This window comes from Azospirillum sp. Marseille-Q6669, from assembly GCF_965111635.1.
The window spans coordinates 373765-483622 of sequence record NZ_CBCOOP010000006.1; the positions used below are offsets into that span (position 1 = coordinate 373765).

At 69.8% G+C, this 109858-nt stretch carries 112 protein-coding genes (2 of these 112 running past the window's edge); 53 read left to right on the plus strand and 59 right to left on the minus strand.

The genetic code is table 11. The features are described 5' to 3' along the window. From ACWPXE_RS30270 to ACWPXE_RS30325, 12 genes are all read right to left on the minus strand, one after another. A protein-coding gene (locus tag ACWPXE_RS30270) for a 2,5-dihydroxypyridine 5,6-dioxygenase (protein ID WP_454020786.1) crosses the window boundary here: on the minus strand, positions 1-41 show its start. 1006 nt of this gene lie to the left of the window's left edge; 41 of the gene's 1047 nt are visible here — the first part of the coding sequence; its start codon is at positions 39-41; its stop codon lies off the left edge, out of view. Between the two features lie 27 nt (positions 42-68). Further along, a complete protein-coding gene (locus ACWPXE_RS30275; protein WP_454020787.1) occupies positions 69-884 on the minus strand; it encodes an alpha/beta fold hydrolase in 816 nt (271 codons plus the stop codon). Positions 885-896: 12 nt separating this feature from the next. Next, a complete protein-coding gene (locus ACWPXE_RS30280; protein WP_454020788.1) occupies positions 897-1652 on the minus strand; it encodes a maleate cis-trans isomerase family protein in 756 nt (251 codons plus the stop codon). A 149-nt stretch (positions 1653-1801) separates the two neighbouring features. Continuing rightward, entirely contained in the window at positions 1802-3025 is a 1224-nt protein-coding gene (locus ACWPXE_RS30285; protein WP_454020789.1) for an FAD-dependent monooxygenase, read from the minus strand. Between the two features lie 88 nt (positions 3026-3113). After that, positions 3114-3878, minus strand: a complete 765-nt coding sequence (locus ACWPXE_RS30290) for an ABC transporter ATP-binding protein (RefSeq protein ID WP_454020790.1) — start codon at positions 3876-3878, stop codon at positions 3114-3116. Beyond that, complete coding sequence (locus ACWPXE_RS30295) at positions 3875-4675, minus strand: ABC transporter ATP-binding protein (RefSeq protein ID WP_454020791.1); 801 nt, start codon at positions 4673-4675, stop codon at positions 3875-3877. The genes ACWPXE_RS30290 and ACWPXE_RS30295 overlap by 4 nt, the downstream gene beginning before the upstream one ends. Continuing rightward, complete coding sequence (locus ACWPXE_RS30300; protein ID WP_149470211.1) at positions 4672-5643, minus strand: branched-chain amino acid ABC transporter permease; 972 nt, start codon at positions 5641-5643, stop codon at positions 4672-4674. The genes ACWPXE_RS30295 and ACWPXE_RS30300 overlap by 4 nt, the downstream gene beginning before the upstream one ends. A gap of 1 nt (position 5644) precedes the next feature. Further along, positions 5645-6517, minus strand: coding sequence for a branched-chain amino acid ABC transporter permease (locus ACWPXE_RS30305; RefSeq protein WP_149166789.1), 873 nt, complete (start codon positions 6515-6517; stop codon positions 5645-5647). Positions 6518-6615: 98 nt separating this feature from the next. After that, positions 6616-7752: an ABC transporter substrate-binding protein gene (locus ACWPXE_RS30310; protein ID WP_035682982.1), complete on the minus strand. Its 1137-nt coding sequence runs from the start codon at positions 7750-7752 to the stop codon at positions 6616-6618. 253 nt (positions 7753-8005) lie between these two features. Next, positions 8006-8395, minus strand: a complete 390-nt coding sequence (locus ACWPXE_RS30315) for a hypothetical protein (RefSeq protein WP_454020792.1) — start codon at positions 8393-8395, stop codon at positions 8006-8008. Between the two features lie 109 nt (positions 8396-8504). Beyond that, positions 8505-8783: a hypothetical protein gene (locus ACWPXE_RS30320; protein ID WP_454020793.1), complete on the minus strand. Its 279-nt coding sequence runs from the start codon at positions 8781-8783 to the stop codon at positions 8505-8507. 158 nt (positions 8784-8941) lie between these two features. Further along, on the minus strand, positions 8942-10213 hold the full coding sequence (locus tag ACWPXE_RS30325) for an amidohydrolase/deacetylase family metallohydrolase (protein ID WP_454020794.1): 1272 nt from the start codon (positions 10211-10213) through the stop codon (positions 8942-8944). Between the two features lie 679 nt (positions 10214-10892). Between ACWPXE_RS30325 and ACWPXE_RS30330 the strand changes: the two genes are divergently transcribed. The 15 genes from ACWPXE_RS30330 to ACWPXE_RS30400 all read left to right on the plus strand — a co-directional run bounded on the left by ACWPXE_RS30330 (position 10893) and on the right by ACWPXE_RS30400 (position 25994). Continuing rightward, positions 10893-11744: a sulfite exporter TauE/SafE family protein gene (locus tag ACWPXE_RS30330; protein ID WP_454020795.1), complete on the plus strand. Its 852-nt coding sequence runs from the start codon at positions 10893-10895 to the stop codon at positions 11742-11744. A gap of 7 nt (positions 11745-11751) precedes the next feature. After that, positions 11752-13341 carry a gamma-glutamyltransferase family protein gene (locus ACWPXE_RS30335; protein WP_454020796.1) on the plus strand — a complete coding sequence of 530 codons (1590 nt, stop codon included), beginning with the start codon at positions 11752-11754 and terminating at the stop codon, positions 13339-13341. 45 nt (positions 13342-13386) lie between these two features. Continuing rightward, positions 13387-14541 (plus strand): ABC transporter substrate-binding protein, encoded by a 1155-nt coding sequence (locus ACWPXE_RS30340; protein WP_449228917.1) that lies wholly within the window; start codon positions 13387-13389, stop codon positions 14539-14541. Between the two features lie 171 nt (positions 14542-14712). Next, positions 14713-15585 (plus strand): branched-chain amino acid ABC transporter permease, encoded by an 873-nt coding sequence (locus tag ACWPXE_RS30345; RefSeq protein ID WP_040137900.1) that lies wholly within the window; start codon positions 14713-14715, stop codon positions 15583-15585. Then, on the plus strand, positions 15582-16619 hold the full coding sequence (locus ACWPXE_RS30350; protein ID WP_454020797.1) for a branched-chain amino acid ABC transporter permease: 1038 nt from the start codon (positions 15582-15584) through the stop codon (positions 16617-16619). The genes ACWPXE_RS30345 and ACWPXE_RS30350 overlap by 4 nt, the downstream gene beginning before the upstream one ends. Further along, positions 16616-17419 carry an ABC transporter ATP-binding protein gene (locus ACWPXE_RS30355; RefSeq protein WP_454020798.1) on the plus strand — a complete coding sequence of 268 codons (804 nt, stop codon included), beginning with the start codon at positions 16616-16618 and terminating at the stop codon, positions 17417-17419. Before ACWPXE_RS30350 ends, ACWPXE_RS30355 begins: the two co-directional genes overlap by 4 nt. Then, positions 17406-18110, plus strand: coding sequence for an ABC transporter ATP-binding protein (locus ACWPXE_RS30360; protein WP_014199601.1), 705 nt, complete (start codon positions 17406-17408; stop codon positions 18108-18110). The genes ACWPXE_RS30355 and ACWPXE_RS30360 overlap by 14 nt, the downstream gene beginning before the upstream one ends. A gap of 21 nt (positions 18111-18131) precedes the next feature. Next, the gene (locus tag ACWPXE_RS30365; RefSeq protein WP_454020799.1) at positions 18132-20501 is read left to right on the plus strand and encodes a xanthine dehydrogenase family protein molybdopterin-binding subunit; all 2370 of its coding nucleotides are present in this window, start codon (positions 18132-18134) and stop codon (positions 20499-20501) included. Next, positions 20498-21310: an FAD binding domain-containing protein gene (locus ACWPXE_RS30370; protein ID WP_454020800.1), complete on the plus strand. Its 813-nt coding sequence runs from the start codon at positions 20498-20500 to the stop codon at positions 21308-21310. The genes ACWPXE_RS30365 and ACWPXE_RS30370 overlap by 4 nt, the downstream gene beginning before the upstream one ends. Continuing rightward, positions 21307-21795: a (2Fe-2S)-binding protein gene (locus ACWPXE_RS30375; RefSeq protein ID WP_247896037.1), complete on the plus strand. Its 489-nt coding sequence runs from the start codon at positions 21307-21309 to the stop codon at positions 21793-21795. Before ACWPXE_RS30370 ends, ACWPXE_RS30375 begins: the two co-directional genes overlap by 4 nt. A gap of 4 nt (positions 21796-21799) precedes the next feature. Beyond that, entirely contained in the window at positions 21800-22486 is a 687-nt protein-coding gene (locus ACWPXE_RS30380) for an SRPBCC family protein (protein WP_454020801.1), read from the plus strand. A 117-nt stretch (positions 22487-22603) separates the two neighbouring features. Continuing rightward, a complete protein-coding gene (locus tag ACWPXE_RS30385) occupies positions 22604-23785 on the plus strand; it encodes an amidase (protein WP_454020802.1) in 1182 nt (393 codons plus the stop codon). Next, entirely contained in the window at positions 23782-24162 is a 381-nt protein-coding gene (hpxZ, locus tag ACWPXE_RS30390) for an oxalurate catabolism protein HpxZ (RefSeq protein ID WP_454020803.1), read from the plus strand. The genes ACWPXE_RS30385 and hpxZ overlap by 4 nt, the downstream gene beginning before the upstream one ends. Before the next feature lie 96 nt (positions 24163-24258). Next, positions 24259-24744, plus strand: coding sequence for a MarR family winged helix-turn-helix transcriptional regulator (locus tag ACWPXE_RS30395; RefSeq protein WP_454020804.1), 486 nt, complete (start codon positions 24259-24261; stop codon positions 24742-24744). A gap of 38 nt (positions 24745-24782) precedes the next feature. Then, positions 24783-25994 (plus strand): DUF1116 domain-containing protein, encoded by a 1212-nt coding sequence (locus tag ACWPXE_RS30400; RefSeq protein ID WP_454020805.1) that lies wholly within the window; start codon positions 24783-24785, stop codon positions 25992-25994. Between the two features lie 29 nt (positions 25995-26023). On the opposite strand, the gene ACWPXE_RS30405 is transcribed toward ACWPXE_RS30400, so the two are convergent. From ACWPXE_RS30405 to ACWPXE_RS30440, 8 genes are all read right to left on the minus strand, one after another. Next, complete coding sequence (locus ACWPXE_RS30405) at positions 26024-26953, minus strand: electron transfer flavoprotein subunit alpha/FixB family protein (protein WP_454020806.1); 930 nt, start codon at positions 26951-26953, stop codon at positions 26024-26026. An 18-nt stretch (positions 26954-26971) separates the two neighbouring features. Beyond that, the gene (locus tag ACWPXE_RS30410; protein WP_451994439.1) at positions 26972-27721 is read right to left on the minus strand and encodes an electron transfer flavoprotein subunit beta/FixA family protein; all 750 of its coding nucleotides are present in this window, start codon (positions 27719-27721) and stop codon (positions 26972-26974) included. Between the two features lie 30 nt (positions 27722-27751). After that, positions 27752-29221: an FAD-binding oxidoreductase gene (locus ACWPXE_RS30415; protein WP_454020807.1), complete on the minus strand. Its 1470-nt coding sequence runs from the start codon at positions 29219-29221 to the stop codon at positions 27752-27754. A 29-nt stretch (positions 29222-29250) separates the two neighbouring features. Then, positions 29251-30705, minus strand: a complete 1455-nt coding sequence (locus ACWPXE_RS30420) for an aldehyde dehydrogenase family protein (RefSeq protein ID WP_454020808.1) — start codon at positions 30703-30705, stop codon at positions 29251-29253. 151 nt (positions 30706-30856) lie between these two features. Then, a complete protein-coding gene (locus ACWPXE_RS30425; RefSeq protein WP_454020809.1) occupies positions 30857-31837 on the minus strand; it encodes a ketopantoate reductase family protein in 981 nt (326 codons plus the stop codon). A gap of 43 nt (positions 31838-31880) precedes the next feature. Then, on the minus strand, positions 31881-33671 hold the full coding sequence (locus ACWPXE_RS30430; RefSeq protein WP_454020981.1) for a TRAP transporter large permease: 1791 nt from the start codon (positions 33669-33671) through the stop codon (positions 31881-31883). Between the two features lie 169 nt (positions 33672-33840). Further along, positions 33841-34488: a TRAP transporter small permease subunit gene (locus ACWPXE_RS30435; protein ID WP_454020810.1), complete on the minus strand. Its 648-nt coding sequence runs from the start codon at positions 34486-34488 to the stop codon at positions 33841-33843. Between the two features lie 103 nt (positions 34489-34591). Then, on the minus strand, positions 34592-35677 hold the full coding sequence (locus ACWPXE_RS30440) for a TRAP transporter substrate-binding protein (protein WP_145626188.1): 1086 nt from the start codon (positions 35675-35677) through the stop codon (positions 34592-34594). A gap of 372 nt (positions 35678-36049) precedes the next feature. Between ACWPXE_RS30440 and ACWPXE_RS30445 the strand changes: the two genes are divergently transcribed. The 8 genes from ACWPXE_RS30445 to ACWPXE_RS30480 all read left to right on the plus strand — a co-directional run bounded on the left by ACWPXE_RS30445 (position 36050) and on the right by ACWPXE_RS30480 (position 44955). Then, positions 36050-38719: a 2-oxoglutarate dehydrogenase E1 component gene (locus ACWPXE_RS30445; protein WP_454020811.1), complete on the plus strand. Its 2670-nt coding sequence runs from the start codon at positions 36050-36052 to the stop codon at positions 38717-38719. Between the two features lie 42 nt (positions 38720-38761). Next, the gene (locus tag ACWPXE_RS30450) at positions 38762-40450 is read left to right on the plus strand and encodes an acyl-CoA dehydrogenase family protein (protein ID WP_454020812.1); all 1689 of its coding nucleotides are present in this window, start codon (positions 38762-38764) and stop codon (positions 40448-40450) included. A gap of 112 nt (positions 40451-40562) precedes the next feature. Continuing rightward, entirely contained in the window at positions 40563-41522 is a 960-nt protein-coding gene (locus ACWPXE_RS30455; RefSeq protein WP_454020813.1) for a LysR family transcriptional regulator, read from the plus strand. A gap of 121 nt (positions 41523-41643) precedes the next feature. Continuing rightward, complete coding sequence (locus ACWPXE_RS30460) at positions 41644-42396, plus strand: glucose 1-dehydrogenase (RefSeq protein WP_040137916.1); 753 nt, start codon at positions 41644-41646, stop codon at positions 42394-42396. A 106-nt stretch (positions 42397-42502) separates the two neighbouring features. Further along, a complete protein-coding gene (locus ACWPXE_RS30465) occupies positions 42503-43708 on the plus strand; it encodes a CoA transferase (protein ID WP_454020814.1) in 1206 nt (401 codons plus the stop codon). Between the two features lie 93 nt (positions 43709-43801). Next, on the plus strand, positions 43802-43957 hold the full coding sequence (locus tag ACWPXE_RS30470; RefSeq protein ID WP_353861736.1) for a hypothetical protein: 156 nt from the start codon (positions 43802-43804) through the stop codon (positions 43955-43957). 110 nt (positions 43958-44067) lie between these two features. Next, a complete protein-coding gene (locus ACWPXE_RS30475; RefSeq protein WP_454020815.1) occupies positions 44068-44670 on the plus strand; it encodes a cytochrome c oxidase subunit 3 family protein in 603 nt (200 codons plus the stop codon). Positions 44671-44673: 3 nt separating this feature from the next. Continuing rightward, on the plus strand, positions 44674-44955 hold the full coding sequence (locus ACWPXE_RS30480) for a cytochrome C oxidase subunit IV family protein (RefSeq protein ID WP_454020816.1): 282 nt from the start codon (positions 44674-44676) through the stop codon (positions 44953-44955). A gap of 28 nt (positions 44956-44983) precedes the next feature. On the opposite strand, the gene purT is transcribed toward ACWPXE_RS30480, so the two are convergent. Both purT and ACWPXE_RS30490 read right to left on the minus strand, forming a co-directional pair. Then, on the minus strand, positions 44984-46153 hold the full coding sequence (gene purT / locus ACWPXE_RS30485) for a formate-dependent phosphoribosylglycinamide formyltransferase (RefSeq protein ID WP_454020817.1): 1170 nt from the start codon (positions 46151-46153) through the stop codon (positions 44984-44986). Positions 46154-46263: 110 nt separating this feature from the next. Continuing rightward, on the minus strand, positions 46264-46761 hold the full coding sequence (locus ACWPXE_RS30490) for a hypothetical protein (RefSeq protein ID WP_454020818.1): 498 nt from the start codon (positions 46759-46761) through the stop codon (positions 46264-46266). Between the two features lie 340 nt (positions 46762-47101). On the opposite strand from ACWPXE_RS30490, the gene ACWPXE_RS30495 reads away from it, so the two are divergent. The 3 genes from ACWPXE_RS30495 to ACWPXE_RS30505 are packed head-to-tail and all read left to right on the plus strand — an operon-like array spanning position 47102 to position 49942. After that, positions 47102-48133 carry an iron ABC transporter substrate-binding protein gene (locus tag ACWPXE_RS30495; protein ID WP_454020819.1) on the plus strand — a complete coding sequence of 344 codons (1032 nt, stop codon included), beginning with the start codon at positions 47102-47104 and terminating at the stop codon, positions 48131-48133. Next, on the plus strand, positions 48057-49142 hold the full coding sequence (locus ACWPXE_RS30500; protein ID WP_454020820.1) for a FecCD family ABC transporter permease: 1086 nt from the start codon (positions 48057-48059) through the stop codon (positions 49140-49142). The genes ACWPXE_RS30495 and ACWPXE_RS30500 overlap by 77 nt, the downstream gene beginning before the upstream one ends. Then, positions 49139-49942, plus strand: coding sequence for an ABC transporter ATP-binding protein (locus ACWPXE_RS30505; protein WP_454020821.1), 804 nt, complete (start codon positions 49139-49141; stop codon positions 49940-49942). Before ACWPXE_RS30500 ends, ACWPXE_RS30505 begins: the two co-directional genes overlap by 4 nt. A 7-nt stretch (positions 49943-49949) precedes the next feature. Here the strand turns inward: ACWPXE_RS30505 and ACWPXE_RS30510 are convergent, their stop codons facing one another. The 8 genes from ACWPXE_RS30510 to ACWPXE_RS30545 form a co-directional block, all read right to left on the minus strand. Continuing rightward, positions 49950-50591, minus strand: a complete 642-nt coding sequence (locus ACWPXE_RS30510; protein WP_454020822.1) for a sulfite oxidase heme-binding subunit YedZ — start codon at positions 50589-50591, stop codon at positions 49950-49952. Position 50592: 1 nt separating this feature from the next. Continuing rightward, positions 50593-51540 (minus strand): protein-methionine-sulfoxide reductase catalytic subunit MsrP, encoded by a 948-nt coding sequence (msrP, locus tag ACWPXE_RS30515; protein ID WP_454020823.1) that lies wholly within the window; start codon positions 51538-51540, stop codon positions 50593-50595. 119 nt (positions 51541-51659) lie between these two features. Next, positions 51660-52688, minus strand: a complete 1029-nt coding sequence (locus tag ACWPXE_RS30520) for a Gfo/Idh/MocA family protein (RefSeq protein WP_454020824.1) — start codon at positions 52686-52688, stop codon at positions 51660-51662. A gap of 5 nt (positions 52689-52693) precedes the next feature. Next, positions 52694-53329 carry a bifunctional 4-hydroxy-2-oxoglutarate aldolase/2-dehydro-3-deoxy-phosphogluconate aldolase gene (gene eda / locus ACWPXE_RS30525; protein WP_149167328.1) on the minus strand — a complete coding sequence of 212 codons (636 nt, stop codon included), beginning with the start codon at positions 53327-53329 and terminating at the stop codon, positions 52694-52696. After that, on the minus strand, positions 53326-54075 hold the full coding sequence (locus tag ACWPXE_RS30530; RefSeq protein ID WP_454020825.1) for a GntR family transcriptional regulator: 750 nt from the start codon (positions 54073-54075) through the stop codon (positions 53326-53328). Before ACWPXE_RS30530 ends, eda begins: the two co-directional genes overlap by 4 nt. A 22-nt stretch (positions 54076-54097) precedes the next feature. Further along, a complete protein-coding gene (locus ACWPXE_RS30535; RefSeq protein ID WP_454020826.1) occupies positions 54098-55030 on the minus strand; it encodes a sugar kinase in 933 nt (310 codons plus the stop codon). 152 nt (positions 55031-55182) lie between these two features. After that, positions 55183-56139, minus strand: a complete 957-nt coding sequence (locus ACWPXE_RS30540; RefSeq protein WP_454020827.1) for a DMT family transporter — start codon at positions 56137-56139, stop codon at positions 55183-55185. A 166-nt stretch (positions 56140-56305) separates the two neighbouring features. Beyond that, entirely contained in the window at positions 56306-56782 is a 477-nt protein-coding gene (locus ACWPXE_RS30545) for a tetratricopeptide repeat protein (RefSeq protein ID WP_454020828.1), read from the minus strand. A gap of 355 nt (positions 56783-57137) precedes the next feature. On the opposite strand from ACWPXE_RS30545, the gene ACWPXE_RS30550 reads away from it, so the two are divergent. From ACWPXE_RS30550 to ACWPXE_RS30580, 7 genes are all read left to right on the plus strand, one after another. Beyond that, on the plus strand, positions 57138-57932 hold the full coding sequence (locus ACWPXE_RS30550; RefSeq protein ID WP_454020829.1) for a response regulator transcription factor: 795 nt from the start codon (positions 57138-57140) through the stop codon (positions 57930-57932). Positions 57933-58270: 338 nt separating this feature from the next. Next, positions 58271-59515, plus strand: coding sequence for a flagellin N-terminal helical domain-containing protein (locus ACWPXE_RS30555; protein ID WP_035682206.1), 1245 nt, complete (start codon positions 58271-58273; stop codon positions 59513-59515). A 110-nt stretch (positions 59516-59625) separates the two neighbouring features. Beyond that, a complete protein-coding gene (gene flaF, locus ACWPXE_RS30560; protein ID WP_109072449.1) occupies positions 59626-60018 on the plus strand; it encodes a flagellar biosynthesis regulator FlaF in 393 nt (130 codons plus the stop codon). After that, positions 60008-60445, plus strand: a complete 438-nt coding sequence (locus tag ACWPXE_RS30565) for a flagellar biosynthesis repressor FlbT (RefSeq protein ID WP_149167335.1) — start codon at positions 60008-60010, stop codon at positions 60443-60445. Before flaF ends, ACWPXE_RS30565 begins: the two co-directional genes overlap by 11 nt. 5 nt (positions 60446-60450) lie before the next feature. Further along, positions 60451-60828: a flagellar protein FlaG gene (locus ACWPXE_RS30570; protein WP_149167336.1), complete on the plus strand. Its 378-nt coding sequence runs from the start codon at positions 60451-60453 to the stop codon at positions 60826-60828. Next, positions 60825-61619 (plus strand): DUF1217 domain-containing protein, encoded by a 795-nt coding sequence (locus ACWPXE_RS30575; protein WP_454020830.1) that lies wholly within the window; start codon positions 60825-60827, stop codon positions 61617-61619. The genes ACWPXE_RS30570 and ACWPXE_RS30575 overlap by 4 nt, the downstream gene beginning before the upstream one ends. Positions 61620-61707: 88 nt before the next feature. Next, on the plus strand, positions 61708-62742 hold the full coding sequence (locus ACWPXE_RS30580; RefSeq protein ID WP_014199647.1) for a hypothetical protein: 1035 nt from the start codon (positions 61708-61710) through the stop codon (positions 62740-62742). A gap of 31 nt (positions 62743-62773) precedes the next feature. Here ACWPXE_RS30580 and ACWPXE_RS30585 read toward each other — a convergent pair whose 3' ends face one another. Further along, entirely contained in the window at positions 62774-63970 is a 1197-nt protein-coding gene (locus tag ACWPXE_RS30585) for an MFS transporter (protein ID WP_454020831.1), read from the minus strand. A 247-nt stretch (positions 63971-64217) separates the two neighbouring features. On the opposite strand from ACWPXE_RS30585, the gene ACWPXE_RS30590 reads away from it, so the two are divergent. Then, a complete protein-coding gene (locus ACWPXE_RS30590) occupies positions 64218-65090 on the plus strand; it encodes a LysR family transcriptional regulator (protein ID WP_454020832.1) in 873 nt (290 codons plus the stop codon). A gap of 6 nt (positions 65091-65096) precedes the next feature. Here the strand turns inward: ACWPXE_RS30590 and ACWPXE_RS30595 are convergent, their stop codons facing one another. Continuing rightward, positions 65097-65696, minus strand: a complete 600-nt coding sequence (locus ACWPXE_RS30595; RefSeq protein ID WP_454020833.1) for a hypothetical protein — start codon at positions 65694-65696, stop codon at positions 65097-65099. Continuing rightward, positions 65693-67033 carry a flagellar protein export ATPase FliI gene (gene fliI, locus ACWPXE_RS30600; RefSeq protein ID WP_454020834.1) on the minus strand — a complete coding sequence of 447 codons (1341 nt, stop codon included), beginning with the start codon at positions 67031-67033 and terminating at the stop codon, positions 65693-65695. The genes ACWPXE_RS30595 and fliI overlap by 4 nt, the downstream gene beginning before the upstream one ends. Before the next feature lie 125 nt (positions 67034-67158). On the opposite strand from fliI, the gene ACWPXE_RS30605 reads away from it, so the two are divergent. From ACWPXE_RS30605 to ACWPXE_RS30645, 9 genes are all read left to right on the plus strand, one after another. Then, on the plus strand, positions 67159-67551 hold the full coding sequence (locus ACWPXE_RS30605; RefSeq protein ID WP_454020835.1) for a flagellar basal body rod protein FlgB: 393 nt from the start codon (positions 67159-67161) through the stop codon (positions 67549-67551). 20 nt (positions 67552-67571) lie between these two features. Further along, a complete protein-coding gene (gene flgC, locus ACWPXE_RS30610; protein ID WP_041814269.1) occupies positions 67572-67991 on the plus strand; it encodes a flagellar basal body rod protein FlgC in 420 nt (139 codons plus the stop codon). A 14-nt stretch (positions 67992-68005) separates the two neighbouring features. Continuing rightward, the gene (locus ACWPXE_RS30615) at positions 68006-68371 is read left to right on the plus strand and encodes a flagellar hook-basal body complex protein FliE (RefSeq protein WP_454020836.1); all 366 of its coding nucleotides are present in this window, start codon (positions 68006-68008) and stop codon (positions 68369-68371) included. 153 nt (positions 68372-68524) lie between these two features. After that, entirely contained in the window at positions 68525-68791 is a 267-nt protein-coding gene (fliQ, locus tag ACWPXE_RS30620; protein WP_200487003.1) for a flagellar biosynthesis protein FliQ, read from the plus strand. 1 nt (position 68792) lies between these two features. After that, complete coding sequence (locus tag ACWPXE_RS30625) at positions 68793-69563, plus strand: lytic transglycosylase domain-containing protein (RefSeq protein WP_454020837.1); 771 nt, start codon at positions 68793-68795, stop codon at positions 69561-69563. Positions 69564-69633: 70 nt separating this feature from the next. Continuing rightward, positions 69634-71727, plus strand: a complete 2094-nt coding sequence (gene flhA, locus ACWPXE_RS30630) for a flagellar biosynthesis protein FlhA (RefSeq protein WP_454020838.1) — start codon at positions 69634-69636, stop codon at positions 71725-71727. Positions 71728-71737: 10 nt separating this feature from the next. Continuing rightward, positions 71738-72496, plus strand: a complete 759-nt coding sequence (locus ACWPXE_RS30635) for a flagellar biosynthetic protein FliR (protein WP_454020839.1) — start codon at positions 71738-71740, stop codon at positions 72494-72496. A gap of 10 nt (positions 72497-72506) precedes the next feature. Next, positions 72507-73607 (plus strand): flagellar biosynthesis protein FlhB, encoded by a 1101-nt coding sequence (gene flhB, locus ACWPXE_RS30640; RefSeq protein ID WP_454020840.1) that lies wholly within the window; start codon positions 72507-72509, stop codon positions 73605-73607. Between the two features lie 128 nt (positions 73608-73735). Then, positions 73736-74275 (plus strand): hypothetical protein, encoded by a 540-nt coding sequence (locus tag ACWPXE_RS30645; protein WP_454020841.1) that lies wholly within the window; start codon positions 73736-73738, stop codon positions 74273-74275. A 30-nt stretch (positions 74276-74305) separates the two neighbouring features. Here the strand turns inward: ACWPXE_RS30645 and ACWPXE_RS30650 are convergent, their stop codons facing one another. Further along, complete coding sequence (locus tag ACWPXE_RS30650; protein WP_454020842.1) at positions 74306-74734, minus strand: Lrp/AsnC family transcriptional regulator; 429 nt, start codon at positions 74732-74734, stop codon at positions 74306-74308. A 131-nt stretch (positions 74735-74865) separates the two neighbouring features. Between ACWPXE_RS30650 and ACWPXE_RS30655 the strand changes: the two genes are divergently transcribed. Beyond that, positions 74866-75993, plus strand: a complete 1128-nt coding sequence (locus ACWPXE_RS30655; protein WP_454020843.1) for a saccharopine dehydrogenase family protein — start codon at positions 74866-74868, stop codon at positions 75991-75993. A 34-nt stretch (positions 75994-76027) separates the two neighbouring features. Here ACWPXE_RS30655 and ACWPXE_RS30660 read toward each other — a convergent pair whose 3' ends face one another. Next, on the minus strand, positions 76028-77782 hold the full coding sequence (locus ACWPXE_RS30660; RefSeq protein ID WP_454020844.1) for a thiamine pyrophosphate-dependent enzyme: 1755 nt from the start codon (positions 77780-77782) through the stop codon (positions 76028-76030). Positions 77783-78072: 290 nt separating this feature from the next. Here ACWPXE_RS30660 and ACWPXE_RS30665 point away from each other — a divergent pair, with 290 nt between their 5' ends. From ACWPXE_RS30665 to ACWPXE_RS30680, 4 genes are all read left to right on the plus strand, one after another. Beyond that, positions 78073-78999: a PDR/VanB family oxidoreductase gene (locus tag ACWPXE_RS30665; RefSeq protein WP_454020845.1), complete on the plus strand. Its 927-nt coding sequence runs from the start codon at positions 78073-78075 to the stop codon at positions 78997-78999. A gap of 28 nt (positions 79000-79027) precedes the next feature. Continuing rightward, a complete protein-coding gene (locus ACWPXE_RS30670; RefSeq protein ID WP_237907861.1) occupies positions 79028-79453 on the plus strand; it encodes a PAS domain-containing protein in 426 nt (141 codons plus the stop codon). A gap of 100 nt (positions 79454-79553) precedes the next feature. Continuing rightward, positions 79554-79868: a hypothetical protein gene (locus tag ACWPXE_RS30675; protein ID WP_454020846.1), complete on the plus strand. Its 315-nt coding sequence runs from the start codon at positions 79554-79556 to the stop codon at positions 79866-79868. Positions 79869-80015: 147 nt separating this feature from the next. Further along, positions 80016-80189, plus strand: a complete 174-nt coding sequence (locus ACWPXE_RS30680) for a DUF1328 domain-containing protein (protein ID WP_014199667.1) — start codon at positions 80016-80018, stop codon at positions 80187-80189. 19 nt (positions 80190-80208) lie between these two features. Here the strand turns inward: ACWPXE_RS30680 and ACWPXE_RS30685 are convergent, their stop codons facing one another. Beyond that, positions 80209-81414, minus strand: coding sequence for a S41 family peptidase (locus ACWPXE_RS30685; RefSeq protein ID WP_454020847.1), 1206 nt, complete (start codon positions 81412-81414; stop codon positions 80209-80211). 86 nt (positions 81415-81500) lie between these two features. Continuing rightward, complete coding sequence (locus ACWPXE_RS30690) at positions 81501-82433, minus strand: LysR family transcriptional regulator (RefSeq protein ID WP_454020848.1); 933 nt, start codon at positions 82431-82433, stop codon at positions 81501-81503. A gap of 103 nt (positions 82434-82536) precedes the next feature. On the opposite strand from ACWPXE_RS30690, the gene ACWPXE_RS30695 reads away from it, so the two are divergent. Then, positions 82537-83301 carry an SDR family NAD(P)-dependent oxidoreductase gene (locus ACWPXE_RS30695; RefSeq protein WP_454020849.1) on the plus strand — a complete coding sequence of 255 codons (765 nt, stop codon included), beginning with the start codon at positions 82537-82539 and terminating at the stop codon, positions 83299-83301. A 56-nt stretch (positions 83302-83357) separates the two neighbouring features. On the opposite strand, the gene ACWPXE_RS30700 is transcribed toward ACWPXE_RS30695, so the two are convergent. The 3 genes from ACWPXE_RS30700 to ACWPXE_RS30710 form a co-directional block, all read right to left on the minus strand. Further along, a complete protein-coding gene (locus tag ACWPXE_RS30700) occupies positions 83358-84005 on the minus strand; it encodes a DUF47 domain-containing protein (protein ID WP_014199671.1) in 648 nt (215 codons plus the stop codon). Between the two features lie 140 nt (positions 84006-84145). Further along, positions 84146-86350 (minus strand): molybdopterin cofactor-binding domain-containing protein, encoded by a 2205-nt coding sequence (locus tag ACWPXE_RS30705; protein WP_454020850.1) that lies wholly within the window; start codon positions 86348-86350, stop codon positions 84146-84148. Between the two features lie 3 nt (positions 86351-86353). After that, complete coding sequence (locus ACWPXE_RS30710; protein ID WP_200486999.1) at positions 86354-86812, minus strand: (2Fe-2S)-binding protein; 459 nt, start codon at positions 86810-86812, stop codon at positions 86354-86356. A 277-nt stretch (positions 86813-87089) separates the two neighbouring features. On the opposite strand from ACWPXE_RS30710, the gene ACWPXE_RS30715 reads away from it, so the two are divergent. Both ACWPXE_RS30715 and ACWPXE_RS30720 read left to right on the plus strand, forming a co-directional pair. Further along, complete coding sequence (locus ACWPXE_RS30715; RefSeq protein WP_454020851.1) at positions 87090-87983, plus strand: LysR family transcriptional regulator; 894 nt, start codon at positions 87090-87092, stop codon at positions 87981-87983. A 127-nt stretch (positions 87984-88110) separates the two neighbouring features. Next, a complete protein-coding gene (locus tag ACWPXE_RS30720; RefSeq protein ID WP_454020852.1) occupies positions 88111-90495 on the plus strand; it encodes a bifunctional diguanylate cyclase/phosphodiesterase in 2385 nt (794 codons plus the stop codon). Between the two features lie 37 nt (positions 90496-90532). Here the strand turns inward: ACWPXE_RS30720 and ACWPXE_RS30725 are convergent, their stop codons facing one another. The 8 genes from ACWPXE_RS30725 to ACWPXE_RS30760 form a co-directional block, all read right to left on the minus strand. Beyond that, positions 90533-90697, minus strand: a complete 165-nt coding sequence (locus ACWPXE_RS30725) for a hypothetical protein (protein WP_454020853.1) — start codon at positions 90695-90697, stop codon at positions 90533-90535. Between the two features lie 127 nt (positions 90698-90824). Next, on the minus strand, positions 90825-91826 hold the full coding sequence (locus ACWPXE_RS30730) for a glycosyltransferase family 9 protein (protein ID WP_454020854.1): 1002 nt from the start codon (positions 91824-91826) through the stop codon (positions 90825-90827). An 86-nt stretch (positions 91827-91912) separates the two neighbouring features. Then, complete coding sequence (locus ACWPXE_RS30735) at positions 91913-92440, minus strand: flagellar protein FlgN (RefSeq protein WP_454020855.1); 528 nt, start codon at positions 92438-92440, stop codon at positions 91913-91915. Continuing rightward, entirely contained in the window at positions 92437-92646 is a 210-nt protein-coding gene (locus ACWPXE_RS30740) for a rod-binding protein (protein ID WP_454020856.1), read from the minus strand. Before ACWPXE_RS30740 ends, ACWPXE_RS30735 begins: the two co-directional genes overlap by 4 nt. Before the next feature lie 134 nt (positions 92647-92780). Beyond that, positions 92781-93917 carry a flagellar basal body P-ring protein FlgI gene (locus ACWPXE_RS30745; RefSeq protein ID WP_145626140.1) on the minus strand — a complete coding sequence of 379 codons (1137 nt, stop codon included), beginning with the start codon at positions 93915-93917 and terminating at the stop codon, positions 92781-92783. Between the two features lie 40 nt (positions 93918-93957). After that, on the minus strand, positions 93958-95022 hold the full coding sequence (locus ACWPXE_RS30750; protein WP_454020857.1) for a flagellin: 1065 nt from the start codon (positions 95020-95022) through the stop codon (positions 93958-93960). A 4-nt stretch (positions 95023-95026) separates the two neighbouring features. Next, positions 95027-96424 carry a flagellar hook-associated protein FlgK gene (flgK, locus tag ACWPXE_RS30755; RefSeq protein ID WP_454020858.1) on the minus strand — a complete coding sequence of 466 codons (1398 nt, stop codon included), beginning with the start codon at positions 96422-96424 and terminating at the stop codon, positions 95027-95029. Positions 96425-96449: 25 nt separating this feature from the next. Then, a complete protein-coding gene (locus ACWPXE_RS30760; RefSeq protein WP_454020859.1) occupies positions 96450-97682 on the minus strand; it encodes a flagellar hook protein FlgE in 1233 nt (410 codons plus the stop codon). 309 nt (positions 97683-97991) lie between these two features. Between ACWPXE_RS30760 and ACWPXE_RS30765 the strand changes: the two genes are divergently transcribed. After that, a complete protein-coding gene (locus ACWPXE_RS30765) occupies positions 97992-98600 on the plus strand; it encodes a cold-shock protein (RefSeq protein ID WP_040137955.1) in 609 nt (202 codons plus the stop codon). 75 nt (positions 98601-98675) lie between these two features. On the opposite strand, the gene ACWPXE_RS30770 is transcribed toward ACWPXE_RS30765, so the two are convergent. Together ACWPXE_RS30770 and ACWPXE_RS30775 are read right to left on the minus strand one after the other, a co-directional pair. Then, positions 98676-98999: a hypothetical protein gene (locus ACWPXE_RS30770; RefSeq protein ID WP_014199685.1), complete on the minus strand. Its 324-nt coding sequence runs from the start codon at positions 98997-98999 to the stop codon at positions 98676-98678. Positions 99000-99128: 129 nt separating this feature from the next. Beyond that, positions 99129-100172 (minus strand): hypothetical protein, encoded by a 1044-nt coding sequence (locus ACWPXE_RS30775; protein WP_454020860.1) that lies wholly within the window; start codon positions 100170-100172, stop codon positions 99129-99131. 194 nt (positions 100173-100366) lie between these two features. On the opposite strand from ACWPXE_RS30775, the gene ACWPXE_RS30780 reads away from it, so the two are divergent. After that, positions 100367-100570 carry a hypothetical protein gene (locus ACWPXE_RS30780; RefSeq protein WP_014199687.1) on the plus strand — a complete coding sequence of 68 codons (204 nt, stop codon included), beginning with the start codon at positions 100367-100369 and terminating at the stop codon, positions 100568-100570. Between the two features lie 48 nt (positions 100571-100618). Here the strand turns inward: ACWPXE_RS30780 and ACWPXE_RS30785 are convergent, their stop codons facing one another. The 9 genes from ACWPXE_RS30785 to pflA all read right to left on the minus strand — a co-directional run. Further along, positions 100619-102817 carry a methyl-accepting chemotaxis protein gene (locus tag ACWPXE_RS30785; protein ID WP_454020861.1) on the minus strand — a complete coding sequence of 733 codons (2199 nt, stop codon included), beginning with the start codon at positions 102815-102817 and terminating at the stop codon, positions 100619-100621. Positions 102818-102900: 83 nt separating this feature from the next. Further along, on the minus strand, positions 102901-103578 hold the full coding sequence (locus tag ACWPXE_RS30790; protein WP_454020862.1) for a TerC family protein: 678 nt from the start codon (positions 103576-103578) through the stop codon (positions 102901-102903). 79 nt (positions 103579-103657) lie between these two features. Further along, on the minus strand, positions 103658-104941 hold the full coding sequence (locus ACWPXE_RS30795) for a TRAP transporter large permease (protein ID WP_454020608.1): 1284 nt from the start codon (positions 104939-104941) through the stop codon (positions 103658-103660). Beyond that, entirely contained in the window at positions 104932-105471 is a 540-nt protein-coding gene (locus tag ACWPXE_RS30800; RefSeq protein WP_200526643.1) for a TRAP transporter small permease, read from the minus strand. Before ACWPXE_RS30800 ends, ACWPXE_RS30795 begins: the two co-directional genes overlap by 10 nt. A 63-nt stretch (positions 105472-105534) precedes the next feature. Further along, positions 105535-106521, minus strand: a complete 987-nt coding sequence (locus tag ACWPXE_RS30805) for a TRAP transporter substrate-binding protein (RefSeq protein WP_454020863.1) — start codon at positions 106519-106521, stop codon at positions 105535-105537. 429 nt (positions 106522-106950) lie between these two features. Continuing rightward, positions 106951-107709, minus strand: a complete 759-nt coding sequence (locus tag ACWPXE_RS30810) for a GntR family transcriptional regulator (RefSeq protein WP_454020864.1) — start codon at positions 107707-107709, stop codon at positions 106951-106953. Positions 107710-107782: 73 nt separating this feature from the next. Beyond that, positions 107783-108730 (minus strand): DMT family transporter, encoded by a 948-nt coding sequence (locus ACWPXE_RS30815; RefSeq protein WP_454020865.1) that lies wholly within the window; start codon positions 108728-108730, stop codon positions 107783-107785. A 147-nt stretch (positions 108731-108877) separates the two neighbouring features. Further along, positions 108878-109795, minus strand: a complete 918-nt coding sequence (locus ACWPXE_RS30820) for a formate/nitrite transporter family protein (protein ID WP_014199701.1) — start codon at positions 109793-109795, stop codon at positions 108878-108880. 28 nt (positions 109796-109823) lie between these two features. Then, positions 109824-109858, minus strand: partial view of a pyruvate formate-lyase-activating protein gene (pflA, locus tag ACWPXE_RS30825; RefSeq protein WP_454020866.1) — the 3' end only. 745 nt of this gene lie beyond the right edge of the window; only the last 35 of its 780 coding nucleotides appear in the window; the start codon falls outside the window, past its right edge — the gene reads right to left on this strand; its stop codon occupies positions 109824-109826.

Genomic DNA, 109858 nt, shown 5'->3' on the forward strand with positions numbered 1-109858 from the left:
TGGGTCCAGGCGCGGACCATATCGGCGTCACTGACGGGCATGATGCGTGTCCCTTTCCTGAATGGCGGTCAGACGGCGGTGCCGAGGAACGTGCCGAAGGCGCGGTAGAAGCCCTCCGCGTCGTCCCAGGGGATCATGTGGCCAGCCCCCTCGACGCGGGTGACGGCCAGCTCGGGCTGAAGCTTGCGGATCTCCGCCTCCTCCTCGGGCCGGATCACGTCGCCGCGTCCGGCGGCGATCAGCAGGGCCGGACAGGGGATGCGCGGGAAGTCGGCGTGGATGTCGTTGGTCTGGAAGTCGTTGAAGGCGGTGACGATGGCCCGCTCGTCGCAGGTGTGCAGCCATTCGGCGCGCAGGCGGAGCTGTTCCTCCGTCCAGGTCGGGCAGAAAGGCCGCATCGCCTCCAGGTCGGCGCCCTCGCGCATCAGGCGGATGGAGTCCACGTACCAGGGCAACTGCGCCGGGTAGGGGCGGCGGCCCGGCCCGGAGACCGGCGGATCGACCATGACCAGCCGCGCCGGGGCGGCGCCATGGCGGCTGACCGCGCGCAGGCCGATGCGGGCGCCCATGGAATGGCCGACCAGCGCGTAGTCGCGCAGGCCCAGCGCCTCCGCGAAGGCCGTCACGTCGGCGGCCATGGCGTCGAGCCCGTAGTCGAGCGCGTCCGACGCCTCCGACAGGCCGCGCCCGCGCACGTCGAGCACGTAGGTGTCGAAGTTGCGCCCGAAGCGCTCCGCCACGAAGCCCCAGGTGACGGCGGGGCTGGTGATGCCCGGAACGATAACGACGGGACGGGTTTTCCCCTCGCCGCCGTAGCGCAGGTAATGCTGGCGGATGCCGTTGGCGCGGACGTTCGCGCCGTAGCGGTAGGTGCTGCTGGTCATGGCATCCCCCCGTCAGTAGGCGCCGGAGAGCAGGGCGCCGGCCCCCGGAACGCGCGTCGGCAGGCCCAATGCCTTCAGCTTGGCGTAGGTGGTGGCGACGGCGGCGCTCAGCACCGGCTTGCCGGTCATCGCCTCGACCTGCGCGATGGCGGGCAGCGACGGCATCTGGACGCAGGCCGACAGCACGACGGCGTCCACCCCGGCGGTGTCCATGCCGGCGACGATCCCCGGCAGGCGGGACGGGTCGTGACGCCCGACCTCCAGATTGTCGGGGATCTCCAGCGCCCGCCAGTCGGCGACCTGCACGCCCTCATGCTCGATGTAATCGACGACGAGCTGGGCCAGCGGCTTCATGTAGGGGGCGACCAGGGCGATGCGCTTGGCGCCCAGCACATGCAGCCCGTCGACGAGCGCGCCGGCGCTGGTGATGACCGGGGCGGCCCCGCCATTCTCCACGGTGCGCCCGTGCAGCCGCTCCTGCGAGACGCGGTGGTAGCCCTTGCCCATGCTCATGATGGCGACGAGGCAGGCGTAGCCCAGCACGTCTACGCGGGCGTCCGACAGCTCCAGCGCGCAGCGGTCGGACTCGGCGTCCATGGCGGCGAGTTCCTCCTTCTTCACCGTCTTCATGCGCATGCGGCTGGAATGGAAGGTGAAGCGGGTGCCGTGCGCCAGCGCGTGGGCGGTCAGCATCGCCGGGATTTCCGTCTCCATGGTCGTGTTGGAGCTGGGGACGATCTGGCCGATGCGATAGGTCTTGCTGTTCATGGTCGGTCCTTGGAGATGTCTTGCGGCGACTGGCGTTCGTTGCTGCCCTTGCCCCCACCCCGGCCCTCCCCCGCTTCGCAGGGGAGGGAGTTTTGTCCCCTCCCCTGCGAGAGCGGGAGAGGGTTAGGGAGGGGGCAAGCAACGCCCGCTCACGCCACGAGGCGCGGCTTGTCGGAGAGGTTCGGGCGGAAGGCGCGGGCGTCGTACTGGTAGACCCAGTTGGCCTGGATGCCGGTGGCCTGCGGGTTGAACAGGCCGCGCAGCCAGTACATGAAGTCGCGCTTCGCCTGCGCCAGCGGGGAGGGCAGGTGGTAGGTCCGCCCGCGCTCCCGCGCCTCCAGCTGGACGCGGCTGGTGCGGGGAAGCCGCTCCGCCTCGTAGTCGCGCAGCGCCGAGGCCACGTCGCTGCCGTGCCCCTTCAGGGATTCGGCCAGCACATGGGCGTCCTCGATCGCCATGGCGGCGCCCTGCGAGAGGAAGGGCAGCATGGGGTGCGCGGCGTCGCCCATCAGCGTGATGCGGCCCTTCGACCAGCTCGTCATCGGGTCGCGGTCGAACAGGCCCCATTTGTAGACCTGGTCCACCTTGCTGAAGAGCGTCTCCACGTTGCGGTGCCAGCCGCGGAAGGCGCCGAGCATCTCCTCCTTGCTGCTGGGGGCGTTCCAGGACTCCTCCACCCACTCCTTGGTCTCGGCGACCGCCACGATGTTCACGGCCTTGCCTCCGCGCACGTAGTAGGTCACGACGTGGCTGTGCGGCCCGAACCAGAAGGAGGCGTCGGGGCTGACGTAGTCCACCACCCCGCCGGTCGGCACCACGGCGCGGTAGCACATGTGGCCGGTGAAGCGCGGCGCCTCCGGCCCGAACAGGGCGGAGCGCACGACGGAGCGCACGCCGTCGGCGCCAACGATCAGGTCGGCCTCGAACTCGCTGCCGTCGCTGAAGCTGGCGACCGCCGTGCTCTTGTCCTGGCGCACGCCGGTGCAGCCCACCCCGAAATTGGCGACGCTCTCCGGGACCAGTGAGGCGAGGATGGCGTGCAGGTCGGCGCGGTGGATGTGGATGAAGGGCGCGTCGTAGAGCACCGGGCAGGTCTCGATCAGCGGCGTGCGGAAGGTCTCCCGCCCGCTGCGCCAGTTGCGCCCGACCAGCGATTGCGGCAGGAAGCCGGCGGCCAGCATCTTGTCGAGCAGCCCCAGCGACTTGATGACCTTCACCGCGTTCGGCGTCATCTGGATGCCGGCGCCGATCTCGCCGAATCCCGGCGCCCGCTCGAACAGGCGGACCTCGAAGCCGCGCTGGAGCAGGCTGCCGGCCAGCGCGACGCCGCCGATGCCGCCGCCGACGATGCCAATTCGCATGTTGGTTCGCACTCTTGCCTCCTGAAGGACGGCGACCGAGAATTGTTCGGTCGTTCGTTTAATTATTCGTGATACGGCCTTTCGCCGTCGCTTGCGGCCGTCAGCCGCCCAGATAGGCGCGCAGCAGATCGGGATCGCCGCGCAGCTCCGCCGAGGGGCGGCTGGCGGTGATGCGGCCCGTCTTGACCACATAGGCGCGGCTGGCGACGCCCAGCGCGTTGTGGATGTTCTGCTCGACCAGCAGGACGGTGACGCCGTGGGCGTTGACGGAGCGCACCACGTCGAACACCTCGTCGGCCATCTTCGGGCTGAGGCCGAGGCTGGGCTCATCCAGCATCAGCAGCCGCGGCTCCGACATCAGCGCGCGGGCGATGGCGAGCATCTGCTGTTCGCCGCCGCTGAGCGTCCCGGCCATCTGGCGCGACCGTTCGCGCAGGCGGGGGAAGCGGTGGAAGGCCATGCCGATGCGCCGCTGCACTTCTTCACGTGAGCGGCAGAGATAGGCGCCGAGCGCGATGTTCTCCTGAACCGTCATGTTCGGCCAGACGTGCCGTTCCTCCGGGCAGTGGGCGATGCCGGCGGCGACGATGCGGTCGGCGGGCAGGTTCGCGATCGACTTGCCGTTCCAGACGATGGTGCCGGAGCGCGCCTTCAGCAGGCCGGAGATGGCCCGCAGGATGGTGCTCTTGCCCGCACCGTTGGCGCCGATCAGGGCGACCGTCTCGCCGGCCCGCACGTCCAGCGACACGCCGTGCAGCGCCGCGGTCGGGCCGTAGGCGACGTGCAGCCCGTCGACGGCGAGGACCGGCGCGTCGGCGGCCCACGCGATGGCGGCGGGGGAGGGGGATTCGGAGAGCAGCGTCATGCGGCGGCCTTTCCGAGATAGGCTTCGGCGACCTGCCGGTTTTCAATGATCTCGGCCGGCCGGCCCTCGGCCAGCTTGCGGCCGAAGTTGAGGACGACGATCCGGTCGGACACCGACATGACCAGATCCATGTTGTGCTCCACGATCAGCAGCGCGTCGATGCTGCGCCCGATCAGCGTCTTCAGGACGGCGCCGAAGGTCCCGGCCTCGTGGCTGTTCAGCCCGGCGGCGGGTTCGTCGAGCATCAGCAGGCTGGGCTTGGCGGCCAGCGCCACCGCGACCTCCAGCAGGCGCAGCTCGCCGCAGGACAGCAGATGCGCCGGGGCGTTCATGCGCTGGGCCAGACCCATGGTTTCGACGATGGCGGCGGCGCTCTCCCGCGCTTCGCGCTCGGCGCGGCGGACCGCCTCGCCGGGGAAGAAGGTGGCGAGGAGGGATTGCCGGCTCGCCATGTAATGGCCGGTCAGCACATTCTCGAAGACCGTCAGCCGCTTCATGACGTTGGTCTTCTGGAAGCTGCGGACGAGGCCGAGCCGGGCGATGGCGTGGGGCTTGCGGTTGGTGATGTCCTGCCCCTTGAAGCGCACCCGCCCGTTGCTTGGCGCGTAGAAGCCGGTCAGCATGTTGAAGCAGGTCGTCTTGCCGGCGCCGTTGGGGCCGATCAGGCCGACGATCTCGCCGGGCTCGATGTGGAAGCTGAAGTCCTTGACCGCCGTGATGCCGCCGAAGGTCATGGTCAGGTCGTCGGCGCGCAGGAGCGGCTGCCGGTCGGTGGTCGGCTCGGTGGTCGCCGTCATACGGTGCGCTCCTTCGCGGCGTTGAGGGTCGGCTTGGCGGCCTGCTGCTCGCGGCGCAGGGCGATGAAGCCCATCAGGCCGTTGGGCAGGAACAGGACGATGGCCATGACGATCAGCCCGAACAGGGTGAGGCGGAGTTCCTGCACCTCGCGTAGGTATTCCTCCAGCACGGTTACGATCACCGCGCCGGCCAGCGGGCCGATCAGGGTGCCCTTGCCGCCCAGCAGCACCATGATGATCATCGTCGCCATGAAGGCGAAGCGGAACACCTCCGGCCCGACGAAAGAGATGTAGTGGGCGTAGAAGCCCCCGGCCAAGCCGGCCAGGAAGGCGCCCAGCACGAAGGCCTGCATGGCCGTGCCGAAGGGGTCGACGCCGATGGACTGCGCCACGTAGCGGTTCTCGCGCACCGCCACCGCCGCCCGGCCGGCGTTCGAATAGACGAAGCGGTAGGAGAGGTAGAGCGCCACCGCGGCGATGCCCAGCACGATCAGGAAGAATCCGGCCTTGTCAGTGACGGCCACGTCCCCGAACAGATTTTGGCCGACGCCCGCCAGGCCCATCGGGCCGTTGGTCACCGCGATCCAGTTGTTGGCGACGATGCGCAGCACTTCGGCGAAGGACAGGGTGACGATGACGAAGTAAGGGCCTTGCAGGCGCAGCGTGATCGCCCCGATGGCGAAGCCGAAGACGGCGGAGACCAGCCCGGCCAGCGGGATCGTCACCCACATCGGCATCCCCGCCTGGGTGGACAGCAGCGCCGCCGTGTAGGCGCCGGTGCCGAGGAAGGCGGTGTGACCCAGCGAGAATTCGCCGACATAGCCGACCACCAGATTGAGGCTGCTCGCCAGCACCGCGTAGAACAGCGCCATGATGGCGAGGTGCAGGATGTACTGGTCCGACACCGCGAAGGGTAGAAGCGCCGCCCCCGCCAAAAAGGCCAGGAGAATGTTGCGTTCCAGGGTCATGTCAGGCCCTTTCCGTGCGGATCGAGAACAGGCCCTGGGGCCGGAACAGCAGGATCAGGATGACCAGGACGAAGCCGATGACGTCCACCATGCCCATGGACACGTAGCCGCCCCACATCGCCTCGGCGACGCCCAGCAGCAGGCCCCCGGCGATGGCCCCGGCAAAGCTACCCATGCCGCCGAGGATCACCACGACGAAGCTCTTCAGGCTGATGAGGCCGCCGACCGACGCCTGGGCGGAGTAGATGGAGGCCAGCAGCATCCCCGACAGAGCGGCCAGCGTGCAGCCCAGCGCGAAGGTGGCGGCGTAGACGTGGCCGGTGCGGATGCCGGCGAGGCTGGCCGCCATCGGGTCCTGGAAGGTGGCGCGCATCGCCGCCCCCAGCCGGGTCCGGCGGATCAGCAGATGGGCGCCGACGATCAGCGCGATGCCCACCGCCACGGCGAGCAGGCGCAGCTTGGTCACCGCGATCGGGCCGAAGAACAGCGGCCCCTCCGCCACCGCGCCGGCCACCTTCATGGGCGCCGGGCCGACCAGCAGGAGCGTGCCGTTGACCAGGAAGATCGACAGGCCGATGGTCAGCAGGATGCCCGGCTCCTCACCCTGGCCGCGCACCCGCTCGATCAGGAAGCGGTCGACCAGCCAGCCGACGGCGGCCATGAAGGCGGCGACCACGATCAGGCCGCTGAAGAAGTCGAGGCCCAGGTGATTGGTGACAAACCAGCCGCTGACCCCGCCCAGCATGTAGAACTCGCCATGGGCGAAGTTGACCACGCGCATCAGGCCGAAGATCAGCGTCAGGCCGAGGGCGGAGAGCGCGTAGAACACGCCCATCACCAGCCCATTGGCCAGGAACTGCGGAAAGAGATCCATGACGTTCTCGCAAAAGCAGGCCCGCACAAACGGTGCGTTGGATCGGTGCGCGCCGCGGGAACGGTGCCGTCACGGCAGCCCCGCGGCGCGTCCGCCGGTCAGTGCGGCGCGTCCACCGGGGTGGAGGCGATCACCTTCGGTTCGCCCTTCTCGATCCGCACCAGCACCGCGTCGAAGCCGTAGGCCTGGCCCTTGTCGGTGAACTTGTAGACGCCGTTCGGCGCCTCGTAGCTGGTCTTGGCGAGCGACGCCCGGATGGCCTCGGCGTCGGTGCCGCCGGCCCGCGCGATGGCCTGCCCGGCGATGTTCAGGGCGTTGTAGCCGGCGGCGCCGTACTTGCCGGGCTTGATGCCGTACTTCGCCTGGTATTTCTGGACGAAGGTCTGGTTGCGCGGGGTGTCCATGCTGGAGGCGTAGGGGACGGCGGCGTGGATGCCTTCCGCGGCCTCGCCGGTCAGGTTGATGAAGTCGGCGGTGGCCCAGGAGCCGACGCCGAACACCTTGGTGTCCAGCCCCATCTCGCGGATCTGCTTGACCAGGATGGAACCGTCCTGCGTCTCCGCGGCGACGAACACGCCGTCCGGCTTGGCGGCGCGCAGCTTGGTCAGCAGCGTGAAGAAGTCGGTGGCGCCGTGGTCGAAATACTCGGTCAGCACCGTCTTGACGCCCAGCGCCGTCAGGTCGCGGGAGAATTCCTCAACCCCGCCGCGGCCCCAGTCGTCGTTGACGCCGATGTAGGCGACCTTGGTCAGCTTCAGGTCGTTGGCGAGGATTTTGGCGAAGGCCTCCGCCATCAGCGCGTCCGTCTCGGCGGCGCGGAAGAAATAGGGGTTGCCCTGTTCCGTCAGGCTGGCCTTCGACGACACGCCGGTGATCAGCGGCAGCTTGTACTTCTGGGCCACCGGCATGATCGCTGCGGTGGCGGAGCTGCAGAAGGCGCCGACCAGCGTGACGACCTTGTCCTTCTGCACCAGCTTCTCGACGGCGTTGACCGAGTTGGCCGGCGTACACTGGCCGTCCTCGACGATCAGTTCGATCTTCTTGCCGAGGACGCCCCCCGCGGCGTTCATCTCCTCGACGGCGAGCCGGGCGCCTTCCACCACGGACTTGCCGTTGTAGGCGACCGATCCGGTCAGCGGCTGGACCAGCCCGATCCTGACCGTGTCCTGCGCCTGCGCCGGAACCGACGCGGCGACGCCGGTCAACAGCAGGCCGCCCAGTACCACGTTTCTCATCTCTCCCTCCGCGTTCGACGGTGATGTCGCGATGACGGCGAATGACGATTCCCTGTCGGCGCCCCGCCGCTCTCGGCGTGGGCGCGTCGGCCCGTTGCGGGAACGCGTGCCGTTCGATGCGGCAATCGTTCCCGTGTTTTATTATACGGCCAATTAATTATTCAGGGATGCTAACGGTCACGTTGCGGCGCTGTCAATCGCTTTTCCGACGAAGACGGTTGGGGATTTTTGGGAGAGCGGCGGGACGCGCTCCTCAGCGGAGCGCGTCGAGCGTGTCGGCGTTGGGGCAGAGCAGCGCGTGCTCCGGCTGCGTGCAGCCCTCGGCGAGCAGATGGCGGCAGGTGCGGGCGCTGCGGCAGAGCGCGCAGACACGCTGCAGGTCGTTCATCAGGTCGGGGCGGTCCTGTTCCACCACCGCGCCGTCGACGCCGTGCAGAGCCATCGCGGCGGGCAGAAGCGCGCCGACATGGCCGGCGCGCAGCACGGCCGGGGCGGTCAGGGCGGTCAGGCCGGCGTCGGCCAGCACGCGGTCGCGGTCGTGCGGCGCCAGCGTCTGGAGCGCGTCCAGGGACCGCGCGCCGCGCCAGCCGCGCAGGAGTTTCGCGCACAGGCCCTCATGCGGCGCGGGGGCGGGGGTGGTCATGGGAGTCTCCGAAGCGGGTTATTAATCGTTCGATTAATATTCGCCATCGGAGCGCTCGGCGCTTTGATGTGGATCAGCCGCGCCCGGTTTTCGTCGCCCCCGGTTTTCGTCAGGGCGCCGGACGTGTCCCGACGCAGCGCACGGTGTAGCGCCGGAAGCCGAAGCCGGACTCGCCCTCGCAACGCTCGACCAGGAAGGCCGCGCGCCGTGTGACGATGCGGCTTCCCATGGCGAGCGGGGCGTCGTGCGCCAGTTCCAGCATCATGCGCTGCTGGCGCTGCGGGTGGGACAGCAGCAGGGCGCGGGCCTTGCCCAGCCGCCGCCCCTCGGCATCGCGGCAGCGGGCCGGAACCTCGAACATCCAGAAGGCGAGCGCGGCTTCGGACATGGGCGGAGTCCTCGTGGGATGGAGGGGTGTTCGGGTGCCGACGGTGCCCCCACCCCGGCCCTCCCCGCTTCACAGCAGAGGGAGATTTCAGCGAAGCGGCGGCAGTCCCCTCCCCTGCGAGAGCGGGGGAGGGTTAGGGTGGGGGCGAGTCCGCCGCGTTACGCCACCACCGGAATCGGCTTCGGCAGCAGCGGGCTGTCCACCTCCTGCACCACGCCGTCGCGCAGCGAGAAGGCCGGGACGATCATCTCCGGCGTGGTCACCCGCTCGCCGCTGTTGTCGCTGAGCTGCCAGCGGCCGGTCTTGACCTCCAGCACCGCGACGTCGGCGGCCATGCCCGGAGTCAGCGCGCCGATCTCGTCGGCCATGCCCAGCATGGCGGCAGGGTTGCTGGTCACCGTCTTCAGCACGTCGCCCAGCGCCATGCCGAGAGTCAGCAGCTCGGTCATCGCGTGGGTCAGGCTGAAGGGGGCGACGCCGTAGAAGGGGTTGGCCTCGCGGTCGCCGCCGGCGCCCGCCGTCGGGGCCTTCACGTTGTAGCCGTGCAGGTCGGCGCCCAGCGTGTAGGGCAGGATGCCCGCCGCCAGCGTCCGCCGCGCCATCTCGAAGCTGAAGTGCGAGCCGTGGCCGACGTCCACGGTGAGCCCGCGCTCCAACGCCTTGTAGATGACCGGATGCACCTCGCCGGTGCGGGTTGAGATGAAGCCGCCGGGATGCCGGGTGAAGGGATGGGCCAGGATATCGCGCGAATCGAGAAGCGGGACCAGCTCCTCCACCAGCATGTCGGGATCGACGGCTTCGCCGCCCTCGACCTCCGGCCAGAGCTGGCCGAGATGGACGTAGAGCGGCACGCCGATGCCGTCGGCGATGCGCTTGGCCTGCTTGATGACGTCGAGGCCCCAGCGCGATGCGCCGCCGACCTCCGCATGGGCCTTGATGCCCTTCACGATGTCGCGGTTCTCGCGCCCGACGCGGATGGTGGCGTCCACATCGACGCAATCCGGACGGTAGAGCTGCGGGTAATAGTGCCCCTCCAGCCCGCCGACCAGATAGGCCGACAGGAAGCACAGCGTGCGCGAGCGCGCCGGCTCGGCGATGAAGCGGCGGAAGGCCGGCAGGGTCATCAGGCTCGGCCCGCCCTGGTCGACCAGCGTCGACACGCCGGAGCGCACGCCGACCATGTCCGGGTTCAGCCCGAACCGCCCGGTGACCTTTTCGAAGACGTGCGCGTGGGTGTCGATCAGGCCCGGCGTCACGAGCTTTCCCGTCACGTCGAGGATGGTGTCGGCGGCATCGTCGGGCAGACGTTCCGCCACCGCCGCGATGCGGCCCTTCGCGACCGCCAGATCGCCGACCAGATCCAGCCCGTTGGCCGGGTCGAGAATCCGTCCGCCGCGGAGCACGAGGTCGAACGTGTGCGTCTCTGACATAACCCACCTTCTTGCGCTGATTTTTATCTGCCCGTCCTTTCAGCAAGCGTCATGCCAGCGCGGACCGGATTCGCCGGGATGAGCAAAAATTCAGCACACTGACGAATGACCGCCTGTTGGGCATTTGGTGGTCAAAATACGCACAATACGGCATACCACGGCGCGCACCCGCCGCCCGTCAGCGCCCTGTTCTCCGCAGTATGCTGATGATTCACGGCGCGGCGGCACGGTGTGGCACCCTGCCACCGATTTGTGCACGAACACAGAAGCCAAGACGGAAACCAGGGGTTTCCAGAGGCTCTTGGGCCGGTCCGCCGTCGCCGCGCCGGGGCATGCACGGGCTCTTCACGAACATCCTCATATCCTCAGCATACTGATGAATGCCCGCGCAGCAGGCAGAGGTTGCGCAGGAATGAAGCGGAAGGCCGGCTCGTTCAGAATTCACGATTATCTGTTGTTTATCAACAGGATCGCGGCCGTTTTCCGGCAGCCGCGTGGCCCCTCCATCCATCCGTTTGCCCAACATTAGGGCGGTTTTCAGCCCTGGCGTCACGCCGCGCCCGTCCTCCCGCCAAACCGAAATGCGCAGTGTTCTGCCGGTTGGCACGGCGTTCGCAAAGGGATGGGAAACCAACGGAAAAAGTCGGATATCCATAAAAATGAGAGGGTTTCTGCAGATGTGGCGGGGCATCCCGTGACCGGGCTGGGGATCGCGGCGGTGCCGCAGCTTCCCATCCTCGGCGGCGGGCTGCTGCTGGCCGGCGGCTTCGCCGGGCTGGCGGCCGGCATGATGGGGGTGGGCGGCGGCATCGTGATCGTGCCGGTGCTCTATCACCTGTTCACCGTGCTGGGCGTGGACGAGGCCGTGCGCATGCACGTCGCGGTCGGCACCTCGCTCGCCACCATCATCGCCACCTCGCTGACGTCGCTGCGCGCCCACCGGCAGCGTGGCGCCGTGGACGGCGAGCTGCTGCGGGCCTGGGGGCCGGCGATCTTCCTCGGCGTGCTGGCGGGAACGGCGGTGGCCGGCGTGGTGCGCGGCCCGGTGCTGACGGCGGTGTTCGCCGGGATGGCGGTCCTGGTCACGCTGCACATGCTGTTCGGCAAGCCCGAGTGGCGGATTGCCGACGGGCTGCCGAGCGGCGCGCCGCGCCAGGGGCTGGCCGGCGGCATCGGCATGATGTCGGCGATGATGGGCATCGGCGGCGGCACGCTCAGCGTCCCCATTCTGACCCTGTTCGGCTACCCGATCCACCGCGCGGTCGGCACGGCGGCGGCGCTCGGCTTCATCATCGGCGTGCCGGGGACGGTGGGCTTCGTGCTGACCGGCTGGAACGTGCCGGGCCGCCCGGATTTCAGCCTGGGCTACGTCAACCTGCTGGGGCTGGCGCTGATCCTGCCGGCCTCCATGGCCATGGCGCCGCTCGGCGCCCGGCTCGCCCACAGCCTCGACACCCGCGTCCTGCGCCGCGTCTTCGCCCTGTTCCTCGGGCTGACCGCGGCGCGGATGATCCACGGCCTTCTTCCCTGAGGTTCCCATGCTGAACACGCCGCGCAGCCGCCGGGGAATGGTCACCTCCCCGCATCATCTCGCCAGCCAGGCCGGCCTCCAGATCCTGCGCGACGGCGGCACCGCCGTCGAGGCGGCGGTCGCGGTCGCCGCGGCGCTGGCCGTCGTCTACCCGCACATGACCGGCATCGGCGGCGACGGCTTCTGGCTGATCGCCGAGCCGGGGCGCGACCCCGTCGCCATCGACGCCTGCGGCGGGGCGGGCCAAGCCGTCTCGCTCGACCTCTACCGGCGCCACGGCCACGCGACGGTGCCCTGGCGCGGGCCGCTGGCGGCCAACACGGTCGCCGGCACCATCGACGGCTGGCGCGAGGCGCTGGCCGTCAGCGCCGGCTGGGCCGAGCCGCTGCCGCTCGCCCGCATCCTGGACGAAGCCATCGCCCACGCCGAGCAGGGCATCCCGGTCACCGCCAGCCAGGAAGGGCTGACCCGCCAGAAGCTGCACGAGTTGAAGGACGTCCCCGGCTTCAAGGACACCTTCCTGCCGGGCGGCGCCGTGCCGCTGGAAGGCTCCACGCTGAAGCAGCCGGCGCTGGCCGCGACGCTCCGCCGGCTGGCGGCGGAGGGGCTGGACAGCTTCTACCGCGGGCCGCTCGCAGCATCCATCGCGGCGGATCTGCAGCGTGTCGGCTCGCCGGTGGATGCGGCGGATCTCGCGGCCCACGCGGCGCACCGCCGCCCGGCCCTGTCGGTCGGCGTGCGCGGGGCGCGGCTGTTCAACCACCCGCCGCCGACGCAGGGTCTGGCCTCGCTGATGATCCTCGCGCTGTTCGACCGGCTGGGCGTGACGGAGGGCGAGGGCTTCGACCACGTCCACGGGCTGATCGAGGCGACCAAGCAGGCCTTCCTGGTCCGCGACCGCGAGGTCGGTGACCCGGCCTACATGGGGCGGGAGGCGCAGAGCTTCCTCGACGACGCGGTGCTGGACGGGCTGGCGGCGAACATCGACCGCGCCCGCGCGCTGCCCTGGCCGCATGTCGCCAAGCCCGGCGACACGGTGTGGCTGGGCGTGATCGACGGGCAGGGCCGCGCCGTCAGCATGATCCAGAGCGTCTATTTCGAATTCGGCTCCGGCCTCGTCCTGCCGGACACCGGCATCACCTGGCAGAACCGCGGCGCCTCCTTCCGTCTGGCGGAGGATGGCTGGAACGCGCTGGCGCCCGGCCGCAAGCCCTTCCACACGCTGAACCCGGCGATGGCCCGCTTCGACGACGGGCGCAGCATGGTCTACGGGACCATGGGCGGGGAGGGGCAGCCGCAGACGCAGGCCGCCGTCTTCTCCCGCTACGCGATGTTCGGGCAGGGCCTGCAGGCCGCCGTGACGGCGCCGCGCTGGCTGCTCGGCCGCACCTGGGGCGAGGACAGCGTGACGCTGAAGCTGGAAAGCCGTTTCGACCCCGCCCTGGTCGCCGCCCTGCGCGACGCCGGGCACGAAGTCGAGCTGCTCGATCCGTACACGAGCACCATGGGGCATGCGGGCGCCATCGTCCGCCATGCCGACGGAACGCTGGAGGGGGCAACCGATCCCCGCAGCGATGGGGCGGTCGCCGCCTGGTGACCGAATAACCCGAGAGTTCAAATCAAGAAGAGGGGGCTAGACGACATGCGGACGATGAAGACCACGGCGTTGCTGCTGAGCGCCGCGCTGCTGGCGCCGGGCGTGGCCTTTGCGCAGGAGACGATCAAGATCGGCGTGACCCAGCCGCTGACCGGCGCGGTCGCCGCGTCGGGCAACTACGTCGCCAACGGCGCGCGGGTGGCGGAGGAGGTCGTGAACGCCAACGGCGGCGTTCTCGGCAAGAAGATCCAGCTGATCATCGAGGACAACAAGAGCAACCCGAAGGAGGCCGTCGCCTCCGCCGAGAAGCTGATCGTGCGCGACAAGGTCCCGGTGCTGATGGGTGCCTGGAGCTCCACCTTCACCCTGGCGGTGATGCCGAAGCTGGTGGAGTACGGCGTGCCGATGGTGGTGGAGACCTCCTCCTCGACCAAGATCACCACCTCGGGCAACCCGTGGGTCTTCCGCATCGCCCCGACCTCCGCCATGGAGGCCAAGTCCTTCGCGGAGAAGCTGGACCATTTCCAGCCGGCCATCCAGAAGGCCGATTTCCTGGCGGTGAACAACGACTTCGGCCGCGGCTCGGCGGAGGAGTTCCGCAAGATGCTCCAGGCCAAGGGCGTCAAGATCGGCGTCACCGAGACGATGGCCCCGGAGGCCACCGACCTGTCGGCCCAGCTGTCCAGCATCAAGCAGTCGGGCGGCGACACGCTGTTCGTCACCACCGGCGTCGAGCAGATCACCCTGATCCTGAAGCAGGCGGCCGAGCTGCGCCTGCCGCACCGGGTCATCACCAACGGCGGCTCCTCCTCCCCCGACCAGCTCATCGCGCAGGCGGGGGCCGCGGCGGACGGCGGCTACTTCACGCTGTTCTTCGCCCCCTGGTTCCCGGAGAAGGCGGTGCACCCGACGGTCGCCAAGACCTTCGTCGATGGCTGGAACAAGAAGGGCTACGACTTCGCCGGCCTGACCGAGGGCTACCGCGGCTATGACGGCATCATGACCATCGTGGAAGCCATCAAGAAGGCCGGCAAGGCGGAGCCGCAGGCCATCCGCGACGCGCTGTGGACCGTCAAGCTGGACGGCGTGAACGGCGACATCGCCTTCAAGAAGGACGGCCCAGAGGGCAAGGAGAGCGGCCAGAACGAGGCCAACGTCTACGTCGTCCAGGTGAAGGACGGCAAGGTGACGATGCCGTAACCGGCTTCACCGCCCTCTCCCGACCCGGGAGAGGGAAGGGGCCCGCGCCGAGGGCGCGGGAAGGGTGAGGGTACCGGCAAGGATCAGCGCCTTGATCCTCGGGCGACCCTCACCCGTCGCCTTCGGCGCCACCCTCTCCCAGGGCGGGAGAGGGAAGTAAGGAGACACGCGGTGGAAGCGCATCTGCAGCATCTTTTGAACGCCGTGGTCCTGGGGGGGACCTACGCGCTGCTGGGAATCGGCCTGACGCTGATCTTCGGCATCATGCGCGTGGTCAACTTCACCCATGGCGAGCTTTACACCTTCGGCGCCTACATGGCCTACATGCTGGCCGGGATGATGGGGCTGAACTTCTTCATGTCCCTGGCGATGGCAGCATTGCTGGGCATGGCGCTGGGCGCGCTGATCGAATTCACGCTGCTGCGCCCGCTGAAGGGCGCCGACATCGACACCACCATGCTGGTGATGATCGGCGCCGGCATCGCCATGCAGGCCGGCGAGCAGCTCGTCTGGGGCGGTGTGGCGAAGTCCGTGCCCAGCCCCTTCCCGACCGAGCCGGTGGTGCTGGGGTCGGTGTCGGTGGGCATGAACCGGCTGTTCGTGCTGGGCGTGGCGCTGCTGCTGCTGGGCGGCTTCTACCTGCTCATCAACCGGACCAAGCTGGGTGTCGCCATGCGCGCCACCTTCCAGGACCCGGACACGGCGGCCCTGATGGGCGTCAACCGCGGGCTGATGTACACGCTGACCTTCGCGCTCGGCTCCGGCCTCGCCGCCACGGCGGGGGCGCTGCTCGGCCCGATCTTCGTGGTCACGCCGACCATGGGCGATCTGGTGGCGCTCAAGGCCTTCGCCATCGTCATCCTGGGCGGGCTGGGCAACATCCCCGGCGCCACCATCGGCGGCTTCGTGCTGGCGCTCGCCGAGGAGTTCGGCGCCGGCTACCTGTCGTCGGGCTACCGCGACGCCATGGGCTTCCTGCTGATCATCGCCGTGCTGATCGTGCGGCCCCAGGGTCTCTTCGCCATGAAGGAGCGGATCGGATGACGACGCGCCTCCTCCCCTGGCTGTTCGTTTTGTTCATGGCGGTCGGGCCGCTGTGGCTGGGCGACCAGTACATCCTCTACGTCCTGACCTCGACCGGCATCTTCATCATCGGGGCGATGAGCCTGAACCTGCTGCTCGGCTACACCGGGCAGCTCAGCCTCGGCCACATTGCCTTCTTCGGCATCGGCGCCTACACCAGCGCGTTGCTGTCGCTGGGCTTCGACCTCGATCTCGGCGGGGCGGAACCCTTCGTGCTGGGGCCGCAGCCGGTGTGGGTCGCCTTCCTCGGCGGCATCCTGATGGCGGCGCTGTTCGGCTTCCTGATCGGCAAGCTCGCCTTCCGGGTGCGCGGGGCCTACTTCGTCATCGTCACCATCAGCTTCGCCCAGGTCATGCGCATGGTCGCGCTGAACTGGGTGGACCTGACCGAAGGGCCGATGGCGCTGAACAACATCCCGCCGCTGTCGGTCTGGCTGCCGTGGGACGGGGTGATCCCGCTCTACAAGAAGGAATACAATTACCTTCTGGTGCTGGCGGTCGCGGTGGTCTGCTTCCTGGTGATCCAGCGGCTGGTGCAGTCGCGGGTCGGCCGGGCGCTGGTGGCGCTGCGCGAGAACGAGTCGCTGGCGCGCTCGGTCGGCATCGACGTGACGCGCTATCTGGTCGTCGCCACGGTGATCGCGGCGGGCATGGCCGGGGCCGCGGGCGGGCTCTACACCCACTACATCCGCATCGTCGATCCGGACGTCTTCATGTTCATCTACACGGTGACCATGGTCATCATGGTGGTGACGGGGGGCAAGGGCACGCTGGCCGGGCCGATCGTCGGCGGCCTCGCCTTCGGCATCCTGCCCGAGGTTCTGCGCGAGGTGGCGCGGCCCGAGGTGCAGTGGATCATCTACGGCGTCGCCATGATCGTGGTCGTCTTCTTCCTGCCGCAGGGCATGGTTCCGGCGGTGAAGAACTGGTTCGCCGGCCGCCGCAAGCGCGTCGCCGCCACGGCGCTGGGCCTGCGCAAGGAGACCTCGGCATGAGCCTCGCCTTCGACACCGCTGATGCGCCAATTTTGGAAGTGCGCGAGGTCGCCGTTCACTTCAGCGGCCTGATCGCCATCGCCTCGATGAGCTTCGCCGTGCCGGAAGGGGAGATCGTCAGCCTGATCGGCCCCAACGGGGCGGGCAAGACGACCGCCTTCAACGTCATCACCGGCTTCCTGAAGCCGACCGGCGGCAAGGTGCTGTTCCGCGGCACCGACCTGACGCGCCTCTCCTCCAACCGCATCGCGGGCCTGGGCGTCGTGCGCACCTTCCAGCGCACCAGCATCTTCGCCGGCTGCACCGTCTTCGACAACGTGCTGACCGGGATGCACCGGCAGGGGAAGGCGGAGACCTGGGGGGCGCTGCTGCGGCTCGCCTCGGTGCGGGCGGAGACGGAGCGGATGCGGGCGGCGGTGGCCGAGATCCTGGCCTTCGTCGGGCTGTCGCACCGCGCCGACGAGCTGGCCGGCAACCTCGCCTATGGCGAGCAGCGGCTGCTCGGCATCGCCATCGCGCTGGCCGCCGACCCGAAGTTGCTGCTGCTGGACGAGCCCGCCGCCGGGCTGAACCCGTCGGAGACGGAGGCCTTCATGGGCGTCGTCCAGCGCATCCGCGACCGCGGCGTGACCATCCTGCTGGTCGAGCACGACATGCGCATGGTGATGACCATCTCCGACCGCGTGGTGGTGCTGAACCACGGGCGCATAATCGCCGAAGGCCCGCCGGAGGTCATCCGCGCCAACCCGGACGTGATCCAGGCCTATCTGGGCCAGGGGGTGAAGCATGCTAAAGGTTGAGGGGATCACCGTCTGCTACGGCCAGATTCCGGCGCTCCGCAACGTCTCGCTGACCGTGGAGGAAGGTGAGCTGGTCACCCTGATCGGCGCCAACGGGGCCGGCAAGACCACCACGCTGCGCGCCATCAGCGGTCTGCTGCCGCTGGCCTCGGGCCGCATCACCTTCGAGGGGCGGGAGATCGGCAACGCCGCGCCCCGCACGGTGCTGGCGCTGGGTGTGGCGCACTGTCCGGAGGGGCGGCGCGTCTTCCCCCACCTGACCGTGCGCGAGAATCTGGAGATGGGCGCCTATCTGCGCCGCGACCATCAGGCGGTGGCCCAGGACATGGAGCGGCTGTTTCACCGCTTCCCCCGCCTCAAGGAGCGGCTGAACCAGCCCGCCGGCACCATGTCGGGCGGCGAGCAGCAGATGCTGGCCATCGCGCGGGCGCTGATGTCGCGCCCGAAGATCGTGCTGTTCGACGAGCCGTCGCTCGGCCTCGCCCCCAACCTCGTGGAACGCACCTTCGAGATCGTGTCGGACATCCGCCGGGAAGGGACCACCGTGCTGATGGTCGAGCAGAACGCCTACGCCGCGCTCGACATGTGCGACCGCGCCTATCTGCTGGAGAGCGGGCAGGTGATGGAGCAGGGCACGGGGCAGGCCATGCTCGCCAACGACCACATCCAGCGCGCCTATCTGGGCGGTTAAGAAAAAAGAGAGGGTCAGGGAATGGGAGAGGTTAGCACCGCTGGATCGGGCGCCGGTTCCGGTGTCGGCGCGCGGGTCCGCCGCAAGGAGGACGACCGGCTGCTGCGCGGGCGGGGCCGCTTCGTCGGCGACATCGCCCTGGTCGGCATGAAGGAATTGGCCTTCGTGCGCAGCCCGGTCGCCCACGCCACCATCACCGGCATCGAGATCCCGGAGGAGCACCGCGGCGCCGTCTTCACCTGGGCGGATCTGGCGGCGGGCGGCGTCAAGCCGATCCGCGCCGTGTCGGGCCTGCCCGGCTTCAAGGTGTCGGAGCAGCCGGCGCTGGCCGATGGCAAGGTGCGCTTCGTCGGCGAGCCGGTGGCCGTCTGCGTCGCCGCCACCCGCGCCGAGGCCGAGGACATCGCGGCCTCCGTCTTCGTCGACTACGCCGAGCTGCCGGTGAATTCCGACATGCTGGAGGCGGTGAAGCCGGGCGCGCCGAAGGTGCACGACCACTGGCCGGACAATGTCTTCCTGGAAACCAACGTCGGCGGGACCATCGCGGAGATCGCCGCCACCGCCCCGGTCAAGGTGTCGCGGACCATCCGAACGGCGCGCCAGTGCATGGTGCCGCTGGAGGGCAAGGGCGTGGTCGCCCATTGGGACCGCCACGTCGAACAGCTCGTCCTGACCACCTCGACCCAGATGCCGCACATCGTGCGCGCCGGCCTGTCGGAATGCCTGGACCTCGACCAGGGGCTGATCCGCGTGGTGGCCCCGGACGTCGGCGGCGGCTTCGGCTGGAAGGGCCTGCTCCAGCCGGAGGAGATCGTGGCCGCCTGGATCGCCATGCGCCTCGACCGTCCCGTCCGCTGGACCGAGGACCGGCGGGAGCATCTGGTCGCCGCCGCCAACGCCCGCGAACACCATTACGAGATCACCGCCTACGCCGACGCGCGCGGACGGCTGCTGGGGATCGAGGCCGACGCCTGGGTCGATGCCGGGGCCTACTCCGTCTATCCCTTCTCGGCCTGCCTGGAGGCGGCGCAGGTCGGCAGCATCCTGCCCGGCCCCTACGACTTCGCGCATTACCGCTGCCGCACCTTCTCCGTCTGCACCAACAAGCCGCCGATCGTTCCCTACCGCGGCGTGGCGCGCACCGGCGTGTGCTTTGCCATGGAGCAGATGATCGACGCCGTGGCCGACGCCGTGGGGCGGGAGCCGTGGCAGGTGCGGCTGGAAAACCTCGTCCCGCCGGAAAAGATGCCCTTCGACAACGTGACGAAGAAGCATTTCGACAGCGGCGACTATCCCGAATCCGTCCGCCGCGCCGTCGCCGCCATCGAGCTTGAGGGCTGGCGCGCCCGCCAGAAGGCCGGGGAGGTGGATGGGCGTCTGATCGGCGTCGGCTTCGCCACCTATTGCGAGCAGTCGGCCCACGGCACCGCCGTCTATCATGGCTGGGGCATCCCCATGGTGCCGGGGCACGAACAGGCGCAGGCCCGCATCACCCCGGACGGCGGGCTGGAGCTGCGCGTCGGCGTGCAGTCGCACGGCCAGAGCATGGAGACCACCTTCGCCCAGGTCGCCCACGAAGTGCTGGGCATCCCGCTGGAGAAGATCAAGCTGGTGCACGGGGACACCGGCCTGACGCCCTATTCGACGGGCACCTGGGGATCGCGCAGCATGGTCATGGCCGGTGGCGCCGTCGCCACCGCCTGCCGAACGCTGGCCGAGCGGCTGCGCAAGATCGGCGCGCACCTGATGCAGGCCGTGCCGGAGGGGGTGGTTCTGAAGGACGGAGCCGTAACGGCCGGACCCGCCGCGGTGACCATCCGCGAGATCGCCCACATCTGGTACCGCGCGCCGCAGCTCCTTCCCGCCGACGTGGACCGCGGCGGGCTGGAGGTCACCGCCGGCTACAAGCCGGGCAGCGACCACGGAACCTTCTCCTACGCCACCCACGCCGTGGCGGTGGCCGTGGACCCGGAGATCGGGCAGGTCGAAATCCTCGACTATGTGGTGGTCGAGGATGCCGGGACCATGGTCAACCCGATGGTCGTCGACGGCCAGATCTACGGCGGCGTCGCCCAGGGCGTCGGCACCGCGCTCTACGAGCGGATGCCCTACGACGCGGAAGGCCAGCCGCTCGCCTCCACCTTCGCGGATTACCTGATCCCCGGATTCACCGAGGTCCCGCACGTGAGGATCATCCACATGCTGACGCCCTCGCCCTACACCGAGTTCGGCGTGAAGGGCATCGGCGAGGGCGGCGCCATCGCCCCGCCGGCGGCGATCTGCAACGCCATCAACGACGCGCTGAAGCCGCTGGGCGTCATCGTGACGAACGCGCCGATGACGCCGGAGGTCATCCTTGGTGCCATCGCCGAAACGCGGGGTGCGGCATGAAGGCGGTCGATTTCGACTACGCGCAGCCGGCGACGCTGGACGCGGCGCTGGAGCTTCTGTCGCGCGAGGACGTGATGGTGCGGCCCGTCGCCGGCTCCCAGTCGCTCGGCCCCATGCTGAATCTGCGGCTGGCCCAGCCGGAGCTGCTGGTGGACATCACCCGCATCGCCGAGCTTCGGACGATCCGCCGGGAGGGCGACCGGCTGGCCATCGGGGCCTGCGTCACCCACGCGCGGCTGGAGGACGGCGATTATCCGGACGTGACGCGCGGCGTGCTTCCCAGCGTGGCGGCGGTGATCGCCTACCGCGCGGTGCGCAACCGCGGCACCATCGGCGGCAGCCTCGCCCACGCCGATCCGGCGGCGGACTGGGTGAACGTCCTGACCGCGCTGGGCGCCGACGTTGTGATCGCCGGCCCGGGCGGACGGCGCAGCGTGCCGATGACCGACTTCATCCTGGGTGTCTTCGAGACGGCGTTGCAGCCGGGCGAGATCGTCGCGGAAATCCAGGTGCCCGCCCTCTCCGACCGGGCGCGCTGGGGCTACTACAAGGTCTGCCGCAAGACCGGCGAATTCTCCCACGCCACCGGGGCGGTGCTGATCGACCCGGCGCGCGGCGTCCAGCGCTGCGTCGCCGGGGCGACTTCCGGCAAGCCGGTGGTGATCGACGGCCCGGCCCTGTTCGAGGGTGGCTGCACGGAAGCGGCGCTGGCCGCGCACCTCGCCGGCAGCCCCGCCGCGGACGACCCCATCGCCCTTAAGACCCACACCGTCGCGCTGAAGCGCGCCATCGCGCAGGTGATGTCATGAGCGCCCACGCCAAAACCATTTCCCTGACCGTCAACGGCACGCGCGTCGAAGCCAGCGTGCCGCCGCGCCAGCATCTCGGCGACTTCCTGCGCGAGCGGGAACTGCTGACCGGCACCCATCTGGGCTGCGAGCACGGCGTGTGCGGCGCCTGCACCATCCTGATCGACGGCGAGCCGGCGCGCTCCTGCATCACCTTCGCGGTGGCCTGCGACGGGCGGTCCGTCACCACGGTGGAGGGGCTGGACGACGACCCCGTCGCCGCGGAGCTGCGCGAGGCCTTCTCCGCCGAGCACGGGCTGCAGTGCGGCTTCTGCACGCCGGGGATGCTGGTGGCGGCGCGCGACGTGGTGCTGCGCCGACCGGACGCCGACAACCCGGCGATCCGCACGGCGATGAGCGGCAACCTGTGCCGCTGCACCGGCTATGTCGGGATCGTCAACGCCATCCGCCGCGTCATCGACGCGCGCAACACGAACGCGGGGTAAGCCCATGCCGACCATGACCCAGACCCTTGCCGTCAACTTCCCGCGCGCCCGCGTCTGGCCGCTGCTCGGCGACGTGGAGCAGGTGATCGCCTGCATGCCCGGCGCCTCGCTGACCAAGCCGCGCGAGGGCGACCGGATCTTCGGGCAGATGCGCGTGAAGCTCGGCCCCATCGCCGCCGCCTTCGCGGGCGAGGGCACGCTGACGATGGACGCGGCGACCCACACCGGCCTCATCCACGGCCAGGGAACGGACCCGAAGAACAATTCCCGCGCCAAGGCCGACGTGACCTTCGCCGTCGTGGAGGAGGGGACGGGGACGCGCATCGACCTGACCGTCGATTTCACCCTGACCGGCGTTCTGGCCCAGTTCAGCCGCGGCGCCATCGTGCAGGAGATCGCCAACCGCCTGACCGCCGAGTTCGCCCGCAACCTGGAAGCCAAGCTCGCCGCGACCGCCCCGGTGGCGGAGGTGGCTGCGTCCTCGGAAGCGGTGGCCGCCCCGGCCCCGGAACCCGCTCCCGAGCCCGCCAAGGAATTGAACGCTGGCAATCTGCTGTGGGTGATGCTGAAAGACTGGCTGCGCAAGCTCTTTTCCAACCCTCTCCCCTCCGGGGAGAGGGTGGCCCGGAGGGCCGGTGAGGGGGATGCGCGTGGCGGTGCGTCCGGCAAAAGCGCAACCCCCTCACCCTGACCCTCTCCCCGCTTTCGGCGGACCAGAGGTCCGCCTGTCGCGTCAGCGCAAACTTCGTTTGCGCGAGAGCGGAGGGGAGAGGGAATTTGGAATTCCGATGAGACTTAAACCCGCATCATGCCGAACGACCCCCTGAACGCCTTCGTCCCCTATGGCCGGACCGAGGTCGCCGGAGCCGCAAGCGGCCCGCTGGCCGGGCTGCGCTTCGCGGTGAAGGACCTGTTCCACATCGCCGGCCTGCCCACCGGGGCCGGAAACCCGGACTGGCTGCGCACCCACGAGGTCCCGCGGGAGACCGCGCCCGCCGTGCAGCGGCTGCTCGACGCCGGGGCGCGCGTCGCCGGCAAGACGCTGACCGACGAGCTGGCCTGGAGTCTGGCCGGCGAGAACGCCCATTACGGCACCCCGGAGAATTCGCAGGCGCCCGGCCGCATTCCTGGAGGTTCCTCCAGCGGGTCGGCCGCCGCGGTGGCGGGCGGGGCGGTGGACTTCGCCATCGGGACCGACACCGGCGGATCGGTCCGCCTGCCGGCCAGCTACTGCGGCCTCTACGGCATGCGGCCCACCCACGGAGCAGTTCCGCTGGACGGCTCCGTCCCGCTGGCGCCGAGCTTCGACACGGTGGGCTGGTTCGCGCGGGAGGCGGCGCTGTTCCGCCGCGTCGGGGCGGTGCTGCTGCCTCCGTCGGCCACCCTGGGGGCGGGTGCGGCCTTCCGCCGCCTGCTGATTGCCGAGGACGCCTTCGCCATCGCCGGAGAGGCGGTGCGCGCCGCCCTCGCCCCGGCCTTGGACCGGCTGCGCGAGCGGTTCGGGGATGCGGAGACCGTGACGCTGGCCCCGGAGGGGCTGGACCAATGGCGCCCGGTCTTCCAGACGCTCCAGGCCGCCGAAGCCTGGGCGGCGCACGGCGCTTGGATCACGGCGACGAAACCGACCTTCGGACCAGGCGTGCGCGACCGCTTCGCGGCGGCGTCCACGCTCGACCCCGCCCTGGCCCGCGCGGCGGCGCAGAGGCGGGAGGGCATCCGGCGGCGGATGGACGACCTGCTGGGGACGGACGGGCTGATCGTCCTGCCCAGCGCGCCGGGCATCGCGCCGTTGCGCGGCTCCTCAGGGGCGGCGGTGGACGCGGAGCGCGGACGGGCACTGGCGATCCTCTGCCCCGCCGGTCTGGCCGGGCTGCCGCAACTCTCCATTCCCGCGGCGCGGCTCCAGGGCTGCCCGCTCGGCCTGTCGCTCATTGGGCCGCGTGGGAGCGATTCCGCGCTTCTGGCCATCGCCGAGGACCTGTTCGCATGACGCTTGAGATCAATATCCCCGAGGTGGTGGCCGAGGTCACCGCCGCCTTCGAGCGCTACGAGCGCGCGCTGACCGGCAACGACGTGGCGGTCCTGGACGAGCTGTTCTGGAACCACCCGGCAACCCTGCGCTACGGCGTGGGCGAGAACCTGTATGGCTACGACGCCATCGCCGCCTTCCGCCAGGGCCGCCCCGCGGCGGGGCTGGACCGGGTGTTGCGCAACACCGTCATCACCACCTATGGCCGCGACATGGCGACCGCCAACACCGAATTCATGCGCCCTGCCACCGAGCGTGTCGGGCGGCAGAGCCATACGTGGGTCCGCATGCCTGAGGGCTGGCGGATCGTCGCGGCGCATGTGTCGCTGATGGGCTAGGCGCCACCGTCTTCCGGCCCGGTTGCCGATTCTCCGGCCCGCCGCCATCCTATCTGACAGCCGCTTTCCCAAACCCGCTCCGACGGACCGCCCGCGATGACCTTAGACGACCCCCTGATTGAAGAGGCGTACCGCGTCCTGGCGGAGCGTCCCGGATTCCTCATCCGCCGTCTGCACCAGATCCACGTCGCCATGTTCATGGAGGAGTGCGCGGAGTTCAACATCACCCCCGTCCAGTACAGCGTGCTGACCGCCCTGGCGGACCGGCCCGACCTGGATCAGGTGACGCTGGGCGCCCAGATCGGCATCGACCGCACGACCACGGCGGGCGTTCTGGCCCGGCTGGCCGAGCGCGGGCTGATCCAGCGCCGGGCCAGCCCGGTGGACAAGCGCATGAAGCTGGCCGCCATCACCGCGGAGGGCCGGAAGCTGCTGCGCCGCATGGACAAGAAGGCCCAGCGCGCCCACGACCGCACCATCGCGCCACTGCCGAAGGAGGACCGGGCGGTTTTCCTGCGCTACCTGCTGCATCTGGTGGACGCCAGCAACGGCTACGGCCGCGCCCCCCTGCATCTGCCGTAAAGGCATCGGAAACACCTGAAGAGTTGGGGACACACGCGATGAACGACGCCACCGCGCGGGCTGTGGAGCGGATGCTGGCCGCCAATCCAGTGTGGACGGAGACCGGAACTGCCGGGGAGCGGATCGGGCTGGACCGCCACACGCTGCTGCACGCCGGGCCGCCCTTTACCGATCCGGCGGAGATCTGTCCGCCGATCCTCAACGCCGCCGCCGCGGCGCTGCTGTTCGAAGGCATGGCCGGCAGTGTGGAGGAGGCCCGCGCCCTGGTGCGGAGCGGCGCCGTGACCCTGCGTCCGGCGCAGGATTTCGGCGTGGTCACCCCGCTCGCCGCCGTCGTGTCGCGGTCGATGTGGCTGCATGTGGTGGAGGATGCCGGCGGCTCCGGCGCCCGCGCCTACAGCCCGCTCAACGAGGGCGGTGGCCCCGCCTTGCGTTTCGGCATCGTCAGCGGGGCGGTTGTGGAGCGGCTGCGCCTGCTGCACGGCGCGGTCGGCCCGGCGCTGGCCGGGATTGGGCCGGTGGCGTTGACCGGGATCGCCTGCGAGGCGATGGAGCAGGGGGACGAGCTGCACGGGCGCGTCGGGGTGGCCTCGGCCCTGCTGACCGAGACGCTGGTGTCGCGGCTGGGCGGGACCGGTGAGGTCTGTGCGTTCCTGAAGGAGGCCGGGCAGTTCTTCCTCAACCCTTGGATGGCCGCCTGCAAGGCGGTGATGCTGGCCGCCGACGGCGTGCCGGGGGCGGCGCTGGTGACGGCGGCGGGCGGCAACGGGGTGCGCTTCGGGCTGCGTTTGTCGGGCATGATGGGCGAGGGCTGGGCGAGCGCGCCGGTGGCTGCCCCGCAGGGGCCGGACATCGGCTCTCCCGGCGGAGCCCCCCGCCCGCGTCTGCCGGCAATCGGGGACAGCGCCGTCATCGACGCGCTGGGCTTCGGTGCGCTGGCCCTTGACGCCGCTCCGCTGCTGCGGGCGGAGTTGGGGGCGGCGGCCGAGACGGCCATCGCGGCGGCGGACCGGCTGCTCTGCGCCGACCATCCCGTCCACGGGCGGCGTGTCGGGCTGGATGCCCGTGCCGTGCTGCTGGGCGGCCCGGTGCCCCCGGTCTGTCTGGCCGCCCTGCACGCGGCGGGGGAGGATGGGATCGTCGGGCGCGGCCTCGCCTGGCACCCGCCCTCCTGCCACGCCGAGGCGGTGGCGGCGGTGGACCGGCTGAGCCGCGCCGGTTTCCCGGACGCCCCCGACCGTCGCGCCTGACATCCGGGGAACCGGCAACGCCTATGGCGTCACAGCGCCTGCTCCAGCTCCGGCACCGCCTTGAACAGGTCGGCGACGAGGCCATAATCGGCGACCTGGAAGATGGGCGCCTCCTCGTCCTTGTTGATCGCGACGATGACCTTGCTGTCCTTCATGCCGGCGAGGTGCTGGATGGCACCGGAGATGCCGACGGCGATGTACAGCTCGGGCGCCACGATCTTGCCGGTCTGGCCGACCTGATAGTCGTTCGGCACGAATCCGGCGTCCACCGCCGCGCGGCTGGCGCCGACCGCCGCCCCCAGCTTGTCGGCCAGCGCCTCCAGCAGCTTGAAGTTCTCGCCCGACTGCATGCCGCGGCCGCCCGACACGACGATCTTGGCCTGGGTCAGCTCCGGACGCTCCGACTTCGTCAGCTCCTGGCCGACGAACTTGGCCGAACCGGCGTCGCCCGTCCCGGCGATCGCTTCGACCGTGGCCGAGCCGCCCGTGGCGGCGGCCGCCTCGAAGGCGGTGGTGCGCACCGTCACGACCTTGATCGGGTCGGCGGACTTCACCGTGGCGATGGCGTTGCCGGCGTAGATCGGCCGCTCGAACGTGTCGGCGGAGACCACCCCGGTGATGTCGGAGATCGCTGCGACATCGAGCAGGGCGGCGACGCGCGGCAGCAGGTTCTTGCCCTCCGACGAGGCGGCGGCCAGCACATGGCCGTAGCCCTTGGCGAGATTGACGACCAGCGGCGCGACGTTCTCCGGCAGCGGGTGGGCGTAGGCCGCGTCGTCGGCCAGCAGCACCTTGGACACCCCGGCCACCTTGGCGGCGGCCTCGGCGACGGCCTGGGCGCCCTGGCCGGCGACCAGAACGTGGATCTCTCCGCCGATCTTGGCGGCGGCGCTGACCGCGTTCAGCGTGGCGGCCTTCAGCGCGGCGTTGTCGTGTTCGGCGATGACGAGAATGGACATGTCAGATCACTTTCCCTATCAGATCGCGCGGGCTTCGTTCTTCAGCTTGTCGACCAGGGCGGCCACGTCGGCGACCTTGACGCCGGCCTTGCGCTTGGCCGGCTCGGCGACCTTGAGCGTGGTCAGGCGCGGCGCCACGTCGACACCCAGCGCGTCGGGGGCCAGCGTCTCGATGGGCTTCTTCTTGGCCTTCATGATGTTGGGCAGCGAGGCGTAGCGCGGCTCGTTGAGGCGCAGGTCGGCGGTGACCACGGCGGGCAGCGTCAGCTGCACCGTCTCCAGGCCGCCGTCGATCTCGCGGGTCACGGTGACCGAGCCCTCGCCCGGCACGACCTTGGAGGCGAAGGTGCCCTGCGGCCAGCCCAGCAAGGCGGCGAGCATCTGGCCGGTCTGGTTGCAGTCGTCGTCGATCGCCTGCTTGCCGAGGATGACCAGCGTCGGGCCTTCCTTGTCGACGAGCGCCTTGAGCACCTTGGCGACGGCCAGCGGCTGCGTCTCGGCGTCGGTCTGGACCAGGATGCCGCGGTCGGCGCCCATGGCGAGGCCGGTGCGCAGCGTCTCCTGCGCGGCCGTCGGGCCGACGGTGACCACGATGACCTCGGTCGCCTTGCCGGCTTCCTTGAGGCGGACGGCCTCTTCGACGGCGATCTCGTCGAAGGGGTTCATGCTCATCTTCACGTTGGCGGTCTCAACGCCGGAGCCGTCCGCCTTGACGCGGATCTTGACGTTGTAATCGACCACCCGCTTGACCGGGACGAGGACCTTCATGGGTTTAATCCTAGACTGGCGGAACCGCGCTCAGGCGCGCAGGATCTTGCCGGGATTCATGATGTTGTGCGGATCGAAGGCGCGCTTCAGCGTCGCCATCATGTCCAACTCGACCGGGGACTTGTAGCGCGGCATCTCGTCGATGCGCAGCCGTCCGATGCCGTGCTCGGCGGAGATGGAACCGCCAAGCTCGACGACGATGTCGTGGACGATGGCGTTGACCGTCGCCAGCTTCGCCTTCCATTCGGCCGGGTCGCCGCCCTCCGCCTGGATCGGGTTGAAATGGATGTTGCCGTCGCCGAGATGGCCGAAGGCGAAGGGGCGGATGCCCGGGCATTCCCGCTCCAGCGCCGCGTTGGCGCGGTCGAGGAAGCGCGCCACGCGGGAGATCGGCACCGACACGTCGTGCTTGAAGGACACGCCCTCGCGCTTCTGGCCTTCCGGGATGCCCTCGCGGATGCGCCACAGCGAATCGGCCTGGGCCTTGGAGGCGGCCACGACGCCGTCCAGCACCTCGCCGGCCTCCATTCCGGCCTCCAGGATGCCTTCCAGCATCTCCATCAGGCGGTTGCCGCCGTCCTGGTCGGCCAGCTCGACCAGCACATACCAGGGATAGCGGTCGCGCAGCGGGTCGGGCACGTCCGGCACGTGGCGGCGGGCCACGTCGATGCAGTCGCGCTGGATCAGCTCGAAGGTGATGATGCGGTCGCCGGCGACACCCTTGGCGCGGGTCAGCAGATCGACGGCGTCGCTGGGAGCCGACACGGCGACCAGCGCCGTGGCGGTGGCGCGCGGCAGCGGCGACAGCTTCAGCACCGCGGCGGTGACGATGCCCAGCGTGCCCTCCGACCCGATGAAGATCTGCTTCATGTCGTAGCCGGCGTTGTCCTTGCGCAGCCCGCGCAGCCCGTCCCAGATCCGCCCGTCGGGCAGCACCACCTCCAGCCCGGCGACGAGGTTGCGCATGTTGCCGTAGCGCACGACCTGCACGCCGCCGGCGTTGGTGGCGATGTTGCCGCCGATCTGGCAGGAGCCCTCGGCGGCGAGGCTCATCGGGAACAGCCGGCCGATGTCGCGCGCCGCGTTCTGGATGTTGGCGAGGATGCAGCCGGCCTCCACCGTCATCGTGTCGTTGTCGATGTCGATCTCGCGGATGCGGTTCAGCCGGTTGGTCGAGAGGACGATCTCCGTCCCGTCGGCGTGCGGCTGGCTGGCTCCGGTCAGGCCGGTGTTGCCGCCCTGGGGCACGATGGGGGTGCGCGTCTCCGCGCAGATGCGCACCACCGCGGCCAGCGCCTCGGTGCTGTCGGGCAGAACCACGGCGGGCGAACGGCCGACCCAGCCGTCGCGCCAGGATTCCATGAAGGGCTGCATGGTGCCGGGATCGGTGATCAGCCCGCGGTCGCCGACGATGGCGTGGATGGGGGCGAGCACGGCCGTCGCGAAGTCCGGCCGCCCGGTGGTCGGGGTGTGGTTGGACCCCGAAATGTCTTTGGACAAGGAGGCTCTCCCTGGGCTTCGGTTCCGCGTCACAGCGCGCGATAGGCCGTCTTGATGATGGTGTAGAACTCGATGGCGGAGCGCCCCTGCTCGCGCGGGCCGTAGCTCGACATCTTCCGGCCGCCGAAGGGCACGTGGTAGTCGACGCCGGCCGTCGGCAGGTTCAGCATGGTCATGCCGGCCTGGATGTTGGCCTGGAAGTGGCGGGCGTGCTTCATCGAGTTGGTGATGATGCCCGACGACAGGCCGTAGTCGGTGTCGTTGGCCACCGCCAGGGCCTCCTCGTAATCCTTGACGCGGATGACGCTGGCGACCGGGCCGAACACCTCCTCCCGGTTGATGGTCATGGCGTTGCTGGTCTCGGTGAACAGGGTCGGGGCGAGGAACCAGCCGCGCGTCGGTCGGTCCAGCCGCCCGCCGCCGGACGCCAACTGCGCGCCTTCCTTCAGGCCGGTGTCGATGTATTGCAGATTCTTGGTGAGCTGGAACTCGTCGATGACCGGGCCGATCTGCGTCTCCGGCTGCAGGGCGTGGCCGACGCGCAGCGCCGCCATCCGCTCCGTCATCGCGGCGACGAAGGCGTCGTGGATCGAATCCTCGACGATGAAGCGGCCGGTGGCGGTGCAGCGCTGGCCGGCGTGGAAATAGGCGCTGTTGACGCCGATCTCGGCGGCGCGCTCCGGGTCGGCGTCGCCCAGCACGACCAACGGGTTCTGGCCGCCCAGCTCCAGCTGGACGCGGATCATGTGCTCCGCGCAGCGCACGGCGATGCGCCGTCCGGTGTTGACCGAGCCGGTGAAGGACACGGCGTCCACCGCGTCGACCACGGCGGCGCCGACGTTGGGGCCGGCGCCGATCACCAGATTGAACAGCGCCGCGGGCATGCCGTGGGCCTCCAGCGCCTCCGCGATGATACGGGTGACGGCGATGGATATTCCGGGGGTCTTCTCCGACGGCTTCCAGATGACGGCGTTGCCGAAGGCCAGCGCCGGGGCGATCTTCCACATCGGCGTGGCGACCGGGAAGTTCCACGGCGTGACGAGGCCGATGACGCCGACCGGCTCGCGCGTCACGTCGACCTCGACCCCCGGCCGGACCGAGCCCAGCGTCTCGCCCGGCGCGCGCAGCGCCTCGGCGGCGAAGAAGCGGGCGAGGTGGGCGGCGCGGGTGATCTCGCCCAGCGCGTCGGGGATGGTCTTGCCGCCCTCGGTCGCGGCGATGAGGGCCAGCTCGTCCTTGCGGTCGAAGAGCGCGCGGGAGATGGCGTCGAGCACCAGCGAGCGCTGCTCCACCGTGGCGGCGCGCCATTGCGGCTGGGCGGCGCGCGCCGTGGCGACGGCCTCCGCCACGTCGTCGGCGCCGGCCAGCGAGTAGGAACCGGCCAGTTCGTCCAGGTTCGACGGGTTGAAGATGTCGAGCCGGTCGCGGCCCGGCCGCCAGGAACCGGCGATGAAGTTGGTGATGGGATCGGAAGCGGGGGACATGTCGTTTTTTTCTCCGGGGAGGTTCTTTGGTGGCGCGGGTCCTGCCCCCACCCCGACCCTCCCCCGCTGGGCGGGGAGGGAGCCTCAGGCGAAGCGGCGGCAGTCCCCTCCCCTGCGACAGCGGGGAGGGTTAGGGTGGGGGCCTGTGCGCTCAGGCGCGCGCCACCCGCTCCTTCAGGGCGGTCAGCGCCCACAATGTTTCGATGGTCGGCACCGGCACGCCGCGGCGGCGGGCCAGCTCCAGGACGGTGGTCACGATGGGGTCGATCTCCATGCTGCGCCCCGCCTCGAAATCCTGGAGCATCGACGGCTTGTGGCCGGGCACGCCACTGCCCCGGCTCAGCCGCTCGTCGATGTCGTCGGGCAGGGCGACGCCCCAGGCATGGGCGACGTTCAGGCATTCGCGCATCAGCCGGCCCTGGACGGCGGCCATGCCGGGGGCCTGCTCCATGGCGCCCATGGTGGCGCCGGTCAGGACGCTGGTCGGGCCGACCGCCATGTTGAGCATCAGCTTGCTCCACAGCGGCACGCGGATGTCGGCGGGCAGGCGGGCGGTGGCGCCCGCCGCGTTGAAGGAGTCGGCCAGGGCCGCCAGCTTCTCCGCGTGGTCGCCGGGCCGGGGGGCGCCGAAGGCCAGCACCGGCAGGGCGGTGTGGGCGACGACGCCCGGTTCGACGATGCGGGCGGGCAGCACCTCCATCACGCAGGCGGCGACCCGCTCCGGCCCGATGGCCGACCAGATGGCGCCGCCGGGATCGACCACCTCCAGCGGCTCCGGCGTCACGCCGTCCCCGGCGCCGTACAGGTACCACCAGGGAATGCCGTTCTGCGCCGCCACAACCAGCGTGTCCGGCCCGCACAGCGCCGGGAAGGACGCGGCCAGGGTCGGCAGCCCGTGCCCCTTCACCGTGACGATCACCACATCCTGCGGGCCGAGGTCGGCGGCGGAGTCGCTGGCCCGCGGCCGGCTGGTCAGTGTTCCCTTCGGCGTCTGCACGGTCAGCCCGCCGTCGCGGATCGCGGCGAGATGGGCGCCGCGGGCCAGCAGCGACAGCTCGTGCCGGCCCGTGGCGGCGAGATACCCGGCCAGCGCGCCGCCAACGGCCCCGGCTCCTACGACGGCGATGCGCATGTCGCTCTCCCTCTCTCGGTCTTGGTCTTGGTCTCGATCTCGATCACTTGAATTCCAGCGGCGGCAGGTCGTCGTTCAGGTCGCCGCCGAGGCCCTTGAACTGCTCCTCGATCTGCTTGTCGTCGAGCTTGGTGGCGGTCGACTTGTAATGCATGACCATCTGCGGGAAGGCGATCACCAGGGCCACCATGACGAGCTGGATGACCACGAAGGGCACCGCACCCCAGTAGATCTGGCTGGTCAGGACGGGAGCCGTCTCCTTCTTCGTGATGCGGTCGATGTAGGGCAGCTTGGGCGCCACCGAGCGCAGGAAGAACAGGGAGAAGCCGAAGGGCGGGTGCATGAAGCTGGTCTGCATGTTCACCGCCAGGATGATGCCGAACCACACCAGATCGATGCCCAGACGATCCGCCGCCGGGGCGAGCAGCGGGATGACGATGAAGGCCAACTCGAAGAAGTCGAGGAAGAAGGCCAGCAGGAAGACCATCACGCTGACCGCGATCAGGAAGCCCATCTGGCCGCCGGGCAGAGAGACCATCAGCTCCTCGACCCAGATGTGGCCGTTGACGCCGTAGAAGGTCAGCGAGAACACCCGCGCGCCGATCAGGATGAACAGCACGAAGGAGGCCAGCTTGGCCGTCGCGTAGGTCGCCTGCCGCACCATGTCGAGGTTCAGCCGCTTCTTCATGGCCGCCAGCGCCAGCGCGCCGACCGCGCCCATGGCGCCGCCCTCGGTCGGGGTGGCGAGGCCGACGAAGATGGTGCCCAGCACCAGGAAGATCAGCGCCAGCGGCGGCACCATGACGAAGGTCGCCTGCTCCGCCATGCGGGAGATCAGTCGCCGGCCGGAGGCCCGCTCCACCACCGCCACGGCCAGGGCGTAGAGGGCGCCCGCCGCGACGGAATCGCCGACCAGCGCCAGGGTGGTCCACCCGTTCACCGTCAGCCACGCCGCCCCCGCCGTCAGCACCGCCGTGGCGATGGCCTGAAGGACGAGGCGCTGCGCGCCGAAGCCGCGGTTGAAGACCGCCGCCAGGAAGGCGACCAGCACCGCCACCGAGAGCAGCAGCACGACGTAGTCGGCGCCGGACTTCACGTCGGTGCGGCCCATCACCCAGGTGGCGACCCCACCCGCGAACAGGGCCAGCAGGCCGAGCTGCCAGACGCCGCGCGCGCCGTTCGGCTCGCGGTGGGCGATGGCCTCCGGCGGCAGGCCGGGGGCGGCCTTGGGCCAGATCATCGAGACGACGAAGACGTAGAGCGCGTAGAGACCTGACAGCAGCAGGCCGGGGACGAAGGCGGCCTCGTACATGTCGCCGACCGAGCGGCCGAGCTGGTCGGCCATGACGATCAGAACCAGCGACGGCGGGATGATCTGGGCCAGCGTGCCCGACGCCGCGATGACGCCCGACGCCAGCCGGCGGTCGTAGCCGTAGCGCAGCATGATCGGCAGCGAGATCAGGCCCATCGAGATGACCGAGGCAGCCACCACGCCCGTCGTCGCGGCGAGCAGCGCGCCGACGAAGATCACCGCGTAGGCCAGACCGCCGCGGATCGAGCCGAACAGCTGCCCGATGGTGTCGAGCAGGTCCTCGGCCATGCCGGACCGTTCCAGCACCAGGCCCATGAAGGTGAAGAAGGGCACGGCCAGCAGCACGTCGTTGTTCATCGTGCCGTAGACGCGCTCGGGCAGGGCCTGGAACAGGTCGGGGCGGAACAGCCCGATCTCGATGCCGATCAGGCCGAACAGCAGCCCGTTGGCGGCCAGCGCGAAGGCCACCGGATAGCCGAGCAGCAGCATGCCGACCAGCGTGGCGAACATGATCGGCGCCATGTTGTGGCCGAACCAGCCGCGCCAGCCGTCCTGTTCGGCGAGCGCCGCGGCGCCGGGCACCGGCAGCACGTAGAGCGCCACGGCGACCACGGCCAGCAGCACCACGGAGATGACGGACAGCCGGACGGCGCGCGGCGAAAGGGAGGGGGAGGTCGTGCTCATCGCGCGGTCACCGGCTGGGAAGGGTGTCGGGGTGGGAGGTGCGCTCGCGCTCGGCCGCCAGCAGCCGTTCCGCCTCGGCCTCGGCCGCCGCCTGATGGCCGCCGGCCCGCTGGTTGGGGTCCTCCAGGTGGCCGGACATGATCGCGGCGCGCTTGGCCAGCTCGGACAGGCCCTGGATGAACAGTACGGTGAACCCCAACGGAATCAGCATCTTCGCCGGCCATTGCGGAAGGCCGCCGGCGTTCATCGACTGCTCCTCGATCGCGTAGGAGGCGATGGCGAAGGGCCAGGAGGTGACCAGCATCACGAAGCTGAAGGGCAGAAGGAAGGCCAGATGGCCGAACAGGTCGATGGTGTCGCGGGCGCGCTTGCCGAGCTGCGCGTTCACGATGTCGATGCGGATGTGCTCGTCCTCCTTCAGCGTCCAGGGGGAGCAGAGCAGAAACACGGCGGCGAACAGCACCCATTGCAGTTCCAGCCACGAATTCGAGCTGACGTCGAACGTCTTGCGGACGATGGCGTTGACGGCCGACACCAGGATCGCCAGCACGATCAGCCAGGATATCGCCTTGCCCAGCCGCGCGGTGACCGCGTCGACCAGCCGGCAGGCCCCGACCAAGGCCGTCATGAAGGGGGAAGCGTTGGGGGTCGGCATGGTGGGCAGGCCCTCCGGGAAAAGCCGGTCGCGCGGAACGCGACGATGCCATGACCGGGGAGCGGCGGCCCCGCTCCCCGGTCATGGTTGACACGGTGCCGGATCAGCGCCGGGCGAGGCGGAGGACGGCGCTGTCGTAGGCGTATTCCGACGCCTGGTTCCACAGGTTCGAGTCCGTCTGGAAACGACGGTAGCTCTCGTAGAACTTCTTGAAGGTCGGGTTCTTGTCCGACAGCTCGTCGTAAAGCTCCATGGCCGCCTTGTGGCTGGCCTGCAGCACGTCCTGCGGGAAGGCGCGCAGCTTGGCGCCCTTCTCCACCACGCGCTTCAGCGCCGCCGGGTTCAGCACGTCGTAGCGCGCCACGCTGTCGACGTTGGCGAGCGCCGCCGCCGAGGTCAGCGCCGCTTGGTAATGCTTGGGCAGGCTGTTCCAGCGGTTCGTGTTGATGAAGAAGTGCTGGAGCGAGGTGCCGTCCCACCAACCCGGGTAATAGTAGTTCGGCGCGATCTTGTAGAGGCCGAGCTTCTCGTCGTCGTAGGGGCCGTTGAACTCGGCGGCGTCGATGGTGCCGCGCTCCAGCGCCGGGTAGATATCACCGCCGCTGACCTGCTGCGGCACGACGCCCAGCTTGGACAGGATCTGGCCACCGAGGCCGGAAATGCGGAACTTCAGCCCCTTGAGGTCCTCCGCGCTCTTGATTTCCTTGCGGAACCAGCCGCCCATCTGCGAACCGGTGTTGCCGCCGGCGAGCGCCTTCAGGTTGTGGCCGGCGTAGAACTCCTCCAGCAGTTTGCCGCCTTCGCCGTGGTAGAACCAGGCGTTCTGCTGGCGGGTGTTCAGGCCGAAGGGCAGGCAGCAGCCGAAGGCGAAGCTCGGGTCCTTGCCGACATAGTAGTAGGACGCGGTGTGGGCCATCTCCACCGTGTCGTTGCTGGCGGCGTCGAGCGCCTGGAGGGCTGGCACCAGCTCGCCGGCGGCGAAGACCTGGATCTGGAACTTGCCGTCCGTGGCCTCGGCGATGTTCTTCGCCAGCACCTCGGCGCTGCCGTAGAGCACCTCGATGTTCTTCGGGAAGCTGGACACGCAGCGCCAGCGGATCGTCGGCTCCGACTGGGCGATGGCCGGGGCGGCGAGGGTGGAGGCGCCGGCAACGACGGCGGCACCCTTGAAGAATTGACGGCGCTTCATGTGGATCTTCCTCCCGAGATTTTTGTCGCCCGGACGAGGCGATGCCGGTCCGACGCGCTTGGTCCCCGGTGGTAGCCGGGGAGGGTGTGGTGACCCTGACAGTGGATCAGGCGGCCGCACAGCGGAATGCGTATTGCCGGCATATCAGCCATAAGCGCGGCAAGCCATCAGCGGTACGAACGGTTTCACCCGAAACCCGCGCGATCCCGCCCCAACCGGTGCGGGCGCGGACGGTTTGCTATGCCCGCAATGAATATCTGCTACAGGCACGCCATGCGCTCCGCGCCGCGCGATGGGTCGATAAGCTGGGGGCAACTGGTCTCCGACCGCCATCAAACCGACGGATGTTCAATCGCATGAACGGTGTGCGCCATGTCTAGGCCGTCCTCTCCGCTCAACGCCGCCGGAGCCGCCTATCTCGAAGCGTTGCAGGAACGTTTCCGCGAGGACCCCGCGTCGGTGGACGTGAGCTGGCGCGCCGTCTTCCAGATCCTCGACGAGCTGGGCGCCGTTCCCGCCGGGGCACCACCGGGCGGTCCGCCCGGCGATCCGACGGTTCCGCTGCGGCAGGAGGAAATCCGCCAGCGCGGGCACGCCGCCGCTGCCCTCGACCCGCTGGGCCGAGCCACGCCTCCCGCATCCTCCGCGTCCGAGGACGCCCAGACCGCGCGCCTGCGCCGGCTCTACCAGGGCACGCTGACGCTGGAGACCGCGCACATCGACGATCCGGCCCTGCGCTCCTGGCTGCGCGACGCCTATGAAGGCACGGAGGCCGCTCCGCCGGCCGAGGCGCGCCGCCGCGCGCTGGCGCTGCTGACCGCGGCGGAGGAGTTCGAACGGCTGCTCGCCGTCCGCTACCCTACCAAGAAGCGCTTTGGGGCGGAGGGCATGGAGACGCTGATCCCGCTGCTCGACCGCATCCTCGCGGCGGCGGCGGCGGCGGGCGTGACGGAGGTGCAGGTCGGGACCATGCACCGCGGCCGGCTCAGCCTGATGGCCAACGCGCTGGGCAAGCCGCTGGTCGAGCTGTTCGCCGGGATCAAGGGCATGCACCCCTTCCTGGCCGACCCGCCGGTTCCCGCCGACGTGCCCTATCACATGGGGGTGGAGAGCAACCTCTCCTTCGGCGAGCGGTCGCTGGCCCTCACCCTGTCGCCCAACCCGTCGCACCTGGAGGCGATCAACCCGGTCACGCTGGGCCGCGCGCGGGCGCGCCAGGACCTGGAGCGGGCGCAGGGCGGCGACGCCAAGCGGGTGCTCTGCGTGCTGCTGCACACCGACGCCAGCGTGATCGGCCAGGGCAGCGTGACGGAGGCGCTGCAACTGTCCGGCGTTCCCGGCTTCACCGTCGCCGGCACCATCCACGTCATCGTCAACAACCAGATCGGCTTCACCACCGAGCGGGAGGAGGCGCGGACCTCGCTCCACTGCACCGGCCTGTGGAAGGCGGTGGACAGCCCCATCCTGCACGTCAACGCCGACGATCCCGACGCCGCCCTGCGCGCCGCCGACCTCGCCGTGGCCTTCCGGCAGGCGCACGGGCGCGACGCGGTGATCGACCTCGTCGGCTACCGCCGCAACGGTCACAACGAGATCGACGAGCCGCGCTTCACCCAGCCGCTCGATTACAAGGCGATCGACGCCCACCCGCCGGCCCGTGCCCTCTACGCGCAGCGGCTGGCCGCCGACGGGCTGGTCGGTCCCGAGGAGGCCGAGGCGCTGGCCGCCGGGCACAAGACCCGCTTCCAGGAGGCGCTGGCCGCGGCCTCCGACCACCGGCCGAACCACGACGGCTTCCCCGGTGGGCGCTGGGCGCCCTTCGCCCCGGCCGGCACGCTTCCCGCCGAACCGGACACCGGCATCGCCGACGACCGGCTGCGCGGGCTGCTGGCGGCGCTGGCCGCCATTCCCGACGGGCTGGCCGTGGACCGCAAGGTGGAGCGCGTCATCCGCCGCCGCGCCGAGGAGCCGCTGGACTGGGCGACCGGCGAGGCGCTGGCCTTCGCCACGCTGCTGGCCGAGGGCACGCCGGTGCGGCTGACCGGCCAGGACGTGGTGCGCGGCGCCTTCTCGCACCGCCATTTCGCGCTGACCGACACCGTCACCGGGCGCCGCCACGTCAGCCTGAATCACCTGGGCGTGGAGCAGGCGCGGTTCGACGTGGTCAACAGCCCACTGTCGGAATACGCCGTCCTTGGGTTCGAGTACGGCTACAGCCTGGAGCGGCCCGACGCGCTGGTGATCTGGGAGGCGCAATTCGGTGACTTCGCCAACGGCGCGCAGATCATGATCGACCAGTTCATCGTCAGCGCCGAGGACAAGTGGCGCCAGCCCTCCGGCCTCGTCATCCTGCTGCCGCACGGTCTGGAGGGGCAGGGGCCGGAACACTCCTCCGCCCGGCCGGAACGCTTCCTTCAGATGGCGGCGCGCGACAACATCCGCGTCGCCCACCCTTCGACCCCGGCCAACTACTTCCATCTGCTGCGCCGGCAGATGCTGCGCCGCGACCGCAAGCCGCTGGTGGTGCTGAGCCCGAAGACGCTGCTGCGCCTGCCCGCCGCCGTGTCGACGCTGGCCGACTGCGCGCCGGGCACTACCTTCCAGCCGGTGATCGTCACCGCCGGGGAGCGGGTCGAGCGCATCCTGCTGTGCAGCGGCAAGCTGGCTTACGAGCTGGAGCGCGAGCGGGCCGAGCGTGGGGCGGACGGTGTGGCGGTGGTCCGGCTGGAAATGCTGTACCCTTTGCCCGACGACGCTCTGTCGGCGCTGTTCCGCCGCTGGCCGGGCGCGTCCTGCGCCTGGGTGCAGGAGGAACCGTGCAACCTGGGCGCCTGGACCTATCTGGACCGCCGTCTGGAGGCGTTGCGTGCGGCCGCCGGCTGCGCCGAACCGCGCGTCGCCTGCGTGGCCCGCGACGAGGCGGCCTCGCCCGCCGGCAGCTTCCACGGCGACCACGAGGCCGATCAGCGCCGGCTGGTGGAGCAGGCCTTCGCCGGGATCGCCGCGTCCCTCCCGCCCCGTGAGACGATCGCGGCGGACTGAGCAAGAACAACACCAAAACAACACGCACCGAGGAAACGCGCCATGTCGTCCACCCCAACCTCCAACGGCCCGCTTCCGCTGCCCGACCTGCTGGCCACCACGTCGGCGGCTCTCGACGCGGTGGCGCGGCTGGCCGAGGCCGCCGAGCGCGGCGTCGCCGCGCTGGTGGCGCCGGACGGGCGCGTCGATGCGGCCGCGCTCGACCGCCATCAGGTGGCGGCGCACGGCTTCGCCTGGGTGGCGACCTACGCCGAGGCGCTGCGCCAGATGCAGGGCTGGGCGGAGCGGCTGGACCGCGCCGGCCGGCTGGGCGAGCTGGAGGCCTGCATGCTCCAGGCCGCCTTCGGCGAGTATCTGGCCCAGCTCGACGGCGGTCTGGCGATGAGCCAGGGCGAGATCGTCCGCCCCGCCGATTTCGGGCTGGACGACGCGGAGCGGGCGGCCTTCCGCACCGAAGCGGTGCGCCGGCTGATCGCCGCCGGCAACGCCTCCACCCTGCGGCTGCGCATCGCCGAGTTGCTGACCGATGCGCTGCACGGCGGCGGCTTCGGCGAGGCGGCGCTGGAGGACGAGGCGCTCGACATGGTGCGCGAGCAGTTCCGCCGCTTCGTCGCCGACGTGGTGGAGCCGCACGCCCACGACTGGCACCTGAAGGACGAGCTGATCCCGATGCCGGTCGTCGAGCAGATGGCCGAGATGGGCGTCTTCGGCCTGACCGTGCCGGAGGAGGACGGCGGGCTCGGCATGGGCAAGCTCGCCATGTGCGTGGTGACGGAGGAACTGTCGCGCGGCTACATCGGCGTCGGCTCGCTGGGCACCCGCGCGGAGATCGCCGCCGAGCTGATCCGCCTGGGCGGCACCGCCGAGCAGCGGGCGCGCTGGCTGCCGCGCCTCGCGTCCGGCGAGATCCTGCCGACCGCCGTCTTCACCGAGCCCAACACCGGTTCCGACCTGGGCAGCCTGCGCACCCGCGCCGTGCTGGACGGCGACACCTACCGCGTCACCGGGGCGAAGACCTGGATCACCCACGGCAGCCGGTCGGACCTGATGACGCTGCTGGTGCGCACCGATCCGGACGCCCCCGGCTACCGCGGCCTGTCGATGCTTCTCGCCGAGAAGCCGCGCGGCACCGAGGCGGACCCCTTCCCGGCCGAGGGCATGAGCGGCGGCGAGATCCCGGTGCTCGGCTATCGCGGCATGAAGGAGTATGAGATCGGCTTCGACGGTTTCGCGGTGCCGCGCGAGAACCTGCTGGGCGGCGTCGAGGGGCAGGGCTTCAAGCAGCTGATGGCGACCTTCGAATCCGCCCGCGTGCAGACCGCCGCCCGCGCCGTCGGGGTGGCGCAGAACGCGATGGAGCTTGGCCTGCGCTACGCCCAGGAGCGCGTCCAGTTCGGCCGCCCGCTCGCCGCCTTCCCGCGGGTCGCCGGCAAGATCGCCTGGATGGCCGTGGAGACGATGATCGCCCGCCAGCTCACCTACTTCGCCGCGCGCGAGAAGGACAGCGACCGCCGCTGCGACATCGAGGCCGGCATGGCCAAGCTGCTGGCCGCGCGCGTCGCCTGGTCGAACGCCGACAACGCGGTGCAGATCCACGGCGGCAACGGCTACGCGGTCGAGTATCCGATCAGCCGTGTGCTGTGCGACGCCCGTATTCTGAATATTTTCGAAGGGGCGGCGGAAATCCAGGCCCAGGTTGTGGCGCGTGGTCTGCTCACCCGGCGCAATTGATCGCCAGACACAGCGGAGGACCGGGCAGGACTGACCTGTCAGGACTCCGCTTGTGTCATACCGGCGTATTCGCTAATCGACCCGGAGGCCGAACGACGAGACCTGTCCTCCAATGGAACTTCTGGAACTGCGCTACTTTGTTCAGGTGGCCGACCTTGGCAGCTTTTCCAAGGCGTCGGTCAAGCTTGGCATCACCCAGCCGGCGCTCAGCCGGCAGGTCCAGAAGCTGGAGCACGAGCTGCGCACCAGCCTGTTCTACCGCCATGGCCGCGGCGTCTCGCTGACCCAGCAGGGGCGCAAGCTCTATGACGTGGTGCGCCATCTGCTGGGCGCGCTGTCGGAGATCAAGGAGGAGATCCAGGACCAGTCGGAACGGCTGACCGGGTCGGTCACGCTGGGTCTTCCCCCGTCGATCTGCGCCACGCTGGGGGCGCCGCTGGCCCGTCGTTTCCATGAGAACTACCCCGACGCCACGCTGCGCATCCACGAGGTGTTCAGCGGCACGCTGCTGGAATGGGTCGAGGGCGGGCGGCTCGACCTTGCCGTGCTCTACGACGCCCGGCGCGGGCGCAGCATGCTGTCCTCGCCGCTGCTCGTGGAAAATCTGCTGCTTGTCCAATCCACCAAGGACGCGGTGGCCGGCGACGACGGGCCGGTCGAGGTGGAGACGCTGGGCGGCCTGCGCTTCGTCCTGCCGGGGCTGGAGAACGGGCTGCGCCGTGTGGTGGACGCGGCGGTGCGGCGGGCCGACATCGACCTCCAGGTCGACATGGAGATCGATTCCGTCACCGCCATCAAGCAGCTGGTGGAGGAAGGCATGGGCTCGACCATCCTGCCCTTCGGCGCCGTCCACCGCGAGGTGCGCCAGGGCCGGCTGATCGCCCGCGAGATCAGCTCGAAGGACATGCACGCCATGCTCGTCACCGCGACGCCGCTGCACCAGCCGGTGTCGAAGGCGACGCGCGCCCTGCTGCGGCTGATCCACGCCGAGGTGGCGAAATGCGTTGCCAACGGCGTGCTGAAGGGCAAGGTCGTCGCCCCCGGCAGCGCCGGGGAGAACAGCGCCCCCTGACGCGATGGGCATGACACGGCTGTGCGGGCTGATAGCAGCTATGACGGATGGTCCATAGCACGGCCTGGGCGGCGCGGATAGCCTCCCCATCACCACATAATCCCTTGGGGAGGAAACAAGAATGACGAAGCGTCTTGACGGCAAGGTCGCCCTGATCACCGGTGCGGCGCAGGGGCTGGGCCTCGCGATGGCCGAGACCTTCGTGCGCGAGGGTGGCCGCGTCGCGGTCGTGGACATCAACGGCGACGCCGCCAAGGCGGTCGCCGAACGTCTGGGCGAGTCCGCCATCGGCATCGCCGCCAACGTCACCAAGATGGCCGATGTCGAGATGACCATCGCCGCCACCGTCGAGAAATTCGGGCGGCTGGACATCCTGGTCAACAACGCCGGCTCCACCCACGCCAACGGCCCGTTCGAGAATGTGACGGAGGAGGAGTTCGACCGCGTCTTCGCGCTGAACGTCAAGTCGATCTACCTCTATTCCAAGGCGGTCGTCGCGACCATGCGGGCGCAGAAGTCCGGCGTGATCCTGAACCTCGGCTCCACGGCCGGCCTGCGGCCGCGTCCGGGCCTGGTCTGGTACAACGCGACCAAGGGCGCCGTGCACAACATCACCAAGTCGCTGGCGCTGGAGCTGGCGCCGGACAACATCCGGGTCTGCGCCCTGGCTCCGGTCGCCACCGAGACGCCGCTGCTCGCCACCTTCATGGGCGGCGACACCCCGGAGAAGCGCGCGCGCATGATGGGCATCGTGCCGCTGGGCCGCCTGGGCCAGCCGACCGACGTCGCCAACGCCGCCCTCTACCTCGCGTCGGACGAGGCGGCTTTCCTGACCGGCGTGGTGCTGGAGATCGACGGCGGGCGTTGCGTGTAACTCGCGTCGGCCTTTGCCCCCACCCTAACCCTCCCCTGCTTCGCAGGGGAGGGTTAGGGTGGGTGTAACCGTCAACCACGTTGTTTCCATCTGGATCGAGACTCCCATGTCCTCGCTTCTCTCCGATCTGCGCGTCGTCGAGGTGTCGGCCTTCATCGCCGCGCCGCTGGGCGGCATGACGCTGGCCCAGCTGGGTGCGGAGGTGATCCGCATCGACCCCATCGGCGGCAACATCGACTACCGGCGCTGGCCGGTGGCGCCGAACGGCACCAGCCTCTACTGGACGGCGCTGAACAAGGCGAAGCGGTCGGTGACGCTGGCGCTCGACCGGCCGGAGGGGCGGGAGATCGCCCAGGCAATCATCACCGCCTCGGGCGAGAACGCGGGCTTCCTGCTGACCAACCTGCCGGCCAGCGGCTGGATGGGCTACGAGGCGCTGACGGCCAAGCGCGACGACCTGATCATGCTGCGGCTGACCGGCAACCCGGACGGGTCGGCGGCGGTCGACTACACCGTCAACTGCGCCAGCGGCTTCCCGATGGCGACCGGTCGCGGCGGCGAGCCGGTGAACCATGTGTTGCCGGCCTGGGACGTCGCCGCCGGCCTCTATCTGGCGACCGGCCTGCTGGCGGCGGAGCGGCACCGCCGCCGCACCGGGCGTGGGCAGGAGGTGACGGTGGCGCTGGCCGACGTGATGCTGGCGACCGTCGGCAACCTCGGCTACCTCGCCGACGTCCGGGTGAACGGTGCGGTGCGGCCGCCGATGGGCAACGACCTCTACGGCGCCTACGGCCGCGACTTCGCCACCGCCGACGGGCGGCGGGCGATGGTCGTCGCCATCTCCAACCGCCAGTGGAAGGCGCTGGGCAAGGCGACCGGGCTGACCGAGCGGCTGGCGATGATCGGCCCGCTGATGGACGTGGACATGAACGACGAGGGCGGACGTTTCCTGGCGCGCGACGCCATCACCGCCGTGCTCGCCCCCTGGTTCGCCGCCCGCACCCTGTCCGAGGTGGAAAGCGCCTTCGCCGGGGCGGGCGTGCTGTGGGGGCCGTACCGGGATTTCGGCCAGCTGGTGGCCGAGGACGCGCGCTGTTCCACCGCCAACCCGCTGTTCCGCGAGGTCGAGCAGCCGGAGGTCGGTCCACTGCTGGTTCCCGGTTCGCCCCTCGGCTTCCCCGGCCTGGGCGAGCGAACCGACCACCGGCCGGCGCCCGTTCTGGGGCAGGACACCGACGCGGTGCTGGCCGATCTGCTCGGCCTGCCGTCCGCCGAGATCGGCCGCCTGCACGACGCCGGCATCGTCGCCTGACCGTGTGAGCGGGGCGAGACGACCGGCGCGCGGGCGTGTTGGTGAGGCTTACGGCGGGCTGCATCGGCCCGTTTCCTGCCGGAGGATGACGCGATGGGCGACAACCGCAACACCGACTCCCAACCGCAAGCCGAGAACGACCGCGCGACCGGCAAGCCTGACGACCAGCCGGCGGCGACCAAGGACGAGATGACCAAGGCCCAGGAGGACGCCGCGCGGGAGCGTGCGGAAAAGGGCGGCTATCAGTGACCGGCGTCACCTGATCGGCAACCGGCCGCGAGTTTGCCCCCGGGCAAAGACGGCGCCCCTGTCCCGCGTCATGGTCCCTTCCGGTCATCACTTCCGGAAGGACAGCGGATATGACGGAAACTGCCGCGCCGACGACGGTCGTCGCTGCGGATGGCGCTGCGGATGGCGAGGGCGCCGATTGGGGGCCTCTCTCCAGCCTGCCCGGCAACCCCATGATGTGGATTCTCATCCTGGGGGAGCTGGCGGCCTTCGGTGCCATGTTCATCGGCTTCGCGGTGACTCGCGCCCTCGACCCGGCGACTTTCGACGCCTCGCAGGCGCAATTGGACCGTCTGCTCGGCGGTGTGAACACCATGGTTCTGGTGACGAGCGGCTGGCTGGTCGCCGTCGCCGTGCGGCGCCGGGCCTCGGGCCGCTCCCACCGGGTGGCGATGCTCGGCGCGATGGCCCTCGGCGGCGTGTTCCTCGCCATCAAGGTGGTCGAGTACGGCGACAAGATCGGCCGGGGCCTCACGCTGGAGACCAACAGCTTCTTCCAGCTCTATTATCTGCTGACCGGCTTCCACGCGATGCACGTCGCCGCGGGGATCGTCATTCTGGGCATCGTCACGTGGTGGGACAGCCTGGAGAACCTGGAGACTGGGGCCGCCTTCTGGCACATGGTGGACCTGATCTGGGTGCTGCTCTACCCCATCGTCTATCTGCTGAGGTGAGCGATGGCCATCCTGACACGCACCTGGATGCTCCTGATGCTCCTCACCGCCGTCTCGATGTGGACCGGGCACAGCGAGGGCACCGGCGGTCTCGGCCCGCTCGGGGTCGGACTCGTCCTCGCCGCGGCCAACGTCAAGGCCGACCGGATTCTCACCCATTACCTGGACCTTCACCGCGCGGACGGCGGCTGGCGGGCGGGGTTCCGGATTTTGCTCACTCTGCTGGGGGTGGCGCTCTTCGGGATCTACGTCCTCTATCCGATGATCGGCGCGGCTCTGCGCTGAGCGGAGGTTCGCGCCCGGCTCCCTAACCTCACTCGTAGCGGATGCTGATCGCCGAGGCCGCCTTCAGCGCCCGTTCGCGCGCGTCGTCGGTGTCGGTGCCGGCGGCGAGTGCCACGCCCATGCGGCGGTTCTTGCGGGTCGTCGGCTTGCCGAACAGGCGGACGTCCACGTCATGCGCCGGGCTGCCCACGCGCATCGCCTCGGCCAAGCCCTCGATGGCGAAGCGCTCGGCCTCGCGGTCGGCCAGGATGACGGCGGAGGCCGACGGGCCGCGGACATGGATCGCCGGAATCGGCAGGCCCAGGATGGCGCGGGCGTGCAGGTCGAACTCCGACAGGTTCTGCGACAGCAGGGTCACCATGCCGGTGTCGTGCGGGCGCGGCGACAGCTCGGAGAAGACCACCTCGTCCTTGGTGACGAAGAACTCGACGCCGAAGATGCCGTAGCCGCCGAGATTGTCCACGACCTTCGCCGCCATGTCCTTGGCGTCGTCCAGCAGCGCCGCGGGCATCGGCACAGGCTGCCAGGATTCCTGATAGTCGCCGCGCTCCTGCCGGTGGCCGATCGGCTCACAGAACAGGATGCCCTCGCGGGTGCGGACGGTTAGCAGGGTGATCTCGTATTCGAAGGGCACAAACTCCTCGACGATGACCTTCCGGCGGTCGCCGCGCATGTTGGCGACGGCGTAGGTCCAGGCGGCCTCAAGCTCCGCCGCGGTCCGGACGGTGCTCTGCCCCTTGCCGGAAGAGGACATGACCGGCTTGATGACGCAGGGCAGGCCGGTGTGCTCCGCCCCGGCGACCACCTCCTCCAGGCTTTCGGCGTAGCGGTATTTGGAGGTGCGCAGGCCCAATTCCACCGCGGCGACCTCGCGGATGCGGTCGCGGTTCATCGTCATTGTGGCGGCGCGGGCGGAGGGGACGACGGTCAGGCCGGTGTCCTCGAACTCGTGCAGCACCTCGGTGCGGATGGCCTCGACCTCCGGCACGATGAAGTCGGGCGAGTGCTTGGCGATGGCCGCGCGCAGGGCGTCCGCGTCGAGCATGGAGAAGACCTCCGCCGCGTCGGCGACCTGCATCGCCGGGGCGTTGGCGTAGCTGTCGCAGGCGATGACCTCGCAGCCGAGGCGCTTGGCGGAGATGACAAACTCCTTCCCGAGTTCGCCCGAGCCGAGAAGAAGGATTTTGGCCGTGAACATGCGCGGACTCCCGTGACGCAAACCCGTGACGCAACTGCCCGCGGAGCTTTACCCCAACGCGGGCCGCCCGTACATGGCCGAACGCATGCGTACGCCGCATGGACCGGGCGCTATTGCAGGCTGCCCCAACGCCGGGTGGCGGGTTCGGCCAGCGCCCAGCGCCACTGGCCGTCCTTGGCCCGGCAGATGGTGGTGACGTTGAAGTCGGGCGCGTCGTCGAGCGTGAAGACCACATCCTTGCAGGGGATCGCCTCGCCAAAGCCGCGGGCCACTTGCACCGTGCCGGTCTTGCCGCTCAGCGGCAGCTTTTCCTCCACCGTCCAGGTGGCCGCCTGCCCGACGGCGAGCGGGCCGGCGGCGCGGGCGACGGCGTTGTGGACGTTGTCGGTGATCCGCCGCTCCGCGTATTTCACGCCCTGGTCGATGCCGTAGCTGGCCCCGGCGCCGGCGATGATGCCCAGCACCGGGTTGCCGGTGGCCGAACCGACCGTCGCCGCCACGCCCGCCGTGGTCACCCCCGTGACCGCCGAGCCGAACCCCGCGCAGCCAGACAGCGCGAGCAGCGCGGCGGCGGGAAGGAGGACGCGGCGGAGCGGGGATGCGGGCATGGAGCGGCACGGGGGTGGTGAGCGGACCGCCGCACCCTATCCGTTCGGATGGGGAGGCCGCCCGTGGTCAAAGCGTGACCTTCGCGGGTGGCTTGGCGCGCTTGCCCTATGGACGGTGGCGAGCGCAGACCCCATGCTTTGGAGGGGTGGTTAATCCAACCCTCTCCCCTTTGGGGAGAGGGTGGCCCGCAGGGCCGGTGAGGGGGATGCGCTTGTCGCTGCGTTCGGCAAAAGCGCAACCCCCTCACCCTAACCCTCTCCCCGGAGGGGAGAGGGGACTTTGAACACGGGTCCATGGAGGTGGTGGCGAATGGAGGGTGGCGCGGGCAGGCGTGGATGGATGCTGGGCGTGGGCACCGGGCTGCTGCTCGCCCTGCTGGCCGGGCCGGCGGCGGCCGAGCGGATCGTCACGGACTCCTCGGGGCGCCGCGTCACCGTGCCGGAGCGGGTGGAGCGCGTGTTTCCCGCCGGGCCGCCGGCCTCCGTTGTCGTCTACATGCTGGCGCCCGACAGGCTGCTGGGCTGGACGCGGGCGATCAGCCCGCCGGAGCGGCCCTTTCTGCCCGACCGCTACGCCGACCTGCCGGAGCTGGGGCGGCTGACCGGGCGCGGCAACACCGTCAACCTCGAAACCGTGGTGGCCGCGAAGCCGGACGTCGTCGTCGATGTCGGCAGCACCGCCCCGACCTTCGTGTCGCTGGCCGACCGCGTGCAGGAGCAGACGCGGGTGCCGACCCTGCTGATCGGCGGGCATCTCGCCGACTCCGCGCGCACCTTCCGCACGCTCGGCACGCTGATGGGCGTGGCGGAGCGGGGGGAGGAGCTTGCCCGCTACGCGGAAACGACGCTGGCCGAGGTGCGCCGGCGCTTCGACGGCGTGCCGGAGGACAAGCGGTTGAAGGTCTACATGGCGCGAGGCCCGCGTGGCCTGCAGACCGGCATCCGCGGCTCCATCAACGTCGAGGCGCTGGACGTCGCCGGGGTGCGCAACGTCGCGGCGGAGAATCTCGGCAACGGCGGGCTGGTCAACGTGTCGATGGAGCAGGTGCTGGCCTGGCAGCCGGACGCCATCGTCACCATCGACCGCGGCTTCTACGAGAGCGTGTGGACCGATCCGCTGTGGCAGGGGGTGAAGGCGGTGCGCGACCGGCGCGTCTACCTCTCGCCGGGGCTGCCCTTCACCTGGATCGATTCCCCGCCCGCCGCCAACCGCCTGCTCGGCTTGCGCTGGCTGGGCGCCGTCCTCTATCCGGAACTGTTTCCGGAGGATCTGCGCGAGGAGACGCGACGTTTCTATGCCCTCTTCTACCACCGGGAACCCACCGCGGAGCAGATCGACGCCCTCCTCGCCGGCAGCCGCCCGCCGGGGTGAGGTCCCCTTCGCGCTGACGCTGGGCGGGGTGGCCGCGCTGCTGGTCGCCGCGGTCTGCGTCGCCTTCAGCACCGGCGCCTATCCCGTCTCACCGGGGGAACTGGCCGGGCTGCTCACGGCGAAGCTGGGCCTTGGGAGCGCTGCCGTCGCCCCGGCGGTGGAGACGGTGATCTGGGACATCCGCGGCCCGCGCGTGCTGACCGCCATGCTGGTGGGAGCGGGGCTGGCCGCCTCGGGGGCCGCGTATCAGGGGCTGTTCCGCAACCCGCTGGTCTCGCCGGACATCCTCGGCGTGTCGTCGGGGGCGGCGCTGGGGGCGGTGCTGGGCATCTTCGCCTCGCTGCCGGTCCTCGCCATCCAGGGCATGGCCTTCGCGGGCGGGCTGCTGGCGGTGGGGGTGGTGCTGGCCGTCGCCTCGGCCATCCGCGGGCGGGACCCGGTGCTGGTCCTGGTGCTGGGCGGCGTGGTGATCGGGGCGCTGCTGGGCTCCGGCGTGGCTCTGCTGAAGTATCTGGCCGACCCTTACAACCAGTTGCCGGCGATCACCTTCTGGCTGCTCGGCAGCCTGTCGGCGGTCAACCGTGGCGACCTCGCGGCGCTGGTCCCGCCGGTGGCGGTGGCGCTGGTTCCACTGGTGCTGCTGCGCTGGCGGCTGGACGTGATGACGCTGGGCGACGAGGAGGCGACGGCGCTCGGCGTGCCGGTGCGGGCGGTGCGGATCGTGGTGATCCTGGCGGCGACGCTGATGACCGCCGCCGCGGTGTCGGTCAGCGGCATCGTCGGCTGGGTCGGGCTTCTGGTGCCGCACCTTGCTCGGCTGATGGTCGGCCCGGCCTTCGTCCGGCTGCTGCCCACGGCGGTGCTGCTGGGGGCGGCCTATCTGCTGGCGGTGGACACGCTGGCCCGCAGCCTGGGGCCGGTGGAACTGCCGCTGGGCGTCCTGACCGCGGTGATCGGCACACCGGTCTTCCTCTGGCTGCTCGCCTTCGGAAAGCGCGGCTGGTCATGAGCGCGCGGCTGTCGGTGGAAGACCTCGCCTTCGGCTACGGCGAGCGGGTGGTCGGCGCCGGGGTCGGCTTCGCCGTGGCGGCGGGGGAGGTGCTGTGCCTGCTCGGCCCCAACGGCGGCGGCAAGACGACGCTGTTCAAGACGCTGCTCGGCCTGCTGCCGCCGCGCGGCGGACGGGTGCGCGTCGATGGCGAGGACACCGCCGGCTGGTCGCCGCGCCGCCGGGCGCTGGCCTTCGGCTATGTCCCGCAGGCGGGGGCTGGGCAGTTTCCCTTCACCGTGCGCGAGATGGTGCTGATGGGCCGCACCGCCCACCGCGGCGCCTTCAGCGCCCCCGCCGCGTCCGACCACGCCGCCGCCGAGGCCGCGCTGGAACGGCTGGGCATCGGATATCTGGCCGAGCGCGACTGGCTGCGCATCAGCGGCGGCGAGCGGCAGATGGCCCTGATCGCCCGCGCGCTTGCCCAGGCGCCGCGCGTGCTGGTGCTCGACGAGCCGACCGCCAGCCTGGATTTCGGCAATCAGGTGCGCGTGCTGGAGCAGGTGCGGCGGCTGGCGGACGGCGAGGGGGGCGAGGGGCTGACGGTCGTCTTCTCCACCCACCATCCGGAGCAGGCCTTCGCCATCGCCGACCGGGTGGCGCTGCTGCACGGCGGGCGGCTGGCCCGCTTCGGCACGCCGGAGGCGGTCATCACCGCCGCCATGATGCGCGAGGTCTACGGGACGGAAGTCGAGGTGGTGGCGGTGGGTGCGGACGGGATGCGGGTGTGTCTGCCGGTCGGGCTTAGGAGGCCGGGCTGAGGCGGGTTCAGGTCCGGTAGGACGGGGAGAGCCGCCCCGCCGCCGGTGACTTCGCGTAGCGCAGCGCGACCAGACCCAGCAGGATCGCCGCGTAGACAAAGGGCGGGTACTGCCAGCCCTTGACCAGCATCACGTAATGGACGCAGCCCGCCGCCCCGGCGACGAACACCGCCTTGTGCAGCGCCTTCCAGCGCCGCCCGCCGAGCCGCCGCACCATGCCGTTGGTCGAGGTCGCGGCCAGCGCCGTCAGGATCACGAAGGCGCCCATGCCGACCGTGATGTAGGGCCGCTTCACGATGTCCTTCCACACCGCCGCCCAGTCGAAGAACTGGTCCACCCCCACATAGACGGAGACGTGCAGCAGCGCGTAGAAGAAGGCGAACAGCCCGATCATCCGGCGGAAGCGCGCCAACCCCGCCTGACCCGTCAGGATGCGCAGCGGCGTGACGGCGAGTGCGACCAGGAGCAGGCGCAGCGCCCACAGCCCGCTCTGCCGCACCGCCTCGGCCACCGGCTCCGCCCCCAGCCCGCCGCTCAGGCCAAGCCAGACCATCCAGCCGAGCGGGACCAGACCCAGGACGAACACCGCCGGCTTCGCCCAGCGCGAGGACAACGCCTGGGCGACCGGGCCTTTCGACGTTGCGGCCATCTCAGTAGTTCTTCCGCAGGTCCATGCCGGCGTAGAGCGACGCCACCTCCTCGCCATAGCCGTTGAAGGGCAGCGTCTTGCGGCGCGAGAACTCGCCGACGCGGCGCTCCGTCGCTTGGCTCCAGCGCGGGTGGTCGACCTCCGGGTTCACGTTCGAGTAGAAGCCGTACTCGCGCGGCTGCGAGCGGTTCCAGGAGGTCGGCGGCTGGTCCTGCGTCAGGGTGATGCGGACGATCGACTTGATCGACTTGAAGCCGTACTTCCACGGCACGACCAGCCGCACCGGCGCGCCGTTCTGGTTGGGCAGCGTCTCGCCGTACATGCCGACTGCGAGGATGGTCAGCGGGTGCATGGCCTCGTCCATGCGCAGCCCCTCGACATAGGGCCATTGCAGCACGGGATATTTCAGGCCGGGCATCTGGGAGCGGTCGGCCAGCGTCTGAAAGGCGACGTACTTGGCGTTGCCGGTCGGGTCCACACGCTTCAGCAGCTCGGCCAGCGGGAAGCCGACCCAGGGAATGACCATCGACCAGCCCTCGACGCAGCGCAGGCGGTAGACGCGCTCCTCCAGCGGGAAGGACAGCAGATCCTCGATGCCAAAGGTGGTGGGCTTTCCGACATCGCCGTCCACCGCGATCTCCCACGGACGGGTGCGCAGCGTGCCGGCGTTCTCGGACGGGTCGGTCTTGTCCGTCCCGAACTCATAGAAATTGTTGTAGCTGGTCGCTGACTTCATCGGAGTCTGGGCGTCCATCTTGGGGTCCTTCGGACTGACCGTCAGCGGGGCCTGGAAGGGCGCGGCCAACGCCGGACCCGTCAGGACACCCGAGCCGCCGAGCGCCAGGGCTGCGGCGCCGCCGGCCATGATCGAGCGCCGGGACAGGAACAGACCGCGGGGCGTCACCTCGTTCTCGCTGGCCTGCGACGCGCTCCGGACTTTGATGAGCATGAACACTCTCCACAGGAAAGCCGCCGGGAGGCGACAGCGCCCCCCGTCCCTCATCTAGCCTTGGGCGCCGCTCCCGGCAAATCAAGCGCGGGACACGAGTTCGTGAGCGTGACGTGAGGTCAGTCTTCCGGAATCGCCGTGACGGCGCCGCTTTCGGCGGATTGCAGGATCGCCTCGATCAGCCGGTGGACCTTCAGCGCCTCCCGCCCGGACACGCGCGGCTGGGTGCCGTGGTCGAGCGCGTCGAGGAAGTCGGCCAGGACGGCGCGGTGGTGGGCGTTGGAGAAGGCCATGGGATCGGCCCCGCCGCCCAGCGTGCCCGCCGTCTCCCCCGCCTGGACCGTTTCGCCGGAGCGCAGTTGCACCTCCAGCCGGTCGCCGGTCAGCAGGGCGGAGCCGGCGGGGCCGGCGATCTCGATGCGTTCCGGATAGCCGGGATAGGCGGCGGTGGTGGCGTCCACCGTGGCGAGCAGCCCGCCATCGTAGCGCAGGGCGGCGCACACCACGTCCTCGGTGTCGATGGGGCGCAGGCCGCTGGTGTTGGCGAAGGCGGCGACGTCGCGGGGCAAGCCGAGCAGGCTGACACAGAGGTCCAGCGTGTGGATGGCCTGGGTCAGCAGAACGCCGCCGCCGTCGCGCGCCTTCATGCCGCGCCCCGGCTGGGCGTAATAGGCGTCGTCGCGCCACCAGCGCACCACGACGGAGGCCGACAGCGGACGGCCCAGCGTGCCGGTGCGCAGCAGCTCCGCCAGCCGTTCGGCGGCGGCGCGGAAACGGTGCTGGAGCATGACGCCGAGCGTCAGCCCGGCGCGCTCCATGCTCTCCACCACGGCGCGGCAGCCGGCTGGCGTGGCGTCGAGCGGCTTTTCCAGCAGGACGTGCTTGCCGGCGGCGGCGCAGCGGGCGACGAGGTCGGCGTGGGTGTCCGGCGGGGTCAGCAGCAGGACGGCGGAGACGGTGGGATCGTCGAGGATCGCCTCCGCCCGGTCCACCGCCGGCAGGCCGAAGCGCGCCGCGAAGGCGGTGCGGCGCTCGGCGGACGGGCTGAAGCAGCCCGCCACCTCCACCCGGTCCGCCAGATCCAGCAGGCTCTGGGCGTGCGGCGTCGCCGCCATGCCCAGCCCGATCACGCCGACGCGCCGCCGCATCCGGCTCAGCCCTGGGCCAGGGCGGAGGCCTCGCGGGCCAGCCGCTCGATCTCGGACCAGCGGCGCTCCTTCACCGCGTCGGCCGGGGTCAGCCAAGTGCCGCCGAGCGCGAAGACGTTGGGGAGCGACAGGATCTCCTTCACATGCTCCGCCTTGAGGCCGCCGGTCGGGCAGAAGCGGATCTCCGGCATCAGCGGTGCCATGCCGCGCAGCGCCGGGGCGCCGCCGTTCAACATCGCCGGGAAGAATTTCAGCTCGCGGAAGCCGTGCTCCATGGCGATCAGCGCCTCGGTCACGGTGGCGATGCCCGGCAGATAGGGCAGGCCGGCGGTCTTGGCGGCCTCCGCCAGACGGTCGGTCAGGCCGGGGCTGACGACGAAGCGGGCGCCGGCGTCGCGGGCCTGGGCGAACTGCTCCGGCCGGATCAGCGTGCCGAGGCCGACCAGGGCGCCCGGAACGCGGGCGGCAATGGCTTCCGCGCAGGCGAGCGCTGCGGGGGTGCGCAGCGTCACCTCCAGCGTGGTCAGGCCGCCGGCGACCAGCGCCTCGGCCAGGGCGACTGCGGTGTCCGGCTCGTCGAGAACGAGGACCGGGACGATGCGCGGGCCGGACAGGGAGGGTTCAAGACGCGGGTGGGTCATGTCAGGGCCTCGGCAGGAGAGAAATACAATGGGGTGGCGTGCCGCATGTCGTCGATGGTCAGCAGCAGGCCGTCGATGTGGTCGCCGAGCGCCTTCACCGCGCGGTCAGGGTCATGGTCCGCGATGGCGGCGACGATGGCCTCGTGCTCGGCGATGACGGTCGCCAAGCGACCGGGGTAGGGAAGGGTCATATGGCGGCAGCGGTCGATCTGCACCTTCACCTGCTGGGTGATTGGCCAGAAGCCGGGATAGCCGGCAATGTCGGCGATCAGCGCGTGGAACGTCTCGTCCGCCTGATGGAAACCGTCGGCGCAGCCCGAGGCGTCGACCTCGCGCTGGCGCTCCAGATTGGCCTGGAGGGCGGCGACCTGGCTGCGCGTGGCGCGTTCCGCCGCGAAGCGGACGGTCGCCTGTTCCAGCGTCTTGCGGATCAGGTTGGCTTCCGGCAGGGCGGCGATGGGAATGCGGGCCACGAAGGTGCCCGATTGCGGAAAGACCTCCACCAGCCCCTCGTCGGCCAGCCGCAGGACGGCCTCGCGCACCGGGGTGCGGCTGACCCCGAAGGCCTCGGCCACCAGCTTCTCCACGATCGGGTCGCCCGGCTTGCGGGCCAGCGACACGATGTCGGCCCGCAGGTCGCGGTAGATGGCCGCCGCCGCCGTGGTCCCGCGCTGCGAGGCGCGGGGCGGCTTCATGGGTCCCGGGGCGGTCGACGTCTGGCCGATGGGCGTTGGGGCTGGGGGCATGGAGGGTCCCTCCGTCAGGGGATCAGCCGTCCAGCACGGACGCCATGGCATCGCGCGGGATGACGGCGCCGCGGTGCTGGATGACCACGGCGGCGATGCGGTGGGCGGAGCGCGCCGCCTCCACCGGGCCGAGGCCCTTCAGGCGGGCGCTGAGATAACCGGCGCTGAAGCTGTCGCCCGCCGCGGTGGTGTCCACGACCTTGGCGACCTTCTCCGACGGCACGGTCTCCTCGACGCCGGGGGCGGAGACGATGCAGCCCGGCTTCTCCAGCTTCAGCACGATCTCCGTCACACCGGCGCCGCGCACGCGGGCCATGGCGCTGTCGGCATCGGCGTCGCCGTAGAGGCCGCGCAGGTCCTCGACGCCCGGCAGGGCGATGTCGGTGCGTTGGAGCATCGCGTCGTAGGCGCGCTGCGCCGTCTCGCGGTCGGGCCACAGGCGGGGACGCCAGTTGGTGTCGAAGGCGACGCGGCCGCCACGCTCGCGCAGGCGGTCGAGCATGGGGAACAGCACCTCCCGCCCGCGCTCGCCCCAGATGGCCAGGCTGATGCCGGACATGTAGAGCAGGTCGTAGCCTTCCAGATCGGCCACCAGCCCCGGGCTGTCGGGCAGCACGAACAGGTCGCGGGCCGGCGCGGAATCGCGCCAGTAGAGGAAGCGCCGCTCGCCGCTGTCGTCCGTCTCGATCATGTAGAGGCCGGGAACCCGGTTGGGAACGCGCAGCACATGGCCGGTGCCGACCCCTTCGGCCTCCCAAGTGGCGACCATGGCGTCGCTGTTGCTGTCGTCGCCCAGCGCCGTCACGTAATCCGTTGCCACGCCCAGCCGCGCCATGTAGACGGCGGTGTTCAGGGTGTCGCCGCCGAAGCCCATGGTGAAGGTGCCGTCGGGACGGCGCACCAGTTCGATCATGCATTCGCCAAGGGCCGCAACCCGGCGCGCGGACTCACCCATCGCCATCCCCCGTCCGGCGGTCCGATCCGCCAGTCTGTGCTAAAGAGTTCGAACAACACGGGTTTTTAGTCCCGTGCCTCCCAAGGGCAAGTATACTAATATATCAATGTCGGAAGCAAGGCTTTTCGGGGAATCGTCATGCCGAACAATGGTCATGGCGCGGGCGCTGCGGCGTTTTGCTGCTGCTTCTTGCGCAGCCGCTCGCGGTGGGCGGTGTAGAGGCCGCTGGCGATGATGATTCCGGTGCCGAGGAAGGTCCAGTAGTCGGGCAGCGCGCCGAAGATCAGGAAGCCCAGCAGCGTGGACCAGACGATCTGCACGTAGGAGCAGGGGGCCAGCACCGACGCCTCGCCGAAGCGGTAGGCCTGGACCATCAGCCACTGCCCCATGGTCGAGACCAGCCCGATCAGGGCGCCCAGCGCCACTTCCGTTGCGGTCGGCATGGTGAAGTTGAAGGGCAGCAGCACGGTCAGCACGGCAAGGCCCGTCAGGGCGGACCAGATCAGGGTGGTGGTGGGGTGCTCCTGCCCGGTCATCTTGCGGGTGATGACCACGCCGGTCGCCCAGCTCATCGCCGACAGGATGGGGAAGATGGCCGCCGGCTGGAAGGCCGCCCCGCCGGGCCGGATGACGATCAGCACGCCGAGCAGCCCGACCAGCACCGCCGCCCAGCGGCGCGGCCCGATCTTCTCGCCCAGCACCAGGATCGACAGCACGGTGACGAAGACCGGCGAGACGTAGCTGGTCGCCGCCGCCTCGGCCAGGGGCAGGTAATGCATGCCCATGATGAAGAACAGCGCCGAGCCCAGCATGCCCAGCCCGCGCAGAACCTGGAGGCCGGGGCTGGCGGTTTTCATCACCGGCGGACCACCGCGGATCATCAGCGGCAGCAGCAGCGTGGTGAAGCCGACGTAGCGCATCCAGCCGATTTCGATGGAGGGCAGCGTCTGGGCCAGATACTTCGCCGTCGCGTCGGAGCAGGAGAAGAAAAAAACCGCGGCGACGACCATCAGAATCCCGCGCACGGGATCGTCGCGGCGCTCGCGGCCATGTGACGACACGGTCTGAGCGGCGGACACCCCTTCCGGGGGTCGGGAGCAGTCGGGCATGGCCGGAGGGCGCTTCCAGGCAGGAGGGCAGCAATCGGAAGGATGGCCCGGGTCTCGGCCCGGTTGACCGTCAGGTTACTGATATATCATGCCTGGGAACAATGGTGCGGAGCGTCATGGCAGCCATACGGCCCGGCCCCGCGAATCCACAAGACGGGCCTGCAGTTCAGCCGTCGCCGCGATCCACGGCGACGGGGCCGCGCAGGGCCGAGGTGACGGCGGGAGCCGGGCGCAGCAGGGGCGTCGGCGGGTTGATCGGCAAGTCCATCAGGCCGCGGCGGGCGGCGTTGCGCTCCAGCTCGTAATCGGGATCGGGGAAGCGCTGGAGAAGCGTCTCGTAGGTGTCGCGCGCCGCGGCGGGGCAGCCCAGGATGCGGAACGCCTCGCCTTGCCGCAGCAGGGCGCCGGCCTCTGTCCCGCGGTGATAGGAGGCGAGGCTGGCCGCCACGGCGAACCAGCGGTCGTAGGCGGTCCACAGCGCCTCCACCGTCGGCCCCTCGCACCGCCCGGCCTCTACCGCCGCCTCCAGCGCCTGCCGGTAGGCGGTGTCGGGGGGCGGGGAGGTCATCGCGCAGCCGCCCGCCAGCAGGAGGACGCCCGTGAGGACGGTTCCGGCAATCGCCTGTCGGTTGCGGGTCGGCATCGGTTCCTCTCCCCCGTTCGCATCCTCTCGCCACCAGTGAAATACAACCGGGTTAAAGCCCGGTTCAAGCCTGTGGGGTAGCGTGCGCCGATGTGCGGCGTTGCGGGCAACTCGGGTGGAAAATGCTTCGAATTTCGAGGCAAAGAGCAGCCAAGAATCTACGCCTTAACGGATATTAAAAGTCATATAAAAGCGGGCCGTAACATTATCCCTTGAGGTAAGCCGAATGGTTGACTCGCGGTACAGGAAGGCTATTACCTGGGGGTGTGAGAAAATAAAGCACTCGGAATTAAGGAAAATTTTAAGTGCCTTGTCCTCCCGCCCTCTAGTTGAAACCCCTGTTGCGGAGAATCCCATGCGCGCTGTCCTGGTTGAACCGAACCCCCTGATCGCCGACGCGCTCGGCCGTCAGCTCGGCATGGGGAAGATCCGCTACGACCGCCAGGATTGGGCCGGGCTGGAGGAACTGCTGCAGGAGCAGGGTGCGGACGGGCTGGGTTACGACGCCATCGTCCTGGGCAGCGTCGACGACCCGGCGCGCTGCGTGGCGGCGCTGCGGGCGCATCAGGTCGGGGCGGCGATCCTCTGCCTGCTCGACCGGCGCTGCGTGACGACGACGGTGGAGCTGCTGCACGCCGGGGCCGACGACGTGCTGGTCAAGCCGGTGGTCAGCGCCGAGGTGCGGGCGCGCATCGAGGTGGCGCGGCGGCGCTCGCGCGGCTTGCTGAGCAACGCGGTGCGGGTCGGGCAACTGACGGTGTTCCTCGACGGGCGAGACCCGGAGGTCGCCGGCGAGCGGCTGCGGCTGAGCCAGCGCGAGCACGCCATCCTCGGCGTGCTGGCCGCCCATCACCGCCGCGTCGTCTCCAAGGAGCACATCTACGACGAGGTCTACGGCCTGTCCGGCGCCGACCCGCTGGACAAGGTCATCGACGTCTACATCTGCAAGCTGCGCAAGAAGATCGCCGAAGCCACCGGCGGCGCCCGCTACATCGAGACCGTCTACGGACGCGGCTACAAGTTCGAGGCCCCGCCCGAGCATGAAGAGGCCGTTCCGGCCGCCGCATCCGCCACCGCCGCACGCCGCTTCCCGGCCATCCCCTTCGCCGCGTCCGGCCTGCACCCCAGCTGTCTCGTCGCCGCCGAGTGACGGCGCCTTAATTTCAAAGTCTCGCCTTACGCTCCGTTTCCGACATTTTGCCCCCAACATTTTGAAAGACGCCATGGCCGCGGCCCTTTGGGCACGGCGGCTGAGCCGCTGTGCGCGGTCGCCGCATTTTTATAAAATGCATGATTACTTTTAAAAGATGCCCATCTTTGAAAGACGAATGCGTCACCCTGGAAATGCTGCGGTTTTTTACTCCGGTTTAAACGGGGTCGGTCACAGTCGAATGGTCGGTTGCGCGCCCATAAGAACCAAGTGGGAAGGCCCGCGCACCCGGCCCCAGCGTCAGAAAGGCGCTCTGCATCTCGCGAATGGAGATACACATGGCCTCGATCATGACCAACACCTCGGCGATGACCGCGCTGCAGACGCTGCGCCGCGTGACCGACGATCTGGCGACCACCCAGGATCGCATTTCGACCGGTCTCAAGGTCAACAACGCCAAGGACAACGCCGCCTACTGGTCCATCGCCACGACCATGCGCGCCGACGTCGCCGGCTTCAAGGCGGTGAAGGAATCGCTGGAACTGGGTTCGGGCACGACCAACACCGCGTCGGTGGCGTCCAAGAACATCGTCGAGAACCTGCAGACGCTGAAGGCCCGCGTCATCGCCGGCCAGACCAACGGCGTCGACAAGTCGCTGATCCAGAACGACATCGACCAGCTCGTCAAGCTGGTGAAGGGCGCCGCCGCCGACGCCTCCTTCAACGGCGACAACCTGCTGCGCATCACCTACTCCAACGACGGCACGGCCAAGGACCAGAACGTCGACATCCTGGCGTCGCTGAGCCGCAGCGCCGGCACGGTCGATCCGAGCTACATCAGCTTCCAGCGCCAGGACATGCAGGTCACCTCGATCGTCGGCAAGGCCACGATCGAGCAGCAGGTGGACTCCACCAACGACCTGAAGGCCAGCGTCGGCATCGCCATCGGTGCGCCGGACACCACCTTCATCGACGGCCAGAACCTGGGCCTGGGCAACCTGACCCTGAACGTCACCAACGAGGCGGGCACCAAGACCGCCGTGACGGTGGACCTGTCGGGCATCGACTACACCACGGATCTGGCGACCACCCAGGGCCTGATCGAGACCGCGGTCAACGCGGCCCTGACCACGGCCGGCGGCGACTTCCAGGTGGCCTTCAACGGCGACAAGCTGGAATTCACCGACCAGGACCTGAACACCGACGGCAACTTCACCGCCAAGGTGGACAGCCTGTGGGTCGGCTCGAAGGAAAGCGACGCCTTCGGCGGCCTGGCCGACCTGACGCAGATCGACGTGACCTCCAACGCCACCAAGTCGCTCGAGGTCATCAACGGCCTGCTCGACAAGGCCATCGGCAAGGCCGCGGTGATCGGTTCCATCGAGAACCGCGTGTCGGTGCAGAACGACTTCGTGTCGAAGCTGACCGACTCGATGAACAAGGGCATCGGCTCCCTCGTGGACGCCGACATGAACGAGGAATCGAGCCGTCTGCAGGCCCTCCAGGTCCAGCAGCAGCTTGCCACCCAGGCGCTGTCGATCGCCAACCAGGGTCCGCAGAACATTCTCTCGCTGTTCCGCTAACCCGGTCCGGCCGGCGTCCCGCTCCCGACGGGGCGCCGGCCATTTTTTCGTCTCACATCCAGTCCCAGCCCCCTTCCGGCGCCCCCGTGCGCGTTGCATAAGGTGCGACCATGAGCATCGCCGCCTACCAGCAGACGATGGCCGAGTGCGAAGACCCGCGCCGCATCGAATATCTGGTCTTCCTCCGCATCACCCTGGATCTGGAGGCCAACCGCGACGCCGGCTGGCGGTCGGCGGCGCTGAAGGACGCGCTGTGGCGCAACCTGGAACTCTGGAACACGCTGCGCGCCGACCTGCTGGAGGACGGCAACGCGCTGCCCGAGGCGCTGCGCGCCGGGCTGGTCTCGCTGTCCTTCTCGGTGGCCCGCCAGACGACCCAGGTGTTGCGCGGCGAGGCCGACGCGGGTGTCCTGATCGACATCAACCGGTCGGTCATGCGCGGCCTGCAAGGCGTGGCCCGCACGGAGGCTCCCGCTCCGATGGAGGCGTCCTATGGCGCTTAAGCTCCGCCTCAAGCCCTGCGAGCGCGTGGTCATCAATGGCTGCGTCGTGCAGAACGAGAACCGCCGCTACACCCTGACCGTCAGCAACTTCGCCCAGATCATCCGCGGCAGCGACATCATGCAGGAGGACGAGGCCGACACGCCGGTCCGCCGCGCCTATTTCGTGATCCAGAGCATGCTGCTGGACCCCCAGGCCGCGGAGGAGTACGGCAGCGTCGTCGCCGGCATGATGGCCAAGCTCTACACCGCCTTCATGCATCCGGAGATGCAGGACCGCATCATGCAGGCGATGCGCAACGTCAGCGACCGCGACTACTACAAGGCGCTGGCCTGCCTGCGGCCGGTGATGGCCTACGAGGACGGGCTGCTGAACGCGCAGCGCCCCCCGCGGGACGAGCGCGCCCCCGAGACTCGCGTGGAGGCGTGACCGCCATGCCCGCACCCATCCAGGGGCTGACCGGCGGCGTGTCCGGCGTCAACGGCGAGCGCGGCACCGCCAGCGCCGACCTGATCGCCGAAGCCCGCCAGCGCCAGGCCGACCGCTTGCGCGCCGCCCAGGTCGAAGCCGTCAAGGCCACCGAGGTGGTCGAGGAAACCCGCGCGCCGGCAGAATCCGACAATGGCCGCCGGCCCGACCCCATCCCGCCCTACCGGGTCAACCTCGACCCCGGCACGGGCCGCCTGTCCACCGAGGTGCTCGACACCCACACCGGTGAGGTGATCCTGCGCATCCCGCCCTCCTACGCTGACCCGGCGGAGGATGCGGCGGAGGAGAGCGGGCGGCCGAAGGCCCCGGAGGTGACGGCATGAGCACGCTCCAGGATTATCGCCAGATCGTCCGCAATCAGGACCGCTACGACGCGATGATCCGCTCGCGCCCCGACGTGAAGCGCAACATCGCCTATTTCGAGGCCAACATCGGCAAGATCTCCAGTGCCGAGGAGTTGCTGAAGGACGACAAGCTCTACCGCTTCGTCATGGTGGCCTTCGACCTGGAAAGCCAGACCTACGCGCGCGCCCTCATCCGCAAGGTGCTGGACCAGGGGGTGAAGGACCCGGAGGCGTTGGCCAACCGCATGAACGACGCCAAGTTCAAGGAGATGGCCACCGTCCTGTCCTTCAAGGAGACGGGGGGCGCCACGCTGAAGGAGCCGGCGATCGTCAAGGCCATCGTCGACCGCTACGTCGACGTGTCGCTGGAGGTGAAGGCGGAGGAGAGCAATCCGGCAGTCCGTCTGGCGCTCTACTTCGACCGCAAGGCGCCGCGCATCACCAACTGGTATCAGGTGATGGCCGACCGCGCGCTCCAGAAGGTGGTCTTCACCGCGCTCGACATTCCCGAGCAGTCGGCGCTGGGCGACCTCGACCGGCTGGTCGACAAGCTGAAGAAGCGCTTCGACATCGCCGACTTCAAGGACCCGGCCAAGCTCGGGAAGTTCCTGGACCGCTTCTCGGCCATGTACGACATGAAGAACGGCGCGCCCGCGGGAGCCTCCACAAACCTCCCCTACATCGGGCCGATCAACAGCCGCGGACGCTCCTCGATCATCGCCATCGACCCGTCCATCACCATGTCGCTGCTGAACTTCCCGCGCTTCTGAGCGGCGGCGTTCCGGCAGGCCGAATTTCGGGAGATTGGCTGTGCAGCCGAGCCGACAGGCCAAGCCGCCGGGCACTTGGCCGCACGTCGTGGCCCTGCTGCCCGGCCCGGACGACCGGGACGAGGACACCGCCCGCGACTCCCTTCATATCCTGCCGATGACCATCCTGCCGCTGGAGACTCCGGGCCTGCGCCGGGCGCGGCTGATCAAGAACGTCCGGCTGCAGACGGTGGTGGAGCTGTTCAACGACGTCCACGCCGGCAGCGGACAGGTGATGCCCAGCCAGTTGCCGCTGCATTTCGGCAACCGCTCGCCCGAGCTGGACCGCGACCTGCTGATGATCGGGCAGATCGCCCAGGCCGCCAGCTTCGACGTCTATTCCCTGCGCATCGAGCTGCGGCGCCTGAAGATCGCGGTGGACGAGCACGCCGCCTTGCGCCTGTCGCAGCGCCGGAAGGACCAGCTCACCCGCTACATGCGCGTCTTCACCCGGCCGCTGATCGAAAGCGTCTACGGCAGCGACGACGTGCAGGTGCAGAATGTCGAGGACCTGATCCGCCTGTTCGCCGAACCCGATCTGGCGGAGGTGCGCCGCCGGCTGACCATGATGGCCGACCGGCTGGACATCGCCATGGCCGACATCCCGGCCTTCCTGGAGGAGTATGGCGACATCTTCCTGTCGCTGGCCTATTTCAAGCAGTGCCTGGATGAGATCGTCCCCGACGTGCAGGCCTTCCTGGCCTGGATGGACGCGGTGCGCGGCTTCAGCGAGGTCCGCCGCGACGCCCGCCACGCTCGGATGCTCGACGAGGTGGGGCGCGACCTGACGGAGATCGCCGCCTCGATCACCGGGCGGTTCGAGAGCTTCGACAACCGCTCCAAGGACTTCTGGCGCAACATCAACGCCCAGAGCTTCCGCAGCATCCGCGACCTGATCACCAACCACCACGTCACCATCGGCGGGGTGCTGTGCGGGCTGGCGGTGAAGATGGCTCTGTGGAAGGCCCGCTTCTCCAGCGGCGGCGGCCCGGTCCGCCGCTTGGAGTTCATCCGCTCCGAAATCCTGCCGGGCCTGTCGCACATCCGCTCCCTGGAGCGCTCGGCGCGGAGCGGGGGGCGGTAAGGCCCCCGGCACCCCGTGATTTTTTTGCTTCTTAGCGGCGCCGCGCGGCGAGCTGGAGGGCGGTGGCCGCCGCGGCGACGGCGATGCCCAGACCGGTCACCGCGGTCCAGCCCCCGGCGTTCCAGGCCAGCGTCGCCGCACTCGACCCCAGCGCGCCGCCCAGGAACATGCCGCCCATGAAGACGGTGTTCAGCCGGGCGCGGGCTTCGGGGCGCAGGGCGTAGACGATGTGCTGGTTCGACACCAGGGCCGCCTGGACCGCGAAGTCGAGCAGGATCACCCCGGCGACCAGACCGGCGACCGACGTCCACAGCCCGAACAGCAGCCAGGACGCGAGCGTCAGCAGCGTGCCCAGCAGGATCACCCGGTGCGGCCCGCTGCGGTCGGCGATCCGCCCGGCCATCGGAGCGGCCAGGATGCCGACCGCGCCGACGATGCCGAACAGCCCCGCGGCGTCGGCGCCCAGGCCGAAGCGCGGCTCGGCCAGACGCAGCGCCAGGATGGTCCAGAAGGTGGTGAAGGCGGCGAACAGCAGCCCCTGGGTGACCGCGGCCAGCCGCAGGGCCGGGAACTCCCGCCACAGATGGACCAGCGAACGCATCAGCGCCGGGTAACGCAAGGACGCGTTCGGGTGGCTGCGCGGCAGCATGACGGCCATCAGCGCGGCCGCGGCCAGCGCCAGCGGCACGGCCAGCCAGAACATGGCGCGCCAGCCCTCGTGCGTCCCGACGAAGCCGGCCAGCGTGCGGCTCAGCAGGATGCCGGTCAGAACCCCCGACATGACGGTTCCCACCGCCGCCCCGCGCCGCTGCGGCGAGGCGAGATGCGCGGCGAAGGGAACGATCTGCTGCGCCACCGTCGCCGAGACGCCGAGCAGCAGCGAGGCGGCGACCAGCAGGGCGGGACCCTGCGCCAGCGCCGTCACGACCAGCGCCGCCGCCAGCAGCAGGAACTGCCCGACGATCAGCCGCCGCCGCTCCACCAGATCGCCGAGCGGGACGAGCAGGAGCAGGCCGGCGGCGTAGCCCAACTGCGTGGCGGTCGGGATCATGCCGGTCAGCGGGCCGGGCAGGTCGCCTTCGATCAGGCCCAGCATGGGCTGGTTGTAATAGATGTTCGCGACGGCCAGCCCCGCGGCGGTCGCCATCGCGAAGGTCAGCCCTCGGCCGAGCCGGGTCTGTTCCGGTGCGTGGGTTGATGTGTGGGGCATTGTGTCGGTGATGCTCATGACAGAGGGTCCTTTTGCAACATCCCCTCTCCCCTCTGGGGAGAGGGTTTAGGGTGAGGGGGTTGCGCGTGTTGGTACGTTCGGCACAAGCGCAACCCCCTCACCGGCCCTTCGGACCACCCTCTCCCCAGAGGGGAGAGGGCTATGTGAGGCCCAAGGCGATGATCTCTGAAACGGACCCTATCGCACTTTCACAATTCGCATCAGTCATGCAGAATGAAGGGCCTGTGTATCGGAACATGAAGCAATGGACCTCGCCGGACTTGCCGTTCTGGTGGAAGCCGCCCAGGCCGGCAGCCTTGCCGGGGCGGCGCGGCGGCTGGGCATCTCGCCGCTGATGGCGACCCGGCGGCTGGCCGCGCTGGAGGACGTCCTGGGCGCGCGGCTGATGCAGCGGACCACCCGCTCCCTCGCCCTGACGCCGGAGGGGGAGGCGATGCTGCCCTTCGCCCAGGCGATGCTGGAGAACGAGGCGGCGGCGCGGGCCAGCGTCCGACCGTCCTCCGCCGGGGCGTCGGGGCTGCTGCGGCTGACCGCCTCCGCCGCCTTCGGGCGCAAGGTGGTGGTGCCGGTGGTCGCGGACTTCCTGAAGGACAACCCGCAGGTCTCGGTCGATTTGCTGCTGACCGACACGGTGGTGGACATCGTCGGGCAGGGGATCGACCTCGCCATCCGCATCGCCCATCTGAAGGACAGCGCGCTGATCGCGCGGCGGCTGGCCGACAACCCGCGGGGGCTCTATGCCACGCCCGGCTATCTGGCGGCGCGCGGCGCGCCCGCCGCCGTCGCGGATCTGGCGGAACACGAGTGCCTGTGTCTGTCCGGCACGACCCATTGGAGCTTCGCGGGCGACGGGCGGGAGCGGCGCATCCGGGTGCGTGGCCGCTTCACCGCCAACTCCATCGAGGGGTTGCGCGACATCTGCCTCGCCGGGCTCGGCATCGCCGTCCTGTCCGAGTGGGACGTGCGCGACGAGGTGGCGCGCGGCGCGCTGGTGGCGCTCCGCCTCTGCGATGGCGAGCTTGAGCCGCTGGCGGTGTGGGGCGTCCATCCCTCGGCGCGCTTCGTGCCGCCGAAGGTTCGGCTGTTCATGGACGCGCTGGCGAAGGCGCTGCGCTGACCGGGGTCAGAGGCGGACGGCCGGGCGGTCCGCCGGTTGGGTGGCGTGCAGTTCGTAGAGCTTCGCCAGGATTTGCGGGGCGGGCTGCTCCGCCTTGGGCGCCGGTGCGTCCGCCGCAGCGTCGGTGCTCGGCGTCTTGCGGGCGAGCGCTTCCGCCAGCACGGCGGGGGACGGGCGATGGTCCGTCGGCGGCTCCTGCGCCGGGCCGGCGAGGAAGGGCAGGGGCGGGGCGATGGACGGCACGTCCTTCGTCGGGGTTGTCGTCTCCTCGTCGCCGCCCTCCGCCAGCGCGACGAGGTGGCCCAGCGGGTCGTCGCCGGTCACCGCCTCGAAGGCGGCCATGGCGGCGCTGCCCAGCAGGCCGACGGGGCCGCCGAACAGGAAGCCGCCGGCCAGCCGCGCTGGTAGGCCGATCCCGTCGCCGGTGGCGTGACGGTAGATCTGAGACACCCCCGGCAGATGCTGGAGCGGGTTCACCGCGTCCAGCAAGTCCCCGAAATCCAGGCTGAGGTCCGTCGTCTCCTGCTTGGTCGGGGCCTTCACGGCGTCCCGTGCGGCGGTGGTCGGGGCAAGCGCGCGGGCGGCGAGCGCGGTGGCGTTGGTCATGGCGTGGCTCCGGCGGGAACGGCGAGGATGCGGTCGAGGATGCGGAAGGAGTCGAGGGACGGCGTGGCATCGTCCTTGCCCTGGCGCAGGAACTCCTCCAGCGCCGGGTTCAGCGCGACGGCGTCGTCCACCTCCGCGTCGGTGCCCTGCTTGTAGGCGCCGATGCGCACCAGCTCCCGCATGTTGTCGTAGGTGGCGGCGAGGCTCCGCGCGCGGCGCAGCAGGGCGTTCTGCTCCGCCGTGTGGCAGCCAGGCAGCAGGCGCGACACGCTGCGCAGCACGTTGACGGCGGGGTAGCGCCCCTGCTCGGCGATGCGGCGGTCCAGAACGACGTGACCGTCCAGGATACCGCGCACCGCGTCGGCGATCGGCTCGTCGTGGTCGTCGCCGTCCACCAGGACGGTGAAGATGCCGGTGATGTCGCCCTGGCCCTCTTGTCCCGGCCCGGCGCGCTCCATCAGTTTGGGGAGTTCGGCGAAGACGCTGGGCGGGTAGCTCTTGGCGGTCGGCGGCTCCCCGGCGGCCAGCCCGATCTCGCGCTGGGCCATGGCGAAGCGCGTCACGCTGTCGATCAGGCAGAGGACGTGCAGGCCACGGTCGCGCAACTCCTCCGCCACGGTCAAACAGAGATAGGCGGCCTGCCGGCGCATCAGCGGCGGCTCGTCCGAGGTGGCGACCACGACGACGGAGCGGGCGAGGCCGTCCGCGCCCAGATCGTCCTGGATGAACTCCTGCACCTCGCGCCCGCGCTCGCCGACCAGACCGATCACGATGGCGTCGGCCCCGGCGTGGCGGGCGACCATCGACAGCAGCGTCGACTTGCCGACGCCCGACCCGGCGAAAACGCCCATGCGCTGGCCGCGGCAAATGGGCGTGAAGACGTCGATGGCGCGCACACCGGTGTCCATCTTCGCCCCCACCCGGCGGCGCGCGTAGGCCGGGGGCGGTGCCGCGCGCAGCGGGCGGGCGTGGTGGCCGTTGCGCAGCGGGCCATGCCCGTCGATCGGTTCGCCCAGCGCGTTGACGACGCGGCCCAGCCAGCCGGGGCCGGGGCGCAGCGTGAAGGCGGTGTCGTCGGTGACGGCGGCGCAGCCCTCCGCCACGCCGTCCAGATTGTCGAAGGCCATCAGCAGCGTGCGGCCCTGGCGGAAGCCGATCGTCTCGCACAGCAGCCGTTGGCCGCGCGCCGTCTCCGCCCAGCATTTGTCGCCCACCGCCAGGACGCGGCGCAGCCCCTCCACCTCCAGCGTCATGCCGGTGGCGCTGCGGATCTCGCCGCGCCAGGATCGGGTCGGCATCCGCTCGATCTCGGACAGAAGGTTGGAAAGCACGCGCATCGCCGGGACGTCTCCGCCGTGTCGGAATGCGGTGATCCTGCCACGAGGATTTTAAATCCGGTTTTAAACGGCGGGCGTCATCTTGGTCCTGCCTTGCTTTCCGGCTTTGCGATAGGGCCGTTCCAATGGATTTTAGCAATATTTCGGTGTTCCGGCTGACCGGCGCGCGCCTCGATTACTTGGCGGAGCGGCAGAAGCTGATCGCCGCCAACGTCGTGAACGCCAACACGCCCGGCTATCAGCCGAAGGACCTGAAGCCCTTCGCGGCGCTGATGGACGGCCCGCAGACGGTGGCGCCCGCGCTCACCTCGCCCATGCACCTGACGGGCTTCAACCCGTCCGGCGCGGTGCAGGAGGCGCGCAGGCCCGAGCAGTGGGAAACCACGCCCGACGGCAACGCCGTGTCGCTGGAGCAGGAGATGACCAAGGGCAGCGAGACGCGCGACGCCTTCGCCCTGACCGCCGGCCTGTTCCAGCGCAACCTGCAGATCCTGCGCGCCGCCTGGCGCGCCGGCTGACGACTTCGGAGCCCCCTCCCATGCTCACCGATCCCCTGGCCGCGACGATGCGGATCGCCAGTTCGGGCCTGCAGGCGCAGGGCACCCGGCTGCGCGTGGTCGCCGAGAACATCGCCAACTCCGATTCCACCGCCATGACCGCGGGCGGCGATCCCTACCGCCGCAAGACCGTTTCCTTCGCGACCACGATGGACCGCGCCGCCGGGTCGGAGATCGTGAAGGTCAAGCAGATCGGGCGCGACCGCAGCGACTTCCAGCTCGTCTACGAGCCCTCGCACCCCGCCGCCGACGAGAAGGGCTACGTCAAGCGCCCGAATGTCCAGCCGCTGATCGAGATGATGGACATGCGCGAGGCCAGCCGCTCCTTCGAGGCGAGCGTCAACGTCATCGAGCAGTCGCGCAGCATGATGAGCCGCATGATCGACCTTCTGCGCGGCTGAGGAGACCCAAGAGCATGATCGAACCCATCGGCCGCGCCGCCGCCGCCTACGGCCTCCACCGTGCGCCCCTGACCCAGCCGGCTCCCGCCGCTTCGCTCGCCACGCCGCCCACCGCGGCGGCGGCCGCGGCATCGCCGTCGGCCGAGACGTCGGCGTCGGCGGAGAGCAGCTTCGGCGCTTTCCTCGACCGTCAGGTGTCGCAGGCGGTGGAGACGCTGAACGAGGGCGAGCGCATGTCCGTCGCCGCCGTCGCCGGCAAGGCCGGCACGCACGAGGTCGTGCGCTCCGTGCTCGCCGCCGAGATGACCGTGCAGACGGTCGTGTCGATCCGCGACCGCATGGTGCAGGCCTATCAGGACGTCATGCGGATGGCGATTTGAGCGCGTGTGTTGGGACGCATTGCCCCCTCCCTAACCCTCCCCCGCTTCGCAAGGGAGGGGATGATCTCCTTCCCTTGCGAAGCGGGGGCGGGAAGGGGCCCGCGGCGACGCCGTGGGAACGGCGGCGGCAACACGCTCCCCAGGAGAACCCCGATGAACGAAGCCGACGTGTTGGAAGTCCTGCGCACGGGCATCTGGACGATGCTGCTGATCGCCGCGCCGCCGCTGGTCATCGCGGTTCTGGTGGGCGTGGCGATCTCGCTGATCCAGGCGCTGACCCAGGTGCAGGAGATGACGCTGACCTTCGTGCCGAAGATCGTCGCCATCCTGGTCACCACCGTGTTGGCGCTGCCCTTCATGTACGGCGCGCTCACCACCTACGCCGACCGGCTGGGCAGCCTGATCGTCTCGGTGCGGTGACATGCGCCGGCTGGCCGGACTGGCGGCGCTGCTCCTGGCCGGAACCGCGACCGCCGCGGAGGTGAAGCCGCCCGCCGCGCAGATCGGCACATGGTCCACCGCCCTCTACGCGCCGCGCGTCCTGCCGTCCCGCAGCCTGCCGCCGGAGGCCGCCTGCATCGACGCCATCCTGGCGGCGGAGCGCGAGGCAGGCGTGACCGACCACATGCTGCTCGCCATGGGCTTCACCGAGGCCGGGCGGATGACCGCCGACCGGCTGTTCACCGTCTGGCCCTGGACCGTCAACACCGAAGGCGCCTCCCATTACTTCCCGACGCGGGACGAGGCCATCGCCTTCGTGCGCGCCGCGCAGGCGCGGGGCACGCGCTCCATCGATGTGGGCTGCCTCCAGGTGAACCTGAAATGGCACCCCGACGCCTTTCCCGACCTGGAGACCGCCTTCGACCCGCGTGCCAACGCCCGTTACGCCGCGCGCTTCCTGGGCGACCTGCACCGCGCGCAGGGATCGCTGGACGCCGCCATCGCCCGCTACCACTCCGCCCAATCGGAGCGCGGGGCGGCCTACCGCGAGCGGGTCGGCGGCAACCGGCGCTGGGTGGCCGGCGCCATGGATTACCTGAAGACGCTGGCCGCCGGTCCCCAAGCGGCCGCTTCCAAAGCCGCCCCCGGCGCGTTGCCCGCCTGGGGCCGGGCGGAGCTGGGCCGGCTGTCCTTCCTGTCCAGCCTCTACGCCAACGCGGCGGTGAAACCCCTTCTGCCGGGCGCGGACTGACCCCGACGTAAAAGCCGGTTTTACCGCGGGGCGCTAGCGTACCAACGGTGTCGCACCCTGGAGTTCCCGCATGGCTTTCACGGACACCCTTCGGAACCGGATGACCAGCCTCGGCGATGCCGGGCTGGCGAACCGCGACGTGCTGTTCGCGCTGGGCATCCTGCTGGTGCTGGCGGTGCTGTTCCTGCCGGTGCCGACCTGGTTCCTTGACCTCGGGCTGACGCTGTCGCTGGCGGTCAGCGTGCTGATCCTGATGGTTTCGCTGTGGATCAGCAAACCCCTGGACTTCTCCTCCTTTCCGACCGTGCTGCTGGTCGTCACGGTGCTGCGGCTGGCGCTGAACATCGCGTCCACCCGCCTGATCCTCAGCCACGGCCACACCGGCCCGTCCGCCGCCGGCCATGTGATCGAGGGCTTCAGCCAGTTCATCATGGGCGGCAATTTCGTGATCGGCGTGGTGATCTTCGCCATCCTGATCGTCATCAACTTCGTGGTCATCACCAAGGGCGCCTCCCGCATCGCGGAGGTCGGCGCACGCTTCACGCTGGACGCCATTCCCGGCAAGCAGATGGCCATCGACGCCGACCTGTCCGCCGGCATGATCGACGACGTCGAGGCCCGCCGCCGCCGCAAGGAGCTGGAGGACGAGAGCACCTTCTTCGGCGCCATGGACGGCGCGTCGAAGTTCGTGCGCGGCGACGCGGTGGCCGGGCTGGTCATCACCGCCATCAACGTGCTGGGCGGCATGGCCATCGGCATGGCGCAGCAGGGCATGTCCTTCGAGTCCGCGGCGTCGGTCTACACCATCCTTACGGTGGGCGACGGTCTGGCGACGCAGATCCCGGCGCTGGTCGTCTCGCTGGCCGCCGGCCTGCTGGTGACCAAGGGCGGCAACGTCGGCTCCGCCGATCAGGCGGTGCTCGCCCAGCTCGGCGGCTATCCCAAGGCGCTGATGGTGGCGGGCGGTCTGCTCTGCACGCTGGGCGTGACGCCGGGCCTGCCCGCCGCGCCCTTCATGCTGCTGGGCGGTGGCTTCGGCGCGGCGGGCTGGTACGCGATGCGCGGCAAGATGCGCCGCGCAGCACTCGCCCGGCTGGAGGAGAGCCGCAAGGCGCCCACCGCCCCGGCCGAGGAGGCGGTGGAGGACATGCTGAAGGTGGACGAGGTGAAGGTGGAGGTCGGCAACCACCTCGTCCCGCTGATCCTCAACAAGAACGGCCCGCTGACCGGCAAGGTGAAGACGCTGCGCAAGCGCTTCGCCAAGGAATTCGGCTTCATCCTGCCGTCGGTGCGCATCAAGGACAGCAGCTTCCTCCCGCCCAAGGGCTACGTCGTCAGCGTGATGGGCGTCGAGGTGGCGAGCGGCGAGGTGCGGCCCAAGCAGTTGCTCGCCATCGACCCGTCCGGCGGGGCGGCCCCCGACCTGCCCGGCGAGGCGACGCGGGAGCCGACCTTCAACCTCCAGGCCCGCTGGATCGACCCGGCCCGCCACGAGGAGGCCATCGCCAAAGGCTACACGGTGGTCGACCCGGAAAGCGTCATCACCACCCACCTGACCGAGGTCATCAAGGACCATCTCTCGACCCTGCTGACCTTCGCCGCCATGCAGAAGCTGCTCGACGGGCTAGGGCGGGAGTACCAGAAGCTGATTTCCGACATGGTGCCGTCGCGCATCACGCTGGTGGTGGTGCAGCGCGTGCTCCAGGCGCTGCTGGCGGAGCGGGTGTCTATCCGCAACCTGCCGGCCATCGTCGAGGCCATCGCCGAGGCGGTGAACTGGACGCGCAACATCACGCTGGTCACCGAGCATGTGCGGGCGCGGCTCGGCCAGCAGATCTGCCAGTCGCTGACCGCACCCGACGGCTTCGTCCCGGTCATCGTCTTGACCCCGCGCTGGGAGCAGGCGCTCCAGCAGAGCGTCATCGCGGAGGGCGAGGACCGCCGCTTCGCCATGCCGCCGACCCAGGTGCAGGAGTTCCTGACCGCGCTGCGCATCACCATCCAGAAGCACGCCACGCCGCAGGTCTGGCCGGCGCTGCTGGTCGGGGCGGAGGTGCGGCCCTTCGTGCGCTCCCTGCTGGAGCGGGTCAGCCCGATGACTCCGGTCATCAGCCACGCCGAGCTGCACCGCAAGGTGTCCGTCAAGACGATCGACCAAGTCTGAAGGAACGGTGATGGACACGCTCGCCGACCTGCTCAGCCTGGAGGTCTTCCGCGCCTTTCTGGTCTTCGCCCGCGTCGCCGCGGCGGTCAGCCTGCTGCCGGGCTTCGGCGAGCTGGCGGTGCCGCCGCGCGTCCGGCTGTGCATCGCGATCCCGGTGGCGCTGGCGCTGACCCCGACGGTGCCCGGCCTGCCCGACCGGCTGCCGCCGGACGCCGCGGTGATGCTGGAGCAGATCTTCGCGGAGACGGTGGCCGGTGCCTTCCTCGGGCTGGGGGCCAAGCTGTTCCTGGCGTCGCTCCAGGTCGCCGGCAACATCGCCGCCCAGGCGATGGGCCTCGCCAACCCCTTCGGCACCGACGCCGCAGGGTTCGAGAGCGGGTCGATCCTGTCGGGCACGCTGGTCATCGCCGGGCTGGCGCTGCTGTTCGCGCTCGACCTGCATTACCTGATGATCGACGCGCTGGTGCGCTCTTACGGAAGCTGGCCGGCGGCGACCTTGCCCGATCCCGGCATGGTGGCGGGGCGCTACGCCCAGCTCGTCGGCGTCACCTTCCGGCTGGGCGTGCAGATGGCCGCACCCTTCCTGGTCTTCGGCATGATCGCCAACATGGCGCTGGCCCTGGTCAACCGGGTGATGCCCTCCATGCCCGTCTATTTCGTCGCCACCCCGGCGATGGTCGGCGGCGGGATGCTGGTCTTCATGGTCACGGCGGGGGCCATGGTCACCGCCGCTCTGGCCGGAATGGCCGGCTGGCTCGGCGGGCGGTGAGGGGGCGGCGATGTCTGACAACACCCAGGACGAGGAACAGAAAACCGAGGAGCCGACCGAGAAGCGGCTGCGCGAGGCGATGGACAAGGGTGACGTCCCGCGCGCGCGCGACGTCGGTCTGGCCGCCACCATGGCGGCCGCCTGGCTGATCGCTGCGGCCGGCGGGCCGCTCGCCGCCTCCCGCATCGCCGAGGTGCTGCTGCCGCTGATCGAGAATCCGAACGACATCCGGCTCGACGGCGGTCCCTACGACGTGGTGAACAGCCTGCGCTGGCTGATCGGCGGGGTGGCGGTGGCCTTGCTGCCGGTGCTCGGCCTGCTGGTCGGCGGGGCGGTGGTGTCGGCGGTGGGGCAGGGGCCGCTGCTGGCCGCCAGCGACCGCATCCGGCCGAAGCTGTCGCACCTGTCGCCGCTCAGCGGCTGGCGCCGCATCTTCTCGCGCCACGCGCTGGTCGAATTCGTGAAGAGTCTCGTGAAACTGGCGATCATCGCCTGCGCCGTCTGGTTCGCCGTGGCGCCCTACATCGATTGGACGGAGGGGATCGTGGGGATGGACGTTGCGGCGCTTCCCGACCTGCTGCGGGACCTGACCCTGCGGCTGCTTCTGGCCGTCCTTCTGGCGACGGTGGTGATGGCCGCCGTGGACGTGCTGTGGAACCGGCTGGAATGGCGGCGCCGCCTGCGCATGACCTTCCAGGAGCTGAAGGACGAGTTCAAACAGACCGAGGGCGACCCCCATCTGAAGGCGAAGCTGCGCGAGATCCGGCGCGACCGCTCGAAGCGCCGCATGATGGCGAACGTGCCGCGCGCCACGGTGGTCATCGCCAACCCGACGCACTTCGCGGTGGCGCTGGAGTACGACCGCGCCAAGATGCCGGCGCCGGTCTGCCTCGCCAAGGGGGCCGACCTCGTGGCGCTGCGCATCCGCGCGGTGGCGGAGGAGAACGGCGTCCCGGTGATCGAGAACCCACCACTGGCCCGTGCCCTCTACGCCGCGTCGGAGGTCGACGCGGTGATCCCGCTCCAGCATTACCAGGCGGTGGCCGAGGTGATGATGTATGTGCTGCGTCTGAAGAACGGAGGGGCCGCGCAGCCGGCGCAGCGGGCGTGAACGGGTGGGCGTGAACGGGCGGGCGTGATTGGGCGCGGGCCGGATGGTTTGGAATTCAGCTTAATGTCTTCTCAACGGGTTTGGCGGTAGACGAAGGAACTCACCACCTTCCGCGGCGCATCACGGCAATGAGTGACAGCGACGACCTGTTCGAGATGTACCGCTCCGACCGCGCCGCCTCCGGCGCGCTGAAAGGGGAGGCGCTGGCCGCCGCGCTGGCCGACAATGTGCGGCGCAGCTTCGCGGAAATGGACCGGCTGATCGCGGAGGTGACCCAGGCGCTGGCCCAGGCCCGCTACGCGCTGCGCCTCGCCCCCGCGGTGGTGGACCGTGGCAGCTACCTTCAGCACGACCGCTCGTCCGAAAGCTTCCGCGATTACCTGCGCCTGTGGAGCCACCGCCGCGCCGAGGCGGGCAGCGGCGGGATGCATTGGGAAGCGAAGATCCTGGTCACCGACAGCCGCCGCCGCACGGCGGAACTCGGGCTGGGCGTCGCCGTCGAATGGCCAACCGCGGACCGCGCCGCCGATTGCGCCTTCGTGGAGTTCTGGACGACCGGCCAGGGGGTGAACCTGCCCTCCGAGGGCCGCAACTTCCAACGCGCGCTGGTCGCCTGCCTGCGGCGGCTGGAGGAGACGGGGGAGATCACGCCCGCCGTGAAGCGCTGACCGGAGCGGCCGGGCGACCATCACCTTTCTTTACCGCTCGAACTTCGTTGCCATGATGATCGACGAGGTCGTCCGCTCGATGCCGTCGATGGCGCCGATGCGGTCGATCAATGCGTCCATCTCCTCCATCGTTCCGGTCCGCACCACGGCGATCAGGTCGTGCGCGCCGCTGATGGCGTGGAGTGCCCGCACCTCCGGGATGCGCTTCAGCGCCTGGACCACCGCGGCGGTCAGCTTGGGCGACAGGTTGATGGAGACATGGGCGCGGATCATCCGGCGCGTCGTCTCGTCCGACAGCCGCACCGTGTAGCCGGCGATCACGCCGCGTTCCTCCAACCGCTGGATGCGGCTCTGCACCGTGCTGCGCGACACGCGCAGGCGGCGGGCCAGCGCGGCGGTGGGCTCCCGCGCGTTGTCCTGAAGCGCGTCGAGAAGGTGCTGATCCAGCTCGTCCATCATATCGCCGGCCTTTCCGTCAATCCGCCGATCAATGTCAGGCGTTTCGGCACCTTGCACCCTGCACATCGACAGGCCGCCCGGTCAAGATTGCGTCATAACGACGCAAGACAGAAAGCAGGGGGTACGGGACGATGCGCGACATTCTTCTTATGGGCGGCGGCAAGATCGGCGAGACCATCGGCGACTTCCTGAAGGCCACGGGCGATTACCGGGTGACGGTCGCCGACCGTTCGGCGGACGCGCTGGAGCGGCTGCCGACGCACCCGCGCATGGAGACGCGCGTGGTGGACGCCGCCGACCCCGCCGATCTCGCCGAGGCGATGCGCGGCAAGTTCGCGGTGCTGAGCGCGCTGCCCTATCACCTGACGGTCGGCGTGGCGGAGGCGGCGCGGGACGCCGGCACCCATTACCTCGACCTGACGGAGGACGTGGCGAGCACGCGGCGCGTCAAGGAACTGGCCGACGGCGCGCCCTGCGCCTTCATCCCGCAGTGCGGGCTGGCGCCGGGCTTCATCTCCATCGTCGCCAACGACGTGGCCTCGCGCTTCGACACGCTGGACACGGTGCGGATGCGCGTCGGCGCCCTGCCGAAGTACCCGTCCAACGCCCTGAACTACAACCTGACCTGGAGCACTGAGGGCGTCATCAACGAGTATCTGGAGCCCTGCGAGGCCATCGTCGAAGGCCGCCTCGTCTCCGTCCCGCCGCTGGAGGAGCGCGAGGAGTTCTCCCTCGACGGCGTGCTGTACGAGGCGTTCAACACCTCGGGCGGGCTGGGCACGCTGTGCGAGACGCTGGCGGGCAAAGTGCGGACGCTCAACTACCGCTCCGTCCGCTATCCGGGGCACCGCGACCTGATGAAGGCGCTGCTGCACGACCTGCGGCTGGGCAGCCGGCGGGAATTGCTGAAGGACATCCTGGAACACTCGATCCCGGCCACCCTCCAGGACGTCGTGCTGATCTTCGTGACGGTGACCGGGACGAAGCGGGGACGGCTGCTCCAGGAAACCTACGCCAACAAGATCTACGGGCGGGAGATCGGCGGCACCTTCTACAACGGCATCCAGATCACCACCGCGTCGGGCATGTGCGCCGTGCTGGACCTGCTGGCCGACGGCACGCTGCCGCAGCGGGGCTTCGTGAAGCAGGAGGAGGTGCGCTACGCCGACTTCATCGCCAACCGCTTCGGGCGCAACTACGCGATGACCGACGCGGCACCCCAGCAGGGCGCCCAGCAGGGGGTGGGGCGCGCCGCCTGAGCGGGCGCCTCACCAACCCCCATCGGGCCGCGTCTCAGATCACCTCGCGGGCGCGGCCCTTGAAGACGGTGGCGGCGATCTTCAGGGCGTCGGGGGTGCCGCGGGCCAGCGCCTCGGTGAAATGCAGGGCCTGCTTGGCCTGCACCTTCGGCGGCATCGGCGGCTCGTTGGTGTCGACGAGGCAGTCCACCACCACCGGTCCGGGATGGGCGAGGGCGGCGTCCAGAATGGCGCCGCACTCCTTCGGGTCGGTGACGGTGAAGCCCTTGCCGCCGCAGGCCTCCGCCACCTTGGCGAAGTCGATGGGCTGGAGGTCGCAGACATACTCGGGATTGCCGAGCATGGCGATCTGCTCCCACTTGATCTGGCCGAGCGAATTGTTGTTGTTGATGATGACCTTGATCGGCAGCTTGTACTTCACCGCCGTGGCGAAGTCGGCCATCAGCATCGAAAAGCCGCCGTCCCCGACATAGGCCACCACCTGCCGTCCGGGATGGGCGAGCTGGGCGGCGATGGCGTAGGGGACGCCCGGCGCCATGGTGGCGAGGTTGCCGGACAGGGAGTGCATCTGGCCGCGCCGCGCCGGGATCTGCCGCGCCCACCAGGTGGCGATGGTCCCGCTGTCGCAGGCGACGATGGCCGTGTCGGACAGGCGCTTGCCCAGTTCCCACGCGACGACCTGCGGCTTCATCGGCAGGTCGGGGCGGGTGCCGCGCTCCTCCATCAATTTCATCCACTCCGCCTTGCCCGCCTGCGCCGTCTTCAGGAAGGAGCGGTCCTCGTGCCGCCGCACCCGCTCGGTCAGGATGTCCAGCGCCAGCCCGCAGTCGCCGACCAGCCCGGCCTCCACCGGGTAGCGCAGGCCGATGCGCGCCGCGTCGATGTCGATCTGGATGGCGCGGGCCTGCCCCGGCTTCGGGTAATACTCGATGTAGGGGAAGGTCGAGCCGGCGATCAGCAGCGTGTCGCAGGTCTCCAGCGCCTCCTGCGAGGGGGCGGTGCCGAGCAGCCCGACCTGTCCGGTGGTGAAGGGGCTGTCGTCCGGCACCGCGGCCTTGCCCAGCAGCGCCTTGACGATCACCGCCCCCAGCTTGTCGGCCAGCCGTTCGAGCTGGTCGGTCGCCCGCAGCGCCCCCTGGCCGGCCAGGATGACGACGCGCTTGCCGGCGTCGAGAATCTCCACGGCGCGGCGGGTCTGCGCCTCCGACGGGACGGGAAGCTGGGGGGCGAACAGGGCGGTGTCGTGGCCCTTCACGTTGCGCGGCGCCCGCATGTCGGCGCCGATGCCCTGCTCCTGCAGATCCACGGGGATGGTGATGTGCGACACGCCGCGGTGGGCGAGCGCGGTGCGGCAGGCGAGGTTGGCGATGTTGCGGACATGCGCCGCCCCCATGATGCGCTGGTTGTAGAGCGCGACGTCCTGGAACACCTTGTCCAGCTCCACATCCTGCTGGGTGTAGGTGCCGACGAGGTCGTGGTATTGCAGCCCGGTGATCGCCAGCACCGGCTGGTGGTCGAGCTTGGCGTCGTAGAGACCGTTCAGCAGATGCAGCCCGCCGGGGCCGGAGGTGGCGATGCACACGCCCAGCCGACCGGTGAACTTGGCGTAGCCGCAGGCGGCGAAGGCCGCCGCCTCCTCGTGACGGACCTGGATGAAGCGGATCTCGTCCTGGCGGCGGCGCAACGCTTCGACGATGCCGTTGATGCCGTCGCCGGGCATGCCGAAGATCGTGTCCACGCCCCAATCCACCAGAACATCCACCAGGATGTCGGAAGCCGTGCTCGCCATGAGGGAGTCTCCGTCGCAAACGGTCATGATGAAGTCGCTCGATCCATCGGCAACCGAGCGGAGCCGGGACGGTTCCGCGAACGGCGGGACGTTATTGGGCCTTGACCTCAAGTTAAGTTGAGGTTTTAAAGTGGCCGTAATGTATCTGGCATGCCAGCGGTGCCCCGCTCAGCCCGGGCGTCCGAAGGCAGGGCGGGGTGCAGGATGGAGCAACCACCCGGGCGGGCGAAAGAATGACGACAACCGGTCTAAGGGAGAATGCGCAGCGGTCGCCTTCAACGACGCGGTCGATGCGCGTCCATCATATGGCGCGCGTCACACCGCAGGTCCTGCTGGTGGAGCTTCGCGATCCGGACGGCGAGGACTTGCCGCCCTACGAACCGGGCGCGCACATCGACGTGCACCTGCCGGACGGGGCGGTGCGCTCCTACTCGTTGTGCGGCGACCCGGCGGATCGCTCCGCCTACCGGATCGCCGTTCTGAATCTGCCGGGCGGGCGGGGATCGCGCTTCATCCACGGGGACCTGCGGCTCGGCACCACAGTGACCATCAGTCCCCCCCGGAACAATTTCCGCTTCGACGCCGCCCCGCGCTACCGGTTCATCGCCGGGGGCATCGGCATCACGCCTCTGCTGCCGATGATCCGCGAGGCGTCGCGCCGGGGAGCGGACTGGGTCCTGCATTACTGCGTGCGCAGCGCCGCCGAGGCGCCGTTCCTCGCCGAGATTCGCGAACTGGGCAACGGCGACGTGGTGGTTCACGCCGCGGACGAAGGCCGGAGGCTGTCGGTGGCCGACCTGCTCACGGCGACGCCCGACGATGCCCTGATCTATTGCTGCGGCCCGCAGCGTTTGATGGACGCGGTCGCAGGCGCCGCACGGCCGTCGCAGGACGTGCGCTTCGAATGGTTCACGCCGCGCGCGGATGCGGGGCGTGACGCCGCACCGGACGATCGCTTCGAGGTCGTCTGCGCCCGCTCCGGCGTGACCGTCGCGGTGAAGGAGGGGGTGAGCGTGCTGGACGCGCTCGACGCCGCGGGCGTTTCCGTCGCCTCGTCGTGCGAGCAGGGCATCTGCGGCACCTGCGAGACGGTGGTGCTGGAGGGGGAGCCCGACCATCGCGACAGCGTCCTGTCCGACGCCGAACGCGCCGCCGGAAAGACGATGATGATCTGCGTGTCGCGCGCCCGCAGCGCACGCCTGATTCTGGATATTTGACCGCAACACAAGGACGAGGGGGGAACTCATGACCGAGAACGATCTGCAACGGCTGGGGCTGGCGCTGCTGAACAGCCCGGCCGAGGCCATCGCTTATTCCGACCGCGAGGGCATTATCCGCTTCTGGAACGCGGGGGCCGAGCGTGTGTTCGGCTTCACCGCCGACGAGGCGCTCGGCCAGTCTCTGGACATCATCATTCCGGACCGTCAGCGCCAACGCCATTGGGACGGCTACGATCAGGTGATGAAGACGGGTGAGAGCCGTTACGGCAGCGGCGATCTGCTGTCGGTGCCGGCGACGCGCAAGGACGGAACCCGCATCTCGGTGGAGTTCACCATCGTGCCCCTGAAGGACACCGATGGGACAATGCTGGGGATGGCGGCGGTCATGCGCGACGTCTCCGCCCGGTTCGACGAGATGAAGGCCCTGCGCCGCCAAGCCGCCGGACGCTGAAACGCCCGTTGCCGCCCGGGCCTCCGAAATCGGAACCCTCCCGGGCGGGGTCCGTTGAGAAGGGCTGTACCTTCAAGACATCAGCCTGAGGGAGTGCGTCATGCGCAATCTGATGATCGCGGCGTCGGCCGCGATGCTTCTGGCCGCCTGTTCGGGTATGGACGGCGGCGGAACGGGCAGCGGCGGGATGAACAGCGGCGGCTCCGGCAGCGGACTCACGGGTGGTGGCACGTCCGGCAGCCAGGGTGTGGACGAGCCGAACGTCAACCCGAACGCGACCAGTTCCAGCTCCGGCCCCTATAGCGGGTCGAGCGTGAGCGAGCCGCAAAGCCGCACGCGGTCGCCCAACGAGTCCGGCATGGACCAGGGCATGACGCGCCAATCCCTGCCGAACCGCTCCGGCACCGGGTGGTAACCCGCAACGGCGCGGCCATCCCGCGGAATTCCGGACCCGAGCGAATAGGGAGAGCCTGACCGGCCTGCGCTGGAACCTGCGGCGGTCCGCGAGGTTCCTACCCTGCCGGACGTGCCGGCTGGGTTTCAGAACGCGCAGGAGCGGTCCATGCTGAAATGGGCGTTGATCTTTTTCGTGGTGTCTCTGGTCGCCGGCGCGCTCGGCTTCACCAACGTGTCATCGGCCACCGCGGGAGTCGCGAAGATCCTCTTCGGGATCGCGCTGATCATCTTCCTGGTCTTCCTGGTCCTCGCCCTGCTGGCCGGCGAGGTGATCTTCTGATCCGTCGGCGAAATACCGGTCAGCGGGAGCGGAGAATGGACAACGCGCGGGCGAAGGCCTGATCGTTGGCCGCGTTGGGGATGCCGTTGGACGGCGGGGCGGATTGCCCGTCCTCCGCGGCCGGCTCCGCGATGGTCTCGTCGGGCTGGATGCCGATCTGGTGAATGGACTGCCCCGACGGCGTGTAGTAGCGCGCCGTGGTCAGTTTCAGCGCCCCGCTGTCGAAGGGGATGACGCTCTGGATGATCCCCTTGCCGAAGGTCGTCGTGCCGATCACCGTGGCGCGCCGGTGGTCCTTCAGCGCCCCGGTCAGGATTTCCGCGGCGGAGGCGGATTTCGCGTTGACCAGCACCACCAGCGGCAGGCCGTCCGTCTCGTCGCCGGGGGTGGCGGTGTAGGTCTTGTCCGCCCCGCGCCCGGGACCACGGGCGGTCAGGATCGTTCCCTTGTCGAGGAAGGCGTCGGCAACGCGGACGCTCGCCTGCACCAGCCCGCCGGGATTGTCGCGCACATCGATGATGAAGCCGCCGATGTCCGGCCCGATCCGCTCCCGCAGCGAGCGGATGGCCGTGCTGACCCCGGTGGCGGTCTGGCGGTCGAAGCGGCTTATACGGATGTAGCCCACCGCCCCGACGGCGGCCAGCCGGACCGAGGGGATGCGCAGCTTGCCGCGGACCACGCTGACGTCGAAGGGGTCCGGCGTCCCGGCGCGCAGGACGGTCAGAGATACCGCCGCCCCTTCCGGCCCGCTCAGCATCTGCTTGACGGTTGCCAGCTCCGCCCCGCCGACCGGCTGCTGGTCCACCGCCAGGATCACATCGCCGGAGCGCAGCCCGGCGGCCTCCGCCGGAGACTCGGGAACGGTCTCGGCGATGCGGACGCGGGTGCCGTGGGCCTCGTAGCGGATGCCCAGCCCGGCGAAGGCGCCGTCGTTCGACGCCTGCAACTGCCGGTATTCACCGTCGTCCAGATAGGCGGAGTAGCGGTCCCGCCCGGCCATGGCCTTGATGGCGATGTCCACCAGCTCGCGGTCGGTCAGCGGCTCGACATACTGGCCGCGGATGGTGCGCAGCGCCCGCAGGAAGCGGTCGACCTCCTCAGCCTCCGTGCTGTGGCCGTAGGGGGTGGAGTCGCCTGCGGCCTGCGCGCTCCGTCCGGTGGTCATGCCCCCCGGGATCGCGAGAAAGGCGCAAAGGGCGGCGGCGGTGACGAGGCGCAGCTTCACGGCGGCAATCTCTCGGGATCGGAGCGGCGATGCTTCGAAATTAGCCGTGAATTGGTTTATGTACCGTTAACCATAACCGGGGCGTGTTAGTCTTTGCCCAGGCCGACGGTCCGCCTCCACACCGGCTCCGACAGGCGCTCGATGAGAAAGTCGGCCAGGACCCCGACCTTCGCCGGACGTGTGCGGGCCGACGGAGTGACGAAGTAGAGCCCGCCTTTCGGCAGCGACCAGTCGGTCAGAATGGCGGTCAGCCGCCCGTCCGCCACATGCTCCGCGGCCATGAACTCCGGCAGTTCGGCGATCGCCAAACCCTCCAGCAGCATCGGCACCAGGGCGTCGGCGTTGGTGACGCGCAGCGGGCCGGACGGAGTCACGCTCTCCTCCTCGCCGGCGCCGTTGGTGAAGTGCCAGATGTCCTGGCGCCGCCGGTACGCGTAGCCCAGGCAATGATGGTCCTTCAGGTCACGCGGATGCCGGGGCAGGCCGTGGCGGGCGATGTAGCCGGGAGCGGCAAGGACGACGGGAGCGATGGGGCACAGCCGCCGGGCCACCAGCGAGCTGTCCGTAAGCACGGCGATCCGTAGCGCGGCGTCGAAGCCTTCGCCCACCAGATCGACGGTCGCGTCGCTCAAATGCAGGTCGATGGAAATCTCCGGATAGAGACGGAAGAAGTCCGGCAGCAGGGGCGCCACCCAGCGCAACCCGAACGACATCGGCACCGCCAGACGGATCAGACCGCGCGGGCGGCTGGACAGTTCGCGCGCCGCGTTCTCGGCCGCCTCCGCCTCGTCGTAAAGGCGCATCGCGCGCTCGGCCAGGGAATGGCCGAAATCGGTCAAGGCCAGCCGGCGCGAGGAGCGGTTGAACAGCCGTCCGCCCAACCGCTCCTCCAACCGGCCGACCGCGCGCGACACCGTGGCGACCGACACGCCCATGGCGCGGGCCGCACCGGCGAAGGAGCGCTCCTCCACCACTTTGGCGAACATCGCCAAGCCTTCGAAATCCGGCAGTTTCGACATCGCCAATCCTGCAACGATGGTTTTCAGTCGTTTCTATTTCAGTGTCTATCTGCCGTCGATAGCTTTGTCTCCAGCGAACAACCCAGTCCCAAGGAGACTTCCGATGTCACGCAAGCTCGACGGCAAGATCGCCCTCGTCACCGGCGCCACCAGCGGCATCGGCCTTGCCGCGGCCAAGCGCTTCGCCGCCGAAGGTGCGGCCGTCTACCTCACCGGCCGCCGCCGATCCGAACTGGAGGCCGCGGTCGCGGCGATCCGGGACGCCGGCGGCACGGCGACGGGGGTGCAGGCCGACTCGTCCAATCTGGCCGATCTCGATCGGCTCTATGCCCGGATCCAGAGCGAGGCGGGCCGTCTCGACGTGCTGTACGCCAACGCCGGCGGCGGCGGCATGCTGCCGCTGGGCGCCATCACCGAGGAGCAGTATGAGGACACGTTCAACCGCAATGTGAAGGGCGTGCTGTTCACCGTGCAGAAGGCGCTGCCGCTGCTCGGCCGGGGCGCGTCGGTGATCCTCGCCGGGTCCACCGCCGGCAGCATGGGCACGGCGGCCTTCAGCGTCTACAGCGCCAGCAAGGCGGCGGTGCGCAACTTCGCCCGCAGCTGGATCCTGGACCTGAAGGACCGCGGCATCCGCGTCAACACGCTTAGCCCCGGCCCGATCCGCACGCCGGGTCTGGTCGAGCTGGCCGGTCCGGACGCGGCGCAGCAGCAGGGGCTGGTGGATTATCTGGCGACGCAGGTGCCGCTGGGCCGCGTCGGCGATCCTGATGAAATCGCCAGGGCCGCTGTCTTCCTGGCGTCCGACGACAGCAGCTTCGTCAACGGCGTGGAGCTGTTCGCCGACGGCGGCATGGCCCAGGTTTGAGCCGGATGTGAACGGGGAGCGGCTTTCGCTCCCCCGCCCGTGGGCGAGAACCGCCCTTACGCCTGATCCAGGGTGATCCCTTCGATCAGGTCGCCCACGTCGTCGCAGCGGTCGGTGACGGCTTCCAGCAGTTCGTAGACCTCGCGGCGGCCCAGGAAGTCGATCATCTCCGGACGCTCGGCGATCAGGGACTTCATGGCATCGCGCAGGATCTCGTCGGCCTCGTCCTCCAGGTCGGAGATCTGGCCGCAGATGTGCAGGATGCGGTCGGCGTGTACGGAGATTTTGGTCAGCAGCGGCATGACCTCGGACAGCAGGGCCGCTTGGCGGCGGCCGATCGCCGCCATGCGCATCATCCGGTCGTCGAAGGTCTCGATGCCGTAGAGCGCGGCGAGGCGCGGCACCTCGTCCATCAGGTCGATGCAATCATCCAGCGCGTTGATCAGCGCCTGGATCTCCGAACGGTCGAAGGGGGTGATGAAGGCGCGGTGCAACCCGCGCCCGGCGTCCTTGGCGACGCGGTCGGCGTCCTTCTCGATCCGCTTCAGCGTCGCGGTGCGGTCGGCGCGCTCCTCCGGACCGGCCTGCATGACGGCTTCCAGGGCGGCGGAGGCGTCGACGATGTGCCGGGCCTGCTCGATGAATTGCTCAATGACCCGCTCTTCCTTCGGCATCATGGAGCGGATGGCGCGCAGCAGCAGCATGGAAACGGTTCTCTCGGTCGGTTCTGCCGTTTCCTCTTAACGCCGGGCGTCATGAAATTGCAGCAAAAACGTCATACGGGCAGGACAGGGCAGACAGGCCGGGGGAAAAACGCCCCGGCCTGCCCTGTTCTGCGCCGTCCTTACACCATGCCGGAGCGGGTGAAGGGCAGGTGATGCAGCCGCTTGCCGGTAGCGGCGAAGACCGCGTTGGCGACCGCCGGGGCCGCGGTCGGCACGCCGGGTTCGCCGACGCCGGTCGGACGGGCCGTGGAGGGGAGGATGTGAACCTCGATCGGCGGCATCTCCGAGTTGCGGAGCGGCTGGTAGGCGTCGAAGTTGCTCTGGTCCACCAGCCCGCCGGTCAGCGTGATCTCGTCGCGCAGCGCGTGGCCGATGGCCCAGCCGGTGCCGCCGGAGACCTGAGCCTCGACGATGTTGGGGTTCACGACCTGCCCGCAATCCACCGCGCAGACCACACGGTCGATGGTCACGCGGCCCTGCTCGTCCACGGAGACCTCCGCGACGTGGGCGACGAAGCTGCTGAAGCTTTCATGCACGGCGATGCCGCGGCCCTTGCCCTTGGGCAGCGGCTGGCCCCAGCCGGCCTTTTCGGCCGCCAGCTTCAACACGCCCTGGAGGCGCGGGTGATCCTTCAGCATCTCCAGCCGGAAGGCCACCGGGTCCTTGTCCGCCGCCGCGGCCAGCTCGTCGATCATCACCTCCTTGGCGTAGGCGGTGTGGGTGTGGCCGACCGAGCGCCACCACAGGGTGGTGACCGGCGACGGCGGGGAGTGCAGGTCGACATGCAGGTTCGGCACCGCGTAGGCCATGTCCGAGGCGCCCTCGACCGCCGTCGCGTCCACGCCGTTCTTGACCATGAAGCCTTCGAACAGGGTGCCGATCATGAAGCTCTGCCCGACGATGCTCTGCCGCCACGCCACCAGCGTGCCGGAGGCGTCCAGGCCAGCCTTCACCTTGTGCAGGAACAGCGGGCGGTAGCGGCCGCCGCGGATGTCGTCCTCGCGCGTCCACACCAGATGGACCGGCGCCTTGCCGCCATAGGCCTTGGCGATGGTCACCGCCTCCGCGATGTAGTCGGCGTCCGGGGTGGCGCGGCGGCCGAAGCTGCCGCCCGCCCAGACGGTGTTGATGACCACCTGTTCCGGCTTGCAGCCGAGGATGCCGGCGGCGACCTTCTGCTCCACCCCCTGGAACTGGGAGCCGGCCCAGATGGTGCAGCCGCCGTCCGGAGTCAGCTCCACGGTCGCGTTCAACGGCTCCATCGGGGCGTGGGCGAGATAGGGGAAGACGAACTCCGCCTCCACCACCTTGGCGGCGCCGGCCAGGGCCTTCGCCGTGTCGCCGGTGTCGGTGGCCACATTGCCCGGCTGGTCGGCCAGCTTGCGGTAGTCGGCGAGCATCTCCTCAGTGCCGCGCATCTCCGCCTTGGCGTCGTCCCACTCCACCGTCAGCGCCTCGCGGCCCTTCATGGCGGCCCAGGTGTTCCTGGCGACGACCGCGACGCCGATCGGCAGGGTCAGCACCTCCAGGACACCCGGCACCTGCTTCGCCGCGGCGGCGTCCACCGACTTCACCGTGCCGCCGAAGCGGGGGGAGCGGGCGAGAACCGCCGTCACCTGGCCGGGGCGGCGGATGTCCATGGCGAAGATCGCCGTGCCATCGGTCTTGGACACATGGTCCAGCCGGTGCAGCGACGGGTTGCCGATGAGTTTGTAGTCCTTGGCGTCCTTCAGCGCGACGTTCTGCGGGACGGGCAGCTTCGCCGCGTCCTCCGCCAACTCGCCGAAGCGGGCGCTGCGGTTGGAGGCGGCGTGGCGGACGACGCCCTGCTCGACCGTGACGGACGAGACCGGGACCGACCAGCGCGCCGCGGCGGTGGCGACCAGCATGGCGCGGGCGGCGGCCCCGGCCATGCGCAGCTCGTCCCAGCTGTTGGCGACCGCGGTGGAGCCGCCGGTGCCCTGGATGCCGAAGAAGTGGTTGGCGTAGAGCGCGCCGTCCGCCGGGGCGAAGGCGCCCCGCATCTGCGCCCAGTCGGCGTCAAGCTCCTCCGCGACGATGGTGGTCAGGCCGGTCATGATGCCCTGGCCCTTGTCCAGATGCTTGACCAGCACGGTGACCGTGTCGTCGGCGGCGATGCGGATGAAGGCCTGCGGGCGCGGGTCGGCCGGGCCGACGACCTTGGGGGCGGCAGTCTCGCTGGCGAAACCGGTCCGGGGCAGCATGGCGCCGAGAACCAGCGCGCCGCCGGCCCCCTTGAGGAAGCCGCGGCGCGAGGGGGAGGCGACGTCCGCCGCCGCCTGCTTGATGAGCTGGTTCAGCATGGCTCAGGCCCCCATCGCCTTGGCGGCGTCCTTGATGGCCGCGCGGATGCGCGGATAGGTGGCGCAGCGGCAGACGTTGCCGTCCATCGCCGCGTCGATGTCGTCGTCCGTGGGGTTGCGGTTGTCGGTCAGCAGGGCCACGGCGCTCATGATCTGGCCGGACTGGCAGTAGCCGCACTGCACCACGTCCAACTTCTGCCAGGATGCCTGGACGGCCTGGGCGACCGTGCCAGACACGCCCTCGATCGTGGTGATCCTGGTGCCGGCTGCGGATTCCGCCGGGGTCTGGCAGGCGCGGATCGGCGTGCCGTCCATATGGACGGTGCAGGCGCCGCACTGGGCGATGCCGCAGCCGAACTTGGTGCCGGTCAGGTTCAGCTCGTCCCGCAGGACCCACAGAAGCGGCATGTCGCCGGGCACGTCGACGTCCCGGTCCTGCCCGTTGATGTTCAAACGAATCATCGGATGATCCCTGTCTCTCGACTCTGCCTGTCGGGTATTATGGTGCGGGCCTTCGGCGGGCAATTCTTGCGTGAAGCCCAGCTTCGAAAAGACCGTGTGCAGTGTGGTCCCGTTCGGCGGGTGTGGCAAACATCCCAGTGTGGGAGTTGGTCTTCCGCGGAAGCGACCGCCCTATCCGTTCGTTTGGCCCGCAAGCGTAACCACGAGCATCCTAACCGCTTCGCCGCGAGACGAATAGCCGGTACAATCCGCTTGGGCTTATGAACGTGGTGCATGAATGAACCGGAACGACCTCAGCGATCTGGCGGCCTTCGCCGTCGTGGCGGAGGAGGGGAGCTTCACGCGGGCGGCGGCCCGGCTGGGCATGTCCCAATCCGCGCTCAGCCACGCCATGAAGGCGCTGGAGGACCGGCTGGGCCTGCGCCTGCTGGCCCGGACGACCCGCAGCGTGTCTACGACGGAGGCCGGGCAGCGGCTGCTGCGCACCCTACGGCCGGCGCTGGACGACATCGCCGCCGGGCTGGCGGCGGTGGGGGAACTGCGCGAGAAGCCCGCCGGCACGTTGCGCATCACCACCGGCAAGCACGCCGCCGTCCGGGTGCTGTGGCCCGTGCTGTCGCGCTTCCTCGCCGACTATCCGGAGGTGCAGGTGGAGCTGTCCATCGACAGCAGCCTGACCGACATCGTGGCAAGCCGCTTCGACGCCGGGGTCCGGCTGGGCGAGCAACTCGAAAAGGACATGATCGCGGTGCGCATCGGCCCGGACATCCGGGCGGCCATCGTCGGCGCGCCTGCCTATTTCGCGCAGCGTCCGGTGCCCTGCGCCCCGCAGGATCTGGCCGGGCACGACTGCATCAACTACCGCTTCACCACGTCCGGCGCCGTCTATGTGTGGGAATTCGAGGAGGACGGCCATCCGGTGAACGTCCGGGTGACCGGATCGCTGGTGTCCAACGACATGGACGTCATCATGGCCGCCGTTCTGGATGGGCGGGGGCTGGCCTACATCTTCGAGGACGAGGTGGCGGAGCACGTCGCCGCCGGGCGGCTGGTCCGCGTGCTGGACGATTGGTGCACACCGTTTCCCGGCTATTACCTCTACTACCCCAGCCGCCGGCAGATCCCGCCGGCTCTGGCCGCCCTGGTCGACGCGCTGCGCTACCGACTGTAGCGTCCGCGCAACTTGCGCATGCCGATTCCGCGCTCCGGACGGATCCGAAAAAGGATTATTAACGTACCAAAAGATTAAGGTAATCGGATCAAGCGGCGTCGAGCCGCCGGAACGGGATGAACGCCGGATGATGCGTGTGTATGCCTGCATAACCCAGCAGCACGATTTGTGGCTCGTGCTGCTGGCGGGGGCGGTCTGTGGATTCGGTGCCTGGGTGTCCCTGAACCTGGCCCGCCGCGCGGCCGCGGTGGCGGGACGGGCGCGCTGGGGCTGGCTGGCCGGTGCCGCGACGGCGACCGGCGGCGGCGTGTGGGCGACCCACTTCATCGCCATGCTGGCCTTCCGGACCAGCCTGCCCATGGGCTACGACGTCGGCCTGACGGTCCTGTCGATCCTGATCGCCATCGGCGGCGCCGCGGTGGGCATCCGCCACGCCATCGGCGGCGGGCGGCTGGCCGCCCCGCTGGGCGGCGCCATCGCCGGGGCCGCGGCGACGGCCATGCATTTCACCGGCATGGCGGCGCTCCAGGTGCCGGCCAACCTGCATTACGACCCGGCTTACGTCGCGGTGGCCCTGGGCCTGGGCGTCATGCTGGGCGGAGCGGGCTTCACCGCTGCCCTGCGGATCGGGTCGCTGAAGGGGCTGGCGGCCGGCGCGGCCCTGCTGGCGCTGGGCATCTGCGGGCTGCATTTCACCGGCATGGCCGGCGTCACGCTGATCCCCGACCCGCTGCACGACATGTCCGACCAGATCATGGAGCCGGGCCTGCTGGCGGTCGCCATCGCGGTAACGGCCACGGTGGTGATGGCGCTGGGCCTTGCCGGGGCCATCGTCGACCAGCGGCTGGCCGCCAGGACGGCGCACGAGGCGGCCCGGCTGCGCGCCAGCGAGGAGCGGTTCCGCCAGCTCGCCGACGCCACCACGGAAGGCATCGTGATCCACCGCGACGGCGTGGTCCTCGACGTCAACCGCGCCATGGCGGAGCTGCTGGGCAAGCCGCAGGCGCAGTTCATTGGCCAGTCCATGCTGCGCTTCGTGGTGCAGAACCGCCGCTCCGACATCGAGCGCAAGCTGGCCCAGCCCTCCTCCGAGCGGGTGGAGCTGGACCTGCTGCACGACGACGGCACCCTGGTGATGGTCGAGGCGCACGGACAGGACATCACGCACGAGGGCCGTCCTGCCCGTGTCGTCGCCGTGCGCGACATCCGCGAGCGCAAGCGGGCGGAGGAGCGCATCCGCCACATGGCCCATCACGACCTGCTGACCGGCCTGCCGAACCGCTCCCTGTTCCTCGACCGGCTGAACGGCGCGCTGGCCAGCGTGGGGCGGGCGCGCACCGGGGTGGCGGTGCTCTATCTGGATCTCGACCGCTTCAAGGCGGTGAACGACCTGCTGGGCCACCCGGCGGGCGACCGGCTGCTGCAGGAGATGGCGCGCCGCATGCTGGAGGCGGTGCCCAGCCACGACACAGTGGCGCGGCTAAGCGGCGACGAGTTCGCCGTTCTGCACCGCATCGCCCAGCCGGGCGAGGCGCTGGCCCTGGCCGACCGTCTGGTCAAGGCGCTGGGCGTGCCCGCCGATCTGGACGGCCAGCGGATGGTGGTCGGGACGAGCGTCGGCATCGCCCTGTTCCCGCAGGACGGCACCGGGGCGGAAGCGCTGCTCCAGCACGCCGACACCGCCCTCTACCGCGCCAAGTCGGAGGGGCGGGGCACCTTCCGCTTCTTCGAGGCGGAAATGGACGAGCGGCTGCAGGCCCGCCGTGGCCTGGAGCGCGACCTGCGCCAAGCGCTGAGCGACGGCGCGCTCAGCGTCCATTACCAGCCGCTGGAGGATTGCCGGACGCACCGCATCCTGGGCTTCGAGGCGCTGGTGCGCTGGAAGCATCCGGAGCGCGGCATGATTCCGCCGTCGGAGTTCGTGCCGCTGGCCGAGGAGAGCGGGCTGGTGATGCAGCTCGGCGAGTTCGTGCTGCGCACCGCCTGCCGGGACGCCCGGAACTGGCCGGACCCGGTCAAGGTGGCGGTGAACCTGTCGCCGGTCCAGTTCCGCCACTCCGACCTTCCGGCCACGATCCTCGGCATCCTGGAGGAGGAGGGAATGCCGGCGCACCGGCTGGAGATCGAGGTGACCGAGGGGGTGATGATCGACGACACCGAACGTGCCCTGGCGGCGCTGACCGCCCTGAAGGCCGCGGGGGTGCGCATCGCCCTGGACGATTTCGGCACAGGCTATTCCAGCCTCAGCTACCTTCAGAAATTCACCTTCGACAAGCTGAAGATCGACCGATCCTTCGTTCAGCTGATGGCGGAGAACCGCGAGTCCCTGTCGATCATCCGCACCATCCTGGCGCTCGCGAAGAGTCTGGACATCGCCGTCACGGCGGAGGGCGTGGAGACAGAGGAGCAGCGGACCCTGCTGAAGAACGAGTCCTGCAACCAGCTCCAGGGCTATCTGATCGGGCGCCCGGTCCCGGCGTGCGAACTGGCACGCTTCTACGAGCCGGCGTGAGGCGCCGTCACGGACGTTTTTCGCGGCGTGGCACGGGTCAGCGGATCTCGATGAGGTCCGTCAACTCGCGCACGACCAGTTCCAGGCTGTCGGCCACGGCCTCGCACGACACCCGCTCCTCCGGGGTGGTGAAGTCGGCGGAGCGCAGGGTGGCGATCTGCTCCTTCAACCGGCCGATGTAGGCAATCAGCTTGTCTTCCATGCCCGGACCCCGTGGTGCGAGAGGCTTCCCGCAACCATAACAGGCGAGCGGGGGCTTTGGCCCTGGAATTCTCCGCCGGCGGGTTTGCCGAGTGAGGACGGCCGGCTGAACGAAAGCCGAGGGTGGTTCAGGAACGGATCAGCGCCTCGACCTCCCGGATCGCCGCATCGGCGGGAATGCGCTCCATCTCGCGGCCGCCGAAGGCGGCGGCGGTCAGCACCGCGCCCCGCGTCACCTTGGGGCGCAGCTTCTCCGCGATGGTCGGGCCGTAGAGGGTCAGCAGCGGCACGTCGGCGAGGCCGAATAGGTGGCTGGTCCCGCTGTCGTTGGCGACCGCCGCCGCGCAGCGCCGGGTCAGCGCGATGGTGCGCACCGGGGAATAGCGCGGCTCCGCCGGTTCGGCGTCCTGGAGCGGGAACAGCGCCTGCGGCACCGCGGCGCGCAACTCGGGCAGCCAGTCCAACTCCGCCGGGCCGAGGATGAAGACCGGCACCCGCCCATCGGCGACCTGGGCGCGGGCCAGTTCCACGAAGCGGTCCAGCGGCCAGCACTTCACGCGCTTGCCCGCCCCCGGCGCGATGGCGACGTAGTTCGGCCCATCGGGCAGGACGGCGCGCGCCTCGGCCTCGGCCTCGGCCGGGATGGGCACGGCCATGTCCAGCGGCGGACGGCGCCCGCCGGCGACCTCCAGCAGGTCGAACAGGCGGTCCAGCACATGCCGCGGCTCCTTGTAGCCGGGCGGTGGGCGGCGGTCCGACAGGCGGTAGCCGGCGCAGGCCGAGACGAACACGTCGTGCTTCAACCGCCGCGCCAGCAACGTTCGCCAGGGCAGCGCCTGGGTGTCCAGCACCAGCGAGAAGCGCTCGCGGATGGGCATCGGCTTCAGCAGGCCGAGCGGGCTCCGCCCGATCCCGGTGTCGGCGTGAAACTCGTCGATCAGCCCGTCCATCATCGGGCGCAGCGTGGTCGCCAGATGGGTGCCTTCGGTGGTGATCCAGGTGATCCGGTGGTCCGGGAACAGCCCCCGCAGGGCGCGCACGAAGGGAATCTTGATGAGCGCGTCGCCGATCAGCTCGCCATGGGTGAAGACGGCGAGCGACGGGGAGCCGGCGCGGTCGGTTGCGGGCATGCGGAAGCCTCGGGAGGATGCGGCCAAGCGGACGGCGGACTATAGCGGCCCGCATCCGGCGGCGGAACCCTCCGCATCGGCGGAGTCTACAGCTCCGCGTTCAGGCCCGACGCCGACAGCTCGACCGGGCGCACCGCGTGGCCGGAAGGGGCGTAGAGGCCGTCGCTGGCAGCCTTTTCCAGGGCCACCAGAAGGCTGCGGTTGATCGACAGCACGGCCTTGCGCATGGCGACCAGCCCCGCCGCGTTGTCGTTGATGGCGCGGTCCAGCCGCTCCACCCGCTCCAGGATCATCGCGCGCAGGTCGTCGTTCAGGCGCAGCGTGCCCGACTGCGCCTGGGTCATGATGCCGCCCAGACGGTCGGCCATCGCCTGCTTGCGCCGGGCGTAGACTTCCAGCCCCTCCAGCTCGCCGGCGGCCAGCGCCGCCGTCTCCTCGTCCAGAAGGACGCTCAACTCCGCCACGGTGTCGAGAAACTCCGTCATCACGACGGCGGTCGGCCCGTCGGCCAGCGCGGGAATCTCGGGCTCCGGCGCGGTGGCGGGCGCGGCGTCCTCGACCGGCTTGGTGTCGGGGGCGAATTCGCGGATCAGGTCCTTGAAACGGCGGCTCATCCCTTGGTTCCTTCGCTCGTCTGGCCGTAGAGGCGGGCCACGTCGGCCTCGACCATGCGGCCGATCCCCAGCGTGCCGGCCTCGGCGATGGCCTTGCCGTATTCCTGGAGCATGAAGCTGCGCCACGTCCGCTCGCCTTGGCCGCCGCCGAAGGCGCTGCCGGTCTCCACACCGGCGAACATCGTCTCCAGCATCTGCCCGACCATCAGCGCCTCGAATTCCTGCCCGGCCTTCTCGGCGGATTGGGTTCGGGCGGCGGGTTTCGCGGCGGCGGAACGCGCAGTGGGGGTGGTCGGGGAAAGGGGGAGATGTCCATCGTGTCGTCGTCCGGCCGGAGGTGTCAGATGATTTCCAGGTCGGCGTGCAGGGCGCCCGCCGCCTTGATGGCCTGGAGGATGGCCACCATGTCGCGCGGCCCGACGCCCAGCGCGTTCAGCCCGTTGACGAGCTGCTGCAGGCTGACGTTGCCGCCGATGGTGACGAACTGGCGCCCGTTGCCCTCCTGCACCTGCACGTCGGTGCGCGGCACCACCACGGTCTGCCCGTCGGAGAAGGGCTGCGGCTGGGACACCTGGGGCGTTTCCACCACGCGGACGGTCAGGTTGCCCTGGGTGATGGCGACGCGGCTGATGCGCACGTCGTCGCCGATGACCACGGTGCCGCTGCGCTCGTCCACCACCACCCGCGCGATGCCGTCCGGGCGCACGGTGAGCTGCTCGATGTCGCCGATCAGCCGGGCGACCGCGCCGGTGTAGCGGGGCGGGATGCGGACATCGACGGTGGTCGCGTCCAGCACATGGACGGCGCTGCTGCCCAACCGCACCGCCACCGCGTCGGCGATGCGGTTGGCGGTGGTGAAGTCGGGGTTGCGCAGCGCCATGCGGACCGCAGTTGTCTCGTCCAGCGCGAATTTCAGCTCGCGCTCCACGATGGCGCCGTTGGCGATGCGGGCGCTCGTCGGCACGCCCTTGGTCACGTTGGCGGCCACCCCGCCGGCCGAGAAGCCGCTGACCGACAGCGACCCCTGGGCCACGGCGTAGGCCTGCCCGTCGGCGCCCAGCAGCGGCGTGACCAGCAGCGTGCCGCCGAGCAGGCTGGTGGCGTCGCCCAGCGCCGACACGGTGATGTCGATGGTCGTGCCCTGGCGGGCGAAGGGCGGCAGCGAGGCTGTGACCATCACCGCCGCGGCGTTGCGGGTGCGCAGCACCTCGTCGCGGGTGTTGATGCCCAGACGCTCCAGCATGCCCTTCAGGCTCTGCTCGGTGAAGGGCGTGTTGATCAGCCGGTCGCCCGAACCGTTCAGGCCGACCACGAGGCCGTAGCCGATGAGCTGGTTGCGGCGCACCCCGTCGAAGGTGACGAGATCCTTCACCCGCGTCTGGGCCAGCCCATCGCCCGCCATGGCGGCGGCGCCCAGCAGGCAGGCCGCGGCCAGCGCTGCCACGCGGAGGGCTCGGCGGATCGGACCATGCTTCATCAGACCGTCTTTCATCATCCCGCAGGGAGGCCTTGCCGTCCTACAGGTAATTGGCGAGGCTCATCCGGGCGATGCGGGCGGTGGCCGCCGCGGTCGCCTCGATCTGCACCTCGAGCTGGTTCATGCGTAGGCTGGCCTCCGCCGGATCGACGCTTTCCATCGCGTCGAGCTGGTCGTTGAGGATGCGCAGCTGCGTCGTGTTCATCGCCGCGATGTCGTCGAGCTGCGCGCGGTGGATGCCCAGCTGCGCCGTGGCGTCGCGCACCCCTTCGATGCCGCCCGACACCTTGGCGACCGCGGCCTCCATGTAGGGTTTGTAGGCGTCCAGCGGCAGCTGGCTGGTGTCGACGCTGGCCAGCATGTAGAGGCCCTGGAGCAGGTCCCGCATGGCCGGGTCGTTGCCCTGGATGCCGTAGGGGATCTCGGTCGAGCGATCGAGCCGGGCGCTGAGGCGCGGCGCGGTCGAGGGCGCCCCCAGATAGAACCCGCCCTCGAAGCCGAGCGGCGCGGCCGACGGTGCGGCGAACAGGTCGTCCAGAGCCGCCACGGCGGCGGCTGTCTCGGCCGGGGTCTGCGGCGACGCGGTGCCCCCGGTGGCCGCGGCGATGGTGTCCTGCACGATCTGGATGGGGGAAGGCAGGCCGGACTCGTCGCCCTGCACGGCCCGCATGGGGGCGGCCTTCACCTCCACCCCGCCGAACAGATAGCCGTTGCCGGAGGAGGCGTTGAGCATGCCCACCACCTGCTCCAGCATGGCGCGCGCCTGCACCTGGAGCGAGCTGCCGGTGGGCGAGGGCTGGCCCAGCCCGACCGAGGCGGCGGCCAGAACGTCCTGCCCCGCGGACAGGATGTTGGTCAGCGCGCTGTCCATGGTGCCCAGCCGCCCCTGCAGCAGGGCGGTTGATTTCAGGGTCTGGTCGGTCTCGTCATACAGGTTGCGCAGCGCGATGGCCTGCCCGGTGCGCGCACCCAGCGCCTTGGCGACGTCGAAATGCTTGCCGCTGGCGATCTCGTCGTTGTTGCGCAGCCGTTCGAGCTGAAGCTCGGTGTTGGCGGTCTGCAGGCGCTTGGAAAGGCCGAGGGTGGAGACGGCGTTGTAGAGCATGGCGTCAGTTCCGGATCTGGAGCAGCGTGTCGAGCATCCGCCCGGCGGCCTGCAGCACCTGGGCGCTGGCGCCGTAGCTCTGCTCGATCAGCAGCAGCTTCTGCATTTCGTCGTCAACGTTCACGCCGTCGCGGTTGAGCCGCGCCGATTGCAGCGCGTCGGCGCTGATCTTGCGGGTCTTCATCTCGGACTCGGCGGTGGTGCGGTAGCCCTGCTGGGTGGAGACCATGCCGGTGGCGTAGTCGCCCAGCGTGGCCGAGGAGGGCAGGTCCGCCGCGGCGAAGCTGCGGGTGGCCGAGAAGGCGTTCAGGAAACGGTCGATCTGCGTGGTATCGCCCGATGCCAGCGGCGCGCCCGCCTGGACGCCGCTCTGCACCATCCAGGGGTTGCTTCGCACGCTGCCGTTGACGGCGATGCGCGAGGCCAGACCGTCCGTCGTGCCGTAGGCGGCGCCGGCGTCGGTGAACAGGCCGAGCTGGGTGGGGTCGGCCTCCGCCGCCTGGAACTGCCGGACGATGCCCGCCGCTAGCTCGTCGAGCTGGGCCAGCGCCCGCGGCATGTCCTGATGGGCGGTCTGGACATAGCCCATGATGCGCCCGCTCTGAATGTCCTGGTCCGGGTTGTCGGAGATGATCTTGCCACCGGCCACTAGATCGCCGCCGACGAGCTGAAGCGGCTGGGCGCCCGCCGGCAGCTCGCGGTCGAGCAGCGTCTGGCCGTTGCGGGTCATCACCACGACCTCCCCGCTCTCGCGGGTGTGGGTGCGGATGCCGATCTCGCTCGACACCTGATCGAGCAGCCGGTCGCGCTCGTCCATCAGGTCGCCGGTCTCGGCGCCCTTGGCCTTCTGGGTGGCGATGGCGCTGTTCAGCTCCCCGATGCGGACGAGCGAGCGGTTGACCTCGTCGACGGAGGACTGGAGCCGCGCCTTGGCGTCGTTCTGCACGGTGATCGCGGCGGCGGCGGTGTCGTGCAGGCGGCGCACCAGCGATTCCGCGGAATCCACCACGGCGGTGCGCGCCGCCTCGTTGTCCGCTTGGTTGCGGAGCTGGCTGAAGGACTGCTGGAGCTTTGCCAGGGCGGTGGAAACGGACCGCTCGTCCTGCGGCTGGCCCAGCGTGGTGGCGTAGTCGGCCAGCGCCGAGGCGCGGGTTTCCTGCGCGGTGTAGCGGCTCTGTTCGAACCGGGCGTCGCGGATCAGGAACTCGTCCACGCTGCGCAGCACGCCGTCGACGCGCACACCCTGGCCGCGCCCGCCGCTGATCGCGGTGGAGACGGCCAGATCCTTGCGGACGAAGCCCGCGGTGGTGGCGTTGGTGATGTTGTGCGAGACCAGCGCTGCTTGCTGCTGGGTCGCGCGCAGCCCGGACAGGGCGGCGCTGAGGGCCAGTTGGAGGCTCATGGCGGGCTATCCCCTTTCCCGTCCGTCAGCGCTTCAGACGGGTGGTTTCGTCCACCATCTCGTCGGCGGTGCGCACCAGCGTGGCGTTCGAGGAGTAGGCGCGCTGCGTCTCGATCAGCGACACCAGCTCCTCCGCGATGTCGACGTTCGACTGCTCCAGTGCGTAGCCGGCGACCGAGCCGGCGGTGCCGCTGTTGCCGTTGCTCAGCGTCATCGTGCCGCTGTCGATGCCCAGCGTGTAGGTGTTGCCATCCTGCGGGACCAGACCGCCGGGGTTGACCACGTCGGCGACCGGCACCTGATAGAGCGGCTGGCGGGCGCCGTTGTCGTAGACGGCCCACAGCGTGCCCGCCTTGTCGATGTCCACGGTGCTGACGCGGCCGGCGCGGGCGCCGTCGCCCATGAACTGCGGCACGTAATCGCCGTTGAGCTGGGTCAGGTTGCCGACCGTGACGTTGACGGTGTCCGGCGTCGGGTTGGCCGGCGAGGTCAGCGTGATCTGCGGCAGGGCGCCCGCCGGCAGGCCGGCGTTGGCGCCCGTGGTGTCGAAGGTGACGGTGTTGGTGGACAGCGTCGCGGTGTAGCCGGCGGGCGGCGTGACCGACAGCGTCCATTCGTTCGGGTTGGCCGTCTTCGTCCAGGTCATCGTGACGTCGAGCGGGTTGCCGAGACCGTCGTAGAGCGAGGTGGAGGTGTCGAAGCTGGTGCCGTTCGTGGCCTGCGCTGGCAGGTTGCCGGCGAAGCTCATCTGCGACGTCTTGCTGCCGCCATAGGCCAGCCCGGCGATGGAGACGGCGCTCAGCCCGTCGAAGCTGCTGCGGTTCACCGCGGGCAGGCTGCCGTCCGGACCCAGCTTCCAGGCCTGGAGATACTGGCCGGCGCTGTTGCGCAGGAAGCCCTGGTCGTCGGGCAGGAAGCTGCCGGCGCGGGTCAGCGCGTAGCCGGGCGAGGTTCCGGTGGTGCCGGCGTTGTCGGCGACGACGAAGAAGCCACGCCCCTCGATGGCCATGTCGGTGGCGGACTGGGTGCCCTGGATGGTCCCGTCCTTCAACACCTGATAATGCACGTTGGAGCGGACGCCGCCCGCGGAGTAGTTGCTCGTCGAGCCGGAGGAGGTCATCAGCGTCGAAAAGTCGACCGCGGCGCGCTTGTAGCCGATGGTGGCGGAGTTGCTGATGTTGTCCGAAATGGCGGCCATCCGCGAGCTTTGCGCGGACATGCCGCTCACACCGGACCGCATGGCGCTGAACAGGCTCATCGGGAGATCCTCATCCTAAATCGGTTGGGCCGGAAGCGAGCCACGGGATTCTCCGCGATGGACTTCGGAGGGGAGAGTACAGGGCGGCTTTTAAAGCGGATTTAAAGAGCGTTTTTGTGCGTTTACTTAAAATTTTCCGCTCTTTTGCTGCGGTGGTCCGTTGGGTCGACGGCCGGGGGCGCCTCTTTCCCGTGGGAAATGGTGAAACCGAAGTGCGATTGCGGGGGCGGCGAACGGATGCCGCATTGCGCGGATCGACAAATCCGGTCACTGTTGGACCGGTTGTCCTCCATGCATCGAGTGTCCAGAGTGAGCGAAGAGCAAAAGCAGCAGGTTACGGCGGTCGTCAAATGGTACAAGGCCGACAAGGGCTTCGGCTTCGTCCGCTTCGCCGACGGAAGCGGTGAGGCGTTTCTGCATTCCCGGGTTCTCGCCTCGCTGGGCGAGGTGTCGCTGACCGAGGGCACGGGCCTCGTCTGCGACATCGCCGAGACCCCGAAGGGGCCGCAGGTCGTGGCCATCCATTCCATCACCCCCGCCGACCCGGCGGAGGCCAAGCCGGCCCGCGCGCCGAAGCAGCGCCGCCAGCGCCAGCCGGAGGGCGGCGACCCCCAGGCCGTGCGCCCCGCCGCCCCGGCGGCCATCCGTGAGCCCAAGCCGCGGCGCGAGCGGTCGGCGCCGGCCCTGATGCCGGTGCCAACGGGTGAAATGATTTATGGGACCGTGCGCTGGTACAATCTGGACAGCCAGTCCGGCCTGATCGACCCGTGGGACGACGAGACGGGCATCGGCGTCTATTTCGACCGCGCGATCCTGCGCCAGTCCGGGCTGGAAGTGGTGGCCGACGGCGAGGACGTGCGTTTCGTCGCCGTGCCGGGCGACGGCGGCCCGACCGCGCTGCGCGTCGAACTGGTCTGAGCCGACAGGACTCGGGCGCCGTCGGGGTATCCGCCCGGCGGCGCCTGCTTCAGAGCAGAACCTTGGCTGCTGCCGTCAGCGGGGAGTGAAGGACCGCGAGGGACGGCGCTCGACGACCACCGGCGGGCGCTGGTCCATGCCGCCGGAGGGGCGGGACGGGTAGTGGCCGCGGGATTCGGAGGAGTCCATCCGCCCGGCGGCTTCGCGCACCTCGAAGATGCGGCGTTCGACCGGCAGGCTCTCCGCCAGGACGATCACGGTGTTGAGCGAGATCCGGTCGATCGCCGGCTCCATCCGGTCGGCGCGCAGCCGGCCCGCCTGCACAAGTTCCTCCACCTCGGCTTCCGAGCACTTCAGCCAGGCCGCCGCCTCGGCGATGGAGAGTGACTGGTCGCGCATCGAAGAAGCTCCAAGACTGGGGTGGGGACGGGAAACCGGGTTGCCAATAGGGGTGTACCCGATTTCCGCGCCGAACAACAGGGTGGCGAAGGGGCGTCCCGCCACAAGACGCCCGGAAACCGCCTCTTTCTACTCCTTGGTCACGCTCCGGCAGCGCTGCTGGAGCAGGGCGACGGCCTGGGCGGCCTCGTCGCCCTGCAGGGTAAAGGCACGTTCGTCCAGCAGCCGTCCATCGGCGTTGAAGGCGCGGACGAACAGGCCATGCGCGGTGCTGGTCACCACCGCGTCCACCACCGCGTCCGCCGTCTCGTCGCTCGCCACGTCGATGAAGGAGGCGAGTTCCGCCAGTTCGCCATTGTCCGTCCAATCGGCCTCGGCGATCAGGTCCAGCAGGTCGTTCAGCCCGCCGGCCGGCTCGCAGCGCTGGACGCGCGGGTCGGCGCCCTGGATGGCTGCCGTGAAGCGGGTCAGCGCCTCGCGGATGCGGGTCTCCTCCGCGGGGTCGAGTTCGGGCTCGCCGTCCTCGCCGATGCGGGCCAGCCCGAGGAAATCGGGAACCGCATCCTCGCCGGCGGCCTCGACGGCGTCCGCCTCCTCCTCGATCAGCCCGACGACGCCGACCAGCCGGGTGCCGGCGTCCGCCGGGTCGGCCAGCAGGTCGCCCTCGCGAACGAAGCGCAGCGCCGCGTCGGTCGAGTCCAGCATGCGCCGCAGCAGGGTGCGGCGGTCGGCGGCCTCCAGATAGACCAGCGCTTCCGGCTCCAGCCAGACCGGCAGCAGGCGCGTGTCGGCGGCGGTCTCCAGCAGGCCGGTGGAATCCAGCGCCTCTTCGATGGCGGCGGCGGCGGGCGGTTGCGACAGGTCGCCGGACACCTCCACCGCCAGCCAGAAGAGGGTGGCGATCATGTCGTCGCCCTGGGAGTCGGTGCGCCGGACGGATTCGGCGATGGTCTCCACCTCGTCCAGAAACTCCGGCTGCTCCTCCTCGCGCAGCTTGTCCAGCGCGGCCTCAAGCACCGCTTGGCGGCCAGCGTCCAGCGTCTCGTCGAGCAGTTCGTCGAAGCGGCGGTCGCTGTTGCGCCAATAGCGGACCAGGCGGTCCGCCGGCGTGCCCGTGAAGGTTCCGGTGGCCGGCTTGTCCGCGCCGTTCCGCCCGTTGCCTGTCTTTGCCATGCTGCCTCTCCTGACTGGTCCGCCGGCGCCGTCGGGCGCGGGGGTGACGATATGGGCAGTGACCGTAGTGGCCGAAGGGCGCGCTGGCAAGCCGTCCTCTTCCGCTTTCAAACCCCTCGTCTCAGGGCACTCGACAGCGGGGCCCGTCCTGCGGCAGGCTGGGCCCCGCAATCAAAAGCCGGAGGGCAGGGTCCGTGACGACGCGCGATGAGACCGAGGTCCTGCTGGCGGAGCTTCGCAAAGGCTTCGGCGTGGCCTCGAACAGTGAGCTTCTGCATCTGCTCGCCGCGCTGGGGCGGGTCGTGCTGGACGAATCCAGCCGCGATGAGCGCGGCCGCCGCGTGCTGAAGATCGTCGGCAAGGGCGGGCGCGAACGCCAGATCGTGATTTCGGAATAAAGGAAGGACGCCCTTCCCCGCGCACCGCCGCGGGAAAGGGCGTTTCCCTCAGCTCGCGCGGACGCGCTGGAGGAAGCCGGACAGCTCGCGGTTGAGCGCGTTGGCGCCGTCGGCGAGGTCGTGGGCCTTGTCGAGGAGGGTGCGGGCGGCGGTGCCGCTGCGGTCGGCGGCGGCGTTGACGCCGGCGATGGTCTGCGTCACCTCGGTGGTGCCCAGCGCCGCCTGATGGACGTTGCGGGCGATCTCCTTGGTGGCCGCGCTCTGCTGCTCCACCGCCGCGGCGACGGTGGCGCCGATGGTGCCGACGCGGGTGACGACCTGGACGACCGCCTGGATCTCCTGCACGGCCTCGCCGGTGGCACTCTGGATGCCGGCGGCCTGGGCGGCGATCTCGCCGGTGGCGCGGGCGGTCTGGGCGGCCAGCGCCTTCACCTCGTTGGCGACGACGGCGAAGCCCTTGCCGGCCTCCCCGGCGCGCGCCGCCTCGATGGTGGCGTTGAGCGCCAGCAGGTTGGTCTGGCTGGCGATGTCGTTGATGAGATCGACGACACGCCCGATGCTCTGCACGGAGTCCGCAAGGCCACCGATCTGCCCGTTGGCGCGCTCGGCCAGGGTCATCGCCTCGCGGACGATGTTGGTGGATTCGGTGATCTGGCGGGTGATCTCCTCGATGGAGCTGGTGAGCTGCTCCGACGCGGCGGCGACCGTCTCCACGTTGGCCGAGGTCTGCTCGGTCGCGGCGGCGACGCTGGTGGCGAGACGGTTGGTCTCCTCCGCCGTGGCCGACATGCTGCGGGCGCTTTCCTCCATTTCGGTGGATTCCGCCACGAAGCGGCTGACCACGCTGCCGACGGCCCCCTCGAAGCTGCTGGCGATCTCCTCCAGCGAGCGCTTGCGGTCCTCCTCGGCGCGGCGGGCGGATTCGATCTGCTCGGCCTCCAGCCGGCGCTTGGCGAGGGCGTTCTCGCGGAAGACCTCCACCGTGCGGGCCATGGCGGAGATCTCGTCGCGGCCGCCGGACGGAACCGTCACGTCGAGGTCGCCGGCGGCGATGCGCTCCATCCCGCCCTGGAGGGTGAGCAGGCGGCGCACCACCATGCGGCGCACGAAGACCAGAACGACCAGCGCCGACAGCAGCAGGCTGACCACGCCGACCCCGATCTGAAGGATCGTGCCGTTGGACAAGGCCTTCTCGCTGTCCTCGGCGGCGGTGGTGATGGCGCCCTCCTGCGTGTGCACGAGGTTCACGACTGCCATGGACAGCGTTTCGGACAGGCTCAGGTTGTTGGTCAGCAGGTCCCGCTGCGCCTTCAGGATCTCCAGCTCGGCCAGCCGGGTGGGAATCAGCCCGTTCGGTTCGATCGAGAGGGTTTCGATCGCCTTCAGCGGTTCGGCCATCGCCTCGCGCGAGGCTTCGGGCAACTGTCCGGAGTTGGCGGTCATCGTGGTGACGAGGATGCGCGTCTGCGCCTCGATGATCGACAGCCGGTTTTCGTCGGAGCTGGCGGCGGCTTCGGTCAGCAGGCCGCGGACGGTGGTGGCGCCGTCGTCGATGCCGCGGACGATGGCGAGCTGCTCCTCGGTCTGGAGATACTCCTCGCCGGCCTTCAGCCGCTCCTCCGCCGGGCGGGTGTCATCCCGGAAGGCGGCGCGCTGCATGTCCACGCCGCTGCCGTGGATCGATTTCCAGGGCGCCACGAGCTGCGACAAGCGCCGCGTGGCGGTGACCACCTGCTCCAGCAGTTCGGAGCGGCGGTCGCTCAGCCCGATCCGCTTGTCCGCGGCTTGGTCGAGGAGCGTGACGTTGGCGAGCAGGGCCTGGGCGGCGCTGCTGGCGGCGGCTGTTTCGGACGGATTGCCGGCGTGGGATGCGGCGTTGGCGCTGTTCTGCTCCAGGTCGGCCAGATCGCGCAGTTCGCGTTCGAAGTCGTGCCGCTCCATGGCGATGCGCGCCGCGAGATCCGCCTTCTCCTCCTTGCTGGTGACGGAGCGGAAGGCCGGAGCCAGCGCGTCGATGCGGCCCGCGTGCTGGGCCGCCCGCAGGGCGCCGAGCGCGGACGGGACGGCCTCCGCGGTGATGACCTGCAGCGTCCGGCCGAAGCCGGCGTATCCGGTCAGCGCCACCCCGATGGCGACGAGCGTGCAGCACATCACGGCGCCGACGCCGGTGAACAGGCGCCCCTGAACGCCCCCCAGCCGGCTTGGGCGCACCGCCTTATCCTGGGCAATTTCTAACGGTTTGGACATGTCATCTCTTCCCCAACGGCGGTCTTGCTTCTCGTTGGCCCCGCCGCACGCCGTCCGCGGCAGGCCTTATCCCTTTCTTCCCGTCAGCCGAGCCAGGCCGTGTGGGCCAGAACCTCGTTCGAGCCCCGCCAGACCATGTCGAGCGCAACATAGGTGATGATCGCAAGACCAATCCAACCAATCCAGCGATGTTTGTGCAGAACACGTGCAATTACGTTCGCGGCGGCGCCCATCAACGTCACCGAGAGCAGCAGGCCGAGCACAAGCACGGTCGGATGCTCCTTGGCAGCACCGGCCACAGCCAGCACATTGTCAAGCGACATCGACACATCGGCCACCACGATCTGCCAGACGGCGGCGCCCACGGTCGCCGCCCCCACGGCGGCGACGGCCGTGTTGTTGTTGATGGAGGCGGTTCCGGGCAGGACGTCGGGGGCGTTCAGCGCCTCTTCCGGCGTGACCTCGTCGGCGCCCTGGGAGCGCAGTTCGCGGAACATCTTCCAGCAGACCCAGAGCAGAAGCACGCCGCCGGCCAGAGTCAGCCCGATGATGGCGAGAAGCTGCGTGGTCATCAGCGCGAAGATGATGCGCAGCACGATGGCCGCGCTGATGCCCCACAAGATGACCCGGCGCCGCTGTTCCGCGGGGACGGCGGCGGCGGCCATGCCGACGACGATGGCGTTGTCGCCGGCCAGAACGAGGTCGATGGCGACCACCTGCCCGAATGCGACGAGTTGCGGCCAGAGTTCGGCGGTCATCATGATTCGTCTCCATTGCAGCAGGGCGCCCGGTGATCGGGGCGCCCCGCGGTATCCTTGCTGTGCGGTTGGGGGCGCCCGGTCAGCGCATGAGGAGGTGGGGGAGCCAGAGTGAGAAGGTGGGAACGTAGGTGACGAGGAGGAGGGTGACGAAGAGGGCGCCGTAGAAGGGTGTGATGGAGCGCATGACCTGCCCGACGGAGACCTCGCCGATGGCGCAGCCGATGAACTGGGTGGTGCCGACCGGCGGGGTGTTGAGGCCGAGCGCGCAGTTGATCAGCATGACGATGCCGAACTGCACCGGGTCCATGCCGTACTGCATGGCGATGGGCAGGAAGATCGGCGTGCAGATCAGGATCGTGCTGGCCATGTCCATGAAGGTGCCGAGCAGGAACAGGATGATGTTGATCAGCAGGAAGATGACCAGCGGGTTGGTCGAGATGCCGGCCATCAGCTCGCCGGTGATCTCGGCCACCTGATAGAGGCCCATGATGTACTGGAACATCGTGGAGACGCCGATCAGCAGCAGGACCACGCCGGTCGTCTTGACCGTCTTGGCGGCGGCCGCCAGGAAGTGGTCCCAGGTCAGCGTGCGGTAGACGAAGGTGGTGAGCAGCAGGGCGTAGATCACCGCGATGGAGGCGGACTCGGTGGCGGTGAAGACGCCGGACGTGATGCCGGCCAGGATGATCACGACGATGAGCAGGCCGGGGGCCGCGGCGGCGAAGGAGCGGCCCAGGATGGCCCAGCCAGGGAAGGTGCCGGCAGGGTAGCCGCGCTTGACCGCGACGTAGTAGGCCGCACCCAGGTTGCAGACCATCAGCAGCAGGGCGGGGACGATGCCGGCGGCGATCAGCGCGCCGATGGAGGCTTTGCCGCCGGCGGCCAGGGCGTAGATGATCATGTTGTGGCTGGTCGGCATCAGCGCGCCGACCAGGGCGGCGTGGGTGGTGACGTTGACGGCGTAGTCGGCGTGGTAGCCCTCGCGCTTCATCATCGGGATCATCACCGCACCCATGGCCGAGACGTCGGCGACGGGGGAGCCGGCGACGCCGCCGAACAGCGTGCAGGCGACGACGTTGGACATGCCGAGGCCGCCGCGGATGTGGCCGACCATGTTCTTGGCGGTGGCGACGATCTTGTCGGCGACGCCGCCGTGGAGCATCAGCTCGCCGGAGAAGACGAAGAAGGGGATGGCGAGGAAGGAGAAGACGTTCATGCCGGACATCATCTGCTGGAAGATGACGGCGACGGGGAGGCCCTCGTAGAGGATGGTGCAGAGCGCCGACAGGCCGATGGCGAAGGCGACCGGGATGCCCAGGACGAGGAAGCCGAAGAAGGTGACGGCGAGAATGGTCAGTTCCATGATGGTGCGACCTCCTCGCCGCGGATGATGGCGACGACGTGTTCGATGGCGAAGAGCACGATCAGGACGCCGGAGAGGACGAGCGGGATGTAGCGGACGGCTTCGGAGACGTGCAGGTTGGGGATGTAGTAGGCGGCGACGGAGGTGCCGAGGACCCAGCCGTTGTAGGCCATGCAGGCGCCGAAGACGCCGACGAGGGCGTAGATGACGATCTCGACCTTGCGGCGGATGACGTCGGGCAGCATGACGAGGAAGGATTCCAGGCCGATGTGGCCGGCGTCGCGGACGCCGACGGCGGCGCCGATGAGGGTGACGTAGAGGACCAGCACGATGGCCAGGCTCTCCGCCCAGGTCGGCGAGTCGTTCAGCACGTAGCGGCCGAAGACCTGATAGAACACCACACAGACGATGGCCATCAGGCCGACCATCGCCACGCACATCCCCGACCACGCCAGACGCGCGTTCATTCGCGTCAACAAGCGTGGGGCGGCGAGGGGGCGGACCTCTTCCAATTCAAGTTCGATGCTCATGATGCCGTCCTTCCCGCGGGTCGCGGCGCCGGCCGGGAATGGCCGGCACCGCGACCGCGTGCCTTACTTCGTATCCTGGATGCGTTGGACGAGGCCCTGCAGCTTCGGCGTGTTCGCGAACTTGGCGAACACAGGCTTCATCGCGTCGATGAATTCCTGCTTGTTCTTCACGTCGCTGATCTGGGAACCGGCCTTCTCGACGATGGCGCGGGAGGCCTCCTCACGCTCCGTCCACAGCTTGCGCATGTAGGGGACGGAATCCTTGGCGGCCTTGCGGATGGCGGCCTGATCGTCCTTCGACAGGCGGTCCCAGGTGACTTTGGAGAAGACCAGCACCTCCGGCGCCATCGCGTGCTCGGTGCGGGTGAAGTACTTGGCCGCCTCGAAGTGGCGCGAGGATTCGTAGGACGGGTAGTTGTTCTCCGCCGCGTCGACGATGCCGGTTTTCAGGCCGGTGTAGACCTCGCCCATCGGCATCGGCGTCGGGTTGGCGCCCAGCGCCTCGATCATCGACACGAACAGGTCCGACTGCTGGACGCGGATCTTCATGCCCTTCAGGTCGGCCAGCGACGACACCGGCTTCTTGGAATAGAGCGAGCGCGAGCCGCTGTCGTAGAAGGCCAGACCGATCAGCCCCTGGCTTTCCATGGCGGCGAGGATCTCGTCGCCGATCGGGCCGTCCAGCACGGTGTGCATGTGGGCGGTATCGCGGAAGATGAAGGGGAGGGCGACGACCATCGTCTCCGGCACGACGTTGTTCAGCGGCGCGACGTTGATGCGCATCATGTCGAGGCCGCCGATCTTGATCTGCTCGATCGTGTCGCGCTCATTGCCCAGCGCGCCGTTCGGGTAGACCTTCACGCCAAGCTTGCCGTTGCTGCGTTCGCTCAGCAGCTTGCCCATGTATTTGACCGCCTCGACGGTCGGGTAGTCGCCGGGGTGGATGTCGGCCGACCGGAAGTCGCGGGCCGAGACCGGGGCGGCGAGCAGCGCGCCCGCGGCGCAGGCGGCCAGCAGCGCCATGCCGAGGCGACGGAAAGTGTTCTTCATGGACCGTACTCCTGCCTTAGGAGAAGTGCCTGTTGGAGCGGAGGCGGGGTGTCGGCCCGCCGAAAATGGACAAACGAATAGTTCCAGCGTTCGGAAGAAGCCTCGGCTGTTCGGCTGCGCGCTTCAAATAACAGCGCTGCGAAAGCGGAGGCAAAAAATAATCCCGAAGGGGATGAAGGCGCAAAATCCCGGCGCCATCGGCGCGTGCCGACGGGGGTAAAGCTGGGCGGTTCTTGTCCTTTGTTCCGAAGCGCCCGCGGCGTTCTTCCGCGCGGCTGTCCTAGTGTTGTCCGGTGAGCGGGCGGCGTCGGTTGTTCACGTCCGTGGCACATCCCGCTGCGCTAGTTATATTAATATATCAGCTTTCAAGGCAAGAGCAAAACGGAGGCCGGAAAGCGTGACGCCAAAATGTCGCAAGCTGGGTGGGGATTAAAGCCGGGGCGGGGTTTGCCGCCCCGCGGCGGCGGGCGCGTCGGTGAAGTAAAGCGGTGCGGCGGCGCGCAAATCGTCGATGGCAAGCCGCAATCCGTCGAGATGGGCGCCGAGCGCCTCGACGCTGGCCTCGCGGTCGTGGGCGGCGATGGCCTCCACGATGGCGTCGTGTTCGGCGATGACCTTGGCCATCTGGCCGGGCACGGGCAGGGTCAGGCGCCGGCAGCGGTCGACCTGCACCTTCACCTGTTCCACCAGCGCCCAGAAGCCGGGGAATCCCGCGATCTCGGCGAGCAGGGCGTGGAAGCTCTCGTCGGCCTCGTGGAAGCCGTCGCGGTCGCAGGCGGCGCAGAGGTCGCGTTGCTCCTCCAGTGCCGCGCGCAGCTGGGCCATGTCACCAGGGGTGGCGCGGATGGCGGCCATCCGCACGGTGGCCTCCTCCAGCGCCTTGCGGATCACCCCGGCCTCCGGCAGGGCGGCGACCGGGATCAGGGACACATAGGTGCCCGATTGCGGGAAGACATCGATCAGCCCCTCGTCGGCCAGCCGCAGCACCGCCTCGTGCACGGGGGTGCGGCTGACGCCGTAGGCCGCGGCGATGCGGGCCTCGGCGATGGGCTCGCCAGGTCGTCGGCGCATCCCCAGGATGTCGTTCCGCAGGTCGCGGTAGATGGGAGAGGCGGAGCGCGGCGCGGGCCGGACCGTGGCGAGCCGGCGCTGCCGCGGCAGGGCGGCGGTGAGTGTGTCCGATGGCATGAGCCACCTCGTCAGACAGGCGGGTCGCGCGGGCGTGGGCCGGCGCCCCGGTGAACGTGTGAAAGCTAATATATTAGTGTTTGCGCCCGGTGCTGAGTGGCAAATTGTGGGACACCCCGGGCGAAGTGTCGCACGTCTCCGTGCCCGCCCGGCGGCGCGTCTCGCGGATCAGGATCAGCAGGCCGCTGGCGATGACGATGGCGGCCCCGGCCAGCACATGGGTTCCCGGCCAGTCGCCCCAGAACAGCCAGCCGAACAGGCAGGCCCAGAGGATTCCGGCGTAGTTGAACGGGCTGATGACCGCCGCCGGGGCCAGGGCGTAGGCACGGGTGGCGAAATACTGGGCGCCGCCACCGACCAGCCCCATCGCCGCCATCAGCGCGAAGCCCTCCGCCGTCGGCATCGTCCAGACGAAGGGCAGGGCGAAGGCGCTGAGCAGCGTGGAGAAGGCGGTGAAGTAGAAGACGGTGGTGACCGGCGCCTCCGTCCGCCCGAGCTGCCGCATCGCCATCATGGCGAAGGCGTAGGCGACGGCGGCGCTCAGCCCGACCAGCGCGCCCGTGTTCAGCATGCCGCTTCCAGGCTGCACGATGACCAGAACCCCGGCGAAACCCACAGCCACCGCCCCCCAGCGGTAGGGGCCGACCCGCTCCCCCAGCACCGGCACGGACAGCGCGGTCAGGAACAGCGGGGCGGAGAAGGACAGCGCCACCGCGTCGGCCATCGGCATCAGGTGGTAGGACAGGAACAGCAGCACCATGGAGGTCAGGCCGATCGCCGCCCGCCAGAAATGGCCGCCGAGATGCTCCGTCCGCAGGCTGCGCCAGCCGCCGGCGCGGGCCAGCATGGCGGTGGCGGGCAGCAGGGCGAAGGCATTGCGGAAGAAGGTCACCTCGGCCAGCGGGTAGTCCGCCGCGAGGTGCTTCGCCAGCGCGTTCAGCACCGCATAGAGGAGCACCGCCAGCAGCATGGAGACGATACCGCTGCGCGCCTGGAGATGGGTGGGGATGGGGTGGGCCATGGGTGCCCCAGGGGGTGGATGTTGGTGCGGACCTTGCCCCCTCCCTAACCCTCCCCCTCTACGAGGTGGAGGGGACTGCCGCCGCTTCGCGGAAGGCACCCTCTCCCGCGAAGCGGGGAGGGCTGGGGTGGGGGCAACAGCCGGCGCTTAATGCGCCGTGCGGCGGCTCGGGCGGCGGTAGATGAACCAGTAGACGGCCCCGACCAGCACCGCTCCGCCGAACCAGTTGCCCAGCGTCACCGCGGCGAGGTTCAGCAGGAACTGCCCGACCGGGATGACCGGCGCGGCGCGGCCCAGGTCGGCCCAGAAGGAGGCCGGGGCGCCCCATTCGATCAGCAGGCCCAGCGGCACGAAATACATGTTGGCCACGCAGTGCTCGAAGCCTGCGGCGACGAAGGCGCTGACCGGGAAGACGATCGCCATGATCTTGTCGGTCACGCTGCGCGCGCCGAGCGCCAGCCACACCGCCAGACAGACCAGCACGTTGCACAGGATGCCCAGGAAGAAGGCCTGTCCGGCGGGCAGCCCGGCCTTGGCCGTGGCGAAGTAGAGCGCCGAGGCGCCCACCGCCCCGTGGCCGAAGGCGTACTGTCCGGACAGGAAGACCAGCAGCGCCGTGCCGGCGGCGCCGACGAAGTTGCCGAGCCACACCATGGTCCAGACCTGGAGCATCCGCCCGGTCTTCACCCGCCCGCTGGCCCAGGCCATCACCATCAGCGCGTCGCCGGTGAAGAGCTGCGCGCCGCCGACGATGACCAGGATCAGCCCGAGCGAGAAGACCAGACCGCCGAGCAGCCGGGTCACCCCGTAGGGCAGCATGCCCTCCGCCCCCGACATGGCGACGGTGGCGAACAGCCCGCCCAGAGCGATGAAGGCGCCGGCCAGGACGGCCAGGGCGAACAGCGTCGCGCCGTCGTAGTTGGCCTTCTTGACGCCCAGATTCTCCGCCGCGAGCGCGATGGCGTCGGGCATCAGCGCGTCGAGGGAGGACGCGGGCGGGGCGGCAATCGGGGAGATGGCCGGGGAGGCGTGTGGGTTCGCCTCCGGAAGGGAATGCGTGTCCATAAAGGTGCTCCTCGTCTCGTACGGCGTCTCACACGACCTTGAGGCCCTGCGTCCGGAAGATGC

What these genes read in the sequence shown, in the direction of transcription:
- ACWPXE_RS30275 (WP_454020787.1), bottom strand. Translation starts at nt 884, where the DNA reads ATGACCAGCAGCACCTACCGCTACGGCGCGAACGTCCGCGCCAACGGC.
- ACWPXE_RS30280 (WP_454020788.1), bottom strand. Translation starts at nt 1,652, where the DNA reads ATGAACAGCAAGACCTATCGCATCGGCCAGATCGTCCCCAGCTCCAAC.
- ACWPXE_RS30290 (WP_454020790.1), bottom strand. Translation starts at nt 3,878, where the DNA reads ATGACGCTGCTCTCCGAATCCCCCTCCCCCGCCGCCATCGCGTGGGCC.
- ACWPXE_RS30295 (WP_454020791.1), bottom strand. Translation starts at nt 4,675, where the DNA reads ATGACGGCGACCACCGAGCCGACCACCGACCGGCAGCCGCTCCTGCGC.
- ACWPXE_RS30300 (WP_149470211.1), bottom strand. Translation starts at nt 5,643, where the DNA reads ATGACCCTGGAACGCAACATTCTCCTGGCCTTTTTGGCGGGGGCGGCG.
- ACWPXE_RS30305 (WP_149166789.1), bottom strand. Translation starts at nt 6,517, where the DNA reads ATGGATCTCTTTCCGCAGTTCCTGGCCAATGGGCTGGTGATGGGCGTG.
- ACWPXE_RS30310 (WP_035682982.1), bottom strand. Translation starts at nt 7,752, where the DNA reads ATGAGAAACGTGGTACTGGGCGGCCTGCTGTTGACCGGCGTCGCCGCG.
- ACWPXE_RS30315 (WP_454020792.1), bottom strand. Translation starts at nt 8,395, where the DNA reads ATGACCACCCCCGCCCCCGCGCCGCATGAGGGCCTGTGCGCGAAACTC.
- ACWPXE_RS30320 (WP_454020793.1), bottom strand. Translation starts at nt 8,783, where the DNA reads ATGTCCGAAGCCGCGCTCGCCTTCTGGATGTTCGAGGTTCCGGCCCGC.
- ACWPXE_RS30325 (WP_454020794.1), bottom strand. Translation starts at nt 10,213, where the DNA reads ATGTCAGAGACGCACACGTTCGACCTCGTGCTCCGCGGCGGACGGATT.
- ACWPXE_RS30335 (WP_454020796.1), top strand. Translation starts at nt 11,752, where the DNA reads ATGCTGAACACGCCGCGCAGCCGCCGGGGAATGGTCACCTCCCCGCAT.
- ACWPXE_RS30340 (WP_449228917.1), top strand. Translation starts at nt 13,387, where the DNA reads ATGCGGACGATGAAGACCACGGCGTTGCTGCTGAGCGCCGCGCTGCTG.
- ACWPXE_RS30350 (WP_454020797.1), top strand. Translation starts at nt 15,582, where the DNA reads ATGACGACGCGCCTCCTCCCCTGGCTGTTCGTTTTGTTCATGGCGGTC.
- ACWPXE_RS30355 (WP_454020798.1), top strand. Translation starts at nt 16,616, where the DNA reads ATGAGCCTCGCCTTCGACACCGCTGATGCGCCAATTTTGGAAGTGCGC.
- ACWPXE_RS30360 (WP_014199601.1), top strand. Translation starts at nt 17,406, where the DNA reads ATGCTAAAGGTTGAGGGGATCACCGTCTGCTACGGCCAGATTCCGGCG.
- ACWPXE_RS30365 (WP_454020799.1), top strand. Translation starts at nt 18,132, where the DNA reads ATGGGAGAGGTTAGCACCGCTGGATCGGGCGCCGGTTCCGGTGTCGGC.
- ACWPXE_RS30370 (WP_454020800.1), top strand. Translation starts at nt 20,498, where the DNA reads ATGAAGGCGGTCGATTTCGACTACGCGCAGCCGGCGACGCTGGACGCG.
- ACWPXE_RS30375 (WP_247896037.1), top strand. Translation starts at nt 21,307, where the DNA reads ATGAGCGCCCACGCCAAAACCATTTCCCTGACCGTCAACGGCACGCGC.
- ACWPXE_RS30380 (WP_454020801.1), top strand. Translation starts at nt 21,800, where the DNA reads ATGCCGACCATGACCCAGACCCTTGCCGTCAACTTCCCGCGCGCCCGC.
- ACWPXE_RS30385 (WP_454020802.1), top strand. Translation starts at nt 22,604, where the DNA reads ATGCCGAACGACCCCCTGAACGCCTTCGTCCCCTATGGCCGGACCGAG.
- hpxZ (WP_454020803.1), top strand. Translation starts at nt 23,782, where the DNA reads ATGACGCTTGAGATCAATATCCCCGAGGTGGTGGCCGAGGTCACCGCC.
- ACWPXE_RS30395 (WP_454020804.1), top strand. Translation starts at nt 24,259, where the DNA reads ATGACCTTAGACGACCCCCTGATTGAAGAGGCGTACCGCGTCCTGGCG.
- ACWPXE_RS30400 (WP_454020805.1), top strand. Translation starts at nt 24,783, where the DNA reads ATGAACGACGCCACCGCGCGGGCTGTGGAGCGGATGCTGGCCGCCAAT.
- ACWPXE_RS30405 (WP_454020806.1), bottom strand. Translation starts at nt 26,953, where the DNA reads ATGTCCATTCTCGTCATCGCCGAACACGACAACGCCGCGCTGAAGGCC.
- ACWPXE_RS30410 (WP_451994439.1), bottom strand. Translation starts at nt 27,721, where the DNA reads ATGAAGGTCCTCGTCCCGGTCAAGCGGGTGGTCGATTACAACGTCAAG.
- ACWPXE_RS30420 (WP_454020808.1), bottom strand. Translation starts at nt 30,705, where the DNA reads ATGTCCCCCGCTTCCGATCCCATCACCAACTTCATCGCCGGTTCCTGG.
- ACWPXE_RS30425 (WP_454020809.1), bottom strand. Translation starts at nt 31,837, where the DNA reads ATGCGCATCGCCGTCGTAGGAGCCGGGGCCGTTGGCGGCGCGCTGGCC.
- ACWPXE_RS30430 (WP_454020981.1), bottom strand. Translation starts at nt 33,671, where the DNA reads ATGGCGCCGATCATGTTCGCCACGCTGGTCGGCATGCTGCTGCTCGGC.
- ACWPXE_RS30435 (WP_454020810.1), bottom strand. Translation starts at nt 34,488, where the DNA reads ATGCCGACCCCCAACGCTTCCCCCTTCATGACGGCCTTGGTCGGGGCC.
- ACWPXE_RS30440 (WP_145626188.1), bottom strand. Translation starts at nt 35,677, where the DNA reads ATGAAGCGCCGTCAATTCTTCAAGGGTGCCGCCGTCGTTGCCGGCGCC.
- ACWPXE_RS30445 (WP_454020811.1), top strand. Translation starts at nt 36,050, where the DNA reads ATGTCTAGGCCGTCCTCTCCGCTCAACGCCGCCGGAGCCGCCTATCTC.
- ACWPXE_RS30450 (WP_454020812.1), top strand. Translation starts at nt 38,762, where the DNA reads ATGTCGTCCACCCCAACCTCCAACGGCCCGCTTCCGCTGCCCGACCTG.
- ACWPXE_RS30455 (WP_454020813.1), top strand. Translation starts at nt 40,563, where the DNA reads ATGGAACTTCTGGAACTGCGCTACTTTGTTCAGGTGGCCGACCTTGGC.
- ACWPXE_RS30460 (WP_040137916.1), top strand. Translation starts at nt 41,644, where the DNA reads ATGACGAAGCGTCTTGACGGCAAGGTCGCCCTGATCACCGGTGCGGCG.
- ACWPXE_RS30465 (WP_454020814.1), top strand. Translation starts at nt 42,503, where the DNA reads ATGTCCTCGCTTCTCTCCGATCTGCGCGTCGTCGAGGTGTCGGCCTTC.
- ACWPXE_RS30470 (WP_353861736.1), top strand. Translation starts at nt 43,802, where the DNA reads ATGGGCGACAACCGCAACACCGACTCCCAACCGCAAGCCGAGAACGAC.
- ACWPXE_RS30475 (WP_454020815.1), top strand. Translation starts at nt 44,068, where the DNA reads ATGACGGAAACTGCCGCGCCGACGACGGTCGTCGCTGCGGATGGCGCT.
- ACWPXE_RS30480 (WP_454020816.1), top strand. Translation starts at nt 44,674, where the DNA reads ATGGCCATCCTGACACGCACCTGGATGCTCCTGATGCTCCTCACCGCC.
- purT (WP_454020817.1), bottom strand. Translation starts at nt 46,153, where the DNA reads ATGTTCACGGCCAAAATCCTTCTTCTCGGCTCGGGCGAACTCGGGAAG.
- ACWPXE_RS30490 (WP_454020818.1), bottom strand. Translation starts at nt 46,761, where the DNA reads ATGCCCGCATCCCCGCTCCGCCGCGTCCTCCTTCCCGCCGCCGCGCTG.
- ACWPXE_RS30495 (WP_454020819.1), top strand. Translation starts at nt 47,102, where the DNA reads ATGCTGGGCGTGGGCACCGGGCTGCTGCTCGCCCTGCTGGCCGGGCCG.
- ACWPXE_RS30500 (WP_454020820.1), top strand. Translation starts at nt 48,057, where the DNA reads ATGCCCTCTTCTACCACCGGGAACCCACCGCGGAGCAGATCGACGCCC.
- ACWPXE_RS30505 (WP_454020821.1), top strand. Translation starts at nt 49,139, where the DNA reads ATGAGCGCGCGGCTGTCGGTGGAAGACCTCGCCTTCGGCTACGGCGAG.
- ACWPXE_RS30510 (WP_454020822.1), bottom strand. Translation starts at nt 50,591, where the DNA reads ATGGCCGCAACGTCGAAAGGCCCGGTCGCCCAGGCGTTGTCCTCGCGC.
- msrP (WP_454020823.1), bottom strand. Translation starts at nt 51,540, where the DNA reads ATGCTCATCAAAGTCCGGAGCGCGTCGCAGGCCAGCGAGAACGAGGTG.
- ACWPXE_RS30520 (WP_454020824.1), bottom strand. Translation starts at nt 52,688, where the DNA reads ATGCGGCGGCGCGTCGGCGTGATCGGGCTGGGCATGGCGGCGACGCCG.
- eda (WP_149167328.1), bottom strand. Translation starts at nt 53,329, where the DNA reads ATGACCCACCCGCGTCTTGAACCCTCCCTGTCCGGCCCGCGCATCGTC.
- ACWPXE_RS30530 (WP_454020825.1), bottom strand. Translation starts at nt 54,075, where the DNA reads ATGCCCCCAGCCCCAACGCCCATCGGCCAGACGTCGACCGCCCCGGGA.
- ACWPXE_RS30535 (WP_454020826.1), bottom strand. Translation starts at nt 55,030, where the DNA reads ATGGGTGAGTCCGCGCGCCGGGTTGCGGCCCTTGGCGAATGCATGATC.
- ACWPXE_RS30540 (WP_454020827.1), bottom strand. Translation starts at nt 56,139, where the DNA reads ATGCCCGACTGCTCCCGACCCCCGGAAGGGGTGTCCGCCGCTCAGACC.
- ACWPXE_RS30545 (WP_454020828.1), bottom strand. Translation starts at nt 56,782, where the DNA reads ATGCCGACCCGCAACCGACAGGCGATTGCCGGAACCGTCCTCACGGGC.
- ACWPXE_RS30550 (WP_454020829.1), top strand. Translation starts at nt 57,138, where the DNA reads ATGCGCGCTGTCCTGGTTGAACCGAACCCCCTGATCGCCGACGCGCTC.
- ACWPXE_RS30555 (WP_035682206.1), top strand. Translation starts at nt 58,271, where the DNA reads ATGGCCTCGATCATGACCAACACCTCGGCGATGACCGCGCTGCAGACG.
- flaF (WP_109072449.1), top strand. Translation starts at nt 59,626, where the DNA reads ATGAGCATCGCCGCCTACCAGCAGACGATGGCCGAGTGCGAAGACCCG.
- ACWPXE_RS30565 (WP_149167335.1), top strand. Translation starts at nt 60,008, where the DNA reads ATGGCGCTTAAGCTCCGCCTCAAGCCCTGCGAGCGCGTGGTCATCAAT.
- ACWPXE_RS30570 (WP_149167336.1), top strand. Translation starts at nt 60,451, where the DNA reads ATGCCCGCACCCATCCAGGGGCTGACCGGCGGCGTGTCCGGCGTCAAC.
- ACWPXE_RS30575 (WP_454020830.1), top strand. Translation starts at nt 60,825, where the DNA reads ATGAGCACGCTCCAGGATTATCGCCAGATCGTCCGCAATCAGGACCGC.
- ACWPXE_RS30585 (WP_454020831.1), bottom strand. Translation starts at nt 63,970, where the DNA reads ATGAGCATCACCGACACAATGCCCCACACATCAACCCACGCACCGGAA.
- ACWPXE_RS30590 (WP_454020832.1), top strand. Translation starts at nt 64,218, where the DNA reads ATGGACCTCGCCGGACTTGCCGTTCTGGTGGAAGCCGCCCAGGCCGGC.
- ACWPXE_RS30595 (WP_454020833.1), bottom strand. Translation starts at nt 65,696, where the DNA reads ATGACCAACGCCACCGCGCTCGCCGCCCGCGCGCTTGCCCCGACCACC.
- fliI (WP_454020834.1), bottom strand. Translation starts at nt 67,033, where the DNA reads ATGCGCGTGCTTTCCAACCTTCTGTCCGAGATCGAGCGGATGCCGACC.
- ACWPXE_RS30605 (WP_454020835.1), top strand. Translation starts at nt 67,159, where the DNA reads ATGGATTTTAGCAATATTTCGGTGTTCCGGCTGACCGGCGCGCGCCTC.
- flgC (WP_041814269.1), top strand. Translation starts at nt 67,572, where the DNA reads ATGCTCACCGATCCCCTGGCCGCGACGATGCGGATCGCCAGTTCGGGC.
- ACWPXE_RS30615 (WP_454020836.1), top strand. Translation starts at nt 68,006, where the DNA reads ATGATCGAACCCATCGGCCGCGCCGCCGCCGCCTACGGCCTCCACCGT.
- fliQ (WP_200487003.1), top strand. Translation starts at nt 68,525, where the DNA reads ATGAACGAAGCCGACGTGTTGGAAGTCCTGCGCACGGGCATCTGGACG.
- ACWPXE_RS30625 (WP_454020837.1), top strand. Translation starts at nt 68,793, where the DNA reads ATGCGCCGGCTGGCCGGACTGGCGGCGCTGCTCCTGGCCGGAACCGCG.
- flhA (WP_454020838.1), top strand. Translation starts at nt 69,634, where the DNA reads ATGGCTTTCACGGACACCCTTCGGAACCGGATGACCAGCCTCGGCGAT.
- ACWPXE_RS30635 (WP_454020839.1), top strand. Translation starts at nt 71,738, where the DNA reads ATGGACACGCTCGCCGACCTGCTCAGCCTGGAGGTCTTCCGCGCCTTT.
- flhB (WP_454020840.1), top strand. Translation starts at nt 72,507, where the DNA reads ATGTCTGACAACACCCAGGACGAGGAACAGAAAACCGAGGAGCCGACC.
- ACWPXE_RS30645 (WP_454020841.1), top strand. Translation starts at nt 73,736, where the DNA reads ATGAGTGACAGCGACGACCTGTTCGAGATGTACCGCTCCGACCGCGCC.
- ACWPXE_RS30650 (WP_454020842.1), bottom strand. Translation starts at nt 74,734, where the DNA reads ATGATGGACGAGCTGGATCAGCACCTTCTCGACGCGCTTCAGGACAAC.
- ACWPXE_RS30655 (WP_454020843.1), top strand. Translation starts at nt 74,866, where the DNA reads ATGCGCGACATTCTTCTTATGGGCGGCGGCAAGATCGGCGAGACCATC.
- ACWPXE_RS30660 (WP_454020844.1), bottom strand. Translation starts at nt 77,782, where the DNA reads ATGGCGAGCACGGCTTCCGACATCCTGGTGGATGTTCTGGTGGATTGG.
- ACWPXE_RS30665 (WP_454020845.1), top strand. Translation starts at nt 78,073, where the DNA reads ATGCGCGTCCATCATATGGCGCGCGTCACACCGCAGGTCCTGCTGGTG.
- ACWPXE_RS30670 (WP_237907861.1), top strand. Translation starts at nt 79,028, where the DNA reads ATGACCGAGAACGATCTGCAACGGCTGGGGCTGGCGCTGCTGAACAGC.
- ACWPXE_RS30675 (WP_454020846.1), top strand. Translation starts at nt 79,554, where the DNA reads ATGCGCAATCTGATGATCGCGGCGTCGGCCGCGATGCTTCTGGCCGCC.
- ACWPXE_RS30680 (WP_014199667.1), top strand. Translation starts at nt 80,016, where the DNA reads ATGCTGAAATGGGCGTTGATCTTTTTCGTGGTGTCTCTGGTCGCCGGC.
- ACWPXE_RS30690 (WP_454020848.1), bottom strand. Translation starts at nt 82,433, where the DNA reads ATGTCGAAACTGCCGGATTTCGAAGGCTTGGCGATGTTCGCCAAAGTG.
- ACWPXE_RS30695 (WP_454020849.1), top strand. Translation starts at nt 82,537, where the DNA reads ATGTCACGCAAGCTCGACGGCAAGATCGCCCTCGTCACCGGCGCCACC.
- ACWPXE_RS30700 (WP_014199671.1), bottom strand. Translation starts at nt 84,005, where the DNA reads ATGCTGCTGCTGCGCGCCATCCGCTCCATGATGCCGAAGGAAGAGCGG.
- ACWPXE_RS30705 (WP_454020850.1), bottom strand. Translation starts at nt 86,350, where the DNA reads ATGCTGAACCAGCTCATCAAGCAGGCGGCGGCGGACGTCGCCTCCCCC.
- ACWPXE_RS30710 (WP_200486999.1), bottom strand. Translation starts at nt 86,812, where the DNA reads ATGATTCGTTTGAACATCAACGGGCAGGACCGGGACGTCGACGTGCCC.
- ACWPXE_RS30715 (WP_454020851.1), top strand. Translation starts at nt 87,090, where the DNA reads ATGAACCGGAACGACCTCAGCGATCTGGCGGCCTTCGCCGTCGTGGCG.
- ACWPXE_RS30720 (WP_454020852.1), top strand. Translation starts at nt 88,111, where the DNA reads ATGATGCGTGTGTATGCCTGCATAACCCAGCAGCACGATTTGTGGCTC.
- ACWPXE_RS30725 (WP_454020853.1), bottom strand. Translation starts at nt 90,697, where the DNA reads ATGGAAGACAAGCTGATTGCCTACATCGGCCGGTTGAAGGAGCAGATC.
- ACWPXE_RS30730 (WP_454020854.1), bottom strand. Translation starts at nt 91,826, where the DNA reads ATGCCCGCAACCGACCGCGCCGGCTCCCCGTCGCTCGCCGTCTTCACC.
- ACWPXE_RS30735 (WP_454020855.1), bottom strand. Translation starts at nt 92,440, where the DNA reads ATGAGCCGCCGTTTCAAGGACCTGATCCGCGAATTCGCCCCCGACACC.
- ACWPXE_RS30740 (WP_454020856.1), bottom strand. Translation starts at nt 92,646, where the DNA reads ATGGTCGGGCAGATGCTGGAGACGATGTTCGCCGGTGTGGAGACCGGC.
- ACWPXE_RS30745 (WP_145626140.1), bottom strand. Translation starts at nt 93,917, where the DNA reads ATGAAGCATGGTCCGATCCGCCGAGCCCTCCGCGTGGCAGCGCTGGCC.
- ACWPXE_RS30750 (WP_454020857.1), bottom strand. Translation starts at nt 95,022, where the DNA reads ATGCTCTACAACGCCGTCTCCACCCTCGGCCTTTCCAAGCGCCTGCAG.
- flgK (WP_454020858.1), bottom strand. Translation starts at nt 96,424, where the DNA reads ATGAGCCTCCAACTGGCCCTCAGCGCCGCCCTGTCCGGGCTGCGCGCG.
- ACWPXE_RS30760 (WP_454020859.1), bottom strand. Translation starts at nt 97,682, where the DNA reads ATGAGCCTGTTCAGCGCCATGCGGTCCGGTGTGAGCGGCATGTCCGCG.
- ACWPXE_RS30770 (WP_014199685.1), bottom strand. Translation starts at nt 98,999, where the DNA reads ATGCGCGACCAGTCACTCTCCATCGCCGAGGCGGCGGCCTGGCTGAAG.
- ACWPXE_RS30775 (WP_454020860.1), bottom strand. Translation starts at nt 100,172, where the DNA reads ATGGCAAAGACAGGCAACGGGCGGAACGGCGCGGACAAGCCGGCCACC.
- ACWPXE_RS30785 (WP_454020861.1), bottom strand. Translation starts at nt 102,817, where the DNA reads ATGTCCAAACCGTTAGAAATTGCCCAGGATAAGGCGGTGCGCCCAAGC.
- ACWPXE_RS30790 (WP_454020862.1), bottom strand. Translation starts at nt 103,578, where the DNA reads ATGATGACCGCCGAACTCTGGCCGCAACTCGTCGCATTCGGGCAGGTG.
- ACWPXE_RS30795 (WP_454020608.1), bottom strand. Translation starts at nt 104,941, where the DNA reads ATGGAACTGACCATTCTCGCCGTCACCTTCTTCGGCTTCCTCGTCCTG.
- ACWPXE_RS30800 (WP_200526643.1), bottom strand. Translation starts at nt 105,471, where the DNA reads ATGAGCATCGAACTTGAATTGGAAGAGGTCCGCCCCCTCGCCGCCCCA.
- ACWPXE_RS30805 (WP_454020863.1), bottom strand. Translation starts at nt 106,521, where the DNA reads ATGAAGAACACTTTCCGTCGCCTCGGCATGGCGCTGCTGGCCGCCTGC.
- ACWPXE_RS30810 (WP_454020864.1), bottom strand. Translation starts at nt 107,709, where the DNA reads ATGCCATCGGACACACTCACCGCCGCCCTGCCGCGGCAGCGCCGGCTC.
- ACWPXE_RS30815 (WP_454020865.1), bottom strand. Translation starts at nt 108,730, where the DNA reads ATGGCCCACCCCATCCCCACCCATCTCCAGGCGCGCAGCGGTATCGTC.
- ACWPXE_RS30820 (WP_014199701.1), bottom strand. Translation starts at nt 109,795, where the DNA reads ATGGACACGCATTCCCTTCCGGAGGCGAACCCACACGCCTCCCCGGCC.